Origin of the sequence: Bhargavaea ginsengi, from assembly GCF_900109165.1 — a bacterium.
In the GTDB taxonomy this organism is placed as follows: Bacteria; Bacillota; Bacilli; order Bacillales_A; family Planococcaceae; genus Bhargavaea; species Bhargavaea ginsengi.
In genome coordinates, this window is record NZ_FNZF01000002.1 from 514,941 (window position 1) to 630,283 (window position 115,343).

General features: G+C 53.4%; 108 protein-coding genes, 1 other RNA gene, 1 pseudogene and 1 other annotated feature (2 of these 111 cut by a window edge). Of the genes and pseudogenes, 24 read left to right on the forward strand and 86 right to left on the reverse strand.

The window, feature by feature from the left end:
* Positions 1-691, reverse strand: partial view of a cation-translocating P-type ATPase gene (locus tag BMX91_RS07720; RefSeq protein ID WP_092051779.1) — the start only. The gene continues 1,895 nt to the left of window position 1, outside the view; only the first 691 of its 2,586 coding nucleotides appear in the window; it begins with the start codon at positions 689-691; its stop codon lies beyond the left edge, outside the window.
* Between the two features lie 168 nt (positions 692-859).
* On the opposite strand from BMX91_RS07720, the gene BMX91_RS07725 reads away from it, so the two are divergent.
* Together BMX91_RS07725 and BMX91_RS07730 are read left to right on the forward strand one after the other, a co-directional pair.
* Positions 860-2,917, forward strand: coding sequence for a thioredoxin domain-containing protein (locus tag BMX91_RS07725; RefSeq protein ID WP_092051782.1), 2,058 nt, complete (start codon positions 860-862; stop codon positions 2,915-2,917).
* Complete coding sequence (locus BMX91_RS07730) at positions 2,914-3,414, forward strand: metallophosphoesterase family protein (protein WP_092051786.1); 501 nt, start codon at positions 2,914-2,916, stop codon at positions 3,412-3,414. The genes BMX91_RS07725 and BMX91_RS07730 overlap by 4 nt, the downstream gene beginning before the upstream one ends.
* A gap of 253 nt (positions 3,415-3,667) precedes the next feature.
* On the opposite strand, the gene BMX91_RS07735 is transcribed toward BMX91_RS07730, so the two are convergent.
* Positions 3,668-4,252: a histidine phosphatase family protein gene (locus tag BMX91_RS07735; RefSeq protein ID WP_092051789.1), complete on the reverse strand. Its 585-nt coding sequence runs from the start codon at positions 4,250-4,252 to the stop codon at positions 3,668-3,670.
* Between the two features lie 120 nt (positions 4,253-4,372).
* A complete protein-coding gene (locus BMX91_RS07740; RefSeq protein WP_092051792.1) occupies positions 4,373-5,242 on the reverse strand; it encodes an endonuclease/exonuclease/phosphatase family protein in 870 nt (289 codons plus the stop codon).
* Between the two features lie 206 nt (positions 5,243-5,448).
* On the opposite strand from BMX91_RS07740, the gene BMX91_RS07745 reads away from it, so the two are divergent.
* The gene (locus BMX91_RS07745; protein ID WP_092051794.1) at positions 5,449-5,751 is read left to right on the forward strand and encodes a DUF5658 family protein; all 303 of its coding nucleotides are present in this window, start codon (positions 5,449-5,451) and stop codon (positions 5,749-5,751) included.
* Here the strand turns inward: BMX91_RS07745 and helD are convergent.
* The 8 genes from helD to BMX91_RS07780 all read right to left on the reverse strand — a co-directional run bounded on the left by helD (position 5,719) and on the right by BMX91_RS07780 (position 13,221).
* Positions 5,719-7,914 carry an RNA polymerase recycling motor HelD gene (gene helD, locus BMX91_RS07750; protein WP_092052211.1) on the reverse strand — a complete coding sequence of 732 codons (2,196 nt, stop codon included), beginning with the start codon at positions 7,912-7,914 and terminating at the stop codon, positions 5,719-5,721. The two genes, BMX91_RS07745 and helD, sit on opposite strands and share 33 nt — an antisense overlap.
* 153 nt (positions 7,915-8,067) lie before the next feature.
* Entirely contained in the window at positions 8,068-8,361 is a 294-nt protein-coding gene (locus BMX91_RS07755) for a DUF2087 domain-containing protein (RefSeq protein ID WP_092051797.1), read from the reverse strand.
* Positions 8,358-8,882, reverse strand: coding sequence for a GNAT family N-acetyltransferase (locus BMX91_RS07760; protein ID WP_092051800.1), 525 nt, complete (start codon positions 8,880-8,882; stop codon positions 8,358-8,360). Before BMX91_RS07760 ends, BMX91_RS07755 begins: the two co-directional genes overlap by 4 nt.
* A 212-nt stretch (positions 8,883-9,094) precedes the next feature.
* Positions 9,095-10,747 carry a b(o/a)3-type cytochrome-c oxidase subunit 1 gene (locus BMX91_RS07765; RefSeq protein WP_092052215.1) on the reverse strand — a complete coding sequence of 551 codons (1,653 nt, stop codon included), beginning with the start codon at positions 10,745-10,747 and terminating at the stop codon, positions 9,095-9,097.
* A 59-nt stretch (positions 10,748-10,806) separates the two neighbouring features.
* Positions 10,807-11,280 carry a cytochrome c oxidase subunit II gene (locus BMX91_RS07770; RefSeq protein WP_092051803.1) on the reverse strand — a complete coding sequence of 158 codons (474 nt, stop codon included), beginning with the start codon at positions 11,278-11,280 and terminating at the stop codon, positions 10,807-10,809.
* A gap of 18 nt (positions 11,281-11,298) precedes the next feature.
* Positions 11,299-11,421: a cytochrome C oxidase subunit II gene (locus BMX91_RS15855; RefSeq protein WP_218143876.1), complete on the reverse strand. Its 123-nt coding sequence runs from the start codon at positions 11,419-11,421 to the stop codon at positions 11,299-11,301.
* A gap of 229 nt (positions 11,422-11,650) precedes the next feature.
* Positions 11,651-12,346, reverse strand: coding sequence for a Crp/Fnr family transcriptional regulator (locus BMX91_RS07775; protein WP_092051806.1), 696 nt, complete (start codon positions 12,344-12,346; stop codon positions 11,651-11,653).
* 212 nt (positions 12,347-12,558) lie between these two features.
* Positions 12,559-13,221 (reverse strand): hypothetical protein, encoded by a 663-nt coding sequence (locus tag BMX91_RS07780; protein ID WP_092051809.1) that lies wholly within the window; start codon positions 13,219-13,221, stop codon positions 12,559-12,561.
* Between the two features lie 141 nt (positions 13,222-13,362).
* Here BMX91_RS07780 and ssrS point away from each other — a divergent pair.
* Together ssrS and BMX91_RS07790 are read left to right on the forward strand one after the other, a co-directional pair.
* A non-coding RNA gene (ssrS, locus tag BMX91_RS07785) (6S RNA) lies at positions 13,363-13,553 on the forward strand.
* 74 nt (positions 13,554-13,627) lie between these two features.
* Positions 13,628-14,188, forward strand: a complete 561-nt coding sequence (locus tag BMX91_RS07790) for an SLOG family protein (RefSeq protein ID WP_092051811.1) — start codon at positions 13,628-13,630, stop codon at positions 14,186-14,188.
* 63 nt (positions 14,189-14,251) lie between these two features.
* On the opposite strand, the gene BMX91_RS07795 is transcribed toward BMX91_RS07790, so the two are convergent.
* Positions 14,252-14,926 carry a hypothetical protein gene (locus BMX91_RS07795; RefSeq protein WP_092051814.1) on the reverse strand — a complete coding sequence of 225 codons (675 nt, stop codon included), beginning with the start codon at positions 14,924-14,926 and terminating at the stop codon, positions 14,252-14,254.
* Positions 14,927-15,010: 84 nt separating this feature from the next.
* Complete coding sequence (locus BMX91_RS07800) at positions 15,011-15,487, reverse strand: helix-turn-helix domain-containing protein (RefSeq protein ID WP_092051816.1); 477 nt, start codon at positions 15,485-15,487, stop codon at positions 15,011-15,013.
* Positions 15,488-15,702: 215 nt separating this feature from the next.
* Between BMX91_RS07800 and thpR the strand changes: the two genes are divergently transcribed.
* From thpR to BMX91_RS07815, 3 genes are all read left to right on the forward strand, one after another.
* Positions 15,703-16,254, forward strand: coding sequence for an RNA 2',3'-cyclic phosphodiesterase (gene thpR, locus BMX91_RS07805; protein WP_177168317.1), 552 nt, complete (start codon positions 15,703-15,705; stop codon positions 16,252-16,254).
* Between the two features lie 116 nt (positions 16,255-16,370).
* A complete protein-coding gene (locus BMX91_RS07810) occupies positions 16,371-16,694 on the forward strand; it encodes a PadR family transcriptional regulator (RefSeq protein ID WP_092051820.1) in 324 nt (107 codons plus the stop codon).
* A complete protein-coding gene (locus BMX91_RS07815) occupies positions 16,687-17,745 on the forward strand; it encodes a DUF4097 family beta strand repeat-containing protein (protein ID WP_177168318.1) in 1,059 nt (352 codons plus the stop codon). Before BMX91_RS07810 ends, BMX91_RS07815 begins: the two co-directional genes overlap by 8 nt.
* A gap of 66 nt (positions 17,746-17,811) precedes the next feature.
* Here BMX91_RS07815 and BMX91_RS07820 read toward each other — a convergent pair whose 3' ends face one another.
* Positions 17,812-18,297 carry a dUTP diphosphatase gene (locus BMX91_RS07820; RefSeq protein WP_092052218.1) on the reverse strand — a complete coding sequence of 162 codons (486 nt, stop codon included), beginning with the start codon at positions 18,295-18,297 and terminating at the stop codon, positions 17,812-17,814.
* Positions 18,298-18,394: 97 nt separating this feature from the next.
* Between BMX91_RS07820 and BMX91_RS07825 the strand changes: the two genes are divergently transcribed.
* A complete protein-coding gene (locus BMX91_RS07825; RefSeq protein ID WP_092052222.1) occupies positions 18,395-18,787 on the forward strand; it encodes a sigma-w pathway protein ysdB in 393 nt (130 codons plus the stop codon).
* A 45-nt stretch (positions 18,788-18,832) separates the two neighbouring features.
* Here BMX91_RS07825 and BMX91_RS16055 read toward each other — a convergent pair.
* The 22 genes and pseudogenes from BMX91_RS16055 to citZ form a co-directional block, all read right to left on the reverse strand.
* Positions 18,833-20,380, reverse strand: a pseudogene (locus tag BMX91_RS16055) (IS3 family transposase).
* A 94-nt stretch (positions 20,381-20,474) separates the two neighbouring features.
* On the reverse strand, positions 20,475-20,753 hold the full coding sequence (locus BMX91_RS07835; protein ID WP_092051824.1) for a DUF1294 domain-containing protein: 279 nt from the start codon (positions 20,751-20,753) through the stop codon (positions 20,475-20,477).
* Positions 20,754-20,812: 59 nt separating this feature from the next.
* The gene (rplT, locus tag BMX91_RS07840) at positions 20,813-21,172 is read right to left on the reverse strand and encodes a 50S ribosomal protein L20 (protein ID WP_092051826.1); all 360 of its coding nucleotides are present in this window, start codon (positions 21,170-21,172) and stop codon (positions 20,813-20,815) included.
* Between the two features lie 42 nt (positions 21,173-21,214).
* Positions 21,215-21,415 carry a 50S ribosomal protein L35 gene (rpmI, locus tag BMX91_RS07845; RefSeq protein WP_008299689.1) on the reverse strand — a complete coding sequence of 67 codons (201 nt, stop codon included), beginning with the start codon at positions 21,413-21,415 and terminating at the stop codon, positions 21,215-21,217.
* A gap of 30 nt (positions 21,416-21,445) precedes the next feature.
* Positions 21,446-22,009 carry a translation initiation factor IF-3 gene (gene infC / locus BMX91_RS07850; protein WP_092051828.1) on the reverse strand — a complete coding sequence of 188 codons (564 nt, stop codon included), beginning with the start codon at positions 22,007-22,009 and terminating at the stop codon, positions 21,446-21,448.
* Between the two features lie 644 nt (positions 22,010-22,653).
* Positions 22,654-24,591 carry a threonine--tRNA ligase gene (gene thrS, locus BMX91_RS07855; RefSeq protein WP_092051830.1) on the reverse strand — a complete coding sequence of 646 codons (1,938 nt, stop codon included), beginning with the start codon at positions 24,589-24,591 and terminating at the stop codon, positions 22,654-22,656.
* 380 nt (positions 24,592-24,971) lie between these two features.
* The gene (dnaI, locus tag BMX91_RS07860) at positions 24,972-25,919 is read right to left on the reverse strand and encodes a primosomal protein DnaI (protein ID WP_092051832.1); all 948 of its coding nucleotides are present in this window, start codon (positions 25,917-25,919) and stop codon (positions 24,972-24,974) included.
* Position 25,920: 1 nt separating this feature from the next.
* On the reverse strand, positions 25,921-27,312 hold the full coding sequence (locus tag BMX91_RS07865; RefSeq protein WP_092051834.1) for a replication initiation and membrane attachment family protein: 1,392 nt from the start codon (positions 27,310-27,312) through the stop codon (positions 25,921-25,923).
* 7 nt (positions 27,313-27,319) lie between these two features.
* Positions 27,320-27,781 (reverse strand): transcriptional regulator NrdR, encoded by a 462-nt coding sequence (nrdR, locus tag BMX91_RS07870; protein WP_092052226.1) that lies wholly within the window; start codon positions 27,779-27,781, stop codon positions 27,320-27,322.
* Positions 27,782-27,973: 192 nt separating this feature from the next.
* Positions 27,974-28,357: an adenosylmethionine decarboxylase gene (gene speD, locus BMX91_RS07875; RefSeq protein WP_092051836.1), complete on the reverse strand. Its 384-nt coding sequence runs from the start codon at positions 28,355-28,357 to the stop codon at positions 27,974-27,976.
* A 249-nt stretch (positions 28,358-28,606) separates the two neighbouring features.
* Positions 28,607-29,629 (reverse strand): glyceraldehyde-3-phosphate dehydrogenase, encoded by a 1,023-nt coding sequence (locus BMX91_RS07880; RefSeq protein WP_092051838.1) that lies wholly within the window; start codon positions 29,627-29,629, stop codon positions 28,607-28,609.
* Positions 29,630-29,756: 127 nt separating this feature from the next.
* Entirely contained in the window at positions 29,757-30,353 is a 597-nt protein-coding gene (gene coaE, locus BMX91_RS07885; protein WP_092051841.1) for a dephospho-CoA kinase, read from the reverse strand.
* 13 nt (positions 30,354-30,366) lie between these two features.
* Positions 30,367-31,239, reverse strand: a complete 873-nt coding sequence (gene mutM, locus BMX91_RS07890) for a bifunctional DNA-formamidopyrimidine glycosylase/DNA-(apurinic or apyrimidinic site) lyase (protein WP_092051843.1) — start codon at positions 31,237-31,239, stop codon at positions 30,367-30,369.
* A gap of 45 nt (positions 31,240-31,284) precedes the next feature.
* Entirely contained in the window at positions 31,285-33,918 is a 2,634-nt protein-coding gene (gene polA / locus BMX91_RS07895; RefSeq protein WP_092051846.1) for a DNA polymerase I, read from the reverse strand.
* 87 nt (positions 33,919-34,005) lie between these two features.
* A complete protein-coding gene (gene hflC, locus BMX91_RS07900) occupies positions 34,006-35,055 on the reverse strand; it encodes a protease modulator HflC (RefSeq protein WP_092051848.1) in 1,050 nt (349 codons plus the stop codon).
* Positions 35,045-36,028, reverse strand: a complete 984-nt coding sequence (gene hflK, locus BMX91_RS07905; protein ID WP_092051851.1) for an FtsH protease activity modulator HflK — start codon at positions 36,026-36,028, stop codon at positions 35,045-35,047. Before hflK ends, hflC begins: the two co-directional genes overlap by 11 nt.
* Positions 36,029-36,182: 154 nt before the next feature.
* Positions 36,183-37,700 carry a two-component system histidine kinase PnpS gene (gene pnpS / locus BMX91_RS07910; protein WP_092051854.1) on the reverse strand — a complete coding sequence of 506 codons (1,518 nt, stop codon included), beginning with the start codon at positions 37,698-37,700 and terminating at the stop codon, positions 36,183-36,185.
* On the reverse strand, positions 37,697-38,413 hold the full coding sequence (locus BMX91_RS07915; protein WP_092051857.1) for a response regulator transcription factor: 717 nt from the start codon (positions 38,411-38,413) through the stop codon (positions 37,697-37,699). Before BMX91_RS07915 ends, pnpS begins: the two co-directional genes overlap by 4 nt.
* Entirely contained in the window at positions 38,388-38,909 is a 522-nt protein-coding gene (locus BMX91_RS07920) for a MaoC/PaaZ C-terminal domain-containing protein (RefSeq protein WP_177168319.1), read from the reverse strand. The genes BMX91_RS07915 and BMX91_RS07920 overlap by 26 nt, the downstream gene beginning before the upstream one ends.
* 277 nt (positions 38,910-39,186) lie before the next feature.
* Positions 39,187-40,125, reverse strand: a complete 939-nt coding sequence (gene mdh, locus BMX91_RS07925; protein WP_092051860.1) for a malate dehydrogenase — start codon at positions 40,123-40,125, stop codon at positions 39,187-39,189.
* A 119-nt stretch (positions 40,126-40,244) separates the two neighbouring features.
* Entirely contained in the window at positions 40,245-41,513 is a 1,269-nt protein-coding gene (gene icd, locus BMX91_RS07930; protein ID WP_092051863.1) for an NADP-dependent isocitrate dehydrogenase, read from the reverse strand.
* Positions 41,514-41,598: 85 nt separating this feature from the next.
* Positions 41,599-42,714: a citrate synthase gene (gene citZ, locus BMX91_RS07935; RefSeq protein WP_092051866.1), complete on the reverse strand. Its 1,116-nt coding sequence runs from the start codon at positions 42,712-42,714 to the stop codon at positions 41,599-41,601.
* Between the two features lie 228 nt (positions 42,715-42,942).
* On the opposite strand from citZ, the gene BMX91_RS07940 reads away from it, so the two are divergent.
* The gene (locus BMX91_RS07940) at positions 42,943-43,905 is read left to right on the forward strand and encodes an AI-2E family transporter (protein WP_092051869.1); all 963 of its coding nucleotides are present in this window, start codon (positions 42,943-42,945) and stop codon (positions 43,903-43,905) included.
* Here the strand turns inward: BMX91_RS07940 and BMX91_RS07945 are convergent.
* The 8 genes from BMX91_RS07945 to BMX91_RS07980 all read right to left on the reverse strand — a co-directional run bounded on the left by BMX91_RS07945 (position 43,895) and on the right by BMX91_RS07980 (position 53,711).
* Positions 43,895-44,281 carry an FxsA family protein gene (locus BMX91_RS07945; protein WP_092051872.1) on the reverse strand — a complete coding sequence of 129 codons (387 nt, stop codon included), beginning with the start codon at positions 44,279-44,281 and terminating at the stop codon, positions 43,895-43,897. The genes BMX91_RS07940 and BMX91_RS07945 overlap by 11 nt on opposite strands.
* Positions 44,282-44,346: 65 nt before the next feature.
* On the reverse strand, positions 44,347-46,107 hold the full coding sequence (gene pyk, locus BMX91_RS07950) for a pyruvate kinase (RefSeq protein ID WP_092051874.1): 1,761 nt from the start codon (positions 46,105-46,107) through the stop codon (positions 44,347-44,349).
* Between the two features lie 18 nt (positions 46,108-46,125).
* Positions 46,126-47,085 (reverse strand): 6-phosphofructokinase, encoded by a 960-nt coding sequence (gene pfkA, locus BMX91_RS07955; protein WP_092051877.1) that lies wholly within the window; start codon positions 47,083-47,085, stop codon positions 46,126-46,128.
* A gap of 23 nt (positions 47,086-47,108) precedes the next feature.
* The gene (locus BMX91_RS07960; RefSeq protein ID WP_092051879.1) at positions 47,109-48,071 is read right to left on the reverse strand and encodes an acetyl-CoA carboxylase carboxyltransferase subunit alpha; all 963 of its coding nucleotides are present in this window, start codon (positions 48,069-48,071) and stop codon (positions 47,109-47,111) included.
* Between the two features lies 1 nt (position 48,072).
* Positions 48,073-48,933 (reverse strand): acetyl-CoA carboxylase, carboxyltransferase subunit beta, encoded by an 861-nt coding sequence (gene accD / locus BMX91_RS07965; protein ID WP_092051882.1) that lies wholly within the window; start codon positions 48,931-48,933, stop codon positions 48,073-48,075.
* Entirely contained in the window at positions 48,899-49,585 is a 687-nt protein-coding gene (locus BMX91_RS07970) for a FadR/GntR family transcriptional regulator (protein WP_092051884.1), read from the reverse strand. Before BMX91_RS07970 ends, accD begins: the two co-directional genes overlap by 35 nt.
* A 120-nt stretch (positions 49,586-49,705) precedes the next feature.
* The gene (locus BMX91_RS07975; protein ID WP_092051886.1) at positions 49,706-52,759 is read right to left on the reverse strand and encodes a DNA polymerase III subunit alpha; all 3,054 of its coding nucleotides are present in this window, start codon (positions 52,757-52,759) and stop codon (positions 49,706-49,708) included.
* A gap of 16 nt (positions 52,760-52,775) precedes the next feature.
* Positions 52,776-53,711 (reverse strand): DHH family phosphoesterase, encoded by a 936-nt coding sequence (locus BMX91_RS07980; RefSeq protein ID WP_092051888.1) that lies wholly within the window; start codon positions 53,709-53,711, stop codon positions 52,776-52,778.
* A gap of 92 nt (positions 53,712-53,803) precedes the next feature.
* Between BMX91_RS07980 and BMX91_RS07985 the strand changes: the two genes are divergently transcribed.
* On the forward strand, positions 53,804-54,112 hold the full coding sequence (locus tag BMX91_RS07985) for a YtpI family protein (protein ID WP_092051890.1): 309 nt from the start codon (positions 53,804-53,806) through the stop codon (positions 54,110-54,112).
* 23 nt (positions 54,113-54,135) lie between these two features.
* On the opposite strand, the gene BMX91_RS07990 is transcribed toward BMX91_RS07985, so the two are convergent.
* Both BMX91_RS07990 and BMX91_RS07995 read right to left on the reverse strand, forming a co-directional pair.
* Positions 54,136-55,443 carry a DRTGG domain-containing protein gene (locus tag BMX91_RS07990; protein WP_092051893.1) on the reverse strand — a complete coding sequence of 436 codons (1,308 nt, stop codon included), beginning with the start codon at positions 55,441-55,443 and terminating at the stop codon, positions 54,136-54,138.
* 178 nt (positions 55,444-55,621) lie between these two features.
* Positions 55,622-56,305 (reverse strand): metal-dependent hydrolase, encoded by a 684-nt coding sequence (locus tag BMX91_RS07995; RefSeq protein WP_092051896.1) that lies wholly within the window; start codon positions 56,303-56,305, stop codon positions 55,622-55,624.
* Positions 56,306-56,411: 106 nt separating this feature from the next.
* Here BMX91_RS07995 and BMX91_RS08000 point away from each other — a divergent pair, with 106 nt between their 5' ends.
* The gene (locus BMX91_RS08000) at positions 56,412-57,506 is read left to right on the forward strand and encodes a M24 family metallopeptidase (protein ID WP_092051899.1); all 1,095 of its coding nucleotides are present in this window, start codon (positions 56,412-56,414) and stop codon (positions 57,504-57,506) included.
* Between the two features lie 82 nt (positions 57,507-57,588).
* On the opposite strand, the gene ald is transcribed toward BMX91_RS08000, so the two are convergent.
* On the reverse strand, positions 57,589-58,704 hold the full coding sequence (gene ald, locus BMX91_RS08005; protein WP_092051902.1) for an alanine dehydrogenase: 1,116 nt from the start codon (positions 58,702-58,704) through the stop codon (positions 57,589-57,591).
* Between the two features lie 215 nt (positions 58,705-58,919).
* Here ald and BMX91_RS08010 point away from each other — a divergent pair, with 215 nt between their 5' ends.
* On the forward strand, positions 58,920-59,390 hold the full coding sequence (locus BMX91_RS08010) for a universal stress protein (RefSeq protein ID WP_092051904.1): 471 nt from the start codon (positions 58,920-58,922) through the stop codon (positions 59,388-59,390).
* Positions 59,391-59,433: 43 nt separating this feature from the next.
* On the opposite strand, the gene BMX91_RS08015 is transcribed toward BMX91_RS08010, so the two are convergent.
* From BMX91_RS08015 to ezrA, 11 genes are all read right to left on the reverse strand, one after another.
* Positions 59,434-60,372, reverse strand: a complete 939-nt coding sequence (locus tag BMX91_RS08015) for a class I SAM-dependent methyltransferase (protein ID WP_092051907.1) — start codon at positions 60,370-60,372, stop codon at positions 59,434-59,436.
* Between the two features lie 52 nt (positions 60,373-60,424).
* Entirely contained in the window at positions 60,425-60,931 is a 507-nt protein-coding gene (gene tpx, locus BMX91_RS08020) for a thiol peroxidase (protein WP_092051910.1), read from the reverse strand.
* 29 nt (positions 60,932-60,960) lie between these two features.
* Positions 60,961-61,500, reverse strand: a complete 540-nt coding sequence (locus tag BMX91_RS08025) for an RDD family protein (protein WP_092051912.1) — start codon at positions 61,498-61,500, stop codon at positions 60,961-60,963.
* A gap of 12 nt (positions 61,501-61,512) precedes the next feature.
* Positions 61,513-62,523: a signal peptide peptidase SppA gene (gene sppA / locus BMX91_RS08030; protein ID WP_092051915.1), complete on the reverse strand. Its 1,011-nt coding sequence runs from the start codon at positions 62,521-62,523 to the stop codon at positions 61,513-61,515.
* Between the two features lie 54 nt (positions 62,524-62,577).
* Positions 62,578-63,489, reverse strand: coding sequence for an EamA family transporter RarD (gene rarD, locus BMX91_RS08035; protein WP_092051918.1), 912 nt, complete (start codon positions 63,487-63,489; stop codon positions 62,578-62,580).
* 125 nt (positions 63,490-63,614) lie between these two features.
* Positions 63,615-65,180, reverse strand: a complete 1,566-nt coding sequence (gene mbcS, locus BMX91_RS08040; RefSeq protein ID WP_092051921.1) for an acyl-CoA synthetase MbcS — start codon at positions 65,178-65,180, stop codon at positions 63,615-63,617.
* Between the two features lie 182 nt (positions 65,181-65,362).
* Positions 65,363-65,566: an alpha/beta-type small acid-soluble spore protein gene (locus BMX91_RS08045; protein ID WP_008299759.1), complete on the reverse strand. Its 204-nt coding sequence runs from the start codon at positions 65,564-65,566 to the stop codon at positions 65,363-65,365.
* A 175-nt stretch (positions 65,567-65,741) separates the two neighbouring features.
* Positions 65,742-65,948: an alpha/beta-type small acid-soluble spore protein gene (locus BMX91_RS08050; protein WP_008300213.1), complete on the reverse strand. Its 207-nt coding sequence runs from the start codon at positions 65,946-65,948 to the stop codon at positions 65,742-65,744.
* Between the two features lie 81 nt (positions 65,949-66,029).
* Positions 66,030-67,235 (reverse strand): tRNA uracil 4-sulfurtransferase ThiI, encoded by a 1,206-nt coding sequence (thiI, locus tag BMX91_RS08055; RefSeq protein WP_092051923.1) that lies wholly within the window; start codon positions 67,233-67,235, stop codon positions 66,030-66,032.
* A 7-nt stretch (positions 67,236-67,242) separates the two neighbouring features.
* On the reverse strand, positions 67,243-68,370 hold the full coding sequence (locus BMX91_RS08060; RefSeq protein ID WP_092051926.1) for a cysteine desulfurase family protein: 1,128 nt from the start codon (positions 68,368-68,370) through the stop codon (positions 67,243-67,245).
* Positions 68,371-68,447: 77 nt separating this feature from the next.
* Complete coding sequence (gene ezrA / locus BMX91_RS08065) at positions 68,448-70,136, reverse strand: septation ring formation regulator EzrA (protein ID WP_177168320.1); 1,689 nt, start codon at positions 70,134-70,136, stop codon at positions 68,448-68,450.
* Between the two features lie 157 nt (positions 70,137-70,293).
* On the opposite strand from ezrA, the gene BMX91_RS08070 reads away from it, so the two are divergent.
* Positions 70,294-70,779: a GAF domain-containing protein gene (locus tag BMX91_RS08070; protein ID WP_092051931.1), complete on the forward strand. Its 486-nt coding sequence runs from the start codon at positions 70,294-70,296 to the stop codon at positions 70,777-70,779.
* A gap of 66 nt (positions 70,780-70,845) precedes the next feature.
* Here BMX91_RS08070 and megL read toward each other — a convergent pair whose 3' ends face one another.
* Entirely contained in the window at positions 70,846-72,060 is a 1,215-nt protein-coding gene (gene megL / locus BMX91_RS08075) for a methionine gamma-lyase (RefSeq protein ID WP_092051934.1), read from the reverse strand.
* A gap of 317 nt (positions 72,061-72,377) precedes the next feature.
* On the opposite strand from megL, the gene rpsD reads away from it, so the two are divergent.
* Together rpsD and BMX91_RS08085 are read left to right on the forward strand one after the other, a co-directional pair.
* Positions 72,378-72,980 carry a 30S ribosomal protein S4 gene (gene rpsD / locus BMX91_RS08080; protein WP_092051937.1) on the forward strand — a complete coding sequence of 201 codons (603 nt, stop codon included), beginning with the start codon at positions 72,378-72,380 and terminating at the stop codon, positions 72,978-72,980.
* Between the two features lie 257 nt (positions 72,981-73,237).
* Positions 73,238-74,056 carry a cobalamin-binding protein gene (locus tag BMX91_RS08085; protein WP_092051940.1) on the forward strand — a complete coding sequence of 273 codons (819 nt, stop codon included), beginning with the start codon at positions 73,238-73,240 and terminating at the stop codon, positions 74,054-74,056.
* 46 nt (positions 74,057-74,102) lie between these two features.
* Here the strand turns inward: BMX91_RS08085 and BMX91_RS08090 are convergent, their stop codons facing one another.
* Positions 74,103-75,287 carry an alanyl-tRNA editing protein gene (locus BMX91_RS08090; protein ID WP_322787449.1) on the reverse strand — a complete coding sequence of 395 codons (1,185 nt, stop codon included), beginning with the start codon at positions 75,285-75,287 and terminating at the stop codon, positions 74,103-74,105.
* 41 nt (positions 75,288-75,328) lie between these two features.
* Positions 75,329-76,594 (reverse strand): tyrosine--tRNA ligase, encoded by a 1,266-nt coding sequence (tyrS, locus tag BMX91_RS08095; protein WP_092051945.1) that lies wholly within the window; start codon positions 76,592-76,594, stop codon positions 75,329-75,331.
* A gap of 359 nt (positions 76,595-76,953) precedes the next feature.
* Here tyrS and BMX91_RS08100 point away from each other — a divergent pair, with 359 nt between their 5' ends.
* The gene (locus BMX91_RS08100; RefSeq protein WP_092051947.1) at positions 76,954-79,950 is read left to right on the forward strand and encodes a transglycosylase domain-containing protein; all 2,997 of its coding nucleotides are present in this window, start codon (positions 76,954-76,956) and stop codon (positions 79,948-79,950) included.
* Positions 79,951-80,226: 276 nt separating this feature from the next.
* On the opposite strand, the gene acsA is transcribed toward BMX91_RS08100, so the two are convergent.
* The 3 genes from acsA to BMX91_RS08115 form a co-directional block, all read right to left on the reverse strand.
* A complete protein-coding gene (gene acsA / locus BMX91_RS08105; RefSeq protein ID WP_407640873.1) occupies positions 80,227-81,954 on the reverse strand; it encodes an acetate--CoA ligase in 1,728 nt (575 codons plus the stop codon).
* 235 nt (positions 81,955-82,189) lie between these two features.
* Positions 82,190-82,777, reverse strand: coding sequence for a TetR/AcrR family transcriptional regulator (locus BMX91_RS08110; RefSeq protein WP_092051950.1), 588 nt, complete (start codon positions 82,775-82,777; stop codon positions 82,190-82,192).
* A gap of 57 nt (positions 82,778-82,834) precedes the next feature.
* The gene (locus BMX91_RS08115) at positions 82,835-83,605 is read right to left on the reverse strand and encodes an SDR family oxidoreductase (RefSeq protein ID WP_092051953.1); all 771 of its coding nucleotides are present in this window, start codon (positions 83,603-83,605) and stop codon (positions 82,835-82,837) included.
* Between the two features lie 269 nt (positions 83,606-83,874).
* Here BMX91_RS08115 and BMX91_RS08120 point away from each other — a divergent pair, with 269 nt between their 5' ends.
* The 3 genes from BMX91_RS08120 to BMX91_RS08130 are packed head-to-tail and all read left to right on the forward strand — an operon-like array spanning position 83,875 to position 86,331.
* Positions 83,875-84,507, forward strand: a complete 633-nt coding sequence (locus tag BMX91_RS08120) for a GNAT family N-acetyltransferase (RefSeq protein ID WP_092051956.1) — start codon at positions 83,875-83,877, stop codon at positions 84,505-84,507.
* A 22-nt stretch (positions 84,508-84,529) separates the two neighbouring features.
* On the forward strand, positions 84,530-85,174 hold the full coding sequence (locus tag BMX91_RS08125) for an acetoin utilization AcuB family protein (protein WP_092051959.1): 645 nt from the start codon (positions 84,530-84,532) through the stop codon (positions 85,172-85,174).
* Positions 85,174-86,331, forward strand: coding sequence for an acetoin utilization protein AcuC (locus tag BMX91_RS08130; protein WP_092052235.1), 1,158 nt, complete (start codon positions 85,174-85,176; stop codon positions 86,329-86,331). The genes BMX91_RS08125 and BMX91_RS08130 overlap by 1 nt, the downstream gene beginning before the upstream one ends.
* Before the next feature lie 72 nt (positions 86,332-86,403).
* Here BMX91_RS08130 and ccpA read toward each other — a convergent pair whose 3' ends face one another.
* From ccpA to BMX91_RS08185, 11 genes are all read right to left on the reverse strand, one after another.
* The gene (gene ccpA / locus BMX91_RS08135) at positions 86,404-87,402 is read right to left on the reverse strand and encodes a catabolite control protein A (RefSeq protein WP_092051961.1); all 999 of its coding nucleotides are present in this window, start codon (positions 87,400-87,402) and stop codon (positions 86,404-86,406) included.
* 101 nt (positions 87,403-87,503) lie between these two features.
* Positions 87,504-88,589 carry a bifunctional 3-deoxy-7-phosphoheptulonate synthase/chorismate mutase gene (locus BMX91_RS08140; RefSeq protein WP_092051963.1) on the reverse strand — a complete coding sequence of 362 codons (1,086 nt, stop codon included), beginning with the start codon at positions 88,587-88,589 and terminating at the stop codon, positions 87,504-87,506.
* Between the two features lie 183 nt (positions 88,590-88,772).
* The gene (locus tag BMX91_RS08145; protein ID WP_245744334.1) at positions 88,773-89,693 is read right to left on the reverse strand and encodes a YtxH domain-containing protein; all 921 of its coding nucleotides are present in this window, start codon (positions 89,691-89,693) and stop codon (positions 88,773-88,775) included.
* Between the two features lie 64 nt (positions 89,694-89,757).
* Entirely contained in the window at positions 89,758-90,252 is a 495-nt protein-coding gene (locus BMX91_RS08150; RefSeq protein ID WP_092051966.1) for a DUF948 domain-containing protein, read from the reverse strand.
* A 260-nt stretch (positions 90,253-90,512) separates the two neighbouring features.
* Positions 90,513-91,826, reverse strand: a complete 1,314-nt coding sequence (gene murC, locus BMX91_RS08155; protein WP_092051969.1) for a UDP-N-acetylmuramate--L-alanine ligase — start codon at positions 91,824-91,826, stop codon at positions 90,513-90,515.
* Positions 91,827-91,943: 117 nt separating this feature from the next.
* Positions 91,944-94,631: a DNA translocase FtsK gene (locus tag BMX91_RS15965; protein WP_281242822.1), complete on the reverse strand. Its 2,688-nt coding sequence runs from the start codon at positions 94,629-94,631 to the stop codon at positions 91,944-91,946.
* Between the two features lie 199 nt (positions 94,632-94,830).
* Complete coding sequence (gene ytpR, locus BMX91_RS08165) at positions 94,831-95,436, reverse strand: YtpR family tRNA-binding protein (RefSeq protein ID WP_092051971.1); 606 nt, start codon at positions 95,434-95,436, stop codon at positions 94,831-94,833.
* Complete coding sequence (locus BMX91_RS08170; protein ID WP_092051972.1) at positions 95,433-96,248, reverse strand: DUF1444 family protein; 816 nt, start codon at positions 96,246-96,248, stop codon at positions 95,433-95,435. The genes ytpR and BMX91_RS08170 overlap by 4 nt, the downstream gene beginning before the upstream one ends.
* A gap of 40 nt (positions 96,249-96,288) precedes the next feature.
* Positions 96,289-96,822 carry a hypothetical protein gene (locus BMX91_RS08175; RefSeq protein ID WP_092051973.1) on the reverse strand — a complete coding sequence of 178 codons (534 nt, stop codon included), beginning with the start codon at positions 96,820-96,822 and terminating at the stop codon, positions 96,289-96,291.
* A 64-nt stretch (positions 96,823-96,886) separates the two neighbouring features.
* On the reverse strand, positions 96,887-97,429 hold the full coding sequence (locus BMX91_RS08180) for a DUF84 family protein (protein WP_092051975.1): 543 nt from the start codon (positions 97,427-97,429) through the stop codon (positions 96,887-96,889).
* 66 nt (positions 97,430-97,495) lie between these two features.
* The gene (locus BMX91_RS08185) at positions 97,496-98,569 is read right to left on the reverse strand and encodes a M42 family metallopeptidase (RefSeq protein ID WP_092051978.1); all 1,074 of its coding nucleotides are present in this window, start codon (positions 98,567-98,569) and stop codon (positions 97,496-97,498) included.
* Positions 98,570-98,735: 166 nt separating this feature from the next.
* On the opposite strand from BMX91_RS08185, the gene BMX91_RS08190 reads away from it, so the two are divergent.
* Positions 98,736-99,050, forward strand: coding sequence for a PepSY domain-containing protein (locus BMX91_RS08190; protein ID WP_092051981.1), 315 nt, complete (start codon positions 98,736-98,738; stop codon positions 99,048-99,050).
* A gap of 232 nt (positions 99,051-99,282) precedes the next feature.
* Here the strand turns inward: BMX91_RS08190 and BMX91_RS08195 are convergent, their stop codons facing one another.
* The 5 genes from BMX91_RS08195 to pepV are packed head-to-tail and all read right to left on the reverse strand — an operon-like array spanning position 99,283 to position 104,067.
* Positions 99,283-100,167 (reverse strand): YtnP family quorum-quenching lactonase, encoded by an 885-nt coding sequence (locus tag BMX91_RS08195; RefSeq protein WP_092051984.1) that lies wholly within the window; start codon positions 100,165-100,167, stop codon positions 99,283-99,285.
* Between the two features lie 21 nt (positions 100,168-100,188).
* Positions 100,189-100,842 carry a tRNA (guanosine(46)-N7)-methyltransferase TrmB gene (trmB, locus tag BMX91_RS08200; protein WP_092051986.1) on the reverse strand — a complete coding sequence of 218 codons (654 nt, stop codon included), beginning with the start codon at positions 100,840-100,842 and terminating at the stop codon, positions 100,189-100,191.
* A gap of 25 nt (positions 100,843-100,867) precedes the next feature.
* A complete protein-coding gene (locus BMX91_RS08205; RefSeq protein WP_092051989.1) occupies positions 100,868-101,779 on the reverse strand; it encodes a diacylglycerol/lipid kinase family protein in 912 nt (303 codons plus the stop codon).
* Positions 101,780-101,783: 4 nt separating this feature from the next.
* Positions 101,784-102,635: a D-amino-acid transaminase gene (gene dat, locus BMX91_RS08210; RefSeq protein WP_092051992.1), complete on the reverse strand. Its 852-nt coding sequence runs from the start codon at positions 102,633-102,635 to the stop codon at positions 101,784-101,786.
* Between the two features lie 25 nt (positions 102,636-102,660).
* Positions 102,661-104,067: a dipeptidase PepV gene (gene pepV / locus BMX91_RS08215; RefSeq protein WP_092051995.1), complete on the reverse strand. Its 1,407-nt coding sequence runs from the start codon at positions 104,065-104,067 to the stop codon at positions 102,661-102,663.
* Positions 104,068-104,340: 273 nt separating this feature from the next.
* On the opposite strand from pepV, the gene BMX91_RS08220 reads away from it, so the two are divergent.
* On the forward strand, positions 104,341-104,562 hold the full coding sequence (locus BMX91_RS08220) for a DeoR family transcriptional regulator (protein WP_092051998.1): 222 nt from the start codon (positions 104,341-104,343) through the stop codon (positions 104,560-104,562).
* Positions 104,563-104,633: 71 nt separating this feature from the next.
* On the opposite strand, the gene BMX91_RS08225 is transcribed toward BMX91_RS08220, so the two are convergent.
* Positions 104,634-105,344: a pseudouridine synthase gene (locus tag BMX91_RS08225; RefSeq protein ID WP_092052000.1), complete on the reverse strand. Its 711-nt coding sequence runs from the start codon at positions 105,342-105,344 to the stop codon at positions 104,634-104,636.
* A 9-nt stretch (positions 105,345-105,353) separates the two neighbouring features.
* Positions 105,354-106,964, reverse strand: coding sequence for a putative polysaccharide biosynthesis protein (locus BMX91_RS08230; protein WP_092052002.1), 1,611 nt, complete (start codon positions 106,962-106,964; stop codon positions 105,354-105,356).
* Positions 106,965-107,125: 161 nt separating this feature from the next.
* Here BMX91_RS08230 and BMX91_RS08235 point away from each other — a divergent pair, with 161 nt between their 5' ends.
* Positions 107,126-108,397, forward strand: coding sequence for a BaiN/RdsA family NAD(P)/FAD-dependent oxidoreductase (locus BMX91_RS08235; RefSeq protein WP_092052004.1), 1,272 nt, complete (start codon positions 107,126-107,128; stop codon positions 108,395-108,397).
* Positions 108,398-108,608: 211 nt separating this feature from the next.
* Here the strand turns inward: BMX91_RS08235 and leuS are convergent, their stop codons facing one another.
* Entirely contained in the window at positions 108,609-111,023 is a 2,415-nt protein-coding gene (leuS, locus tag BMX91_RS08240) for a leucine--tRNA ligase (RefSeq protein WP_092052006.1), read from the reverse strand.
* A 46-nt stretch (positions 111,024-111,069) separates the two neighbouring features.
* Positions 111,070-111,283 (reverse strand) — a binding site (T-box leader).
* A gap of 141 nt (positions 111,284-111,424) precedes the next feature.
* Here leuS and BMX91_RS08245 point away from each other — a divergent pair.
* On the forward strand, positions 111,425-112,657 hold the full coding sequence (locus BMX91_RS08245; RefSeq protein ID WP_092052009.1) for a CynX/NimT family MFS transporter: 1,233 nt from the start codon (positions 111,425-111,427) through the stop codon (positions 112,655-112,657).
* A 34-nt stretch (positions 112,658-112,691) separates the two neighbouring features.
* Here BMX91_RS08245 and BMX91_RS08250 read toward each other — a convergent pair whose 3' ends face one another.
* The 3 genes from BMX91_RS08250 to BMX91_RS08260 form a co-directional block, all read right to left on the reverse strand.
* A complete protein-coding gene (locus BMX91_RS08250; RefSeq protein WP_092052012.1) occupies positions 112,692-113,900 on the reverse strand; it encodes a hypothetical protein in 1,209 nt (402 codons plus the stop codon).
* Positions 113,897-115,066: a DUF58 domain-containing protein gene (locus BMX91_RS08255; RefSeq protein ID WP_092052015.1), complete on the reverse strand. Its 1,170-nt coding sequence runs from the start codon at positions 115,064-115,066 to the stop codon at positions 113,897-113,899. The genes BMX91_RS08250 and BMX91_RS08255 overlap by 4 nt, the downstream gene beginning before the upstream one ends.
* A gap of 85 nt (positions 115,067-115,151) precedes the next feature.
* A protein-coding gene (locus BMX91_RS08260) for an AAA family ATPase (protein WP_245744335.1) crosses the window boundary here: on the reverse strand, positions 115,152-115,343 show its end. Its footprint extends 753 nt past the window's final position; 192 of the gene's 945 nt are visible here — the last part of the coding sequence; the start codon falls outside the window, past its right edge — the gene reads right to left on this strand; it ends in the stop codon at positions 115,152-115,154.

Genomic DNA, 115,343 nt, shown 5'->3' on the forward strand with positions numbered 1-115,343 from the left:
TGCTTTTTTCCTTGGCGTGTTCGAGCAGATCTGCAATCTTACCGATTTCAGTATCCATGCCGATTGCCGTCACAACAGCTTTTCCCCTGCCGCTTGTGACAAAGCTGCCTGAAAACGCCATGTCTTTCCTGTCGCCGAGTGCGACGTGTTCCCCGCTTACGAATTCCGCATTCTTCTCAACGGGGACGGATTCTCCGGTAAGCGAGCTTTCGTTGATCAGGAGGCTGTGGCTCTCCAAGATCCGGGCATCCGCACAAATATAATCTCCTGCGTTGATGATCAGGATATCTCCTGTCACGACTTCGCGTGAAGGAATCTGCACGACCTTCCCATTCCGCAATACATTTGCAGAGGGGGCCGCCATAGCCTTCAGGCTGTTCAATGATTTTTCTGCTTTGACGTGCTGGATGGTACCCAGTGCTGCGTTGAGCAGGACCACGCTCAGAATGACGATTGAACTCTCCACTTCCCCCAGAAATGCAGAGATGACGGCCGCAATATTCAGGATGATGACCAGGAAATCTTTGAACTGGTCAATGAATACGGCGCCGGCGCTTTTGCGCTTTTCTTCCTGCAGCTCATTAAATCCGTCTTCTTCCCGCCTCAGCCTGACTTCTTCATCCGATAGTCCCTGCCCGATCGCTTCAGGCTCGTCCAATTGTGGCTTGACCGGTTTTAGCATGACACTCATGCGGTGATCCCTCCATCGTGTATGGCTGTATCTCATGATCTGGACAAGTTCTTCATGATGAAGGTATGCGTCGCACCCCTATTCCATGCGACTCCCGCCGGCTTTTCGGTGCAATTGTTTTTGCCTGGAACAATAGAGGCTATACTTGGAATAGGAAGGAGTGGCAAAATGAGCGATTCCATTCATACAAATCGTCTAATTCATGAGAAATCCCCTTATCTTCTCCAGCACGCCCATAATCCGGTCGACTGGTATCCTTGGGGGGAAGAAGCTTTCCGGCGAGCAAAGGAAGAAAACAAGCCGGTCTTTGTATCGATCGGCTATTCCACCTGCCATTGGTGCCATGTAATGGCCCATGAGTCGTTCGAGGACGAAGATGTTGCAGCGCTCATCAATGAGCACTTTATCCCCGTTAAAGTCGACCGTGAGGAGCGTCCGGATATTGACGCAATCTACATGGATGCCTGCATGAAGCTGACCGGACAGGGCGGATGGCCGCTTAATGCCTTCCTCACCCCTGACCAAAAGCCGTTCTATATCGGCACCTACTTCCCGAAAACCGGCAAGTATGGCCGTCCGGGAATGATGGATGTGCTGCCGCAGCTGCACGATGTGTACACGAATGATCCGGATCGGATTAAAGAGATCGGAGAACGGATGAAGGAAGCGCTCGAAGTCCGTGCCGAACCGGGCAACGGGGAAATTCCCGCCTCCACTCTCCATCAGGCATTCGGCCAGCTGGCCCGGCTGTATGACGGCGTCTACGGAGGATTTGGCGGCGCGCCGAAATTCCCTTCGCCCCATCAGTTGCTTTACCTGTTCCGATACTTTGAATGGCACGGAGAGCCGATGGCATACACGATGGCGGACCGGACGCTGGACGCGATGGCCTCAGGCGGGATCTACGACCAGGTCGGGTCGGGATTTGCCCGTTACTCCGTCGATGAATACTGGCTCGTCCCCCATTTCGAGAAGATGCTGTACGACCAGGCAATGCTCATGCTGGCCTATACAGAAGCATTTCAGATTTCCGGCGATGAACGCTATGCCGGTATCGTGAAGGACCTTTTCCGATTCATCAGGCGAGAGATGACCCACCCGGAAGGCGGATTCTACTCTGCCCTCGACGCGGATAGCGAAGGTGCCGAGGGCACGTATTATTTGTGGACGGTTGAGGAGGTCTTTGCCCTGCTGGAAGAAAAGGAGGCCGAAATCGTCTGTGCTGTATATGACATCAAGACAGGCGGGAATTTCGAAGGCAAGAGCATTCCGAACATGGTCGGCTTGGACTTGGAGGCGGTCACATCGGAGTTCGGCATTACCGAAGAGGAAGTGGAACGTATTTTGGATGACTGCCTCCCCAAAATGCTGAAGCATAGGGAAGCCAGGCCATATCCCCATCTAGATGATAAAATCCTCACTTCATGGAACGGCCTGATGATTGCGGCACTCTCAAAAGCCGGTGCGGCATTTTCCGATTCGGACATGCTGGAGGCGGCAAAGCGAGCAGCCGGGTTCATCAAAGAGCGGCTCGATGGCGGCGACCATCTGATTGCAAGATGGCGTGACGGCGACGCAAAATTTCATGCCTATCTGGATGACTATGCATATCTGATCTGGGGCCTTCTCGAGCTTCAACAGGCCGATGGCGACGAGCGATATGCAAAAGAAGCTGTCCGTCTTGCCGAAATCTTGGAGGACCGGTTTGCAGACGGACCGGGAGGCTTCTACTTCACAGACCGGGAAGGTGAAGAACTGCTGACGCGGACCAAAGATATTCTGGACGGCGCCCTTCCATCAGGAAACGGAATTGCCGCCATGCAGTTGTGGAGGCTCGGCAAGCTGACGGCGGACGAGCGCTGGATCCGGCGGGCTGAAGGAATCATGGCGGAGTTCGCGGGAGAGGCGGGCCAATATCCGAACGGTACACTCAGTCTGCTCATGGCAAGGATGGCATTCGAGGCCGGCGGTCGTGAGATTGTCGTGACCGGCAGCCGGACGGATGACCGTTCGGAACTGCTTGAAACTCTCAGGAAAGCTTTTCTTCCTTTTGATGTCTGGACAGAGCCGGGGGATGCCGACAGTCCGCTTTCCGGACTGACAGAAGGGAAAAGAGATGTCAGCCATCCGCTGACCGCCTTTGTCTGCGAAAGCAATGTGTGCAGATCCCCTGTCCATGGCTACAACAAGATCCTGGATGCTATCGGATTGGATGAGTCCAGTTGAGGATTGTCATTATGGGCGATACGCATATGCCCCGTATGGCCAAATCACTGCCCCCGCGTCTTATTGAGGAGCTTGATACCGCAGACAGGATCATCCATACCGGGGACTGGCAATCAATTGCCGTTTACGATGAATTGCAACGCTTTGCGCCTGTCGATGGCGTATACGGTAATGCCGATCCCCCCGAGGTCAGGGAACAATTCGGCAGGGAAAAACGTTTTTCCTTTGACGGCATCATGGTCTCCCTCGTTCACGGTGACGGGAAAGGCAAGACGACTCCACTGCGGGCCCTGGATACATTCAGGGAAGAACAGCCGGATATCATCCTGTTCGGCCATTCCCATATTCCCTATCACGAAAATCATGACGGGATCGTGCTGTTCAATCCCGGCTCTCCTACCGACAAGCGGAGAGAGGCGGATTTTTCGTTCGGTATCCTCGAAACGGAAACCGGCAGCTTTACCCTCAGGCATGTTCTCTACAGCAGTAAAGTCTAAAGGGGCTGTCCAATAAGTCATTAATACGATAAAAACAGCAAACGGCACGGACTCTGGTGGCTTACCGCGGGCCGGCGCCGAGCCCCGCGTAAAGCGGGGCTCGACACGCTTTTCCCGCAGGACACAAAAGCCTCCTCGAATAAGCCTCGCACGAAGGAAATGCGAAGCATTTTCGAGGAGTCACCCCGGCGTCCGTGCCGTTTTGCTATATCATGTGCTGAATCCGACTTTTCGGACAGCCCCTTTACATGATCTAGGCATCTGACAGGTGCTTGGTGCAGTTATAAAGCGTGCAGAGGTTTTCCTCATCATGCATTTCCACAACCGTCACTGATGTATTCAGAATGCGATCAGTCTGCTGGAGATCAGGAACAATCGCTTGGAGAAGCCGTCTGATAAAACCGCCGTGCGTGACAAGGAGCACATTCTCTTCAGGACGCTTTCTGATCTCTTCCAGAAGTTCAATTCCCCTGGCTACCATGTCTTCATCGGGCTCCATTCCAAGAGTGGGCAAAAGCGACCGCCATTCGCTCCCCCATTTTTTGACCCGCTCTTCCTCTGTCGTCCCTTCCAGCTGACCGCCGTACACTTCCACCAAGCGGGTATCTTCGACCAGACGCAGGCCGGGATTTGCTTCTTTAATGATTTCCGCGGTTTTCAGTGCGCGTTTCAGCGGGCTTGCATATATGATTTCCCAGCCTTCCCCAGCGAGCCGCGCAGCCGCTTTTTCCGCCTCGGCAATTCCTTCCGGATCAAGCGGTATATCCGAGTGTCCCTGCCACTTGCGTGCCCTGTTCCATTCGGTCACACCATGGCGGACAAAACCGATCCGTTTCATTTTCATCCCTCCCCTGCCCATCCGTCGGGCTGTTCTCTTTCTTTTTCGACCGGCAGGCGGTGATTCCTCCCTACAGACGCGAAAAAGGCCGCAAGATGGCGGTCTTAAGGAATTCCGTTTTCAATTTGACGCCAGTTCGGGCTGTCTTTTATCCGCTGCCGCAACTGGAAACAGCAGCTTAGCGATGATTGGCATATGGTCGGATGCATCCGCGCTGATCACACGCACTTCGCCGATGTCCTCAATTCCCCGCGAAAAGATATAATCAATCCGGGCTGCAGGCTCTGACATGCCAGCCCCTGATGGATCAGTATACCGGCTCGGGAACGTAAGCGAATCTTCTGGCTCGATCCCGTCAAATGAATCCCTAAAAAGGGACCGGATCTGTTGGATCTCCGGGTGTTCAGGTACAGCATTGAAATCCCCGGTGATCACTGCCGGGAACATTGAGTTGCCTGCAAGCTCAACAAGCTCGCTTATATTTGAACGAAGCCCGTCCTCGTGCAGGGACAGATGTGTATTGAATAGACTCAGGTACATTCCGCCCAGATCGATGATGGTCTCCAACACCCCGCGGGGCTCTGCATCTTCCGGAGGTTTCTCGACCTCCCGGTAAGCGTGGTTTACAGCATATTTGATCGGAAAACGGCTGAGAACAGCATTGCCGTACTTTCTGGCCGGCTGACCCGGAAACAGCGGCGGCTCAATCAGGTTTGGCCCGTAGCTGTAAGACATCCCAAGCATCCCGGCAAGAACCTTAGCCTGATCCTCGAAGCCGCTCCGGCCGGAATAATGGCTGTCTACTTCCTGTAAGGCGACGATATCTGCACCACTTGAACGGATTACGCCGGCAATCCGGCCGAGATCCACTTTCCCGTCCATACCGCAGCCATGAGCAATGTTATAGGACATGACGCTGATTGGCCTCACAGATTTTGTTTCCTCGACTGCCATACACCCAGCCTGGGGCAATGCCGGTTTTCCTGTCATGAAATCTCTCCTTTTGTGTGGTTTCTCTGACGGGGGAAAAGTTGTCTGTTCCCTTCCTACTTTAGCCACACAACATTATGAGAGTGTAAGGGATTGGTTAAAAATTGTAAAGTTGAGCTGTTCCGGTTCACGAAATCTACATAAACGGGTGTGAAAAGGGGACTGCGCGGGCAGGATGGGCGCAAAACAAGGAGGCGTTTCCCGACATGAAGTCTGATTCTCTGAAGCATCCTTCCATTCTCCTGTTGCTTCTTTCCATTGCAGATACCTATCTGACGCTAACCGGCATTTCGGGAGGCTATATCCGCGAGGCCAATCCCCTGATGAATGCCATTTTGGAAATGGAGCCGGCCTATTTCTTCGCGGTGAAGCTTGCACTTCCCGCAATCTTGGTCGCCTTATCCCATGCGATCGGTGAATCGCGGCCGGTCCGGATCCTCATGAACGCTGCGCTTATCGTCTATGTCACCGTATTTTTATTGCATGCGTTCTGGATCGCCCTGATCTGAGCGCTTGCCCAGGAACATACTGAAGTCGCCGATCAGATGAAGTTCATGCATCGGACGGGTCATGGCGACATACAGGATCTTCCGATCAAGTTCACTATCCCTGAACGGGTCCCTGAACGCAGCGACCATCACTGCATCAAACTCCAGGCCCTTTGCAAGATGTCCCGGTACAACAAGGAGGCGGCCAGATTCGGGACCCGATCCGCGGCCTAGCAGCATCACCTCATGATCGAGAGCTGCAAGCCGTGCAACCATTTCCTCCGCCTCTCGCGAAGTTTTTGTGATCAATGCGACCGAACGATGGCCTTTGGCCCGAATTGCCCGGTAGAGGTCATGCACCGCACCCGGATTAAACGACTCTGCCCAGTGCACCTCCGGGACAGGTCCGCGGCGGACCACCGGTTCAACGAGCGGAAGCCCTGCAGCAATCCCACCAAGAACGCCGTTTGCGGCTTCCATGATCTCCGCGGTTGTCCGGTAGCTTTTCTGGAGGGTCCGGAAGGCTGCACGCGGAAACAGATCCCGGACCGTCTCCCAGTCCCTTACTGACCGGTAGGAATGGATGCCCTGGGCAAGATCCCCGACAATGGTGAACATGTCCGTATCAAGGGCATCACGGAGGGCGGCCAACTGGAAGGCACTATAATCCTGCGCTTCATCGATGAATACCGCACGCATTTTCCACGGTTCAGGAATTCCCTTCAGGCGGGCCTGCAGATAAAGAAGCGCCGCCAAGTCCTCGGTTTCCCATTGTCCGGCATGTGAGGTCCGGATGAAGGCCTCTCTTTCCCCTGCCGTCCATTCAGGTGCAGTTTTACGGATCAGTTCTTCGTCAGTGCACCAGTTGCGGTACAACTTCTTGATGTTGAAGGCTGAAAAGCGTTTCATATAGGCTGCGGCTGTTTTCTTACCTTCCTTCCCAATGGCCGGGAGCCGCTCATCACGTTCATCAATCAGCCGGGTTGTCTGTTCACGGCGCCTGCGGTCATCCCGGATACCGAACAGGGCCTTGTCGAGAGCCTGCTCATACCGGGCAGTAAGGGTATTCAGGATTTCTTTCCTCTTCCTGGCGGTCTCCGTCTTGAGGATCCCTGCAATCCGGTCAAGCCTCTTCTGCAAGGGCAGGTAACTGAATTCTTTCTTGAACAATCTGCGGAGCCGTTCTTTTTTGATGATCCGGAATTTCTCGATATATACATCTTCAAACAGGTTCATCGTGTCCCGCTCAATGAGGGACACATAGCGGTCGAGTGCATCCCGGAAGCCAAGTGATCCCTTTAGCCGGGAAAGGAGGACCATCTCCCGGTTCATTTCACTACCTTCGGCGAGCAGTTCCAGCTTCCTGTCCGGGTCCGCTAACTTCAACTTTAGTCCGGTCGCCCCAAGCACAAATGTTTCAAAGGTGGTCTGCCTGATTTTGTCTACACCGAGTTCGGGGAGGACATCCCTGATATATCCAATAAACAATTCACTCGGTGCAAGAATCATCAGCTTCTCCGGATGAAAGTGCGCGCCCATCGTATAGAGGAAATAGGAGATGCGATGGAGGGCAATTGTCGTTTTGCCGCTTCCCGCCGCCCCCTGGACGATGATCGGCCTTTTCAGGTTGGCCCGGATGATGTCATTCTGCTCCTTCTGGATCGTTGAGACGATTTCCGTCAGCCGGACATCGGCCTTGCCGGAAAGCGCCTCCTGCAGAAGTTCATCATTCGTTGTAAGATCGACATCCCGGATATCCTTGAGCTCACCACCTTCGATCTTGTACTGGCGCTTGGCAAACAGATGGCCGCTGTTTTCCTCACCGTTCACCACATAGGTGACATCCCCGATCCTTCCGTCATAGTAGACATTCGCGACCGGAGAACGCCAGTCCACGATGACAGGTTCTTGCGTCTCCCGATGGAATAGCGAGGTCTTGCCAATGTAGAGAAGTTCCGCCCCTTCTCCATCTTTTTTGAAATGGATCCTTGCAAAGTAAGGATTCTGAAGGACGCCTTCCAGCTCTTCCTGCCGGCCTGACGCCATCTCGAAAAATCGGGCGTTCGTCAGGATATTGATGTAGCTCAGACTGGAATCCAGATGTTCCAAATCCCCCATGGACCGCCGGATATTCTCCCTGGATGCAGCGGCTTCCCGCTCGGTTTCACCGAGCAGCCGTTGCATATATTCTTTTGTATATTCCAGCCGGTCCAATTCTTCAGCATAATCCGGATGATCACTCGCTGCCACCGCACTCCCCCCTTACATCCCTTTGTCACAGCAGAAAACAGGACAGCATTGTACCACTGCAGTCCGGCAGCTTCAAGCGGGTCTTCCTCAAACCTGCTCTGACCTCTTGTAGATCCCGCCATCGTCCGAGCGCTCCATCATTCCGTAATCCACAAAAAATCTGCGGATCGTCGCAAAGTCCGGATAGGCCTGTTTTAGGATTTCATTCACTTCCCGCTCACTGTAGGCTCTTCCTTTTTCAAAGCGGCTTGCCAGATGTTCAGCTACAATGAACTTCCTTTTCTCTTTAGAAGGAAAAACATCCAGCGGTCCGTGAGGCCCTTCCCGGAATAAATTCTTCAATGTCTGTTCGCGTTCTTTATCGGTTATGATAAAACTCACTTTACTCCCCCTTTATCACAGAGAACATTCAGCTCAGGCCATCCATAGACCCATTCCTCATGCAGGGCACCGCCAATTTCTATTTTCTCTTCTCCTATCCGGATTCCGCCCAAAGCCTCATAAAAATGGCATGAAGGATTATTCCGGAGTACCCGAACGAGCAGGGAACGGAAACCCGCTTTTTTCAGAGCAATCGCAACCTGCCGGACAAGCTCACGGCCGGCACCCTTCCCCTGACATTCTTCAAGCAGATAAATGGCATACAGTTCTCCGTCATACTCCTGATAGTCCCCAGATCGCTCAGGTCCGCCATTTGCAAACCCGGCAACTTCCCCTTTATCTTCAGCAACAAATGCCTCAGTTTTTGAAATTCCTTTTCTCCACAGTTCCTCCCGCTCATCCGCCTTCATCGAATCCAGGTAATGATCGGACACGATTCCCCGGTAAGTTGTCTTCCAACTTCTTATATGGACTTCAGCCATTCCTCTTTCATCTCCTGCTTTCGCACGTCTGACAATCATTCCGCTCCCCCATTTAGCATCCGTCTTTAAACCTTTGGTTCCATGTTGTCAGGTTTACGCCCCCTGTGCAACATGAAAAAACCTGCCCGGTATGTGCCGGACAGGCTTGAACTTTACATTTCCTTTTCTGAACCAAGCTCCATCGCGATCACCATGACGATGATCATGACAATCATGAACGATACGATCATAAGCAGCATTTGCTCATCTCCTTACCAGTTAATAAAGCCTTTGGATCCCGGAGGTGCATCCTGGATCATATGGGTGATCGGGAACGTGTAGGCGAGGAGGATCAGGGCGACTGCGATGCCGATCCAGATCCACCAGTTTTCAAGCCACCTTGGTGTTGCCGAAGCATCGCTTTCCGCAATCGGAAATTCCGCATACAGGTCACCCTTTTCGGATCGCGGCTCGATCAGCCATAGCCGGAACACGATGACCATGAGCAGCATTGCTGAGAAGAACAGGATGATTCCGCCGAGGGCGAGTGTCGCCGTATTCGAGAAGAATCCGTCAAACCAGCCCAGCACTGTCGGATGATCGCTGTAATTGGAGTGCTGAGTGCGCCGCGGGGCACCGAGCAGGCCGAGAACGTGCTGTGCGGTGGACATAAAGAGCATCCCGACCGACCAGGAAATGATCTGGATAAATGCGAGCTTCTTGGTGGTTTTCGTCAATGTCCGTCCGGTCAGATAAGGGATCAGCCAGAATGAGATTCCCATGAACGTCATCGCAACCGGAGTTCCGACCGTGATATGGAAGTGGCCGACGACCCAGAGTGTGTTATGGACCATTTCATTGAGTTGGAAACTGGTGTTGATAATTCCCCCTGCACCGCCCGGGATAAAGAATACCATCGCGATAAAGAGCGAGGTAAAGCGAATGTCGTTCCAAGGAAGTTTGGAGACCCATCCGAACAACCCTTTGGCCCCTTTTTGGCGACCGGAGATTTCAAAAGTCGCAAAAAGCGAGAACGCGGTCATAAGCGTCGGGATAACGACCATGAAGGTCAGCGTGACCTGAAGGAACTTCCAGAAGTCAGCGACGCCCGGCTCGGTCAGCTGGTGGTGAAGGCCGACCGGAATGGAAAACAGGATAAAGAGCAGGAATGACAGGCGCGCCAGGGAATCGCTGAACACTTTTGTACCGAGAAGTTTCGGGACGACCAGATACCAGGCCATATAGGCTGGAAGCAGCCAGAAGTAAACCAGCGGGTGCCCGAAAAACCAGAATAGTGTCCGGCTCAGTTCGACGTTGATCGTATCCACCCATCCGAATGCCCAAGGAATGTACATGAATACAACAGCGGCGACGACCCCGAGACAGGCGATGATCCACATGGCAAGTGTCGAGATGGTCATGAATGCGAACAGCGGGCTCATGATACCCGGATTGGCTTTCCGCCACTTCACATAGTGAGCAATCAGCGCAAAGCTTATGATCCAGGTACCGATGATCAAAAGGGCAAGAGAGACATAGAACCAGCCGCTCGCCTTAAGCGGTGCGTAAAACGTATAAAGAACACTTGCCCTGCCGGACAGGATTTCGATGGTTGCCCACACCGTACCTGCTGCGGCCACGAAAAATCCGATCCATGACCAGCGGGCCACTTTAGGACCAAAACTTCCGAGAGCCTTGCTCATTCCTGTGATCAGGAAGGCATAGATGAAGAACGTCGTGTAGACAAGTGCCAGCGTGACCCCGTGTACAGTCAGAACCTGATAATAGTCCAGCCAGGCAGGCAGTTGGATCATCTCATTGCGCATAAATACCTGTAGCAGTCCGCAAAATGTTCCGATTAGGAATGCTGTATAGGCGAAACCGATATTCCAGAGTGCAAGTTTCCGTTCAGAAGCTGCTGTCACGCCTGCAACAGCAGATGATGTGCGCCGGCCTGCCAGAGGTCCGCGTTCAGAGTGTATAATCATTCCTCAACCACCTCGATTTCAGTATGCATGAAGTGATGGCCCGTGCCGCAATACTCGTTGCACAGAATCAGAAACGTTCCCGGTTCCTTAAAGGTATAGCGTTTTTCGTTGACCTGCCCAGGAACGACCATCATGTTCACTTTCGTGTTGGGAATCGTGAAGCTGTGAATGACGTCCTTGCTGGTCACTTTGAAGATGATTTCTTTACCGGCCGGAACTTTGATTTCCGAAGGCTCATATCCATAGGCCATGGCCTTGATCACCACTTCATAGGTATCTTCGTCGATCTGATGAACGCCCGGATCATCAAACGGAGCCGTCACATCGACTTTTTCAGGATCAATCTTCTCCATGCCGCCCGCCGGTGTCTGGCCTTGGGTAAAAGCCTGAACTCCGACGATGCCGAGGAATACAGCAAGCATGGCGATTCCGAATATCAGCCAAATTTTTTCGAACTTGTGTAGATGCATTGTGTTCCTCCCCTTTCTTTAAAGTGCCACATACATGGCGTAGACCGCCGCCCACATCACGGCTATGAGCACCCCTACCACCAGCACACTGATCAGCGTGCCACGCAAATCCGCTTCGTGCGGGTTCTTATTTTTTTTCATCTCCAATCATCCTCCCGATCGGTTTCTATAGTCCTATCTTAAAATTAGGCACATCCCGGAACTGTGATAAACATCACAGATTTTCCGTTGATTTCAACGTTGCTGTAATAAAATAGACAAAAAGACCCCGGCCTTCCGCAATGCATCAGTCATTGCAAAAGGCCGGAGCCATTTGAAGAGCCCGCCTGCATTTCCCGCAGACGGGCTTGTTTCCTATATGGTGGCACGGCTACTCGATACTGCAGATTTCCACAGGGCAGTTCTCACAATGCATTGCATCCCGCAGAAAACCGATATCGGTCAGTACAATCTTACCATTGTCCATCCGAAGCTTTCCGCTTTTCCTCAGTTCCGACAGCATGCGGTTGGCCACTTCGCGGGCCATCCCGCAGAAGTTGGCCAGTTCCTGGTTGGTCAGTTCCAGATCGATCAGGATACCGCCGCCTTCTGCCGGGACGCCGTAACTGTTGGACATCCGGATCAGTGTCGAATACAAGGCTCCCTTTTTCCCATGCAAGATGAGATCACGGAACTTGGACTGAGTCCGTTGCTGCAGGATCCCCATCCATTTCATGTAGGCGATCGAAAGCTCATGCTCCAAGTAAAGAAGTTCCTCCAGGCGTTCCTTTGGAACGGCCGTAACAATCGTAGCTTCCGTCGCCATCGCTTCCACTGTATAGAGGGACGGCGGGCAGAACGGCATGATTTCGCCGATAAAGTCCCCTTCACCGCAAATCCGGAAGGTAATTTCACGTCCATCCGGTGTCACCTTGCCGACCCGCACTTTCCCCGACTCGACAAAGTAGAGCGTCTCCGCCTGCTCGCCCTCACGGAAAAGATAATCTTCTTTTGCGATTTTCTGGCTGCCCGCCGAGGCCTTCAGAATACCTGTCAATCCGTCGACGGCTGATAATGTGCGTTCCATCACGCCACTTCCTTTTATCCCTGAATCCGGTCAGGCTTTCCTGTAAGCGCGGCGCTCGGCATACTCTCCGCACGCCGGACACACTTTGATGACACTCTCACGGCCTCTGCGGTACGTGCGCAGCAATGCGGTTTTCCTCTTGCAGATTCCGCATCTTTTCTTGAACAATCCAAACAAAGTATTTCACACTCCCAAGTTCTGTTGAAGCGCGGTTATTCCCCGCTGACACTCAAGCTGATCTTTCCCTCTGCACCCAGCCGAACCACTGTTCCGTCAATCAGCTTTGCCTCCAGCGGGTGTATTTCGGCATTCCTTTTCGAAAAGTACCACTTCCGTCCGTCACGGACAAGAACAAAGTAAGCGTCTCCCCGCCCGATGAAATTCAGGTCGTCCAGTTCCAGATCGGTTCCGCGCAATGGCAGACCTGCATCAAACAAGGTCTGGCCTGCTTCCTGAACCTGGTTGGTCACCAGGCCGACTTCGCTCACATTCAAGAACGAAGACCGGGAAACGTCGCCGTAGACATCTTTTCTCCTCCTGCCGATTAGCTCGACAATGTTGCCGGCAGGGTCCTCGAAATACATCGAGTCGGCATCGAATGCCCGGAAGTATACCTCATCCACGCCGTCCTCCCAATTAAGGGGAACGCGGTCCTGGATCCAGTGTTTCAGCATTGAAAACTGATTGCCGGGAATGTTGATGGCAAAATGATAAAAGGCCGGCCGGTCCACGGCCATAAATGTCACGTCAGTTGCACCGATCCTGACGGTAAAGCGGTCTTCTGCTCTTTCCGTGATTTCGAGTTCAAGAATATTGCCATAAAAACGCCGCATGGCGGCGAGCTGGTCTGTGTAAAATGTCACCGAATTGAACAAAACGGTTCACCCCGCTTTTCATACTGTTTCTATTATAACACGGCGGACATCCCCGAACTGCACTGCCGGCATTGAAGCAAATAGTTTTTTCCGGCCAGACATTTCCATTGCATCCCGAAGAGTTTTGCCCTATACTCTAAATACAAGCTGCATTGACCGTATTGATTATAAAGTTAAACCTTTGAGCTGAAATAGGGAGTTTAAAAACGAGATCGGAATGATAAGCTCCGGACCTTTTTCCGGAGACGTGCAGGAACATCTCTGATGACACCCACTTTGTGGAGTGATGGTTTTTAACTTTCTAATTTTCCTACGGCAAAGGCGGCTTCTTATTTTACATTTTACCGGCCAGTCCGTTCTACGGGCTGGCCTTTTTCATTTATTATCGAGCGAAAGGATGACGGTGATGCTGAAACGGCTGTTGGTGAGCGGCTACAAACCGCACGAACTAGGGATATTCAATGACAAACACCCGGGAATCGCAGTAATTCGCCGGGCCATAACCGGCAGAATGCGGGCACTTCTGGAAGAAGGCCTTGAATGGGTGATCGTCAGCGGACAGCCAGGCGTGGAGACCTGGGCTGCCGAAGCAGCATTCCAACTGCGTACTGAATATCCCGCACTTAAAGTCGCGGTCATCTCGCCATTTCTTGAGCAGGAGAAGAACTGGAACGAGCCCAAAAAGATTGCCTATGAATCCATCCTTGAACAGGCGGATTTTACAACCGTGCTGATGAACCGGCCATATGAGGGCCCGTGGCAGTTTTCGGAGCGGGATAAGTTCCTCCTCCGGAATTCTGACGGCTTACTTCTGGTCTATGACGAGGAAAATGAAGGCTCTCCAAAATGGTTGAGAAAGCTTGCCCTGCCCGCCGCTGAACAAGGCCATTATGAATTGCTGACCATTTCGGGCGAAGACCTCAACTTTGCCGCAGAAGAAATGCGGATGGAGGAAGAAGGCTGGTGAGTGTCATCCGATTCTACAAAAACAACCGCTCCGGCTAAGTCCGGAGCGGTTGTTTAATGTGGATCAAAGAACGAATTCCGTATTGACATAGACAAGTGTCCAATGGTCCGCATCGAGCAGATCTTCAATCTTGAGTTTTTCGCCGTGGCCGAGCCAGACATCGTCCCCCATGACTGCAACAACCATAGAACGCCCACCGTTATGGAGGTTAAGATAGATATCCCCGATATTCGGCTGGATCTCCTGAGTGCGGGACAGTTGCGCTGCCAGCTTTGCATCTTCGGCAACTTGGGATTCCGTTACTTTGGAAAGGTCTTGGTAGGCAATGTTCCGGCTGCCTTCTTCAAGACCTTCCCTGAGGACGACAAATTCTTTGCGCTTGATCGGATTCTGCCGCGCCGTGACTACTGTCCTGCCCTCAATCTGTTCCACCTTCTCAAATTCATTGAGACCATAATGACTCATCGGTTCAGGGTCAGGTTTCGTGACCAGGATATATCCGTCGATTTCAGGCTCGAGGTCTTCACGGATGGTGTACCATTTTCCCATTAACATAAATGCATCCATATGACGCAGTTTATGGAGAGTGATTTCTTCCGCCTTGCTCGTCACCTGTTCCATATCCTTGACACGGTACATGTGCACAGATTTTTTTGCCAGCGGGTTAATCGTATAGACTTTGTGCAGTTCATTGTTGTAATAAACAAACTGTCCTTTCCGTACCTGAAGTAATTTCACTTCGTGTACCTCCCTCCTGCAGACTCTTGTTCCATCTTAAGGGATTAAGGGACGGGTGTCCATGGAGCCGCATAGTTTTTTTGCTTAGCCGACTGTTTTACTGCCAAATTCTTTTCCTGACTTTTCTTTCAGAGCCGCAAGCATCGACAATTCCCTGAGATCCCGTTCACTCATCCCGGATAGCCGGACTGTAATTTCTTCTATCAGCCTTTCCCGTCCTCCCTGTTTCCCATACCTCTCTTGTTCTGAACGGATAAAGGATTCCACTAATCCGTCCACTCCCGGACTGTCTGTTTCACCGAAAGCAGCATGTTCGGGAGTATTGATTCTTTTTTCGCCGGTTCCCGTGTTACTGCCGGTCAGCAAATTCTCTGCCGATACATCAAATCGCTCGCAAATGGTTACAATCCAACTGGCCGAAGGAGCACTTTTTCCTTCTTCCCAATGTTTGATCCGACTCGCGGACGTTCCGATTTCTTTTCCGAAAGCCAACATTGACAGGCCCTGTTGTTCACGGAGTTTCCTCAGCCGGCTGCCGAATGCTTTCTGATTCCATGCCATAGGGGTCCCTCCTCATCTATTCCCCATCATAGCACAGCTTAACTTATTCAATAAATACGGCAACGAATTTTCTTTTTTCATTATTTCTATCCGGCCTCCTTCTTCTTTTTCACTGGCGAAGCCATTCGAAACCTCCCGAAATCAGTCGGATTTAACTGATGTTTCTGATATCTGGTGGTACAATAAAATCACTCCACAGAAAAGAGGCGTTGTGCTTGCAACAGCATTATTTCCTTGGCATCCGGATTCCTGCGGATGTGCAGCCGCTTGCCGAAAAGTACATGGACCTTCACATGCTGTCGGATCGCTATAAAGTGGTTTCTCACCCGGAGGACCTGCACATCACGCTATTTTACCTGGGTGCATGTGATGAACGTAAAATTTCGAAACTGGTCACAAAGCTGTGTTCTGTTGCGGCGGAGCATCAGGTATTTTCCATACAAGTGGACGGATTCAATTTTTTTGGTCCGTCTACCGGTCCGCGTGTCACCTACCTGTCGGTTACAAAGAATCTGATGCTGGACCGGCTTCAGAAATCCGTCTCAGATGCGGTGAAATCTGTGACCGGCCTTCCGTCGGCCGACCGCTTTGTCCCCCATATTACCATCGCGAAAAAACGGAAAACCGACGAGCGGCTTGATCTCTCTCCAGATCTGTTCAGTCCTCATACGATCCCGGTTGATCACTTCCATCTTTTTGCCATCCATCCTCAGCAGCTGCCGAAATACAAACCGGTTGCTTCTTTCCAGCTTGGGCATGACCGTTAAAGAACGGATTTCGTGCCGTTCTTTTTATCATGGTACTTGTCATTGAGCAGTACATTGGAATATACTGTTTTATAGTACTTATCTTTGTACAGTACTATTGAATGGGAAGGTGACACATGAATATTCAATTTAAAAAAGGGGTGCTCAATCTTTGTGTTCTTGCTTTGCTTGACGGCCAGGATCGCTATGGTTATGAGCTTGTCCAGATGATTTCCAGGCGGATCGAAGTTTCGGAAGGCTCTGTGTACACCCTGCTCAGAAGATTGACCAAAGAAGGGTTTTTCGAGACCTATCTGAAAGAATCCAATGAAGGGCCGCCGAGAAAATATTATCGGCTGACTCAGTCGGGCCAGGATTATCTGCAAGATCTGCTTGCCGAATGGCGAGAATTCACCGAAAATGTCAACGAACTGATCGGAGGGGATGGGAAAGATGAATAAGGAACAATTTCTGCTTGCACTGGAGGAAGAACTGGCTGTATTGCCTGAAGATGAGAAAGAGGACGTCCTCGGTGATCTTGATGAGTACTTTGATGAAGGGGTGCGCGACGGCAAGAGCGAGGAGGAAATTTCAGTATCTCTCGGCTCCCCCGCGGCCATCGCTTCTGACATTCTGAGTGCGTATCCGGAATTCACGGAAACGGAAAGGCCTGCTGCCCCCAGCAGCAGGCAACGGGATGACTATGAACTGATCGAGATTCTTGACGGGCACTTTACTGCCGCTGAAGTCATGACCGAAACTGGTGCTGTACGTCTCATACCGTCAACTGATACTGTCACCCGAATCGAGCTGATCGGAGAAAAGAAAGATTTAAAGTTCGATGCCGATATTAGTGATGCAAAGCTGAGCATTACTCTGGTTGGACGGCGCACCATCAGAAGCTGGTTCAGCTTCGGTTCCACCCCGACGTTCCGGATGGTGATCCATTTACCTAAGAAACTGTATGACTCTATCTTGGCCAGAACGGAAAACGGGTCGATTTCTGCCGAACAGCAACTGGCCCGACAGTTTGCAGCCCGTTCTGATAATGGCAGGATCACCATCAGGGAATGCGCCTTTCGCGAGATAGATGCGAAGTCCGATAACGGACGCATTGAAATAAACAAGACTGAATCAGATACAATCAAGTGCGAGACGGACAACGGACGCATTGAGATGTTCCGTGTCCGGTCCGGCCGGCTCCGCGCAGAAACTGATAACGGACGAATCGTCATGGAAAACGTGGAAGGAGCAATTACCGGAAGGACGGATAATGGACGCATTGAACTTTCCGTAGACCGCATCGGTGATTCGGTCGACCTGAAAACGGACAATGGCAGTATCACTGTCTCCACAACGGCTAAACCGACTGATGCCTTGATCAGGACGAGAACCGACAATGGACAAGTGGATATTTTCGGAGTGCGCACGAAAGAGGCACTCTACGGGGATGGCAGCATTCTGGTTAAACTTGAATCCGATAATGGAAGAATCACAGTGAAGCAGCAGTAAGCGATTTAATAGCAAACATAAACATGGGCCAGTCCTGAGCAGGTTGCTCTCAGGACTGGCCCTTTTTTAATACCCACGCTGTTGCCTGGCATAGTTTTCTTCGTTTTTCTCCCGGTAAGCCTGAATCAACTCATCCGCGGTGAATCCGAGCGTTTCTGCAATTGCTTTATAAAGGATCCAGACCGATTCGTACGAAGCCCTATCCTGCCGCTCCCCGAAATCCAGAACTGCGCGCTGCGTCCGGAGAAACAGTTCCGTCAGGTCTTCATCCTCCTCCCCCTCAGGCCATTGCTTGAGATCATCCATCCCCTTCAGGATGCCAAGAGACAGCAAGAAATGGATTGAGTCAACGTACTCTTCGATCAGCACCGGTTTGGTAGACGGGCCTTTCCGGCTCCAGAACTTAAAGCATCTTGTCTCATTGGCCAGCTCTGCAAGTTCAACGGTCAGGGCGAGCAGTTTCTCCCTAAAAACTTCCCGCTCGACACCATTGTTCTCTTTAATATACGCATCCAGCTGTTTCTGCATCTTAAATAGTTCAGTCAATTCCACATTGTCACTTCCAATCAGAAAAAAATCATGTTTCATGAAACCTTTATGCGTTTCAATCGTATAGGAGGGTACCAGTATGTGCAAGGGAGGCACCGCCATGGCCTTAATTATCCGAATGATCGTGATAGCCATCATCGTATACCTTTTCTACCGGGGCATCCGGTACCTCACCGACCCAAAAAGAAAATTGGACGAAGCCTTTGAGCAGGAACGCTACTACTTCTATGACGATGTGAAAAATGTCCGGAAAAATTTCTTTATTACTTACAAAGGCGCTCTTTTCGAAGGTGAGAAATACATGGGGACGACCGAACGTTCATTTGAAGTGGTCTCCATCTTTGTATGGGTCAAAGACGAAGCCTCCCTACAGGGCTTTAACCGGGACGATTTTATCTTTCTCGAGAAAGAAATCCGGATGAGCTATCCGGATGCGGAAATCAATTGGAAGAATCCAATCGAACAGCTGATGAAAAAAGGCGGAACCGCGTGATGAACTGCACCCGGTCAAGTAGACAGATGAAATAAGTAAAATCGCTTAAGCGGCTTCAGTCCTGTATTCAATGGGGCTGAGGCCGTTTAGTCGTTCCTGAAGACGTTCGTGATTATAAAAATGAATATACGCATCAACTGCGTTCTTCAGCTCATCAAACGATTGATAGGTACTCAAATAATACTCCTCGCATTTTAGGGCACCCCAAAAAGACTCCATCGGCGAATTATCGATGCATCGGCCTACCCTGGACATACTTTGTATGATGCCGGCCTTATCTAACTTGATTTTGAATTGCTTGCTGGTGTACTGGAATCCGCGGTCACTGTGGAGAATTGGCTTTGCGTTGGGCTCAGCCCGCAGGGCTTGATCCAATGTCACGAATACCAATGCATTGTTGTTGGAACGGCCCAGGACATAAGAAACGATGGAACCGTCATGGAGGTCTCGGATTGCACTCAAGTATGCCTTGGATTCAATACCGTACTTGAACTCCGTGACGTCCGTGACCCATTTCTGATTCGGCTTGTCCGCAAGGAATTCCCGATTCAGGATGTTCTCTGCCACGTGCTGCGGAGTGGATGGCAAATAGCGTTTCTTTTTCCGGCGGATGACCGATTGGATTCCTGCCAGTCTCATCAGGCGGTATACCCGCTTGTAATTGAATTTGCGGTCATGCCTGCGTTCAAGTACCATCTTCATTGTAACCGTAGATCCCTTTGCGCTCCTTGTGAATCTCCCGGATGTCTGTAAGGAGTTCCTGATTCAATTGCTCTTCTTTAGTAGGAACTCGGTTCAGCCATTGATAGTAGGACGATCGGCCAATTCCAGCGAGCTCACACAATAATTCAATCGGATGTCCATCTGACTCATGGACTTCGCGAATGGCCAGATAACGGTTTTCCTGCCGGACCCCGCTTAGAAACGCCTCCTTTCGATTTCATCCAACTTTTTTAGGAGAGCATTCTGAGCCCGAAGGCGCTCATTCTCCTTCTCGATCCTTTTGATCTCCAACTTCAGACGCTCCTCATTTGTCAGCTCTTCGTCTGCCTTTTTGCGTCCGCGCCCGTCTTTCAGGGCCTCTTCCTGGCCTTCTTCGTATTTCTTCACCCATTGGTAGACCTGATTATAGGAAACCTTGTAGGTTTCGGCTGTTCCCTGATAATCCTTGCCAGATGCAATACACTGCTGGGCAATCTCAATCCGTTCTTTTAGTGTTGTCTTCCTTCCCCTGGTCATGGGATCCCTCCGTTCCTTAAGTCCCCTCGGGACTTCTCCATGACCATTATACTTTTTCAGCCATTTACTAAAAACGGAACGGCTACTAATCCGATACTTGATAACCACCTCGCTCTGTGAAAGGTTCCCATTTATATAATCACTGATAGCCGCTATCTTCAGTTCCTTCGAATAAGACTTCCAACCAGCCTTGGGCTCTAGTTCTGACACTCCCAATGACCACTGTCTGAGCCAATTTCTTAGTGTGCTTTTTGAGATACCGAATTTACTGCGAATCTGGGGAATTGACAGTCCATTCTCAAAGGCTTGGATCACTTCCATCTTTTGTTCTAAAGAAAAACCTTGATAAGCCAATGTAAAAACTCCCTTCAAAGTAAAACAGAGTTTAGTTTTTTACTCTGTCTACTTTGAAGGGAGCATATCATGATGCGGCCCGCCTTATTTGTATTTATCCGGCTTGGCTTGTCCCGGCCAGATATAGAACTGCTGCCAGATCCAGAATGGCCAGCATCAGAAAGCCTACACGGAATAAGGTATGCTTCGTCTTATGCCGGAATGTCTGCATGCCCGCATAGGCCCCTGCCCCTCCGCCGAGTATGGCAAGAAGCCAAAGTGTCCGCTCAGGTACGCGCCAGCCACCGTTTTTCGCCTGCCTCTTGTCATACCCCATCATGAAAAAGCTGTAGACAGATAAAATCACAATCCAGCCGATCAGCACGTCTTCCATGGCGCTTCCCCCAGTTATGCAAAAAGACCGGCGAACGATTCGCCGGTCTGTTCACTGAATTAGTTGTTGACTGCTTTTTTCGCAGCTTCTGCAAGCTGTGCGAATGCTTTCTCGTCAGTGATGGCGAGGTCAGCGAGCATCTTGCGGTTTACATCGATGCCGGCAACTTTGAGGCCGTGCATGAGCTTGCTGTAAGACAGGCCGTTCAGCCGTGCAGCAGCATTGATCCGTGCGATCCACAGTTTGCGGAAGTCACGTTTTTTCTGACGACGGTCACGGTATGCATATTGCAGGGACTTCATGACCTGTTGGTTTGCTGTTTTGTAGAGTGTGTGCTTCGAGCCGTAGTAGCCTTTGGCAAGTTTGAGAACACGATTACGACGCTTGCGCGTTACTGTACCGCCTTTTACGCGTGGCATTGGATTTCCCTCCTGATGTTGATTCGTTTTCTATAATCGGAATTATTTCATGTAAGTGAGCATTTGCTTGATGCGCTTGAAATCGCCTTTGGAAACGACAGCAGCTTTGCGGAGATGACGCTTTTGCTTAGTCGATTTGTTGGCGAACAAGTGGCTTGTGTAAGCACGGCCGCGCTTGAGTTTGCCGGAACCGGTGCGCTTGAAGCGCTTAGCGGAACCTTTGTGTGTTTTCATTTTAGGCATGGTCGGTATCCTCCTAGTCCTTTGCGTAGATTATTTCTTTTCTTCGATCGGGGCCATCATTAGGAACATGCTCCGGCCATCCATTTTTGGTCTTTGTTCGACCGTTCCGACTTCCTTGCAGGCTTCAGCAAAACGTTCGAGAACGCGCTGGCCGATCTCCTTGTGGGTGATCGCACGGCCGCGGAAGCGGATGGAAGCTTTCACTTTGTCCCCTTTTTCAAGGAACTTGATTGCGTTTCGAAGCTTGGTCTGGAAGTCATGCTCGTCAATGGATGGGCTCAGCCGCACTTCTTTGACACTGATGACTTTCTGATTTTTGCGCGCTTCCCGTTCTTTCTTCTGCTGTTCGAACTTGAACTTCCCATAGTCCATGATCCGGGCTACTGGCGGTTTCGCGTTCGGTGCGACAAGAACGAGATCCAAGTTTGCACGCGTGGCGATTTCCATCGCTTCATTCCGCGTTTTGACGCCCAGCTGGTCACCGTTTTGGTCGATGATGCGGAGCTCCCGGGCACGGATGCCCTCGTTTACAAATTTGTCTCGGTTATCTCTGCTAATCGTAAGCCACCTCCGTGTAGTAATTCGCGAATACATGGTTTGGGCAGGCTCGCGGGGATGGTCCCCGTGGCCAATCCGAAAGAAAAACGGGTGGACCGAGGTCCACCCGCCGCATATGTGACCGCGCCAAGAGGCACGGGACGTCACAATGGTGCAAACCTGCCAACAGCCAAAGCGTCGATCAGGTGAGAAGCGGGCAGCTCCTTCTTCTACCACAAACTGTATTCCTTAACCTAATCAATAATAGCCTATGCAACACGGCTTGTCAATGATTATGTTGGAGAATCATGTTTTGGGACAGTATTGATTATGGAGCGTGGTTGATTTCCGCTCCGGGCGGACGCTTTCCGCGGGCCGGCGCCGAGCCCCGCGACTGCGTCTCCCGGGTCTCGCCTGTCCGGCTTTTCCCGCAGGAGTCGCCGCCCTACGCTACAATCAACCATTATAGTTAGTACTGATCATAGATATTATCTTCCCCATCGGGATTGGCGCGAATTTCATCTCGCGCCGACACAACATATCGGAGCGGAATGAAGTGTAGGTGACCGATGCGGTAGGCGACGCCGTAAGATTGGCCGGGAACGAAGTGACTTAGGGCCAAGCTTACGGCCAAAGCCATCTGCCGGCACCGAAACGTCATACATCATCGGGCCACATCATTTGGAGCATTCCGTTGAATATTACTTCTTCCCGTCCACTTCTTCGCGGAGTTTGGCGATGAAGTCGTTGAGCGGGATGGATTCGGATTTTTGTTCGCCGTATTTCCGGACGTTGACTTCGCCGGATTCGGCTTCTTTGTCGCCGAGGACGAGCATGTACGGGATTTTCTGTGTCTGGGCTTCGCGGATCTTGTAGCCGAGTTTTTCGTCACGGCTGTCCACATCTACGCGCAGGCCCTCTGCCTGGAGAGCTTCGCGGACTTTTTCTGCATAGTCATGGTGGACTTCCGGAGATACCGGAATGATTTCCACCTGGACCGGTGCGAGCCACGTCGGGAACGCCCCTTTGTATTCTTCGATAAGGAATGCTACAAATCGTTCCATAGTCGAGACGACACCGCGGTGGATGACGACCGGGCGATGCTGCTTGCCGTCGCTGCCGATGTAGTTCAGGTCAAATCGCTCAGGCAGGAGGAAGTCCAGCTGGACAGTAGAAAGCGTCTCTTCCTTGCCGATGGCTGTCTTAACCTGGACATCGAGCTTCGGACCATAGAACGCCGCTTCCCCTTCCGCTTCGTAGTAGTCGAGGCCGAGGTCGTCCATCGCTTCCTTCAGCATGCTCTGTGCTTTTTCCCACATTTCATCGTCATCGAAATACTTTTCCGTGTCAGCCGGATCGCGGTAGGACAGGCGGAACGAATAATCGTTGAGGTTAAAGTCTTTGTAGACATCCATCACCAGCTCGACAACGCGCTTGAATTCGTCCTTGATCTGGTCCGGACGCACGAAGATGTGGGCATCGTTCAGTGTCATGCCGCGGACGCGCTGCAGGCCGGACAGGGCTCCGGACATTTCATACCGGTGCATGAGCCCGAGTTCGGCGATTCGGATCGGCAGGTCACGGTAGGAGTGGATGCCGTTCTTGAAGATCATCATATGGTGCGGGCAGTTCATCGGGCGCAGGACAAGTTCCTCATTGTCTGCCTGCATCGGAGGGAACATGTCGTCCTGGTAGTGCTGCCAGTGGCCGGATGTCTTGTAGAGTTCAACGTTTGCCATGACCGGTGTGTAGACGTGATCGTAGCCCAGCTTTTCCTCCTTGTCGACGATATAGCGTTCGACAAGACGGCGGATTGTCGCGCCTTTCGGGAGCCACATGGGCAGTCCCTGACCGACAAGCTGATTCGTCATGAACAGATCGAGTTCTTTGCCGATCTTGCGGTGGTCGCGCTCACGTGCCTCCTCGAGCAGGCGGAGGTGTTCCTGCAGGTCTTCTTTCTTGAAGAACGCCGTTCCATAGATGCGCTGGAGCATCTTGTTGTCGGAGTCACCGCGCCAGTAAGCGCCGGCAGTGCTGAGCAGCTTGAACTCCTTCAGCTTGCCGGTGGACGGTACGTGAACGCCGCGGCAGAGGTCGAAAAATTCACCTTGATGATAGATCGTCACTTTCTCATCTTCGGGAATCGCGTCGAGCAGTTCCAGCTTATATTCATCACCGATCTCTTCATAGATTTTCCGGGCTTCGTCACGAGTGACCTCTTTCCGGACAATTTCGAGGTTTTCATTGATGATTTTCTTCATTTCCTTCTCGATGGCGGCAAAGTCTTCCGCGCGGAGGGGTTCAGGAGAATCAAAGTCATAATAGAAGCCGCTTTCGATGACCGGTCCAATGCCGAGTTTCACATCTTTGAACAGACGTTTTACCGCCTGAGCAAGCAGGTGTGCAGAACTGTGGCGGAGTATTTCCAGTGCTTCCGGTGAATCCTGCGTGATGATTTCGATGTCGCCGTCTTCCGTGATGGGTGTGCGGAAGTCGATAAGCCGGCCGCCCAATTTGCCGGCCAGCGCTTTTTTGCGCAGCCCGGGGCTGATCGACTGGGCCACGTCCTCTGTTGTGCTGCCGGATGCAAATTCCTTCACTGCACCGTCCGGGAATGTCAATTTAATCTGTTCTGCCATGTCGGTATTCTCCCTTCATTCTTCAAAAAGTACGCAAAAAAGCCCCGTCCCTAAAAAGGGACGAGGCCTACTCGCGGTTCCACCCTTCTTCCTGCCGGCAATGACGACCATGCCGGAGAAGCTCTGCATCGGATAACGGACCGGAGGCCGGCTCGGGCTAGCCCGGTTTGCCGGGTTCACCTTCGCTGCTTTGGGGTGGTCGATCCGATGCCGCGCCATCGGGGGCTCTCAGCCTAAGGCCCCGTTCTCTGTCTGGCCGGACAACCGTTCGTTGTCCCCGTCATTGCATTTGGAAGAAGTATTGAATTCATCATACTCAATACTTGCGGACTTTGCAACAGTGATTCTCCCGTATCCGTTTAAGCGGAAAAATAAGCCGCTCAACTGCGGTCGCGCCGGTTTTCTCCGTCCAGGCGGACAGGTACGGTCATCGCACGGATCCGTTCCATGATGCGGCCCGCCTTGACGACTTCTTTGTCCCCCCGCTGTGTGTACGACAGGTGGGTCTCCATCTCTTTGTAGTCAAAATTGGACGTAAAGAAAGTCGGGAGCTTTTCAGCCATCCGGTGGTGCAGGATTGTCGCCAGCACCTCATCCCGTGTCCAGGCAGTGAGTGTCTCCGCACCAAGATCATCGAGCATGAGGACCGGTGCCCGTTTGACGAAGTCGATCTTCTCGTTCAGCGACTGATCCTGGATCGACTGTTTCAGCTCGCGCAGGAACTCCGGTACAAACACGAGGACCGACGCAACATGGCGCTTTGCCAATTCACCCGCGACCGCTCCAAGCAGATATGATTTGCCCGTTCCGAACGGGCCGTGGATATAGAGGCCCTGCGCCGGCAATTCCCCTGTCCGGTCGAGCTTGTCCAGGAATTCAGAAACCAGCTCCACCGCACCCAGCCGGCTCTCCCCTTTGGCGATGTCAAAATCGCGTATATCAAGGTTAAGCATGTCCTTCGGCATATGCATGCTCCGGATCATGGAAGATACGCGGCGACGTTCCATATCTGCAGTTTTCCTTTTACACATCACATAATCGACGCCGATGGATCCGCGTTCGATAACAAGCTTCGGCTCATAGCCTTTCATCATATTGACACAGGATTCCAGGCTTTCGCATTTGCCGCAGTCGTGGGATTGGGAAGTGTATTCGTAAAGCTTACCCATTCCGCGGTCGACCATATCCCTGTCCACTTCCCCTGCATGCTGCTCCAAAAAAGACTGAACGCCGGGATGATCCAGGACTTCAGATCGCAACTCCGAATATCGTTCGGCGAATGTCGGTGCATTGACTATTCGCTTAAGTGTGTTGCGGATTGGTTCCATTTCAGTTGACACCGCCTTTCGTCATGCCGAATTTCTCCATAAGCCGGAGCCTTCTTGCTTCCACATCAGGATCCGCCTTGCTTTTTTCCGGAGCTTTTTGTTCTTCCGGTTTTTGGTCTTTCCGGTAGAACCAGTCCGGCACCGCTTCGGTTTTCGCACCGGGCTTTCTCGTCCGCTGTGTTCCTGAGCCTTCCTGCTGCCATTTCATATACTTGTCATGTTCGGTCCGGGCGAGTACCAATGCGTCTCTGACATTATCGACTTTCTTCGCCATCCAGTGCGAGGCGATCCGTTCGACATAATTGTTGGTCAGTTTTCCGTCGTTGCGCAAAAGGACATACTGAAGAAGGACATTAACGACGCCTGCCGGCAGGTTATGCTCCAGCACAAGTTTTTGTGCGAGTTTTACATCGACCTGCATCGGCTCCCGTCCCCCGTTGATATCTTTCAGCATCTCGACCGGCGGGCAGGTTTCCAGGTATTGGATCAGTTCATCTTCTTTCGTCGCGGGCTCAGTTGGACTCCCCTGCTTTACGGATGACGGGATGATTTTTGTGATCTTCGGTGCTGAGCTCGACCGCGAGAGCTTATAGAAATCGGCGGCTGCCCGCTTCATCCGGTCTTCCGTCAGGTTTCCGTCCGCATCAATGGCGAGCAGCACAACCTGTTGCATATCGAGCGGTGACAGGCCATACAAAAAGGCAATGCGGACAATCATCTCCTTGATTGCCGGCGTGAAAGCCTTCCTCGGCACCAGCTGGGCTGACAATCCCTCCATCATGAGGGCAAAGTCAAACGGATATCCGCTGAAAGCGAGCTTTCGTGCCCTTTGGTCCGAATCGTATGTATCATTGTCTTCCTCCATGGCACCTGCTTTGACGGATTTGTACACCTCAGGAAATGATCTTGACACCTCTTCATACCCATCGGGTACGACCGGGTTCAGGAAACGGCTGCGAAGGCGCTTATATGTCTGTGCCCCGACTTTGCCGAATAGGAACATCGACAGAATCGGGTCATGGAAGAAGGTGTCGGGATCCAGAGGAGGTGTCAGTTCATAGATGAAGGCACGTCCTTCCCCCTCCTGTTTCCGATAGGTCTTCAGCAGCCCGATCCCTTCCAATGAAAGCCTCGCTTCGAATACAGATCCGATCGGCATATCCAATAGGTTCAGGAGGTGGTAGTGGGTGGACTCGACAGTCCCTTCACGCTCTGCTTCTCCCCATAGGGCAAAGAAGACCGCCATCGCTCCGTGCCCGATCAGCGGCTGGTAGAGGGCGGTGAGGATCTGGCGGTCAAAATCGGAAAATGGATAAGGAAGCCGGACACAATAAACATCCGACGGCTGCAGTTCTTTATAAAGCGGGGTCATATTCCCATCCTTTCTTTCCATGGGCGGATCAATCTTCTTCTTTCTTAAGCAGATCTTTTAATTCGTCGATAAAGACATTGATGTCCTTGAACTGCCGGTAAACGGAGGCAAAGCGCACATAGGCGACATCATCGATCTTTACGAGGCGCTCCATCACCCTCTCACCGACATCTTCCGATTTCACTTCGGCATTCCCGTGGTGCCGCAATTCCTTCTCGATGGAAAAGACGAGATCTTCCAGAACGTCCAGCGGGACCGGCCTTTTTTCACAGGCCCGTATCAATCCCCTCAATACTTTTTCACGGCTGAACTCTTCTCTGGATCCGTCTTTTTTTACGACGATCAAAGGCATCTCTTCGACTTTTTCAAATGTGGTGAACCGGAAACTGCAATCCTCGCATTCCCTGCGTCGCCGGATCGCCTTGCTCTCGTCCACCGGCCGGGAATCGACGACTCGCGTCCCGTTATGCTGACAGGCCGGGCACTTCATCGGCATCCCCGCTTTCTTAGTTAATTCGTATTGTCCGGTCCTCTCTGGCGGCCGGACATGATCAGTTCATTATATTATAGCAGAGTTCTGCTATCCGCTGAACGGGTTTGTGCAAGCCATGATGATGCCTCAGCACAATATAAAAAAGCAGAAGCCTTTGCCTCTGCTTTGAATGTTTCGATAGTTAAGAGATCACGCTGTGACCGTAACAGCTGTCTTGCCTGCTGTGACAGGCCCCATGCCTCTCGGCAATTCAGTCATCTGACGGTTCTTTGCCCCGAGCGCATCTGCAATATACCCTGCCGCAACTGTCGGATCAAGATCTCCGCACGTGTAAACGTCGATGCTGGCGTAGCCATGCTCAGGAAAGCTGTGGATCGTTAGATGTGATTCCGAAATAATGACGACACCGCTGACACCCTGTGGCGCAAATTTGTGGAACGCGACTTCACGCACTTCCGCACCCGAACGCAATGCGGCTTCTACAAATGTCTGCTCGATATAAGGCATGTCATTCAACTTGTCGAATTCGCACTCCCAAAGTTCAGCAATTACATGACGACCCATTGTTTCCATGGTTCGTCCCCCCTTCTCCAATAAATGATTGCCGGTTTGCCGGCAACGGGCAACCACGGGGGAAAGTTAGTCCGATGAGGTCCTAACCCTTTAAGCTGCCCAGCGTGAACTTTGAGGTTCACGGGATAATTATATGATGGTAACACCACGAACGCAACTATTAATTCATTTGTAAATGCTGCCCGTTCATACATTGTTGGTCTCTGGATGACGGATGAAAAAACCCGGGCGTTGGCCCGGGTTCGTTTATTATGCCTTAACTTTCGCGCCGATTCCGGCCGCAACTTTCCTAGTCAGGTCAACGACTCGGGCAGAGTAGCCCCACTCGTTATCATACCATGCGAGGACTTTGACTTTCCGGTCTCCCATGACCATTGTTGTAAGGCCGTCGATTGTAGCGGAGTGTGCATCTGTCTTGAAATCACTGGAGACGAGCGGCTCTGTCGTAAAGCCGAGGATCCCCTTCATCGGACCTTCTGCAGCACGGATGAACGCATCATTGATTTCTTCCACAGACACGTCACGGTTAAGATCGACAACCAGATCGACAAGCGAAACATTCGGAGTCGGGACCCGGAGCGCCATGCCGTGCAGCTTGCCCTTCAGCTCAGGCAAAACGAGCGAGAGCGCTTTTGCGGCGCCTGTGGACGTCGGGATGATTGATTCCGCAGCAGCACGCGCGCGGCGGAGATCTTTGTGCGGGTTGTCGATATTGTTCTGGTCATTTGTGTAGGCATGCACAGTAGTCATCAGACCGCTGTCAATACCGAATTCGTCATTCAATACTTTGGCGACCGGTGCGAGACAGTTTGTCGTGCAGCTCGCGTTGGAAATGACATCATGCCGGTCAAGGTCAAGCAGCTCGTCGTTTACACCCATGACGATTGTGACATCCTCATTCTTGCCGGGAGCTGTCAGGATGACTTTCTTGGCGCCCGCTTCCAGATGGAGGGCCGCTTTATCCCGGGAGTTAAACTTACCTGTCGCTTCGATGACAATGTCGACACTGAGCTCTTTCCACGGAAGTTTTGCAGGGTCGCGCTCAGCAATGAGCTGAACCCTCTTGCCGTTGACGACAAGAGCATCTTCCTCGGTCAGGACACTTCCTTCGAACTTCCCGTGGATGGTGTCATATTTCAAAAGGTGTGCAAGGGTTTCAGGTGGGTAGCTGGCATTGACCGCCACAATATTCAGTCCGTCCTCCTGTATTGCCTGACGGAATACCATACGGCCGATCCGGCCGAAACCATTGATCGCGATTGAAGGGTTCATGGGTGGGCCTCCTGTAACTGTGTTATACTCTTTTTCTTTAATTCGTAATTAGTATATCACATTCGAAGAAAAAAGCACCCACAATTGTCATGATTCGAGAAGTTTCATAATTCAGGAAGATTCTCGCTCATGGAGCAGCGTTCCATGAATCCAGAATCTGTTCAAGTTGCTTTTCCGACTCCCCGATTGTCCCATTGTTGTAGATGACTGCGTCCGCTCCGCGCTCTTTTTCGGATATCGGGAGCTGGGAAGAAATCCGTGCCCTGGCATCTTTCTCAGTGAACCCGTCACGCTCCATCAGCCGTTTCAGCTGTGTTTCTTCACTGACCGACACAACGAGTATCTTGTCCGCATAATGCTGGAGCCTGCTTTCAAAAAGGAGTGGAATGTCCATCACCACAGTGCGGGCTCCATTCTCGAAGTGTCTGTCACGCTGCCGGAGCATTTCCTGCCGGATCGCGGGATGCACGATATCATTCAACTTTTTCCGTTCTGAAGGATCGTTGAAAATCCGTTCTCCCACCGCAGCTCTGTCCATCGTCCCGTCTTCGAGGATCACCCCGTCTCCGAACGCCTGACGGATCTCTTCAAGTGCCGGCTGTCCCGGCTCGACGACAAACCTTGCGACCAGGTCCGCATCCACAATTGGGAATCCCCTCTCCCGGAGCATTTTGGAGACTGTACTTTTGCCGCTTGCGATACTTCCGGTCAATCCGATAATCATCGTTACACCTCTTTCAATGCTGGCATTTCGGGCAATAAACCGATGTCCGTCCCCCGATTGTCATCCGCTTGGTTTCGGCACCGCAGCCGGGACAGTTTTTCCTCCCGTACATGCGCAGCCTTTCTTGCATGTTTCCCGCTTCGCCGTTGATATTCCGGTAATCGGAGATGGAACTGCCACCTGCCTCGATGGCCTCCGCAAGCACCTTTTGTATTTCATGGAACAAGCCCTCCAGACGGAGCATGCTGATCCTGCCCGTTTTACGGCCAGGATGGATCCCGGTGCGGAACAGCGCTTCTGTTGCATAAATGTTCCCGCAGCCCGAAATCACTTTCCCATCCATGATCGTTTCCTTGATCGGCTTGCCGGCATATTTCGGCGTCTTGCACATACTCAAAAAATGTCCCGCGGCCGTTTCATCAAACGGCTCGGGTGCCATTGTGAGGAGCGGAGGATGGTCGGCTTCTTCACGGATCAGGCGGAGCTCGCCGAACCTGCGAATGTCCGCGTAAACAAGCAGGCCACCATCCTCCATCGCGAATATGACATGGATATGGCGGCGGAATTTGTCTTCCGCCACTTCACCGGTTTCACGAACCGCGAACCAGGCCCCCGACATCCCGAGGTGGCTGACAAGCAGATACGGTTCCCCGTCTTTCTCAAGATGGAAATAAATATATTTGCTTCTCCGGGTGACATTCGTTATCGTCATCCCGCGCAACTGTCCGGCAAATTCTTCCGGTGAACTATTTTTCAGGATGGCTTCTTTCGCCTCAGATTTGGATCTGATTATCGTGTCGGAAACCTTAATGTCCCGGATTGTCCGACCGGTTGCGGCCGGTGCGAGCGACCGCACGACCCCTTCTACCTCCGGCAATTCCGGCATATTTTTCAGCTTCTTTCTTTATTGGAGTGACAATTGTGTTTGTCATTATTTAGTATCGTACCAGGATGAGCCTGATTCTGATTCCACTAAAAGCGGAACATCCAGTTCCAGTGCCGATTCCATCACTTCGGGTACGATTTGCCCAAGCTTGTCGAGCTCTTCTTTTGGACATTCAAAAATCAGTTCGTCATGCACCTGGAGCAGCATGCGCGCCTGCAGGCCTTCCTGCTCGAGCCGCTTGTCCATCTCGACCATCGCCTTCTTGATAATATCAGCAGCTGTGCCCTGGATCGGTGTGTTCATCGCTGTCCGTTCGGCAAAACTGCGCAGATTGAAGTTCCGGCTGTTGATATCAGGCAGGTAGCGCCGGCGGTTTAGCAGCGTAGTGACAAAGCCTTTTTCCTTTGCTTCTGCCACCGAGGCATCCATGTACTGTTTGACGCCGGGAAAGCTGGCCAAATAACGGTCGATGAATTCTGCGGCTTCTTTCCTCGTGATGTTCAGGTTCTGTGAAAGGCCGTAATCACTGATGCCGTAGACAATCCCAAAGTTGACAGCTTTCGCCGCGCGGCGCATATCCGGTGTCACATCCTGCGCTTCCACGTGGAACACATCACCCGCTGTACGGGTGTGGATATCCTCTCCTTCCCGGAATGCGGCAATCAGCCGCTCGTCTCCAGACATATGGGCAAGTACACGCAATTCGATCTGGGAATAATCTGCTGCGAGCATCACCCATCCCGGTTCCGAAGGCACAAACGCTTTCCGGATCTTCCTGCCTTCTTCGATTCGCACCGGGATGTTCTGCAGATTGGGATTGGTGGAGCTGAGACGGCCTGTCTGGGTAAGTGCCTGCTGATAATACGTATGGATTTTACTGTCCGCATGGATTTCTTTCAGAAGCCCTTCGATATAAGTCGACTGAAGTTTGCCCAGCTGGCGATACTCTAGAATCTGGTCAATGATCTCATGCCGGCCGCGTAGTTTTTCCAGCACATCCGCCGCAGTGGAATAACCGGTTTTTGTCTTCTTGATCGCCGGCAGCCCCATTTCTTCAAACAGGATCACACCAAGCTGTTTGGGAGAGTTGATGTTGAACTTCTGTCCGGCCATTCCGTAGATCTGTTCTTCGATGGCTTCCAGTTTGCCTGCAAGATCTGCCCCGATCTTCTCCAGGATGCCCCGTTCGGTCCTGACCCCGGTGGCTTCCATTCGGCCCAGAATAGTCGCTAGCGGAATCTCAAGATCTCGGTACAGTTCGTACTGTTTGTTTTCCTTGAGGCGACCCTCAACGGTGCTCCGAAGACGGTAAACGGCCAGTGCCTTTCTGCTCGCATGCTCCGCTACAGCTTCCCGGGCCGGGACCGCCCGCTTTGCGCCTTTTCCGTAGATGGCCTGGTCCTCTGAAATTCCCGTGACTCCGAATTCTCTTGCAGCTGAAGAAGCATCGGTCAGCGAAACAGAAGGATTGGCGATATAAGCCGCAAGCAGGAGGTCAAAGACGATCCCGTCCGCCTTCAACCCCAGACGGGCGAGGGCCGCCAGGGAGGCCTTCGCGTCCACAGTCAGTTTTTCCATCGATTCATCCGAGAGCCATCCGGCAAAACGCTTGTCCCCTGCCAGGTTTTCCACAGGAATAAATACAGTCTCTTCCCCGTCGGAAAGCGACACCCCAAGAATATCAGCTGTGTGATAATGTTCGTCGGACAGCTCCACGTGGAAAGCGATTCCGCTTTTAAGTAGAGCTTCAGGAACTTGTTCCAAAATCTCGAAGCGGATTTCTTCTGCTTCTTCGGGTTCCGGTGCCGTTTGGGCCCCGTCCGCCTTCTCGATCAGCGTCCTGAAATTCAGTTCGCGGAACACCGGGATGACCTGCTCCATGTCCGGACCCGGGTAGTTGAGATCGCCGATACCGATCTCGATCGGCGACTCGGTGTTGATGGTGGCGAGCTGCTTGCTGATCTTCGCAAGTTCTTCGTTTTCCGTGAGCTTTTCCTTCAGCTTTTTTCCGCTTACTTCGTCAATGCCCTCGTAGACAGCTTCAACCGTGCCGAACTGCTTCAGCAGCTTGATCGCCGTTTTTTCGCCTACACCCGGAACACCCGGAATATTATCGGAAGCATCACCCATAAGCCCTTTCATATCAATGATCTGCTCAGGTTGCAGGCCATACTTCTCCATGACATGGTCCGGCGTGTATGCTTCAATATCGGTCATCCCCTTACGGGTGATGAAGATGGTCACTGCATCGTCTGCAAGCTGCGTCAGGTCCTTGTCTCCGGTGATGACGACTGTCTCCACGCCGGTCTGGGCAGCTTCGCGGCTCAGCGTGCCGATAATGTCGTCGGCTTCATAGGACTCCAGCTCATATTGTCTGATATTGTAGGCATCCAGCATTTTCCTGATATATGGGAACTGCTCGGACAGCTCGGGCGGTGTCTTCTGCCGGCCGCCTTTGTACTCTTTATATGTGCTGTGGCGGAACGTGGTCTTTCCGGCGTCCCACGCGACCAGCATATGGGTCGGTTTCTCTTCTTTCAGGATTTTCTCCAGCATCATCGCAAAACCGTATACCGCGTTTGTATGCACACCCTGATCATTTGTCAGAAGCGGCAATGCGAAAAACGCCCGATAGGCCAGGCTGTTCCCGTCAAGGAGCAGCATTTTCTGCTTGGTCATTCCGGTCCCTCCATCCGCAAATAAAAAACGTCGTCTCTCTCCATCTTACCACAGGGGCAGGACGGAGCTGAAACGACGTGATGAGGCTTATTCAGTGAATCCCGAAAGGACTCTGGCGTAAGGCGAATCCGACGGAATGACGATCATTGTTTCATCCCCGATCGTCTTTTTGTACGATTCCAGCGTGCGGTAAAGTTCATAGAATTCCGGGTCCTTAGAGAAGGATGTGTTGTAGATGCGGGCAGCTTCAGCTTCTCCTTCTGCCCGGATCACTTCCGCTTCCTTTTTGGCACCGGCAAGAAGTTCCTGGACTTCACGATCGGTCTCGGCTTCAATCCGGCGCTTTTCCGCATCCCCTTCCGACAGATAGGTCTGTGCAGTGGATTCGCGCTCCGAAATCATCCGGGTGTAGATGGACTGTTCGTTTTCCGGCGGAAGGTCGATCCGCTTCATCCGCACATCGGTCACCGCGATCCCGAAGTTCCCCGATTCAAGCAGTTCATTTACCCGGTCGGTCACTTTGTCGTTCAGATTGCCCCGGGAAGAGTCTTCATCATTGACGATGCTCGTGTAATCAAGTTGGCCAAGCTCCGAACGCACGACGGAGTAAATGTATTCTTCCATGCGTGCTTCCGCATTGACAATATTACGGGCATTGTTGATCATCTTTTTAGGGTCGGTGATGCGCCACACCGCGTAGTTATCGATGATCATGCGCTTTTTATCCTTTGTCGTGATCTCAGCCTCGGACACATTGTAGGCCATCTGATTCTTCGGCAGCATCGTCACGCTTTGGAGGAAAGGCACTTTGAACTTGACGCCTGGGTCCGAGTCGATCCGGACGATTTCACCGAACTGGCGGACAACCCGGTACTCGTTTTCTTTCACGACGTACACATTGGCGATGACAATAAGCAGGAGTGCAAATACGATGGTGAACGCAATGGCAGGTTTGATGAACTTCCGGAGTTCAACAGGCTGCTTCGGTTCTTTGGGCCCCTTCGGTTTTTTCGGGCGTTTTTGTCCGAAGAGATTCTTCGGATCGCTGCCGGCCGCATTTCTCCGGGCCTGCTCCTGACGCTGGCGCTCCTGAAATTTCTCTTCGATGCTCTTGAACGGATTGTTTTTATTGTCCATCGCCGGCGCCTCCTTCCTCTTGGTTGCCTTCTCCTGCCGCCGGAGGCGCAGGCTGCTGAGGCGGCTGGATCGGCAGGTATTTCACAGTTCCTTCATTATCGTTCATGATATAGATTTTGGCGCCCGGCAGTACCTGCTCCAATGTTTCAAGTATCAGGCGCTGGCGGGTGATGTCCTGGTTGTTCCGGTACTCCTCATAAAGCTTGTCGAATACCGCGACATCCCCGTGCGCCTGCTCAATGCGTGAGGTCCGGTCTCCCTGTGCCCTCGAAAGGATGGCATCCAGTTCCCCTTGGGCTTCGTTCTTTTTCTGGTTTTCATATTTGTTCGCCTGGTTGATCTTTGTGCTCTTCGTCTCCCGGGCATCGGTGACCGCCGTGAACGCGGACCGTACCTCTTCGTTCGGGAGTTCGACGTCCTGAAGCTTGATCCCCTGGATGGATATGCCGATGTCATACTTTTCTACAAGGTTGCTAAGGAGGTCACGCGTTTCCGCTTCGATCTCCGCTTTGCCATCCGTTAGTGCATCATCAATCGGTGAAGATCCGATGATTGAGCGGATTGAAGCCGCCGTGGCATCATGAAGCAGTTCCCTTGGGTCCTCCGCATTGAACAGATACTTTACGGGTTCTGTAATCTTCCACTGAACAACGAGATCGGCAAGGACGATATACTCGTCACCCGTGATCATTTTTGTCTCCTTGTCGTAGGAGATAAGATTGCCTTCGGCGTCCTGGTCGTATCCGAATGTCGTACTGAACGTCTCTTTGGACAACTTCTCCACTTTCTGGACCGGCCACGGAAGCTTGAACTTCAGGCCGGACTCCGTGATCGTTTCGTCCGCCTTGCCGAACGTGATGATGACAGCCTGCTCACCCTCATCAACGGTATACCAGGTGGTAAACGCGAGGATGAGGAGGACAAGACCGGCGACCGCCATGCCGGCGATTGTCAATATTCGCTTTACGCTCATGTCCGATTCTCCTTTTTGGGTTTATGTATAGTTTCTATACGGTTAAATATGCCATCCGGTTTCAACATTTTTCAGAGTCAGGCAAAAAGCGGACATAAAAACTCCCCATCTGCTCGTTACCATGCGGAACGGGACGGGGAGATTTCTTTATCTGTCATTTGTCTGCCAACGGAATGCTCACGGTGAATGTCGAGCCCTTGCCCGGCTCGCTTTCGACCGTAATCGTCCCGCCATGCAGATCCACCAGGTGCTTTACAATGGAGAGTCCGAGCCCGGTTCCCCCGGAATCCCGGCTCCTTGCCTTATCCACCCTGTAAAAACGTTCAAATAATCTGGGAAGCTCCTCAGCAGGAATGCCGATGCCCTGATCGGTAACGGAGATGGATGCCATACCCGCTGTCTCGGCCGCCGTAACCTTGATGAGTGTTCCGGGCTTCGAGTAGCTGACGGCATTGGTCAGTAGGTTGACAAGCACCTGTACGAGCCGCTCCGGATCCGCTTTGATCAGAAGTTCATGGGGATAATCGACCTCAACTGTCATTTCCCGGTTTTTCAGCCTGCCGGAAATGGATCTCACTGAACGTTCGATGACTTCATTCACATTAACGGGCTGCAGCCGGAGTACATATCCTTCTTTCTCAATCTTGGATAGGTCCAAAAGATCTTCGATCAGCATTTCCAGACGGCCGCTTTCGCCATGGATAATCTCCAGGAACTGCATCGCTGCCGATTCATCTTGAATGGCTCCATCCATCAGCGTCTCCGAAAAACCTTTGATCGAGGTGACCGGTGTCCGCAACTCATGGGAGACGTTGGCGACGAAATCTTTTCGGATCTTCTCCAGCCGGATAAGTTCCGAAATATCGTGCATGACGACCACAATGCCGAGCCATCCCCCATGCTTGTCGATGACAGGTGCAGAATACACCGCCATCGTGCGGATACCCGTTTCCGCAATGATATCAATCTGTTCGGTAACCGGCTTTTCCCTGATGGATACCGTATCAATCAGGATGACGAGGGCTTCCGGAAGCGCTGCCGCTTTGTAGGGGATGCCGATTAAGCGGTCATCATCCTTGCCGATTTGGTTGAGGAAAAAAGAATTGGCCATGGAAATTTCAGAATTTCTCCCGATCATAAGCAGCCCGCTGCCCATGTTTGCGATCAGGGTCTCCAGCCGTTCCGCCTCCGTCTCCCGCATCGACTCCATCTCCTGAAGATTCCGTGCGAGCGCATTAACCGCGGTAACCATGCCAAGCTGTGTGCCGGGTGCCGTCCATCCGGCCCTGGCCGAATAATTCCCCTTTGCGAGTTCCATTGTAGTAGCCGTCACCAGGTCGATCGGACGGATATACCGGTCAGTAAGCCGATGGAAAACAATGACGGTCACGATGAATGCCACTGTGAAGACGATAACAATAAGCCGGAGAAACTGTACCGGTGCCACCCCCGGATCTTCACCCGCTATTCTCTGACGGAGCTCTTCCCGCTCACTGTTTTCCATCGCAATTCCCATCTCATCCAAGTGCCGTACAATCGAATCAGATTCTGAACTGCTTTCCTGGAGCTGCAGGATAGGGAATGTCTGACCGAGTACAATTGCCAAGCCGCCAAGTGTAAGGGCCATAATGAGGGTGAATGCCAGGAACAGCTGCCTCTGGAGCGATTTCATCCTTCCTGTGGACCCTCGAATTTATAACCCGTTCCCCGGATGGTCTTGATGAAAACGGGACGTCTGGTGTTTTCTTCGATCTTATCGCGCAGGTGGCTGATATGTACGTCGACGATTCTCGTATCTCCAGCGAAATCATAGTTCCAGACCGCACTCAGCAACTGGTCCCTGGACATGACACGATTCCGGTTTGACATCAGATGGACAAGAAGCTCGAATTCCTTAGGTGTAAATTCAAGCGGTGTGGAACCTTTGTAGGCCTCAAATCGCTCAGGAAATACTTTTAGCGGACCCGATTCATAGATCGATTCTGTAGTTTCGCCATCTGTGTCCGCTGCTGGTCCGCGTTGTTCAGACCTGCGAAGGACTGCCTTGATCCTCGCCACAACTTCCCTGGGGCTAAACGGCTTGGTCATATAGTCATCGGCGCCAAGCTCCAGACCCAGGATCTTCTCAAGTTCATCCGATTTGGCGGTGAGCATGATGATCGGAGTCTCTACACCTCTCTGCCGCAATGTACGGCACACATCCATACCATCCATCTTCGGCAACATCAGGTCCAGTACAATCAGATCCGGGTTTTCCGCTTCCGCCTTTTGCAGACCTTCTTCACCGTCTGCCGCAGTGATCACTTCATAGCCTGCCTGTTTCAGGTTATATTCCAAAAGCGTCAGGATCGGACGCTCATCATCTACGACGAGAATTCGTTTCATGTTCAACCATGCCTCCATCAGCTGCATCGAGCGCTGTAATTTCCGTATTTTCTTCCGCCATCGAAGGGATCTCAGCCAGCAGCTCGCCGGCCATCACTTTACGCAGATTCTCGTCTTCCGCCTCTACACGGACCCGTGCAGTCCGGGAAAAAAGGTCCACTTCGGCGAGGACGAGATCAAAAGTCACCGTTGACCCGTGCCAGGCAGGTTCCGGAAACTTGAACTGCTGTTCCAGCACTCGTGATCCCGGACCGGGAAGATGCCTGGAAACGGCAGCAGTGACAATGCCTGTCAGCATCGTTGCCGGGACGACCGGCCTGTCATAGCCTGCTGCCGCTGTGAAATCATGCTGGATGTAAAGCGGATTGCTGTCATTGGTAAGACCGAGATACAAGAGGAGGTCCCTGTCCTCCATCTTCTCGATGATTTTCAGTGATTCCCCTTCGGTCAGCTCTTCGGCCGGACGGATCCGGACACGGCGCCGGTTGAATAACAATCGAATCTCCCCTTTGGCGGTGTAGTCGGCGGTTGACAGAAATAATCCGCCTCTCTGTTAACTTTCAATATTCCTATTATAGCATGGACTCTGACGGTGTCGTACACAGGCGGCAAAAGAGCTTGCAGAGACCTTCGAAAAAGTCTCATATGCCGAAAAGAGCCGCCGCTATATCCATATTGGAACAGCGACGGCTCTATTATTAATGATTGGTTTCCGGCAGCCTTTGGAAGGCCGCTGCATTCCGGAGTTTCGGGCACATGCCCTGCACCTCCGATTATTCCATCGCCTTCATGACGTTTTTTACTGATGCTGCTGATTTTTGGAGCAATTCTTTTTCATCTTCGGCCAGTTCCAATTCGACGACTCTTTCGATGCCGGCCGCTCCGATCACAGTCGGCACTCCCATGTAGATCCCTTCCATTCCGTACTCGCCCTCCAGATAAGCAATCGAAGGAAGTACCCGCTTTTGGTCTTTCAGGATCGCTTCCGCCATTTCGGCAAGAGAGGCTGCGGGAGCATAGTATGCGGATCCGTTCCCCAGCAGGTTAACAATCTCGGCTCCCCCTTTGCGGGTCCGCTCGACGATCTCTCCGATCCGTTCAGCAGGCAGGAGCGTTTCAAGAGGAATGCCTCCAGCGTAAGAATAACGGACCAGCGGAACCATGTCGTCACCATGTCCTCCCAGGACGAATCCGGTGACATCCTTGACCGAAAGATTCAATTCTTCTGCGACAAACGCCCGGAAACGTGCCGTGTCGAGCACGCCAGACTGGCCGATGACACGTTCTTTCGGGAGACCGCTCTCCTTGAAAACCGTATAGGTCATTGCATCCACCGGGTTTGTCAGCACGAGGATGATGGTGTCGGGAGAATGCGCGATCACTTCTGAGGTAACCGCCTTCATGATTTTCCGGTTAGTCTTGACGAGATCGTCCCGGCTCATCCCGGGCTTCCTTGCCATGCCCGCCGTGATAATGACCAAGTCCGATCCTTTTGTCTTGCCATAGTCTGAAGTTCCTGTGATCCTGGCATCAAAACCCAGGACAGGAGCAGCTTCGGCCATATCGAGCGCCTTTCCCTTAGTCGGGTTTTCCATGTCTGGGATGTCGACAAGAACCACATCCCCCAACTCTTTCTGGGCAAGAAGAAATGCTGTTGTCGCTCCGGTGAATCCTGATCCTATTACTGAGATTTTTCTGCGTCTGATGGTCATTGTATCTTCCTCCTTTTGAAACAGGTCTGCTTTCGGCGAAATTTCAGCATGAAAAAAGAGAGGAGCCGGGGCTCCTCTCTTACCATTTCCCGTTATTCAGCCGAAAATGCCTGAACAGATCAAAGGTTTTTGATCAGTTCATCAGCAAACTCGGAAGCTTTAACTTCTGTCGCACCATCCATCAGACGCGCGAAGTCGTAAGTGACGACTTTCGATTCGATCGTCTTCTCGATGGAAGTTGTGATGAGGTTTGCCGCTTCGTTCCAGCCGAGGTGCTCGAGCATCATGACGCCGGACAGGAGAACCGAAGACGGGTTGACTTTGTCGAGGCCCGCGTATTTCGGTGCTGTACCGTGTGTCGCTTCGAAGATCGCATGGCCGGTCTCGTAGTTGATGTTCGCACCAGGTGCGATACCGATGCCGCCGACCTGCGCAGCAAGCGCGTCGGAGATGTAGTCGCCGTTCAGGTTCATTGTCGCAACGACGTCGAACTCTTTCGGGCGTGTCAGGATCTGCTGAAGGAAGATGTCGGCAATAGCGTCTTTGATGATCAGTTTGCCAGCAGCTTCAGCATCGGATTGTGCTTTGTTCGCAGCATCCGTGTCTTGCTCTTCCTTGATCTTGTCGTACTCGTTCCAAGTGAAGACCTTGTCGCCGAACTCTTGCTCAGCCACTTCGTAGCCCCAGTTCTTGAACGCGCCTTCCGTGAACTTCATGATGTTGCCCTTGTGTACGAGTGTGACAGACTTGCGGCCTTCTTTGAGTGCGTACTCGATCGCAGAGCGGACGAGGCGCTTCGTGCCTTCTTCGGAAACCGGCTTGATGCCGATACCGGATGTTTCAGGGAAGCGGATGTTCTTGACGCCCATTTCGTTTTGGAGGAATTCCACAACTTTGTTTACTTCATCTGTACCCTGCTTGTACTCGATGCCGGCATAGATGTCTTCAGTGTTTTCACGGAAGATGACCATGTCTGTATGTTCAGGGTGCTTGACCGGCGAAGGAACGCCGTCAAAGTAGCGCACTGGACGCACGCATGCGAACAGGTCGAGTTCCTGGCGAAGTGCGACGTTCAGGGAACGGAAGCCGCCGCCGATTGGAGTCGTCAGAGGACCTTTGATTGCGATGAGGTACTCGTCGATCGTTTTCAGCGTTTCTTCAGGGAGCCAGTTTCCTGTTTCGTTGAAAGCCTTCTCGCCTGCAAGCACTTCTTTCCAGACGATCTGCTTCTTGCCGTCGTATGCCTTCTCAACCGCTGCCTCGAGGACGCGGGAAGCTGCATTCCAGATGTCAGGGCCTGTGCCGTCACCGATGATGAACGGGATGACAGGTGCATCAGGTACGTTCAGTTTACCGTTGGATACTGTGATTTTTTCACCGTTTGCCATTGTAGCATTCCTCCTGATTCTATCTTCTTCACAAGTAGGGGACGGCGGATGCCGTCCCTATCATTGTACACTATTTCACATACAATTAGCGTTCGTTTACCGGAACATAGGATTGCATTCCCGGACCTACATACTCCGCACGCGGACGGATCAGGCGGTTATTCGAATATTGTTCGAGGATGTGCGCGATCCAGCCCGACATGCGGGACACTGCGAAAATCGGAGTGAACAGGTCGTGGTCAATGCCGAGCGAGTGGTAGACCGATGCCGAGTAGAAGTCGACGTTTGGAGGCAGGTTCTTCTGGCCCGTCACGAGTTCTTCAATTTGAGTGGACATCTTGTAGAGGTCTTCCTGCCCTGTGAGGCCGGTTAGCTTCTCGGACATTTCACGCAGGTGCTTCGCACGCGGGTCGCCCTTGCGATAGACACGGTGGCCAAAGCCCATGATCTTCTCTTTATTGTCCAGTTTTTCCTGGATATAAGATTCAACCTTGTCCGGGGATCCGATCTCGGTGAGCATCTTCATAACCTGTTCGTTCGCGCCGCCATGCAGAGGTCCTTTAAGCGCGCCGATTGCTGCAGTCACGCCGGAATAGATGTCGGAAAGCGTCGCGACACATACACGTGCGGTGAATGTGGAAGCATTCAGCTCGTGGTCTGCATGGAGGACAAGAGCTTTGTTGAATGCTTCTTCTTCGATCGCTTCAGGCTCCTTGCCGTTCAGCATATAGAGGAAGTTCGCAGCGTAGCTGAGTTCCTTCTTTGGAGCTACCGGCTCCTCGCCTTTTCGGATGCGTGAAAATGCAGTGACGATTGTTGCGACTTTGGCCTGCAGCTCGATGGCCTTCTGGTAGTTCGCCTCGTCGGACATGTCTTCCGCTTTTTCATCATACAATCCCAAGAGCGAAATCGCCGTGCGAAGTGCTGTCATCGGGTGCACATTGTTGATCGGATAAGTCTTGAAGTGGTCGAGCACTTCCTGAGGCACAGCCATATTATCCGCAAGTTGCTGTTTTAGCTCGGATAGCTCGTCCGCTTTTGGCAGGCGTTTGTGCCAAAGAAGATAAACAACTTCTTCGAAACTTGCATGATTTGCCAGATCATCGATGTCATAACCGACATATGTAAGTGTATCGTCGATGATGGAACTGATGGAAGACTGGGTAGCTACTACCCCTTCTAGTCCGCGTGTTGCAGTCATAGCAATCTCTCCTTTTTTCCCTGTAATGCCGTCATCCGGACATAAAAAAAACCGGAGTCTGGCCAATATTCAGCTTGTACTATCTGATTAAACGCTTACAAGAACATTATAATCATTTCTAACATTTTTGTGAATGGATATGCCTGATTTTCTTTTACTGCGGGCCAGAATCAGCAAAAAGAAGGCTAAAGCATCAAAAAAAGAGGCTGAGAACAGGAGGGTGAAAAGGTGAAAAGCGGAATCAAATTCCAAAACGGGCTCAAAACATATGGTCCGGTCGCTGCCGGAGCAGCCCTCTGCTTTCTGTTGCCGCAGCTGTCGCTCGCCATACTTGCAGGCTACATCGCTGCTCCCGCAGTTTCCTTTATGAAAGAGCGTCTCCGAATCCCTCTTCCGGTTGCCGCCATTGTGGCAGAACTCCTGATATTGGTGTCTGCAGCATTTGCCCTGCTGTTCGCGCTTCAGCAGATCATCATCGCTTTGCCGGCAATCCGTGCTGCCCTTTCTTCTATGCACTTCGAGCACCCGGTCGCTTCTGAGTGGCTTATTTACGCAGAAACAGCTTTGACTGCAGCCGGTGACCGGCTCATCGACTCGTCTGCGGGCATGGTACAAACCGCATTCAGCCGTGTATTCTCTTTTATCCTTTTCCTGCTCGCCTTCTACTTCTCTCTTTACGAATCAGCCAGGGACCGCTACTGGTTCCTTGCCGCTCTTCCTGCGGAGGCCAGAAAAAAAGCGAAAGGAATGTTCCGTGAAGGCGGGAGCCTCTTTGGAACATTCCTCTTCGTGGAGATCAGGCTGATCTTGCTGACATTTGGCATACTGAGCATCGGACTTGCTGCACTCGGTTTCGGATCTCCGGTCGGAAGGGCGTTTCTCATCGCCCTCGCAGACAGCTTGCCGTTTCTTGGCGTCGGCATCTTCCTGATCCCAATGGCTGCCTACTACCTGCTGAGCGGAAGCCCGCTTCTCGGTACAGCGCTGATCATACTCTATGTTTTTGTGATGCTGACCCGGCAGATCGCAGAATCACGGATGTGGGCAGCCACGTTCCAGCTGCGACCGTCCCAAACCTTTTTCATCACGGCTGCGTCCATCCTGCTTTTCGGACTGGCCGGGATCATATTGAGCCCGATCCTGCTGTTTGTGGCGGCCCGCATCAAAAAAATGCCGGCGTTTAGCGGATGATGACCACATTGCCTTTTTTCATCTTCTTCCTGATCTGGCGGTAGAGAAGCGGTTTCAATGCTTTTCTGGCTGCCGGTAAAAGGAACACAAGACCGATCAGATCGGAAATAAAACCGGGAAACAAAAGCATGAGTCCTGCAGCCAGGATAAACAAACCATCCAATGCCGCATCTCCCGGCGGAAGTCCTTCCTCTGCCTTTTTGCGGATCTCCTGCCATGCACGCAGCCCTTCACGCTTTGCAAGAAAACTCCCGGCAGCCGCAGTAAGCAGTATCAATAGAATCGTTTCAAATACACCGATCTGGCTTCCCGCGTAAAGAAGGACCGCCAGCTCGGCCGTCGGAACCGCGATAAACAAAAGGAACAGCCATTTCAAAATGCAAAATCCTTTCGAAAGACGCCCTGCCATTCCGGCCAGGGCGTCTAGTTTTCTTGTTCTGATTATAGCACGGAAGCATGACCGTTGTAGACTACGCCGGCTTCGGCATCGATTGTAAGATCCTGTCCGTCTTCAATATCGGTCATCGCGTTTTTCACGCCGATGATGACCGGAATGCCCACATTCAGGCCGACGACGGCAGCATGGCTGGTCAGTCCGCCTTCCTGTACGACCATGCCTGCACACTGTTCGATGGCCGGCATCATGTCACGGTCTGTTCCATATGTCACGAGAATCTTGCCTTTCGTATCGCGGGCAAGCGCTTCTTCCGCATTCCGGACAACGACGGCTTCGCCAAACGCGACCGCCTTCCCGATACCCTGGCCTTTCGCCAGAAGATCACCGATAACATGGATCTTCATCAGGTTGGTCGTGCCCGCTTCACCGACAGGCACACCGGCTGTAATGATCACGACATCTCCATGAGTGACGTATTTATGCTTGATGCTTTCCTCGACAGACGTCTCCAGGATGGCATCAATGGATTTCACACGCTCGCCGACAATCGGATAAACACCCCAGACAAGCGTGAGCCTGCGTGAGCATTCGTCTGAAGCCGTCACTGCAATGATCGGGCAGCCCGGACGGTATTTCGCGATCATCTTGGCTGTCTGCCCGCTCTCGGTTGGTGCGATGACGGCTTTGACATTCAGGTTGACCGCCGTATAGGCTGCGGCCTGTCCGATCGAGTCGGTCATATTGCCCTGTTTTTCGCGGCGACGTGTTGAAATGACCGAACGGTAATCAACGGCAGCTTCCGCTGTCTTTGCAATCCTGTCCATCGTCCGGACGGACTCTGCCGGATATTGTCCCGCTGCAGTTTCTCCAGAAAGCATGATCGCATCCGAGCCGTCAAGAATGGCGTTCGCCACGTCGCTCGCCTCCGCACGTGTCGGGCGGGGGTTGCGCTGCATCGAATCCAGCATTTGCGTGGCGGTGATAACCGGTTTGCCCGCCTGGTTGCACTTTTCGATCATGCGCTTCTGCACAATCGGAACTTCCTCCGCCGGAATCTCCACTCCCAGATCGCCTCGCGCGACCATCAGTCCATCCGAGACTTCGAGGATGGAGTCGAGGTTATCGACCCCTTCCCTATTCTCGATCTTCGGGATGATCTGGACATGGCCGGCGTCGTTTTCCTCCAGCAGCTTTCTGATTTCCATGACATCGGAAACCCTGCGTACAAAGGAAGCCGCGATAAAGTCGACCCCGTTCCTGATCCCGAACAGGATATCAGATGCATCTTTATCCGTGATGCCGGGAAGCTGGACCGACACGCCAGGGACATTCACCCCTTTTTTATCTTTCAGGGTGCCGGCATTCCTGATGATCGTCCGGATGCGGCCGGCTTCAGGATCTGACTCCCTGACTTCCAGCTCGATCAGTCCGTCGTCAAGCAAAATGGTGGAACCGGCATGCACATCTTCAGCCAGTTTGTCATAAGTGACCGAGAAACGGTTGGTGTTCCCGACCACTTCCGTCATCATGATATCGATTTCCTGCCCGTTCTCCAGCTCTATGGCTCCGCCTTCCATCTTGTGGGTACGGATCTCAGGGCCCTTCGTGTCCAGGAGAATTCCGACTACACGGTTCATCTTCCTGGCCGCCTTGCGGATGTTTTCAATCCTGGCCCGATGTTCTTCATGATCACCATGCGAGAAGTTGAGGCGCGCCACGTTCATGCCTGCGCCGATCAGCTGCTCCAGCATCTCCGGCGATTCACTAGCCGGTCCGATTGTACATACGATTTTTGTCTTCCTCACATCGCTCGCCCCAATCCTTTAGATCGATAGTTCTTTCGAAAGTTCATACAGGCCGTCTTCCATGCCTTCCCTTCTGCTGAATACTTCCGTTAAAGGATAGTCTATCACTGCGTGGTTTCGCATGCCAACGGCGACACCCGTCTTACCCTCGATCAGGACTTCGACAGCCCTTGCACCGAACTTCGATGCCAGTACCCGGTCGCGCCCGGTCGGGCTTCCTCCGCGCTGAATATGGCCCAGTACCGAGACTCGGGTCTCGATATCCGCAGCTTCCTTGAGTTGGCCGGCGAGAGCATGTCCTGTCATGACACCTTCTGCAACAATCAGGATGCTATGCTTTTTGCCGCGGCCGGTCCCTTGCCGGAGCCTGGAAATGATTTCTTTGATGTCATGGGGCCGTTCAGGGATCAGAATAGATTCCGCACCGCCGGCTACCCCGGCCCAGAGCGCCAGGTCTCCCGCATCGCGGCCCATCACTTCGACGATGAACGTCCGCTCATGCGAGGTGGCGGTGTCCCGGATTTTGTCGATGGCATCGATCACAGTGTTAAGCGCCGTATCGAAACCGAGCGTATAGTCCGTGCCCCTGATGTCGTTGTCGATCGTACCCGGCACGCCAACACATGCAAATCCCAATTCCGAGAGTGCCTGGGCACCCCTGAATGAGCCGTCCCCGCCGATGACGACAAGCCCTTCGATTCCCCGTTCACGGAGCTGGCGGAGTCCTTCCGCCTGGCCCTCCGCTGTCTTGAATTCAGGGCATCGGGATGAATGCAGCATCGTTCCGCCCCGCTGAATAATATCTCCGACGGAGCCGGCATCCAGCTGCTCGATTTTTCCTTCAATCAGCCCCTGGAAGCCGTTGTAAATTCCAAATACCTCAAGTCCCTCATGGATCCCTTTACGGACTGCGGCACGAATGGCAGCGTTCATGCCGGGGGCGTCTCCTCCGCTAGTCAGAATTGCAATCTTATTCATTCGGGCACCTCCCGATCAAATCTTTATTTTTCGCCTTCTTCATATACCCCGATATCGCGGAATTTACGGTATCTGTCCTCGATTACCTGGTTCCTGTCCATCGGGCAAAGCTGTTCCATTGAAGATCGGAGTGCCTCCCCGATGGCGTTTGCCTGTGCCGCAGCGTCCCGGTGAGCGCCACCCATGACTTCGGGAATGACCTCATCGATGATGCCCATTTCTTTCAGGTCGGCTGCGGTGATTTTCATCGCTTCTGCTGCCTGCTGTGCAAGGGCGGCGTCTTTCCAAAGAATCGATGCAGCCCCTTCCGGAGAAATAACGGAATAGGTCGAGTTCTCAAGCATGTGAATATGATTGGCCACACCAAGGCCGAGCGCGCCTCCGCTCCCGCCTTCGCCAATCACGACGCTGATCACCGGAATACGGAGCCCCGCCATCTCAACCAGATTTCTCGCGATTGCTTCGCTCTGTCCGCGCTCTTCGGCTGCCTTTCCGGGATAAGCGCCTTTCGTGTCAATAAAGCAGATGATGGGGCGTCCGAACTTTTCTGCCTGCTTCATGAGGCGGAGCGCTTTCCGGTAGCCTTCAGGGTGCGGCATTCCGAAGTTTCGCCGAATATTTTCCTTTGTATCTTTGCCACGCTGATGGCCGATGACGGTCACCGGCGTCCCGTCGAACGATGCAACACCTCCGACAATGGCGGCGTCATCTCCATATGAACGGTCGCCATGCAGCTCAATGAAGTCCTCAAAAAGATAATCGATATAATCCAGCGTTGTCGGACGCTCGGGATGACGTGCAACTTGGACACGATCCCATGCACTCATATTCCCGTAGACATCCGATTCAAGCTTCTGCAGACGATCTTCCAGGCTCTTTATTTCATCGCCCATATCTACATGGGCATCATCCGTAATATTCTTCAGTTCTTCAATTTTCTCTCTAAGCCGTACAACCGGCTCTTCAAAAGGCAGCGGCTTCACCATTTCAGCGTGCCTCCTTCGTATGAAATCCGATCAATGCGGAAAGTGTCTTCTTCATCTCCGAACGGTGGACGACGGCATCCAGCTGTCCGTGCTCCAGAAGAAATTCAGCCGTCTGGAAGTCTTCCGGAAGCTTTTCCCGTACCGTCTGCTCGATGACCCGCCGGCCAGCAAACCCGATCAGCGCCTTGGGTTCAGCTAAGTTAATATCGCCGACCGACGCGAAACTTGCAGATACTCCGCCCGTTGTCGGATGGGTCATGACCGAGATGAAAAGAAGGCCCCGATCGGCATGGCGGGAAAGTGCAACACTCGTCTTCGCCATCTGCATCAGCGAAAGGACGCCTTCCTGCATCCTGGCACCTCCGCTTGCCGTGAAGATGATAAACGGAATGCCTTCGTCCGTCGCTTTTTCAATGGCGCGGGTGATTTTCTCACCGACGACAGAACCCATGGAGCCCATCCGAAAATGGGAGTCCATGATCGCGACTGCAGTCCGTTGGCCGTTGATTTCACCGATGCCCGTGAGCACCGCTTCATTCAGGCCTGTCTTCTCTGCATCGGCATTCACCTTTTCTTCGTATGAAGGGAAGCCGAGAGGATTGACTGTTTTCATCCCTTCGTCCATCGGAACAAAGGATTCTACATCGAACAGGCATTCCACCCTCTCGTATGCCGTCATTTTATAATGATGTCCACAGTCCGGACAGACTTTATCACATTTCATCAGATCCTTCGTTAGAACAATGGACTTGCATTCCGGACACTTTGTCATAAGTCCTTCCGGTACATCCTTCGATGCGTCAGACGGGACTGTCATGTATCGCTTTTTATTTTTTTTGAACATCTCTCGGATGATTGCCATCGGTATTCCCCCTTTGAGCGTGTACAATTGCGGTCCAGCGGTCATAGGCCGCCACCGCCTCTTCTGTTTCGCCGCTCCTGATTTTCCTGAGCATACATGCGATCTCGGTCCGTTCGTCAGACCCTGCCTCGCCCGTATACGGCTTCCCTGCATATTGGTAGAGCAGATGCCAGATTTTCAGGGACAGCCGGTTGCCGGATGCGATCAGCACTTCACGTACAATGTCCTCCCTCAAATAAGGGGCCTCCGATTCCGCTGCTGCGATCAGCCCCGTCCATAATGGCAGGTTCCGGGTCTCCTCATCTGCCGAAGCCGAGCGGACCGCTTCTTTTTCATGAATCTGCATCGTCGCCCTCACATCTTCGAGAGACTTCGGCTCCTGCATGATGAAGGCGGCCAGCACTTCGACAAGCTGATGTTTGCGGAAGTCGGACAGAAATGTTCCTTCTCCCTGCCTCGATTCGATCAGCCCGAGCAGCTCCAGACTCCTCAGAGCTTCCCTGATCGTAGAACGCCCGGTACCGAGCCGCTCGGCCAGAACCCGCTCGGAAGGCAGCTTATCTCCTGCCAGAATATTTTCATTCCTGATAAGGGTGCGTAATTCCTGCACCACTTCAAGAAACATTTTGCGGGACGGTTTGGTTTCGGTCATTGTCGCGCTCCTTGTTTACCATTTAATTCAAAGTGGTCTGACCACTCGTCTACAGCATAACGGAAACCGAAAAACGAGTAAAGAAAAAACTGTACAGAACCCTGTACAGTCAAAGTGGCCTCAGCCTTCGATATTTTTAACAATCACCTGCAAACGGCCGTTGCGCATTTCCGCCTGGCCGGAAAGCCGGATGCCTGCCTCTTCATTGAGCAGCCGGTTAAAAGTGGCGTACTCCTTTGGAAACACGGTGCATTCAACTTCTCCGGTGTCGTCCTGGAGCCTGAAGAACGCCATCGCCTCCCCTTTTTTCGTACGGATCCGTTTGATGTCATCGATGATCCCTGCGACGCGCACCCGGCCGCTGCCCCCTCCAAGGGCCGCAACGTCTGCATATTGTCCCGGGCTCTGCGACTTCAGCCTGGCAGCAGGGTGCTGCGATACATAGAATCCGAGTGTATCTCGCTCGTATTGGAGCTTCAGTGCTTCCGGGAGCGTCCCGGCTTCAGAGTACTTCTGCCGTCCGAATGATGCAGTGTCTCCTCCGAACAGGTCATCCTCTTCTGAAGGCCTGACGAGATTCGCATAGGTTTCAGCGGCCGCAATCGAAGCAAGCAGGACTGCCCGGTCGGGATGGAAGTCATCAAGCGCACCGGAACGTGCGAGCGGTTCGGCCGCACCACGGGTGAAATGGGCACCCGATAGGGCCACCGCCATGTCGAACAGATCCTCCCATTGGCCCGTCCGCTTTCTTGCGTCCAAGAGTTTCCTGATGAACGGTGCAGGTACGCCCTTGATGCCTGAGAGCCCATATCGGATCGCTCCGTCTTCCACCCGGCACGCATATCCGCTTTTCAGGACGGATGGAGGCAAGATGCGGATTCCTTTCGACCGGATTTCGCCGACGAGCTTTGAGACCCGATCCGCGTCCCCCGCCGCCTGTGAAAGCAGGGCCGCGTAGAAGTATGCCGGCTCATGCGCTTTCAGGTAGGCCAGGCGGAATGAGATCAGCGAATAGGCCACCGCGTGGCTTTTCGGAAAGCCGTAATCTGCAAATCTGACGATGTAGTCGTAGACCATCGTGGCGGAGCGACGGTCGTATCCGCGGGATTCCGCCCCCCGGACAAAGTGCTCCCGTTCCCGCTCCAGAATCTCCCGCTTTTTCTTGCTGACGGCACGGCGGAGAATGTCCGCTTCGCCCATTGTAAATCCTGCCATCCTTACGGCAATCTGCATGATCTGTTCCTGGTAGACGATGATGCCATATGTTTCCTCCAGAATAGGATCGATATCCGGGTGGATGGACGGGACGCGCTCTTTACCGTGCATCCTGCGCTCGAACACCGGGATATTATCCATAGGTCCGGGGCGGTAGAGCGCATTGATAGCGTATATGTCACTAAAACGTTCAGGTTTCAGCTTTCTCAGTGTATCCCGCATTCCGGCGGACTCAAATTGGAAAATGCCCGTCATGTCACCCGACTGGAACAGTTGGATCGTCGCCGGGTCATCCAAGGGGATCTTGCCAAAATCCAGTTCGAGATTGCGGTCATAACGGATCATGGAGCGGATCCGGTCGAGCAGCGTGAGGTTCCTGAGACCGAGAAAGTCCATCTTGAGAAGTCCGCGCTCCTCCACTTCCTTCATCGGCCACTGTGTGAGATAGATACCTTCAGAGCCGCCCGTCAGAGGAACCGCCTCCACCAGCGGTACAGGAGAAAGAACAACACCTGCGGCATGGGTTGATGCATTTCTCGGGATGCCTTCAAGCGCGAGTGCGGCTTCCAGCCACTTTTGTCTGAGCTCTGCACTTTCAGCCCACCGTGCCAACGGAGATCCCGGAGCGGCCGCCTGTTCCAGTGTCATGCCCGGTCGCCCCGGTATCATCTTGGAAATTTCCCGCTGCTCCGCTTCAGGAAAACCGAATACCCGCGCTGTACTCCTCGCAGCTGCACGCGCGGAAAGAGTCCCGAACGTGATAATCTGCGCCACGTGGTCGCGTCCGTATTTTTCTGCGACATACTCAATGACTTCGTGGCGGCGGTGGTCCGCGAAATCCACGTCGATATCGGGCATGCTGACCCTCTCCGGATTGAGGAATCGCTCAAAGATCAGTCCATAGGCAATAGGGTCGACATCGGTGATCCGGAGTGCATAGGCGACAAGGGAGCCTGCCGAGGAACCGCGTCCCGGACCCGTAAGAATACCTTTGGAAGCTGCATGGGAGATGAAATCAGCCGTGATCAGAAAATAGTCCGAGTAGCCCATCGAAAAAATGACATTCAGTTCATGCTCAAGCCGTTTCCCATAAATGTCCGGCACGGATCCTAGGCGCTCCTGCAACCCGTCCAGACAGTCACGGCGGAGCCTTCCGTCCGCCGTCTCCCCCTCTCCAAGCGGGTACTTGGACATGAGGCGCTCCGCCTCCGGAACCGTATCACTGCAGGACATCAAAAGCGCATATGTCGCTTCCAGCCATTCCGGATGATCGCCAAACCGTTCCAAGAGCTCATCCGGCATCGGTAATTGGGCATCAGGCAGATCGGCAAGACTGTTTTCCGACAGCTTTCCTCCCTCGTCGATCAGCCGCGCGACCCGGTAGGCGAATGCATCGGCCGGCCGCAGGTAGCGGGCGACTGCCACCGCACAAACTGCAAGCCCGGATGAATCCGCAAATTCCGTCCAAAGGTCCTCATCGGGATTCTGCCTGTTAGCAGGCCTGGAAATCCCGACCCATACGCGATCCGGGCCGCCTGATTCCAGAGCCTGCTGCATGGCGCTTTGCGGATCGCCTTCAGCCATTGCGCCAGGATCAAAGACGACCAGACACCCACGGCCGTATGCCCTCATCCAGGCCAACGGCAGCGTCTCCCGTTCCCTGACCGAAAGGGCACTGCTCATCTTTAGGAGATTCTGGTATCCCCCGTCATCTTTCGCATAAATAAAAGCCGGCAGAACGCCGGCTTCCGTCTCGATCTGTACACTGAGTCCGATGACGGGCCGGATGCCCGCGGCTTTCACCGCCCGGGCAAATGGCAGGACGCCGTACAGCTTCGTATTGACGATTGCCGCCGCACCAGCTCTCCGCTCCTTCAGCGCTGCCGGGAGCATAACGGTCCGGATGATGCTCTGCAGCGGATCATCCGATGTCATGATCTGTGCATATGCGATGTCCATCCCGATCCCTCCCTTGTTATGATCTGAAAAGTTCCCTCAGGGCTTCTGCGGCAAGCTCGGCTTCCGCCCAATCCTTCGCTGATGCGCCGGCAGCGAGCGCATGGCCGCCTCCTCCGAACCGCCGTGCCAGATCGTTGACGACAGGACCCTTGGACCGGAACCGCAGCCGGATCTGGTCTTCCTCTTCGACGAGGAAGACCCAGGCGATCAGCCCCTTGACACCGCCTGGCACTCCCACCAGTTTTGCCGTGTCCGAAGCAGTGACGCCAAACTCGTCCATCGTCTCTGACGTGATCTTGACCACACCCACACCGTTGTCCACTTCGAGATTCTGAAGGATATAACCGTTCAGCCTCAGAAGCGGCGCATCCATCTCGTACATGGCATTGTGGAGAGATGGCCGGTCAAAGCCGTGTGACACAAGCTCAGCCGCTGCAAGGAATGTCTCCGGTCCGGACGATGGATGCAGGAAGCGGCCGGTATCACCGATGATGCCCGCGTAAAGCAGGCGGGCGGCTTCCTCACTCATCTTCCAGCCGTGCGATTGTTCCCCTTCCTTGAACAGCCTGTAAATCAGCTCGCTTGTTGCACTTGTCTCGGGCTCCACCCAACGCAAGGTGCCGTACCGATCATCATCTGGATGGTGGTCTATCTTGATGAGCTCGGCCCCTTTGCCATAATGGCCGCCATCGATCCTTGCGGTATTCGCCGTATCGGTCACAATGACCAGAGCGCCTTCATAGTCGGCCTCTGTCACTTCATCCGGACTGCCGAGGTAGTCCAGCGAGAAATCATGGTCTCCGGCCGCAAAAACCTCTTTGCCCGGATAATTGTCACGAATCAGCGTTTTCAGCCCGAGCTGGGATCCGTAAGCATCGGGATCCGGCCGCACATGCCGATGGATGATGACCCTATCGTAGCGTTCAATTGTGTCAATGATTTGTCGTTTCAAGCTTGTTCCCCCCATCCCACGGTCTTTTCCCTTCGCAATCCGGCAAAAATCGAGATACAATGAGAACAGTTTTGCTTGACCGGAGGGATTCGATGCTTAATCTGATTTTAACCGCACTCATTATTTTCGCGGCGGTTGCCTACTTGTATTTCAAGACGAAACAGTTCCGCACGACTCTTCAGGCGGAGCGGCAGTACCATCGGAGCAGCGCTTCAGCCGCACTTGGGGCGTTTATCATGCTGTTCGGCGTGAGCCAGCTGTTCCTGTTCGGCGGATTGGCCGTTTACCTGGTCTCCGCAGTATTCGTCCTGCTCGGGCTTTATGTCTTTGTCCATAACTTCAAGGCGAGAAAGCACTATGCCGGCTTCCTTGAAGAGGAAAGACGTCTGAATGAAAAGTGATGCACATCTGTGCATCACTTTTTTTATCGTTCAAATACTTGGAGCATCATCATCGCCTTGCCGACGATCACGTCACCGCTATGCACAGTAAACTCCATCTTGGCAAAGTGCCGGCTCATATCAAGCAGTTCCGGTCTGATCCGGACTGTAGAGCCGAGTTGGACATGTTTCATGAAATAGACCGACATACTTTCAATGACGCTTTCTCCGCGCTTCCGCTTTTTCAGGAATTGATCGGCCGCCTCGGAAAGCATGATCGTCAGTGCACCGTGTGACAGTGACCCAAGCGGGTTTGTCATCCGTGGTGTCACAGTAAAGAGAAGAGTCGACTCAGCTTCTTGGTCTTCCTCCATCTGCGAGCGCACAAGATCCTCGAAGGTATCGCCCTGATGGGGCTGACGCTGTGCGACCTGGAGCGCCTTCAGGACATCCTGGCGGCTGATTACCCCTACTAGCCTGTCCCCTGTCGAGACGACCGGCATCAGGTCGATTCCTTCCCAAATCATACGGTGGGCGGCCGATGCGACACTCATCTTCATCCCCGCAGAAATCGGCTTCGGGGTCATGACACGCTCAATCGGGACTTCGCCGTCCATCCCGATCACATCCTTCGCCGTAACAATCCCGACAAGCCGGCCGTTGCCGCTTGTCACCGGGAAAGCGCCGTGCGATGTTGTTTTATTGCGCGCATGAAAATCGGACACCAGGTCGTCAGCATCCAATGTCGCCGTCTGGCTGATCGGCACAATAATATCCTCTATGAGCAGGATGTCCTTTTCGATCAGTTGGTCGTAGATCGCACGATTGATCATCGTCGCCACGGTGAACGTGTCGTAGCTGGTTGAAATAATCGGCAGTTCCATCTCATCGGCAAGCTTTTTCACTTCGTCCGATGCATCAAACCCTCCGGTGATCAGCACTGCCGCACCTGCACGGATCGCATTGCCGTGTACTTTCAGGCGGTTCCCGACAATCAGCAAACTGCCCGGATCGGTGTAGCGCATCATGTCTTCCATCTGCATCGCACCGATAACAAATTTCGTCAGTGTCTTATGAAGGCCGTTGCGGCCGCCAAGCACCTGTCCATCAACGATATTCACCACTTCGGCGAAAGTCAGCCGTTCGATGTTTTCCTTCTTTTTCTGTTCGATCCGGATCGTCCCGACCCGTTCAATCGTATTAACGAGTTTCCGGTTCTCCGCTTCCTTTATGGCGCGGTAGGCTGTCCCTTCAGAGACAGACATCTCTTTGGCGACCTGGCGGACGGAAATCTTGTCGCCGACCGGCAGGCTCTCGATGTATTGCAGAATTTTCTCATGTTTTGTCGCCACGTCGTCACCTTTTCCCAACTTCTGATGATTCCATCTTACCATAGTGGCGGTGGCTGAAAAGTAAAAAGAACCCCTGAAGAACGGGGTTCCGCTTTGGCCGCTGAAATCTCGGACGGGACATTCGGACAAGGTCCGTGATCGAAAAATCCTCAAAAGTCCTGCGCTTCAATTGATTGGTTCAAAGTTCGATTGAGTCGCCTGCATTCATGATCCGGACTTCGGTACCGTCCACTAGCTCCTTGAATGATTCAGGATCCTGCCTGATCGGCGGGAAGGTGTCGAAATGGATCGGCACGGCGAGTTTCGGCTTGATGAGACCGACTGCATAAGCGGCATCCTCCGGTCCCATCGTGAAATTATCCCCGATCGGGACAAAGGCGATGTCCGCCGGGTGACGCTTTCCGATCAGCTCCAAATCAGAGAAGAGGCCGGTGTCACCGAGGTGGTGGACCGTCTTACCTTCCGCCGTGAACAGGATCCCCGCAGGCATACCGGTATAGATGATTTCCTGGCTGTCCTCCTTGATGAAGGAAGAACCGTGGAAGGCCTGGGTAAACTTCACTTTTCCGAAGTCAAATTGGTTCGCGCCGCCGATATGCATCGGGTGAACATTTACTCCTTGCCAGCCAAGCCAGACAGCCAGCTCGTTTGGCGCGACGACAAGAGCACCGGAACGCTTGGCGATATCAATCGTGTCACCCACGTGGTCCCCGTGCCCATGCGTCAGAAGGATGGCATCCGGATTTTCCTCGTCGGCCTTCAGGTCGGTTAACTCATTGCCTGTAATAAATGGATCGATCAGGATTGTATGGCTTTCCGTCTTGATCTTAACGACGGAATGACCGTGGTAGGATACTTTCATGAACGCATTCCCCTTTCACTGTTCGCTCCCGGCATGTTTCGACAGGGTGTGCGGCGAATCCTTCTTTTTGCTATGATGGATTCAAGCAGAAAGGCTGGTGTTCGCTTTGGAAAAGTTGAAGGAAATCAGAAGTTACATGGACGAAAACGGTATTGACACTGCGTTGATCACAACCCCGGACAATGTATTTTATCTTTCGGGCTTCAAGAGCAACCCTCATGAACGGCTTCTGGCAGTCGCGGTATTCCGTGATGCCGAGCCTTTCGTCATCGCGCCGAAGATGGAACTGCCGGACGTCCAGGCGGCCGGTTGGACAGGCGATGCAGTGGGCCATGAAGATACTGATGACGCATGGGAGATTGTCGCCCGTTCCGTCAAAGAACGGGGCATCGCTCCCTCCCTCATCGCGATCGAGAAGTCCCATATGAATGTCGAACGTTACGAACGCCTGAGAGAGCTTTATCCGGAAGCTGCATTCACAGGGCTCGACAGCAAGCTGAATGCAATGCGGAACATCAAGGATGAAGCCGAACTCGAAAAACTCCGCGAGGCCGCACGCCTGGCCGATTACGCGGTTGAAGTCGGCTGCCGTGAAATCGCGGAGGGCAAGACGGAATTGGAAATTTTGACGGCCATCGAATTCGAAATGAAGAAAAAAGGCGTATCTCATATGTCCTTTGACACGATGGTGCTGAGCGGCAAAAAGACGGCTTCCCCGCACGGCAAGCCAGGCAGCCGGAAAATCCAAAAAGGGGACTTTATCCTGTTTGACCTCGGGGTAGTCTGGGAAGGTTACTGCTCAGACATCACCAGGACGGTGGCATTCGGAGAACCGACGGCCGAAATGCGGGAAATCTATGAAACCGTCCGGCGTGCCGAGCAGGCTGCCGTCGAAGCGGTCCAACCGGGCATCCGTGCCATGGATCTCGACAAGACTGCACGTGATGTGATCACAGAAGCCGGCTACGGCGAGTACTTCACCCACCGTCTCGGGCACGGTCTCGGAATCTCAGTTCATGAATTCCCTTCCCTTCATGGTTCCAACGAGATGGAACTGGAGGAAGGCATGGTCTTTACAATCGAACCGGGCATCTATCATCCGGAAATCACCGGCGTCAGGATCGAGGATGACGTTGTTGTCACGGCCGACGGTGTAGAAGTTCTGACGCAATTCCCGAAAGAACTCCAGATCATCGGCTGATCACGTCGGCAGCCTGCAAAACGAATACAGCAATACAGCAAAACCGCCGAAGGAAAATACCTTCGGCGGTTTTGCATTCCTATTATTGAAGCAGCGAATCGACCGGGACGTATTCACGGCCCTGGTCTTCTGCAACAGCTTTGTAAGTTACATGGCCTTCTAGCGTATTGAATCCTTTGCGGAGCGCTTCATTGTCAAGCGCTGCCTGCTTCCAGCCTTTGTTGGCTATTTGGAGCGCGTATGGAACGGTGACGTTCGTAAGTGCCATTGTAGACGTCCGTGGCACAGCACCCGGCATATTGGCAACGGCATAGTGGACCACGCCATGCTTTTCGTATGTTGGAGCATCATGTGTTGTGATGCGGTCGGATGTCTCGAAGATCCCGCCCTGGTCAATTGCGATATCGACAAGCACGGAACCCGGCTGCATCGACTTGACCATTTCTTCCGTAACGAGCTTCGGAGCTTTCGCGCCAGGGATCAGGACCGCTCCGACGACGAGGTCCGCATCCTTTACCGCTTCTGCGATGTTGAAAGGATTTGACATAAGTGTCTGAATGTCGTTGCCGAACTGGTCATCAAGCTGGCGGAGACGCTCGGGGCTCAAGTCGACAACGGTCACTTCCGCTCCCATGCCGACAGCTACACGGGCAGCGTTTGCGCCGGCCATCCCGCCGCCGATGACGGCAACCTTTCCGCGCTGCACGCCCGGCACACCGGAAAGGAGGATCCCCTTTCCGCCGTGGATGCGCTCGAGGAACTGGGCACCGATCTGTGTCGCCATGCGGCCCGCCACTTCACTCATCGGTGAGAGAAGTGGCAGTGAGCGGTTCGGCAGCTGAACAGTCTCGTAGGCGATGCCGACGACTTTGTTTTCGAGCAGCGCCGCAGTGAGTTCTTCTTCCGGTGCCAGGTGGAGATAAGTGAAAAGGATGAGCCCTTCACGGAAGTATTGGTATTCGGATGCGACCGGCTCTTTAACTTTCATCACCATTTCCGCATCCCAGGCTTCGCGCGCTGATTCGACGATGGCCGCCCCCGCGTCGCGATAGTCTGTATCTGTGAAGCCGGAGCCTTCTCCCGCTCCCGTTTCAATCAGGACTTCGTGGCCCGCCAATTTCAGCGTTACCACTCCTGCAGGTGTCATCGCCACGCGGTTTTCATTGTTTTTGATTTCTTTTGGTATACCGATACGCATTTCCTAAACCCTCCCGTATGTCTATCCTTGGTTGTTGGGCAGAAGGACCGCTTGTCCCCTGTTTCTGCAGTTCCATCATACCACTCTTTTTTTGGGGCGGAAGCGCTTTTTATTTGAACCGCCACAATTTTGCCACTGTTCCCTCCAAGGCTATGCAGGATTCGCCAATGCTCACCCCGAAAAAGTACTATAGTAAAAAGTAGGGAGGGAACGATATGACATTAAATTACAAAAATCTGCTTGTTGCAGTAGATGGTTCGAAGGAAGCCGAATGGGCTTTCAAGAAGTCGGTCGGCATTGCAAAGCGGAACAACGCCACACTTAACCTCGTGAACATCATCGACACGCGTTCGTTTGCCGCGGTCGAGGCATATGATCGCTCCATTGCGGATCGTGCCCAGAAATTTGCTGATGAACTCCTCACCGACTACAAGAAGGAAGCTGAAGCAGCCGGTGTAAAAGATGTCAACATCGTTGTTGAATATGGTTCCCCTAAGACGATGATTCCTCGTGACATCTCCAAAAAGGTACACGCTGATCTGATCATTTGCGGTGCAACTGGCCTAAATGCCGTCGAACGCTTCCTGATCGGCTCAATTTCGGAGACGATTGTCCGCAGTGCCAAGTGTGACGTGCTCGTAATCCGGACAGAGGAACTGCCCGGTGAAGGGCCGGTTGCCGAATAACCCAAAAAGGGATGTGCAGCATACGCGCTGCACATCCCTTTTGTTATTTCTTTTGATAACCGTTTTCTTCAGCCCAAGCATCCACTTTTCCGAAAAAGGCAGTGACTGCATTGGCATTTTTCAGATCTGGCGCCTGCGCCAGCAATACTTCCGGTTTCGGTCCCGTCCGGCCGTCCGGTTTTCTTAGAAGCAGCAGGGTCTTGGCATTTGCGCGGTTCTTGAAGAGACCTTCCGGCAGCGCAATGACACCGAGGATCTCCGCCTCGTCTTTAAGGAATGTGTGGAGCTGAGTCGCAAATTCCGATTCAAACAAGTTCGCGGGCACGACAAAGATCCCGTGACCGCCTTTTTTTAGGTGACGCATCGACTGCTCTATAAACAGATGGTGAGCGTAGGAATGGCCTTCCTCCGCCCTAAGATTGTAATTCATCGCGTTTTCATCGTCGGGGTAATAACCGACCGGCAAGTCCGTGATAACAAGATCTGCCGGGTCGACCATGAGCGGACGAAGTGAATCCTGGTGATACAGGGTCACCGGCTGCGCCAGCAGGTCGGCAGAAGCAGCCGCGAGCTGAATCAGCAGATCATCGATCTCAGATCCGCTCGCCGCAGTACGTCCGTCCATGAAGTTCATGACAGTATACAGCAAGTTGCCTGTGCCGATTGCCGGGTCGAACAGGGTGATATACGGCTTGCCGCCTGAAAGCCGGTCTGCGAGGTAACCGGCAATGAGACCGATGGAATCCGGGGTCATCTGATGGTTCGGCTGGGCACTTTCTTTCATGCCCTTCAGCATGGCAAGCTGTAGGCCCTTTCGCACTTCTTCCTTTTCTGCCTGGTCCGCTTCGGGGGAAATTTTCCCGTCAGCCCATGCCCTTACTGTCTCAAGCACGGCTTCCAGATAAAGCGTCCCCTCTTTTTTTGATATCCTCTCGGCGTGCCCGTCGAGAAAGTTGAAGATCTGTTCTGTATTGGTTTCCATGGTCATCCTCCGCAAATGAGAAACCCACTCGCCGGAGTGGGTTTCGTTTTGTTTATTCCGCCAGTTTCTTGACTGCGTCGATGGCTTTGTCGTAGTCCGGGTGGTCTGTGCCTTCCGGAACATATTCGACATAGGCCACTTTGCCGTCCTTGTCGATTACGAAGACGCTCCGTGCCAGGAGGCGCAGCTCCTTCATGACAGTGCCGTACGCCGTGCCGAACGACAGGTCGCGGTGGTCGGAAAGTGTATGGGCATTGTCCAGGCCTTCCGATGCTTTCCAGCGCGCCTGCGCGAATGGCAGGTCTGCGGAAATCGTCAGAACCGTCACGTCATCGCCGAGATCGGTGACCGCTTCGTTGAAGCGTTTTGTCTGTGTCGAGCAGACGCCCGTATCGATCGACGGAATGACGCTGATGAGACGGATCTTCCCTTCCGTGTCTTTTAGCGTGAAGGGAGTCAGATCATTTTGGAGAACTGTAAAGTCCGGTGCCTCGTCACCCACATTGATTTCTGTGCCGAGGAGTGTAACCGGTTGTTGTTTGAATGTAACTTGAGCCATATTGCAACGCCTCCTTTTCACTCAGTGTACTAGAGTGCGTGACCGTCTTGCAAACGGTTCGCATAACCGCGTGGCCGCTCAGCCTTCCGGTAACGTTCTTCATGGATGACGAGTGTATCTGCGATATAGTCGTGCAACGCTTCCTTTTTCGGGGTGAAGCCGACCACGAGGTAGAGAACCGCCAATGTCTTGGAGAAATACCTGCCGATCCATTCGCGGAACAGGATCGTCTTCCAGTCCAGCGGCCCGCCATCCCTGCGGATAACCCGAATGCCGGTAACCATCTTGCCGACTGTCTGGCCGAAGTATTTCGTCATGAGGATGAAATACAGGAAGAAGACAGCGGCAGTCAGCAGATTGTACGGCGCATACCAGGCTTCAGGTGCAATCTCCAGACCTGCCAGCCTGAACAGCGGACGCACTGCCAGCATGCTGAGTGACCCGAGGACGATCAGGTCGATCAGATACGCCCAGAAGCGGATCCAGAACCCTGCATAGGCATGCTGGAATTCCTTCGGTTCAGGGAAGGATCCGGACAGATGACCGGTTCCTTGAATTGGTTCTGTCATTTGAATCCCTCCTCACTTTTTACCGTACAGGTACATCATGCGCGGCGAGTTATAGTCGGACAGCACCTGTCCGATGATGCGGCTTTCCAGATCCCCCTGGAAGAGCGACTGCATCTTTACCCCGAACATTGAGCCGAAGCCCGCATCCATACCGTATTCGAAAAGCTGGGCTTTATTCAGGTCATGGTCTTCCCGGAGCCCGGCAATTGCATCTTCCAGCCGGCCGGTTTCATCAGCCAGTTGAGCCTCGACTGCCTGCCCGCCGTTCATGATCCGTCCGTCCGCCCATTTCTTCACATCAGCTTCGCTCATTCCGCGGCCGGCCTCGATAACATCGACAAATCGCTCATACGAGTCGTTCAGCATCGTCTGAAGCATGTTCCGCTCTTCTTCCGTCATGTCTCTTGTCGGGCTCATGATGTCCTTGTACTCCCCCGATTTGATCGTGACAAAGTCGATGCCGTGCTCTTCCGCGAATCCGCCATAGTTGACGCTTTCCATGATGACGCCGATCGATCCGGTCAGGGTCTCCTTATGTACGAAGATCTTGTCTGCCGGTGCAGAAATGTAATAGCCGCCCGATGCAGCCATGCCGCCCATGCTCACATAGACAGGGATGTCCTTTTCTTCCTTGATTTCGACAAGCTTGTCATGGATATCCGACGATTCCACAACACCGCCGCCCGGAGAGTTCACATACAGGACCACACCCTTGACGGAATTGTCCTCCCGGATCATCTCAAGCTGCTCCATGAATGCCTGATGGTTGTATCCTGTTGCCGCAAACAACGGGGAGGCTGCACCCGTGTCCTGAATAATTCCGTCTACCCGGAGCAATGCGATCCGGTTCCTCGCGTCCCCGTCCTCAACGACCTGTTCCATTTGTCCGCCGGCAGACGCAAGACTGTCCTCCATCATCGTCTTCCAGTTCATGGTCATGATGGAAGATACAGTATTGATGCCCGCCGCGAAGACGAACAGAAGCACGGCCCCACCGAGGGCGATCCATCGTTTCATGTTCATGTGATTTCTACCTCCCTTTCCAACTCTCTATACGGTCAATAACCCCGGTGCGTTTCATTTTTCTTGGGCAAGCCTCATCTTTTTCATCATCCGGAACTTTGATACCGTCACCAGGATCAGTCCGGCCCAGATGAAGGAAAAGACGATCAGTTCAATTGCACCAAATGCCTCACCATAGACCACGACTCCCAGAAACAGCATCATCGTAGGCGCGATGTACTGAAGGAAGCCGAGCAGATACAGCGGCATGCTCTGTGCCCCTTTTGCGAAAAGGACAAGCGGGATAGCCGTCGCCGCTCCGGATAATACGATGAGCACGACAGTACCCGTGTCTGACTCGAAAAACACGAGCCTGCCGGATGTCTCCGCCCAGATCAGATAGATGATCGCTGCCGGCGCGATAAATGCCGTCTCGATCGTCAGTCCCCTTAGGGAATCAAGATGAATCGTCTTTTTTGCAAAACCGTAGATGGCAAAGGTTCCTGCCAGTCCGAGCGCCAGCCACGGAAACGTGCCATGTGAAACAGTGATGATCAGTACCCCTGTCAAGGCCAGCACAACGGCTGCTTTTTCCGGTGAAGACAACCGCTCCTTCAGGAAGACGATCCCGAGCAGGATCGACAAAAGCGGATTGATGTAATATCCCAGACTGGTCTGGACAATATGGCCGTTATTGACCGCCCAGATAAACAGGAACCAATTGCCTGAAATGATGACGGAAGCCCCGAATAGGCTCCAGAATGCCCGCTTGTTTTTCCAGAGAGCTTTCAGATCTATGGCCAGCTGCTTACCCTGTCCCAATAGCAGGACTACAACCCCCGTGGTGATGGACGCCCAGAATATCCGCTGGGCAAGAACTTCCCCGCTCGGCACATGACCGAGGGCTTTCCAATAAATCGGCAGCACTCCCCATATAAGGTAAGCGGAGGCCGCCCAGATGATGCCTGCTTTCTCCTTGTTTTCCAAGGACGGTCCCTCCTTTCTTGCGCTGCGTACGCACCAAACTAAAAAACCTCCCCGATGCAACCCGGGGAAGGTTTGACCTATGCCCATCCGATTGCGCCGGACGGAGAGGATAGTGAGGACGAGAGTCAGCTCATGGCTTCCTGCTTACGCAGTTCGACTCTCATGATCTTGCCTGAAGCGGTCTTCGGCAACTCATCAAGGAACTCGACCGCACGCGGATACTTGTACGGTGCCGTGACTGTTTTCACGTGCTCCTGCAGGCTCTTTACGAGTTCCTCGGAAGCTTCTTCCGGATTCCTGAGAACGATGAATGCTTTGACGATGCTTCCCCGGTCCGGATCAGGACTTGCCACAACGGCACATTCCTTGACTGAAGGATGCTTGGTCAGCGCATCTTCCACTTCAAACGGACCGATTGTATAACCCGACGAGATGATGATGTCATCGGCACGTCCCTCAAACCAGAAATAGCCGTCCTCATCCCTCTTGGCCCGGTCGCCCGTTACATAATAATCCCCACGGAACTGACGGCTTGTCCGCTCCGGATCATTCAGGTACTCCTTGAACAGCGCCGGCGTATCGACATGTACCGCAATGTCTCCCGCCTCACCGGCGGCGCATGGCTTTCCTTCATCATCGATGATTTCCACACGGTTACCCGGTGTTGGCTTGCCCATCGAACCCGGGCGCGCTTCCATGCCTTTCATCGTACCGACCAATAAAGTATTCTCGGTCTGCCCGTATCCGTCACGGACTTCGAGCGAGAACTCTCGGCGGAAGGTTTCAATCACTTCAATATTGAGAGGCTCCCCGGCTGATACGGCGCTATGGAGCGAAGAGAGATCATAGTCGCCCAATTGGTCCGTTTTTGCCATCAGCCGATACTCGGTCGGTGTGCAGCAAAGGACATTGACCCCGTACTGTCCGATGAGTTCCAGGTATTTTTTCGGCTCAAAGCGCCCATTGTAGACAAATCCTGTTGATCCGCTGCCGAGCACAGCCAGGAACGGCGACCATATCCACTTCTGCCAGCCGGGGCTTGCAGTCGCCCAGACAGTGTCTCCGTCTTCGATGCCGAGCCAGTTGGCAGCGGTGGTCCGCAGGTGAGCGTAGCCCCAGCCATGGGTATGGACAACGCCCTTCGGCTTGCCTGTAGTGCCTGATGTATAAGACAGGAACGCCATATCACTGCTTGACGTCTCTGCGGCGGCGAATTGGTCGGATGCCTTTTCCATTTCGTCGAGAAGCTGGATACCCTGTTCCGACTCGCCGACGATGAACAGCTCAACGCCGTCCATATGCCGGGCTTCCTTAAACTGATCGGCGAATGGGGCATAGGCGATAATCGCCTTGGCATCGCTATGCACGAGCCGGTAATCGATATCTGTCGCACGAAGCATTTCAGAACTCGGAATGACAACGATGCCGGCTTTTAGGGCAGCCACATAGGCCACATAAGCTTCGATCAGCCGGGGCATCATGACGATGACAACATCGCCTTTTCCGAGCCCATGTGAGACAAGCACATTCGCGCAGCGGTTTGCACGGGCCATCAATTCCCGGTAAGTCAGCTCCCGTGTTTCCTGGCCGTCTGTCCAGATCAGCGCCTTGTGCGCCGGATCATCGGCGTATTTTTCAAATTCCGAAGCCAGGTTGTACCGCTCCGGAGCAAGCAGGTCTTCTCTTTTCATGCCCAGTCACCCCTTTTCCATGTTCATATCCGATTATACGCCTAACATTTGAGCGTTTCAAAATAGAAATTGTATTCGGAATTTAGTATGTATCGGCCGGGATACCGCACACTTGATAAAAGCGGGGGAATAACTGCACAATTCAAAGACCGCCCGTCTTTGACGGGCGGCCTTCGCTTACATTATTGTTGGCCCTTCATTTGCTGCTGTGCCATCGAAACCAAACGCTTGGTGATTTCTCCGCCAACGGAACCGTTGGCACGCGATGTTGCGTCGGCACCCAGCTGAACTCCGAATTCCTGAGCGATTTCGTACTTCATCTGGTCAAGTGCTTGGCGGACACCAGGTACGAGAAGCTGGTTGGAATTATTGTTGTCGTTTGCCATGGATGTATCACCTCCTTGTGCTCATAGAATGTGCCGGAGGCAAATTATCATACGGCAGAATATCTGGAAATTAAATAGATCAGGCGGATAATCCGCGACTATGCCGCACACTTTATTCAGAAAGACCGGTATAAATTAAAGACCGCCCGTCTTGGACGGGCGGCCTTCGCTTACGTTATTGTTGGCCCTTCATTTGCTGTTGTGCCATCGAAACCAAACGCTTGGTGATTTCTCCGCCAACGGAACCGTTGGCACGCGATGTTGCGTCGGCACCCAGCTGAACTCCGAATTCCTGAGCGATTTCGTACTTCATCTGGTCAAGCGCTTGGCGGACACCAGGTACGAGAAGCTGGTTGGAATTGTTGCTGTTGTTGTTTGCCATGATGTATCACCTCCTTGTGCACATAGAATGTGCCGGAGACGGACAATCATACAGCGAAAAACAACGGGAATTTATGGCAGGTTACAGCAGCTCCGAAAACGGATCATCGTCTTTTTTAAGCGGCAAAACGATGACTTCCCGCTCCGCGACCGCTTTTTCAATCATCGGTCCGAAATCCGCATTGCCTTCATAATAAATGACTTTATCGGTTCTCGGTTTGGTTGCCGGATTGGATGGGGTGAAAATCGTGCAGCAATCTTCAAACGGCCGGATCGACGTTTCGTACGTCCCGATTTTTTCAGCGATGCTGATGATATCCAGTTTGTCCATCGCGATGAGCGGACGGAGCACCGGTGTTGCTGTCACTTCATTGATGGCGCTCAGGCTGGAAAGGGTCTGGCTGGCAACCTGCCCCAGGCTTTCGCCTGTGACAATCGCCTTGGCACCGATTTCTTCACGGACCCGGTCAGCGATTTTCATCATCATTCGCCTGGTGGTGGTCATAGTCAGTGCAGAGGGAACCGCATCCTGGACGGCCTGTTGGATTTCTGTGAAGTGGATGGTGTGCATCCGGATCCTGGTGCCGAACGCGCTCAGCCGTTCCGCAAGTTCCACGACTTTCTCCTTGGATTGCTCACTCGTGAACGGAGGGCTGTGGAAATGGATCACATCCAGCTTGAGTCCCCTCTTCATCATCAGGTAGCCGGCCACGGGGCTGTCAATCCCGCCCGAGAGCATGAGCAGTGCGTGTCCGTTGGATCCTGCAGGAAGCCCTCCTGCTCCCTGGATAGTTTTTGTGGAGAGGTAGGCACCGTCTTCCCGGATATCAATCAGCAGCCGGATTTCCGGTTTTTTCATTTTGACAATCAGATTCGGGAAGAGCGGAAGCAGATGAGCGCCCATTTCTTGTTGGAGCTCAATAGTTTTTAGCGGGAATGTCTTGTCTGCGCGCCTCACCTCGACCTTGAACGTCTTCCCTTCCGTATCCATTCCGGAAAGGATACGTTCCGCCGTCTCCTTGATGGTCTCAAGGTCAGCCCTGCAGCGGACCGCCGGGCTGAATGACTGGATACCGAAAACGTCCTGCAGGCGCTCCAGAGCCTCCTGGATTTCCCGGCCTTCATCGGCGATCAGATACATCCGGTCATGTTCCGACTTTACCTTGACCGATGGAAGGTCTTTTGTGATGCGTCGGATATTATCTCTCAGTTTTCTTATGAACACATTCCGGTTTTTCCCTTTTAATGAGAGCTCACCATAACGGATCATAATTTCGTGGTACATCATTTTCGGATCAAACCCTTTCTATCGTTTCCATGAATGTCGTAAATACTTCCTTGAATCTTGTGATGTCCCTTTCCGAATTCATCCGGCCGAAGCTGATCCGGATAACGCCGTGGCGATAGTCATCAGGAACACCCATGGCCTGTAGCACATGGCTTTCCTTGCGGCTCCTGGAAGAACATGCGCTGGATGTCGATACATAGATATCCTGTTCCTGAAGGGCATTGACGGCGATTTCTCCTTTAATGCCCCTGATCGCCACGGACAGGATGTGCGGGGCATTTTCTTCCGCACCCAGCACCATTACTTTGTCAAAGTCCCCGAAATACCTGACCAGTCCGTTTCTCCACTCTGCATAAGGTGCGCGGCCTATCTCTTCCGCAGCCAGCCGCATCGCCTTGGCGAGCGCTGCCGCATGGGCAACCGGAACGGTACCGCTCCGAAGTCCTTCCTGCTGGTTGCCTCCGAACAGGATCGCCTCCAAACCATGCCGTTTTTTTAGGATAAGTGCGCCTGAACCTTCAATACCGTGGATCTTATGGGCGGAGACTGATATGGCGTCCGGCCCATTCTCCGATACCGGGATGGCGACTTTTCCAAAACTCTGCACCGCATCCGAATGGAATACCGCGCGTGATTTGGCGCGTATCAGGCCCCCGGCTTCCTCAAGCGGCTGGATTGCGCCAGTTTCATTATTGACATGCATGATGGAGACGACTGATGTTTCAGACGTTAGCTGATCGGCCAGATCGGCCAGATCGATGACCCCGTCTCTGCCGACCCGGATGGTCCCCACTTCAAATCCCTCTTTTTCCAGCTGAGGAATCGACCGGAGGATGGCGGGATGTTCGATGGCAGAGACAAGAATCTTCTTCCCATGAGCGCGGTTACCTCGCGCCAGGCCAAAAAGGGCCAGGTTATCCGCTTCAGTGCCTCCTGACGTGAACACCACAGTTCCGCCGGACATGCCGGCGAGCTCAGCCACCTGCTCCGATGCACGCGCCAACAGGCGATCCGCCTCGATCCCGAGCCGGTGCAGCGAAGACGGGTTGGCGAAAAAAGCTTTTGAGGATTTTATGAATGTATCCAATACCCGGTCATCAGGCATCGTCGTGGCACTGTTGTCAAAATAAATCATGATGTAAACTTCCTTTCCAAACGAAAGCCACCGTCACAAGACTGTGAGGTGGCTGATTCCCTGACTTATTATGTACGTCAGACTTCCTGTTTGACAAGTACTTCGATTTTTTTGAGTGCGCCTGGTTCTGCAGCTTCAACTGCGGATGCCGCATCTTCCAGCGCTTTACCGTAACGGCACTGGTGAAAAGCTTCTTCGGCTTCGGCCAGCTGTTCGTTGATTGCAGGATTGGAACGGTATCGGTTCCCATATTGGATGAGGCGTTCGATCAGGTCGACGTTCTCCAGCATCTCATCCGCTTTCTTGGACACCTCGTCAATGTAGCCTTCCGCTTTTGCAAGGCTTTCATTCACAAGCGCCATATTAAGCGGCATCTCCTGCAAGTTTCTGCTGACGATGAACAGTTGCTCTTCGGCTTCTTCCAGCCGCACATCCATGTCCTCCGGTATTCCAGGAGTATTTGCTTTGTAGAGCTTGCGGTCCGTTTCCTGAAGGATTCTTCCAAGCTCGGACAGACGGGCACGCGCGTCGGTTTCGTTGACGCGAAGTTCCTTCAGCCTGTCGGAGAAACGGGCCTGCTCATCCAGAAGCTGTTTCGACTCTTCATCGATGGCCTTCAGTTCCTCCTCAAGAACAGACGACGCAGACTGGCCGGCATTGATCCGGCCGGTCAGCAGATTAAACCGCTTTTCCATTCCGGCCACCTGCTCAAGCGCAGCTTCCGGAATGGCCGCTTCCTGTTCGCTCAGCCGGTAATTTTGCTGGACAAAGCGCGCTTCGTCAGCAGTGCTCCTCGTAAAGGCGCTGAGTTCGCCGAGGTCCGCCGCAATATGGGCGTGATTTTCCTCAACGTAGTGGCGGGCGTAGACTTCCTTCTCGAGCTTGTCGTAGAACCCGTTGATCTCCTCTTCAAGGAGGATCGTCCGCTCCTTGACTTCTGCAACCTCAAGGGACTCGAGGGAGAGTTTCAGGTCGTCAAGCTCCCGTTCGATTTCAGACAGACGTTCTTCCATCTTCAGATGGGCAATGAAATATCCGCCATCCTCCATCTCCCGGAGGCCTGCGCGAAGTTCCCGGATGGATTGCGGAATCTTTGTCTGGATTTCCGAGAGCAGTACAGGAACGTCCTCGATCAGTGCAAACGTCTCTTTGGCTTCGTCGGATAGTCCGAGAACCGTTTCACGCGCCTTCAGATAATTGCCGGATGCAGTCAGTTCATCATACTCTTCAAATCTCGGCCTGATGGACTCAAGACGCTTTTCCAGCCGTCCGGCGGCATTGCCGAATGAATGCTGGTGCGCAAGAAGGCTCTTGCGCGCGGCCTTGTGGCGTTTTTTCAGATCTTCCATCTCTACACGGTTCAATTCCTCACTGCCGATGAGTTCATCCAGCTCTTCCAGGATCCGGTTCATCTCACCGTCAGCATAAGCGATTTTCGATTCAATCTCTTTTTCGATCTCTGTCGCTTTTCGGAAGCGGAGGCGGTCGATGGCTTCTTCTGCATCGAAAAGGAGTTCATCGATAGCCGGCATGTGATCATCCATGACTTCTGTCCAGCTGCCGCGCCAGCGCTCGAACTTCTCCTCCGTCTCGCCGTTCATATTCAGCTGCTTTACTTTTGTCAGTTGTTCAAGAATCGGCTTATGCTGAATCTGAAGCTTCTCCACTTCAAGTTTGTTGATGACGGCTGTATGCTTTCGCCTCATAATGAAGGCGACGATGATCAGAGCAATGAGAATAATAATCCCAATGATGACGTACTTCATCATAGTCCCCCTGTTCCAAAATCACTGTAAACGCTGTATTATCCTTAATAGTATCATGTTTCACGATTTTATGCCGTTGTTTTTTCGCAGGAATTTGCAAGATTCGCCATCATTCATCAAACACGCAGGGATCCGTCCCTGAAAGGAGAGATCGAATATGTTCACCCAAGAGCATTATGAAGGCACCCTCCAGGAAAAATATGATCTTCTCAGCAGGCAGCTGGACGCGCTGCTCGAAGGCGAGCAGAATGTCACCGCAAATCTCGCCAATGCCTCCGCTTTGCTGAATCAGTTCCTTGACCGGACCAACTGGGTCGGCTTCTACGTGATGGAAGGTGAGGATGAGCTTGTGCTCGGGCCGTTCCAGGGACTTCCGGCATGTGTGCGCATCGCGCTTGGAAAAGGCGTATGCGGCACCGCAGCCCGAGACAGGCAGACTCAACTGATCGAGGATGTGCATGCATTCCCCGGCCATATCGCGTGTGACGCGGCCTCACAATCCGAGGTTGTCGTCCCGATTATCGTCGACGGCCGTGTCTTTGGCGTGCTGGATATCGATTCACCTGAACTGGCCCGCTTCACGGAAGAGGACGCACGGGGACTGGAAAAGTTCGTCAGCGTACTCGAGAAGCATCTCAAATAATGTCCGGTTTCCGGACAAAAAAGGACAGCCGGCCTTATTGCCGTGCTGTCCTTTTTTTGTTGGGGGTTATTCGGTTGTGGCCGCTGCCGTTTTCTTTTTCAGGGCGGCGAAGGCCGCTTCCAAATCGGCGATGATGTCGTCCGGATGCTCCAGCCCTGCCGAAAAGCGGATCATCGAGTCTGTAATGCCCATAGCTAACCGTTCTTCCTCCGGAATTGGAGAATGGGTCATCGTAGCCGGGTGCTGGATAAGCGATTCCGCATCCCCCAGACTCACCGCCAGCTTGATTAGCTTGAGCTCGTCAAGAAAGGCTTGGGCTTCTTCCAGGCCTCCTTCAAGCGTGAATGAGAAAATGCCTCCTCCGGCATTCATCTGCCTCTTGGCGATTTCCACATCCGGATTGTCCGCATCCAGCGGATAATGGACCTCCCGGACGGCCGGCACGGTCTTCAGGTAGGCAAGGACCGCTTCGGCATTGGAAGTATGGCGATCCATCCTCACGGCCAGTGTCTTCAGGCCCCTGATCATCAGCCAGGCATCAAACGGGGAAATGATTCCGCCGTAGTCTTTTTGCACCGTCATTCTGATCTGCTCGATCTCTTCCCTGTCTGCGCCGATCAGGAGGCCTGCAATCACATCACCGTGACCATTGATATATTTGGTCGCACTATGGAGTACGAAATCTGCGCCGAGTTCAATCGGATTTTGGATATAAGGCGAGCAGAAGGTGTTATCTACGATCACTTTAAGACCATGTCTGCGGGCGACGTTGACTGCAGCGCGAATATCCGCCACTTCCATTGTCGGATTGACGGGTGTTTCCACATAGATGACACTTGTTTCCGGACGGACATGTTTCTCGATCTCATCCTCGTTTCTCATCGGGATCAGGTCATGCGTGATGCCGTACTTGTCCTCGAGGATGTTCAGCAGACCGAATGTGCAGCCGTAAATGCCCCTTGTGCAAAGCACATGGTCGCCCGCCTTCGTCGCATGGACAAGGATGGCACTGACCGCAGCCATGCCCGATCCGAATGCAAGCGCGCCAGCCCCTTTCTCCAATGCGGTGATCCGTTCTTCCAACACCTTCACTGTCGGGTTGGTCAACCTGGAGTAGATGTTGCCCGTCTGCTCGCCTGCAAAGCGGGCCGCTCCCGACTCCGCGTCAGGAAATACGTAAGTCGATGTCTGGTAAAGCGGGACGGCCAGGCTGTCCTGATGATCACGGGGATCATGGCCTTCGTGGATGATGAGTGTATCCCGGTGTACCTTCTTGTTCATTTTTGCCCCTCCCATTTTGAAAGCGCTATCATTTTCTACTATTATATCTTGCTTGCATCAAAAAGGGAACTTCCCTACTTTCTTGACTTCCGCGCACGCACGCGGTATGATATTCGTTGTGTAAAATAAACGCAGCAGTTGTGTGAGCAAGGCTGCCCATTTTATCCCTTTACGCCGGACAGTGTCCGGATAAACGGTGCATCGCGTAACCCTTGGCTGCTGGGCGAAGGTGCAAGATGATGAAATGGCTCCGTGTTTGAACACATCTGGTTTTTATTTTACTCAAAATAAAACCAACTTAAGAGGAGGAGTCATCCATGGCTCGCTACACAGGTCCATCTTGGAAAATCTCCCGCCGCCTCGGTATTTCCCTGAGCGGTACGGGCAAAGAAATCGAAAAACGTCCTTACGCTCCAGGCCCGCACGGCCCGAACCAGCGTAAAAAACTTTCGGAATACGGCATGCAGCTTCAAGAGAAGCAGAAACTCCGTCACATGTACGGTGTCAACGAACGCCAATTCCACACACTCTTCCTCCGTGCAGGCAAAATGCCTGGTAAGCACGGCGAAAACTTCATGATCCTGCTTGAAACGCGCCTCGACAACGTCGTGTACCGCATGGGCCTTGCCCGCACACGCCGCCAGGCACGTCAGCTCGTCAACCACGGCCACGTCCTCGTTGACGGCAAGCGCGTCGACATCCCGTCGTACCGCGTAGCGCCTGGTCAGGAAATCTCGCTTCGCGAGCGTTCCCAGAACCTGTCGGCTGTTACAGAAGCGATCGAAGCGACAAACTTCGTTCCTGACTACGTGACATTCGATGCAGAAGCGAAGAAAGGCACATTCGTCCGCCTTCCTGAGCGCAGCGAACTGGCAGCAGAGATCAACGAAGCGCTGATCGTTGAATTCTACAACCGCTAATCAGCTTTTACAGGCTGCAGACAAAGTGAGGTTCTCCTCCTTGTCTGCAGCTTTTTTGTGTTCATACGGGGATTGCCGTCGGCGTCGATGCTGAGGCTGTTAGTAGTGATTCGGCGCCGCTTGGTAGGGATTCAGAACCTAATGGTTGCGACTCAACAGGGGCTTGGTGGGAATTCAGCACCCCATTGGTAGCGACTCGTCTGATGGCTGATTCCAATTGTCTGTTACAATCGGTTTATCTGAACGGAGGGATAGCATTGAAACTTGTTTCCATTTGCCCGAGCAACACGGAACTGCTCGCCTACCTTGGCTTAGACGTACAGCTTGTTGGAGTGGATGACTTTTCCGACTGGCCGGCATCCGTTTCGGATCTGCCAAAGCTTGGCCCGGATTTGTCGATCGACATGGACCGGCTGGAAGCACTCGGGCCGGACCTGGTCCTTGCTTCGCTAAGCGTCCCGGGGATGGAGCGGAATGTGGAGGAGCTGGAGAAACGGGACATTCCCCATCTCGTCACGAATCCGCAGAGCCTGCAGGATATCGCTGAAGACCTTGTCACTGTCGGCCGGGCATGCGGAATCGAAGATCGGGGCCGGCACACCGCCCGGGAATATATGGACTTCATCAGTGAGCTTAAGAGGCGTTCGGACCGCGTTTCGGACAGGCCGTCTTTATATTGGGAATGGTGGCCGAAACCGGTGTTCACACCGGGAAGCGTAAACTGGCTCACCGAAATCAGCCAAATCGCAGGCGGGCGCAATTTATACGAAGATGTTGAGCTTGCCAGCATCCAGACGGACTGGGAAGATGTCGCCTCCCGTGACCCGGACCGGATCCTGCTTGCATGGGTCGGCGTCCGGACCGAGAAAATCAGGCCAGAGCTGCTCCTCAAGCGTCCCGGATGGCCGGAACTCCGCGCGATGCGGAATGGACAGATTGACGTCATGGAGGAATGGCTTTACTGCCGGCCGTCTCCGCGTCTGCTGGAAGGCGCGCTGAAACTCGGCGGGATGCTGCACCCGGAGTTGTACAGTGACCTCGAACTTCCCGATTGGGTCAACCCGGTGACCTCATAAAACAGAAACGGCCCCCTCGGATCTGCCGGATCCGAAGGGGCCTTGCTTATTCTCCGATAGATTCTGCCATGATGGCGAGCAGTTCGTCTTCTCCAAGAGAAATGTCGCCGCCGCCCTGAACAAATGCTTCACTTCCGCCGCCTTTGCCTCCTGTCGCCTCAAGGGCCGCGGCGGCCACCCGCTTCATGGATGCGTCTGCAGCGTTGCCGCGTGCACCGACAAACTGGAGCTTTTCGCCGTTCCTTACCGTGAGCAGAACAATGGCGTCCTCTCTGAGAGCGGCGGCGGCCCTTGCGAGTTTCTGGAGCTCCGCGATGGGACGGTCCCTGAAGGAAGCCTTTATCAGCCGTCCCCCGGCTGCCAAAGATTGTGCCTCAACTTCCAGCAGCCGGTCGGCTGCTTCTGCAAGTTGCTTCTCCAAAGAGCGGTTGGTATCCAGAAGCCGCCTGATCGCCGATGCCGTTTCTTCTTCGGGCACACTCAGGAGTCCGACCGCTTCTTTGAGGAAGCTGTTCTTTTTCCCGAGCTGTTCCAAGACACGGTTACCGCAGACAAAGTGGATTCGTGTTTTTTTCTTCATCCGCTCCATACCCAGAATTTTCAGCTGGCCGACCTCGCCGGTGGAGTATGGATGGGTACCGCCGCAGCCGTTGTAGTCAAAGTCCGGGATAATGACGAGACGGATCTCCCCTTCCACCGCCACTTCTTTTCTGAGGCGATAGCGGTCCAGCTCCTCTCTCGTCACCCAGCGGGTCTCGATCGCCCGGTTTTGCATAATGATCTCATTCGCCCGCTGCTCGGCAGCATCCAGCTGTTCATCAATCACCAGCTCAGTGTCCAGGTCGATCGAACTGACCTCTTTGCCCAGGTGGAAGCTGACTGTCGGGCAGCCTGCCGTCTCGACGAATGCAGCCGTCAGGATATGCTGTCCGGTATGCTGCTGCATATGGTCATGACGGCGCATCCAGTCGATCTTACCGGAGGCAACGAGTGCATTCAGCGGCTCCTCCACATAATGCCGGATTTCGCCGTCAATCTCTTCTACATCCGTCACGCGGATGCCGTTCAGCCTGCCGGTGTCATGCGGCTGGCCGCCCCCCGTCGGATAAAACACGGTATTCTCGAGAACGGCGTACGGCCTCCCGTCTTCCTCCCCCTCACGGACAACATTTACTTTAAAGCTGGTCCGATATGGATCCTGATAGTACAGCCGGTCTTTTAGCATCGCCATTCCCTCCCTGTATGCCGGAACCAAATCATCATTTTTTCCGGTCAGTTGAATTTGATCATCGTATATTTCTTCTTGCCGCGCCGGATGATGGTGAACGAGTCGTCCAGACGGTCAGCTGATCCAATCGTGTAGTCGAGCTCCTTGATCCGCTCACCGTTGATGGAGATGGCACCATTGGTCACGTCTTCACGTGCCTGGCGCTTCGAGGAGGAAATGCCGGCCCCGACGAGCAGGTCGACTATGTTCCGGTCTTCCTTCGCCATCTCGAAGCTTGGCACGTCCTTGAATGCATCCTTCATCTCGGACACGGACAAGGCCTTCAGATCGCCGCTGAACAGCGCCGCGGTAATGCGCTCTGCCTGCGCCAGCGCCTCGTCTCCATGGATCAGGCGCGTCATTTCTTCCGCCAATGTCTTTTGGGCTTTGCGTAGATGCGGTTCTTCTTCAACCGCCTTTTCCAGTTCCGCAATCTCCTCTTTGGCGAGGAACGTGAAGATCTTCAGGTACTTGATGACATCCGCATCGGCCGTATTGATCCAGAACTGGTAGAACTCATATGGTGAAGTTTTCTCGGGATCGAGCCAGACACTGCCGCCGGCTGTCTTGCCGAATTTTGTTCCGTCGGCTTTCGTAACGAGCGGGATGGTCAGCCCGAAAGCTTTTGCATGCTCATCATGGGTTTTGCGGATGATCTCAAGGCCAGTGGTGATATTGCCCCACTGATCGGATCCGCCGACCTGCACGCGGCAGTTGTAATGGTCGTACAGATGGTTAAAGTCCGAGCCTTGGATAAGCATGTAGGAAAACTCGGTGAACGAGATGCCGGTCTCAAGACGCGTTGCTACGTTCTCTTTTGCCAGCATGTAGTTCACGCTCAGGAGCTTCCCGTAATCGCGCAGGAAATCGATTGCCGTCATTTTGCCGAACCAGTCTTTGTTGTTCACCATGACCGCGGCATTCTCGTCACTGAAGTCGAAAATCTGTTCGAGCTGACTGCGGATACCCGCCACGTTGTGGGCCAACTGCTCCTCAGACAGCAATTGCCGCTCATCTGCCTTAAACGACGGGTCCCCGATCATGCCAGTCGCTCCGCCGACCAGCACGATCGGCCTGTGTCCATGTTTCTGGAACCGGCGCAGCGTCAGAAAAGGAACGATATGCCCGATATGCAGGCTGTCTGCAGTCGGGTCGACTCCGCAGTAGAGGGAGATGCTTTCTTTGTTCAGCAGTTCGGCCAGCGCCTCTTCGTCGGTCGTCTGGTAGAGGAGGCCTCTCCATTTCAGGTCATCGATCAGTTCATTCGTCATTGTTCATCCCTCCAGAAAATAATAAAAGCCCCTGCGGATCCATGGATCCTGCAGGGGCGCTGATTCCATCAACGCGGTACCACCCGGCTTGGGAAGCGCAATCCGCTTCCCCGCTTATGCATGTTAACGCATGCCGGCGCCTTGCTCCGGGGCTGTAATTCACGGATCGTCCGCCGGGCAGCTTCCACCATCCGCTGCCTCTCTGATTGCTCGGCGGACGGCGCTACTCCGGCCCCATCCTCACTCGGTTTCAATATGATAATAATCCTCATTTTATCGGAAACGGGAACGATGTCAATACAGATTTCTCCCCCTGTCGCAATATGGTATAATATGACGAGATTTTAAGGGGGGATCCTGTGGAATCAAGAAATCCATTTAAATATATAGAAGAGAAGGTCAACGAGTTCCAAGAATCGCAATGGGGCCGGCGGCTGAGGATCGGATCGGGCGTCGCCTGGAACCTCCTCCTCCTCTTCGGGGTCACGGCTGTCCTGCTGGGAATCTTTGCAGGTTCGGCCGGTGCGGGGTATTTTGCCTCGCTCGTCAAAGAGGAGCCGCTCCGGTCAAAGGAAGAAATGCGACAGACGATCCTGACCTACGAGGAAACATCCGAGCTGTATTTTTCGGATGGAGTCTACCTGGGCAAAGTCAATGCTGACATCGAGCGCAGGGAGACCAAGGTTGGAGATGTCTCCCCTCACCTGATCAATGCGGTGCTGGCGACAGAGGACGAGTACTTTGATGAACATCAGGGGATTGTCCCGAAAGCGATTCTCCGGGGACTGTTCCAGGACGTCACGAACGCCGACTCCCAGACAGGGGGATCGACGCTGACCCAGCAGCTGATCAAGAACCAGGTCCTCACCAATGAAGTTTCCTATGAGCGTAAGGCCAAGGAGATCCTCCTCGCCATGCGGCTTGAAAAGTTCATGGAGAAGGAAGAAATCCTTGAAGCTTATCTGAACATCATTCCATACGGCCGTAATGCATCCGGCCAGAACATCGCCGGTGTCGCGACCGCAGCGGAAGGTTTGTTCGGGGTCACCCCGAAAGAACTCAACCTTCCTCAGGCCGCTTATATCGCCGGCCTTCCCCAGGCTCCATTCCTCTATACCCCATTCTACTCGGGACAGCGGGGAATGAAGAGTCCGGAAGAACTGGAACCGGGCATCGAACGGATGAAAACGGTCCTGTTCCGAATGAGGGAAACCGGCTACATCACCGATGATGAATATGAACAGGCTGTCGTCTACGACATCACCAAGGACTTCAAGCAGCCCGAGCAGCGGGCGACTGAACGTTATCCGTTCCTGACCCCCGAAATCCAGGCAGACTCCAAAGAGATTCTCGCCAGGATCCTCGCGGAAAAGGATGGGCTTGACCCTGCCCGGCTTGATGAAGAAGCCGAATTGCTGGCCAAGTACATGCAGCTGGCCGACCGGGACCTGAAAAGCGGCGGGTACCGGATCCATACGACAATCAAAAAAGACTTGTATGACCGCTTCCAGGAAATCAAAAACAACTTCGAGTATTACGGCCCGACGCTAACCGAGTCAAAAGTCGACAGCGAGACCGGCGAAACGGTCGAAGAGCTGAATCCCGTCGAAGTCGGCTCTGTGGCTGTTGAAAATGGTACCGGCCGTATTCTCGCCTTTGTCGGGGGCCGTGACCATCAGATCGAACAGACCAATCACGCAACCAGTGCTTTCCGCCAGGTCGGTTCGTCCGTGAAGCCACTCCTCGTCTATGCACCTGCGATCGAGTTCGGCCAGATCGGGGCAGGCAGTCCTGTTGTGGACGTCTGGGCCAACATCGGCGGATGGAAGCCTAAAAACTTCGTCGCTTCCCGACAATACGGGATCGTGCCGGCACGCGAGGCGCTGTCCAAGTCGTATAACCTGGCAGCCGTACGGACACTCGGCAAGATCGCTGACAAAGACCCGACCCAGTTCCTCGACAAGATGGGCTTTGACCAGATTCAGGATTTCCAACGGAACGTACCTTCCGCCGCACTCGGTGTCTACTCGGCGTCTGTTGAACAGAACGTCGGAGGCTTCTCCACTCTCGCCAATGGCGGGAAATTCGTGAAGCCATACATGATCGAGCGGATTGAAGACAGCGAAGGAAACGCTGTCTATGAACACAAGTCCGAGCCGGTTGATGTCTTCAGCCCGCAGACGGCATATATTGTCACGGACATGCTGCGTGACACCGTGACATCCGGAACGGCCACCATCATGAGGCGTGACCTTAACTTCCGCCCCGATATCGCGGCAAAGTCCGGAACGACCAACGACTTTAAGGACGTCTGGATGATGGGGTACAACCCGAACGTCACGCTCGGCGTCTGGCTTGGCTATGACAATCAGCAAAAATACAATCTCGGCAGGATGACATCCCGGGACCTGCAGCCGAGCACCAGGGTGAACAAGCTGTTCGCGCGGCTCATGAATGGCATGAATGAAGTGGCACCGGACATCGTGGCGGCCGGTGAACGCTTCCAGCAGCCGGAAGGCGTTGTCACCCGTTCGTTCTGCGGCATCTCGGGAATGGCGCCATCCAAGGCCTGCCAGGCGGCCGGACTGATTCGTGCCGACCTGTTCAACGCCCACACATTCGTGCCGAACAAAGTGGATGACAGCTTCGGCGCATCAGGAGGTTCCTATGTCGTGGCGGGCGGCACCCGCTACCAGGCCCTCCCTTCCACGCCAAGGGAATTCGTCCGGAGCGGCGCAGCGGGCATCAGCAAAGACTTTGTTGACCGCATGCTTTCTCCGTACGGCGGTGACCCATCCGGACTCTTCCCGAACGGATCCAGGTTCGGAACCAATATCGTGTCCGCACGCAGCTACAGCGGCATCTCCGGCGCGCCAATCGCACCTGGTGCTGCGCGCTCCGGCAGCAACATCACTTGGAGCAACTCCCCTTCCGCTGATGTCGTCGGCTACTATGTCTACAAAGACGGGGCCAAGATCGCATCAGTGGCCTACGGCGGCTCCTACAGTGCCGGCGCATCCGCTCCGGGTTCCTACAGCGTAAGGGCAATAGATATTACCGGACAACTTTCCGGTCCATCGAATGTCATCACGACCGATGCTCCGGAACCTCCTCCTGAGCCGGAAAACACTGAACCTCCGGAAGAAAACAGCAATGAAGGATCCGAGGGCGGCAGTGCTCCACCATCTGACGGCAACGAAGAAGAGCCAGAGGAAAGCCAGCCGGAGAACGGCGGAAATGGTAACGGTGGAAATGGCAATGGCAATGGTAACGGAAATGGTGGAAACTCCGGAAATGGAAACGACCAGAATAATGGAAATGGCGGAAACAGCGGCAACGGCGGCAACGGCGGCTGATCCCCATTCACCCGGCATCCTAAACGAGGATGCCGGGTTTTTGATTGCATCCGATGAATGCAAAAAAGCTGCAGACAAAGGAGCAGTGCTCTTCGTCTGCAGCTAATGGGAGGGTATATGTTAACGTCTCAACCGAGTTTGTTAACGTCTCAACCGAGTTTGTTAACGTCTCAACCGACTATGTTAACGTCTCTATCAAAACAGCTATCTTCTCCCTCTTTTCTCCATCACAAAAAGCAGGCAGGAAAAATCCCTGCCTGCTTTATATTGGTGTTCTCAATCTTCCATTGTAGACAGGTCGCCTGTAGGAAGGTCGAGCTCCCAAGCTTTCAGCACACGGCGCATGATCTTGCCGCTCCGTGTCTTCGGAAGCTTGTCCTTGAACTCGATTTCACGCGGAGCCGCATGGGCAGCGAGGCCCTTCTTGACAAACTGGCGGATGTCCTCCTTCAGCTCATCTGTCGGCTCGTAACCGTCATAAAGGGCTACAAATGCTTTGATGATTTCGCCGCGAACCGGATCTGGCTTGCCGATGACTCCGGCTTCGACGATTGCCGGGTGCTCGATCAGCTTGCTTTCGACTTCAAACGGACCGACCCGTTCGCCCGATGTCATGATGACATCATCAACACGTCCCTGGAACCAGAAGTAGCCATCCTCATCCATATAGGCAGAATCGCCGGATACATACCATTCATCATTCAGGAAGTACGAGTCATACTTTTCCTGGTTGTTCCAAATTTTTCTCATCATCGCCGGCCAGCCTTTTTTCAGTGCGAGGTTCCCCATCGAGTTGGGAGGAAGCACCTTGCCCTGGTCATCGACAATGGCCGCCTCGATACCCGGAACCGGCTTGCCCATCGAACCCGGCTTGATTGGCAGGGAAGCGAAGTTGACGATCATCTGGGCACCTGTCTCTGTCATCCACCAAGAATCATGGATCCGTTTATCGAAGACTTCAAGTCCCCATTTGACGACTTCCGGGTTAAGCGGTTCGCCGACCGAAAGTACATGACGGAGGGATGACAGATCGTATTCCTTGATCAGCTCGTTACCGGCACCCATGAGCATCCGGAATGCCGTCGGCGCGGAATACCAGACAGTCACCCCGTAATCCTCGATCGCCTGGTACCATGCTTCAGTCTTGAAGCGGCCGCCCAAAATCAGAGATGTTGCACCGGCGAGCATCGGGCCGAATACCCCGTATGCTGTTCCCGTTACCCAGCCTGGATCCGCCGTGCACCAGTATACATCAGTGTCTTTCAGATCGAGCACCCATTTAGCGGTCTGGAGTTGCTGGACCATTGCGTACTGGACATGAAGAACCCCTTTTGGCCGTCCGGTCGATCCTGATGTATAGTGGAGGACCGTGCCATCTTCTTTACCGAGCCAAACCGGTTCGAAGTGCACCGATGCCTCTTTCATATGTTTATTGAAATCGACGATCTTGTCGGTTTCTTCAATATCCTCGCCAACCAGGAACACCTTCTCAAGCTTCGGAAGCCGGTCGACCGGCACACGATCGAGAAGATCCGGTGTCGTGACGATCGCTTTTGCTTCCGAGTCGTCAAGACGGTCGAACACTGCACCTTCCATAAAAGCCTCGAAAAGAGGACCCACAATCGTCCCCATCTTTAATCCGCCGAGAAGAGCGAAATAAAGCTCAGGGGAGCGCGGCATGAAGATAAACAGACGATCGCCCTTGTCCAGCGTTGAATGCGCTTTCAGCACATTGGCGGCTTTGTTCGTCATGCGTTTCATCTGGTCGTACGTATACGCTTCTTTCCGGTTTTGGTCCTGGTAATAAAGTGCGACTTTATTTTTCCGGAAGGATTCAGCATGGCGGTCTACGGCTTCATAGGCGATATTCACCTTGCCTGTATCGGACCAGCTAAACTCCTTTTCGGCATCTTCCCATCGGAACTCTTTTGCGGTCTTTTCATAGTCCGCCAGGTTAAAGTCCCCCTCTTTAACCGGAATGATGCTCTGTTCCATTGTTGCCATAAAATCACCCTTTCGTTATACGAATACTCTACCATTCTACACGAAAAATCAGAATATGTGGCAATCTTTTAACTTTTGGGCCTTTGGTCAGAGTGGGAGTAAATCCCTTTACCCAGCTAAACGGTCGCCATGAACAAGCAGGCTTTCCGCGAAATTTCTTTCGGTCGGAGGGCGTCTCAACACTGCTTTCCGATTCCCGTCCTCCAGGAGACAAGTCAACGTACGGCTTCTTCCTTTATCTCTTCCTGAAAGGTCCTTCACCGCTTTTCATTCCATCAAGAACCATGCCGGCATAGATGGCTGCAAGTTCATCCGGATTCACCTCCCCCTCCGGGTCGAACCAGTTATAGCTATAGTTCGCCATTCCGAGGATTCCGAATGCAGCCATATCCGGTCTGAGATCTTCCCGGAATTCTCCAGACTCGACGCCTTCCCGTAAGACGGCTTCGATGTTCAGTCGGAACCGGTCCCGATCTTCAGTGACAGACCCGATATTCGCTTGCGACAGGTGACGGATTTCCCGGAAAAACACCCGTCCGCTCGAGCCGTTTTTCCTGATATCCAGGATCAGCAGCCCGATCATGGCGCGAAGCTTCTCCCCAGACGACCACTCACCGTTTTCGAGTATGGCCTGTTGCCGACTGAGAAGCCCGGTGATGTACTCCTTATGGATTTCCATGAGCAGCTGTTCCTTGGTTTTGAAATAATAATAAAAGGTTCCTTTGGTCACCCCGATCGAATCGGCAATATCCTGGATTGATGTTGCGCTGAACCCCTTTTCCTCAAAAAGGGTGACGCTGGCGCGGATGATTTTTTCTTTCATCGATCATTCTCCATCCGTATCCCGTAGTCTGATGTATGACTGACATTGTTAAATGGTCTATAGGGCGTGCATGCCTCCGTCTACGGCCAGAACCTCCCCCGTGACAAAATCGGATGCCGGGGATGCAAGGAAAAGAGCGGCCCCTTTAAGATCCGAATTGCTCCCGAGCCGTCCGAGCGGCGTGTTCTGCATGATGGTGTCCTTGCCCCTCTCGATCAGCACTTTCGACATCTTCGTCGGGAAAAAGCCGGGTGCGATGGCATTCACGTTGATTCCGTGGCTGCCCCACTTCACCGCAAGGTCTTTCGTGAACGTCATAACCGCCCCCTTGCTCGTGTTGTAGCCGATGGTCTGCATAAATGGGGGCGTTCCGCCGAAACCTGCGATTGAAGAGATGTTGATGATTTTTCCGCTTTTCTGGGTAATCATTGCCTTGCCTGCTTCCTGACTCATGAGGAAAGTGCCGGTTACGTTGACGTTCATGACCTTTTCCCAGGCCTCAAGCGGCATTTCCTCAACGGAAGCTCCCCAAGTTGCTCCGCTATTATTGACGAGAATATCGATACTGCCAAAATGTTCAAGAGTTCCGTCCACAACGGCTTTAACGTCTTCCTGATTGGTGACATCGCATTGAAAAGCAAGCGAGTCCACACCCATTTTCTTCAGCCTGGTGCTCATCTCCTCACAGGCTTCCCGCTTCCGTGAACAGACGACCACATTCGCTCCAGCCTCCGCATAAGCCTCTGCAATCTGTGCACCGAGACCTCTTCCCCCACCGGTGACGATCGCCGTCTTTCCATCCAATCTGAACAAATCCAAAACACTCATCTTTTACGCCCCTCTTCCCCCTAAAATTATTACACTATGGCCGCATCTATGAGCCTACCGTTTATACTGACCGGTCGGTATGTTTAGAATATTATAACTAGTTGTTTCAGTCAACGATATGAATGAATGGTATGATTCAGGGAAAAGGAAATTTGGCGGTGATCAAGAAAGCAGTATGGCTCAGTCACAAAAATGAGAAAATTCTCCGCCATCGGGAGAACGCATTCATGTATAATCTGAAATAGCCACTATAATGAGGCGGTGACATATTGGAACATGTGAAAAATTATTATTCGGCGGAGCTGGCCCATCCGTCGGGTGATCTGATCATCGAGGGGCCGGTCTCCCCGGAAAAACTGGAATCACTTGAATTCCACGAAGATCTGGTCGCTTTCCGCCAGCCGGAACAGCAGCATCGTGCCATTATCGGCATCGCGAAATTGCCTGAAGGGCGGATCATCATTGCCCGCCACGAAAACACGATTGTGGGATATGTAACGTTCCTGTATCCGGACCCTCTCGAACGCTGGTCGGAAGGCAAAATGGAAAATCTGATTGAACTCGGGGCGATTGAAGTGATTCCGGCCTTTCGGGGCGGGGGCGTCGGCAAACAGTTGCTGAAGGTGTCGATGATGGATGATGAGATGGAAGACTACATCGTTATTACGACCGAATATTATTGGCACTGGGACTTGAAGGGTACGAACCTGAATGTGTGGGAGTACCGGAAAGTGATGGAGAAGATGATGAATGCCGGGGGCCTGACCTACTACGCGACAGACGACCCGGAAATCAGTTCCCATCCTGCAAACTGCCTGATGGCAAAGATCGGAAGCCGCGTGGATCAGGAATCAGTACAGCAATTTGACCAGTTGCGGTTCATGAACCGGTTCATGTACTAACTGAACAAAAGGGGTGTTGGGGATGATTCTTGAGGAAATCATGAATACGGAAGTAGTGACACTAGGCCCGGGCCGGACTATCCGTGAAGCACGTGAACTGATGGAAGAAAAAAAGATCCGCCACCTCCCCATCATCGATGACGAAGGTGGTATCATCGGGGTCGTCTCGGACCGCGACATGAAAGAGGCCATTCCTTCATCGCTGATCGGGAAACAGGATCCCTCGATTTACGAACTTCCAATTTCTGAAATCATGACGAAAAATCCGATCACCGGGCATCCGCTTGATTTTGTGGAAGATGCAGCCGTGATTTTCTATGAAAATGGCATCGGCTGCCTGCCAGTCGTATCGTCCGGGAAAGTGGTCGGCATCATTACCGAAACCGACTTGCTCTACCGCTACATAGAGCTTACAGGCGCCAGCAAACCCGGCTCTCAAATCGAAGTGCGCGTTCCAGATGTGGCCGGCGTCCTTCATGGCGTGTCCAAAGTCTTCTACGAAAACAACTCGAACGTCTTGAGTGTCCTTGTCTATCCGGACAAGGAACGGCTGGACCACAAGATCCTTGTCATCCGGGTCAAGACGATGAATCCGCTCTCCATCATCGAAGATCTGCGCAAGGAAGGATATGACGTGCTATGGCCGAGTCTACCCGGAATGCAGTAATGAAACGGGCGGCGTTCGTCTATTCCGAGGGTCAGCTTGACTATAAGTTCTCGGAGACGCATCCATTCAATCAGAAAAGGCTCGTGCTGACCACCGACCTGCTTCGCTCGATTAATGCCCTCCCCGATTCCGCAATCGTAGAGCCAAGGGTCGCGACGGATGAGGAGCTGGCACTGATTCATGATGAGCGGTATATCGAAATCGTCAAAAAAGCCGGAAACGGCGAAGTCGATCAGGTTGTTGCCGAGAATTACGGAATCGGAACGGAAGATACACCCATATTCCCCCAAATGCACGAAGCGAGTGCCCAGCTTGTCGGCGGAACCCTTACAGCGGTCGATGAAGTGATGGAGGGCAGGGCACGGCGCGCCGTTAATCTGGGCGGTGGCCTCCATCATGGCTTCCGCGGAAAGGCATCCGGGTTCTGTGTCTACAATGACAGTTCGGTCGCCATCCGCTATATGCAGGAAAAGTATGGTGCGAGGGTCATGTACATCGACACAGATGCCCACCATGGTGATGGTGTCCAGTGGAGCTTTTATGATGATCCGAATGTCTGTACAGTCTCCATCCATGAAACGGGCCGTTACCTGTTTCCGGGAACCGGATCCATCACGGAACGTGGCAGCGGCCAGGGATATGGAACCCCCTTCAACTTCCCTGTAGATGCTTTCACAGAGGATGAGTCGTTCCTTGAAGTGTACAGGACGTCAGTGCGGGAGATTGCGGAGTTCTTCAAACCCGATGTCATCCTCACCCAAAACGGTGCAGATGCCCACTATTTCGATCCGCTTACCCATCTGCACTCGACGATGAAAACCTACCGCGGAATTCCGGAAGTAGCCATGGAACTCGCCGAACAATATTGCGGCGGACGCTGGGTCGCAGTCGGAGGCGGAGGTTACGACATTTGGCGGGTCGTGCCGCGGGCATGGTCACTTATCTGGCTCACGATGAACGAGGCGGATATCCCTACCGGCCCCCTCCCTAAAGAATGGCTTGAAAAGTATAATCAGGAGTCGCCCGTTCCCCTTATTCCTGATTGGGAAGATCCCGATCCGCTATTTAAGCCGATTCCCCGCAAAGCAGAAATTGAGGAGAAAAATCGCCTGATGATGGAAAAAGCACTGCATATCATCCGAAGCGAGAAAAGATGAAGAATACCCGGCAGACAAATCTGCCGCAGCAAAAAAAAGGAGTTGCCGATACTGCGGCAACTCCTTTCCCGTTTAATCATCAAACTTTGCAGACTCACGCACTTCCATCCGGTGAGGGAGGATAAATGCAGGATCTCCGGCTTCCTCGTTACTCATATACTTCGTCAGGAGACGCATTGCGACGGCGCCGATATCGTAAAGCGGCAGGACGACCGAGGTAAGTCGCGGTCGCACCATCCTCGCAAGCTTTGTGTTCTCGAACGCCACGACTTCCACATTGTCCGGTACGCTTTGTCCCGCGTCCATCACACCATGAATTACGCCGATGGCCAGCTCATCACTGCCGGCAAAGACCGCCGTCGGACGGCGATCGGTCGCATGCCATGCCTCCAGCGCAGCATCATAGGAATCTTCCACCTCAAATACAAGCCCCTCGTCGAAACCTACGCCCCCATCCTTTAGGGCATCCTTATATCCCTCCAGGAGATGGTCGCGGTTGATCGTCGTATCAAGAGGCCCGGTGACAAGCGCCACTTCCTCGTGCCCGTTTTTAAGCAGTCGCGAAACTGCCTCACGTGCCGCCTCACGGTAATCGATGTTCACCGATGGAATCAAACCGGTTTCGTCAACCGTTCCTGCGAGCACGACCGGTACGGTCGACCGGCTGATTTCTTCACGGAGGCCAGGAGAAATCTGATCACTCATAATGACCATGCCGTCCACCTGCTTGCCCAGCATCGTTTCGATCAGACGGATCTCTTTGTCCTCACTCTGGTCGGAGTTCGACAGGATGATGTTGTATTCATACATCGTGGCAATATCGCTGATGCCGCGGGCCAGCTCCGCATAGAACCCTTTCGAAATGTCAGGGATGATGACGCCCACTGTTGTCGTCTTTTTGCTGGCCAGGCCGCGGGCAACCGCATTCGGGCGATAGCCCAGCTTCTCGATGGCTTCCTTTACCCTCTTCCTTGTGGCCGGCTTGACGTTCGGGTTGCCGTTGACCACACGGGAAACGGTCGCCATCGAAACATTGGCTTCCCGCGCCACATCATAAATCGTCACTGTCATAAAAGATCCCTCCGCTGAAAACGCTACTTGTTACTTTCATTTTACGACAGATTCTCTCGAACTTAAACGAAAAAGCCGGAACTTTTCGTTCCGGCCCTTCATTATGCCATTACAGCATGGGTTTTCATGAATTTCTGAAGCTCGCTGTAGAACTCGTCAAACTGTTCGAGGTTCATCTGCTGAGCCGAATCAGACAGTGCAACTGCCGGATCCGGGTGAACTTCCGCCATTACTCCATCCGCACCGACCGCAATCGCTGCCTTGGCAGTCGGAAGCAGGAGATCCCGTCGTCCTGTCGAGTGGGTCACGTCAACAAAGACCGGCAGATGTGTTTCCTGTTTAAGGATTGGAACAGCTGAGATATCCAGCGTGTTGCGGGTCGCCTTCTCATACGTGCGGATGCCCCGTTCACAGAGCATGATCTGGTCATTGCCTTGGGAGATGATGTATTCAGCTGCATTGATGAACTCATCGATCGTTGCAGCAAGCCCGCGCTTCAGGAGTACCGGCTTGTTGACCTGCCCCGCAGCTTTCAGGAGCTCAAAGTTCTGCATATTGCGGGCACCGATCTGGATGACGTCGACATAGTCGAGTGCCTCCTCAAGGTGGCCCGGCGTGACGATTTCAGATACGACTGCGAGGCCGTTTTCATCAGCTGCACGCTTCAGGATTTTCAGCCCTTCCAGGCCAAGACCCTGGAAGTCATATGGCGATGTACGCGGCTTGTATGCACCGCCGCGGATCAGCTTCTGACCTTTCGCGGCAAGTGCGGACGCGACCGTGGACACCTGATCATAAGATTCGACTGCACATGGTCCGAAAATGAACGTCGGCACATCTTTGCCTACGCGTGCACCGTTCACCTCGACAATGGTATCCTCTTGCTTTTTCTTGCGGGAGACGAGCAACGCTTTACGGTGATCGTCTTCCTGAAGTTCGAGTGCTGTCTTGAAGATTTCTTTGAAAATATGGTCAACAGTCGACTGTGGAACAGGACCGTTGTTATTGTCTTTCAGAAGGTTCAACATATGGCGCTCACGGAGAGGGTCATAACGGTTGACACCTTGCTTCTCTTTAACTTTCCCGATTTCCTGTACAACTTCCGCACGCTCATTGATCAGGCGCAGGATTTCCAGGTTCAGTTCGTCTACTTTGCCCCGAAGGCTTTCCAAATCATTCAGGCCCATTCCCGTATCCCCTCTCTTATTGGATTAACTGTGGCGGTTGGTGACGCCTTTTACAGATAATGAACCCATTATAGTAGAGGATGCACTGTTTTGTCACGTCTTATTTGCTGAATAATTTTTCTTTTGAATTGTAAACGGTTACATATGTAAGTAAAGAAAAGCCCGCCTAAGCGGACTTTTTCCTTAAGTATTTTTGTTGTCTTTTTTGTCGTTTTCAATTTTGGAGATGTGGTTCATCGCCATGACCTTGTTGTCACCCGCATTTTCCGAGTTGTCATAGCTGTACGGCGTGTTGCCGCTGTGCTGATCTTTCGTGCTCGGATCATTAGGGGTGTTGTTGGCGTTCGTATCCGGCTTTTTATTGCTGCCTACTTTTTTGGTACCTTTATTCGATTTGCTGTCCTTTTCGGATTTCTTGGCCATGTCCTTGGCTTCTTTTTCTTTTTCCTCAACAGCTGTTTTTAGGGCTTCCGCAGTAGAATTGGCTTTTTCCTGCCCGCTTTCGATGGCCGATTCCACCTTTTCTGCGACGGTATCGATCAGTTCGATCGGCTCTTCCCCTTCGGAAGAAGCGGTGCCATCATCCATCGGTGCGTTCTGTCCTTTTTTCGACTTGACCTTGTCGACAACCTTGCTCGTCTGGTCCTGGACCTTTTTCGTGATGTCACCTGTCTTTTCTTTCACCGATCCGGTGATATTGGACGTCTTGTCCTTGGCGACGTGTGTGAGTTCAATGCCTTTTTCTTTGATTGTGCCCGCCTGGTTCGTCACGTCCGTGCGAAGTTCCTTCCCTGTCTTCGGAGCAAGGAGAAGTGCAGCACCCGCACCGATCAGTGCTCCGATCAGCGCGCCAGCAATAAAGCCGCTACCGCTGTCTTCCTTCTCATACCCATCATGATAGAAAGAGTCGCTGTAGTTGTTGCGGTAGCTGTAGTCGTACTGGTTCGGGTTGTACATGTCGTAGGTTGCAGGCTTGCTGCCGGGGTAGTCTGTGGCATAGTCGCTGTTGACGCCTGATGCCGCTGCCTGCTCCTGAGCCTCGTAGTAATCACGGTTTGTACCCGGTTCATTATAATTCGGTTTCAGGTGTTTGTCTTTGCTCATTTAAATTCCTCCTCAAATTTGATGATCGGTTCTTGATGATCGGTTCCGGACAGAACTCTATCCGTCAGGATTTGATCCTTTCAGGTTCAGGCAGGCGCTTCTGGGCCGGTACCGAATAGCGGTTCCATCCGTCCTTGTCCTTGCCCGTTCCGGAACGCTCTTTCCATTTATCACGGATCTCCATGACCACATTGCTCCACTGGACGACCTGTGCGATCTTGTCTTCATTCCGCTCGACTTCGGCTGCTACGGATGAAGTGATCCGGCGCACCGACGTGTTGAGGTTGCCGACAGATTCTCCGACGCCCTGGACAGCCTGGACAACGGTATTGATTTTCTCACTCTTCTGCTGGATGTCTTCTGCAAGCAGATTCGTCTTATGAAGCAGTTCGGTCGATTCCTTTGTAAGTCCCTGGATCTGGCCTTCTAGACCGTCTACCGTAGATGCGACGTTATTTAGCGTCTTTTTAACGGAATTGAGGGTCACGGCCAGGGCGATGCATAAAATCAGAAAAGCAACGGCCGCCACAATTGCCGCGATGTACAACAAATTCTCCATGCCATATCCTCCTATTCATAATGCCTGTTTCATACTAACGTTGTACCCCTGTAATACTGGGAATAAACGCTTCTTCTCCCTATTCAACATGCACCAGTTCGAGTCCTTCCCAAACATGGATTTTGTACGGGTAAATCAAAAAGGCAGAACTGTCAGCCAATGCTTCTCACGCGCAAAACTCTGCAACCGCCGAATTTCGCAAAAAGAGCCTTCAACCCAGTTACCTGGGTGAAGGCTCTTGCTATGCATTTATTTAATGCCTAGACTGTCTTACCGTCCTTAGCGAGTTCCGTGAAGGCTTTTTCATATTTCTGCACATCGCCGGCTCCCATGAAAAGGAGAATGGCATTTTCGTGTACGAGAAGCTGTGCGACTTCGCCGTCATGGATCGCACGGCCTCCCCCTATCTTATCCGCGAGATCTGCTGCTTTCAGGTCGCCGTTCTGTTCACGGGCGGAGCCGAAGATTTCACAAATATAAACTGCATCCGCAGCGCTGAGGCTTTCCGCAAATTCCTCCATGAACTTCGCAGTCCTGGAGAAGGTGTGCGGCTGGAAGATCGCCACGATTTCACGGCTGGGATATTTTTGTCTGGCAGACTGGAGGGTAGCCCGGATCTCGGTAGGATGGTGGGCATAGTCATCAATGATGACCCGGTTCCCGATGACCGTCTCCGTGAACCGCCGTTTGACTCCCCCGAACGTATCCAGGCGCTCCTGGATGATGTCCGCGGGAATGTTCTCATACTTGCAAAGCGAGATGACGGAAAGTGCGTTCAGCACGGCATGATCTCCGGGCTGCGGCACATGGAATGAGTGGTATGCTTCATTCCTGACCCGGACATCAAATGTTGTGCCCGTTTCACTGCGCTGCAGATTATGGGCAACAAAATCATTTTCCGGGGAAAAACCGTAATAAACAACCGGGACGTTGGCCTGGATGCGCTGGAGCTGCTCATCATCCCCGCAGGCAATGATGCATTTTTTAACTTTGTAGGCCATTTCCTGGAAAGCGTCAAACACATCATCGACATCGGCAAAGTAATCCGGGTGGTCGAAGTCGATGTTCGTCATGATGGCATAGTCCGGGTCATAGGCCAGGAAATGCCGCTTGTATTCACAGGCTTCAAGCGCAAAGAATTTGGCGTCGGGGTCTCCCTTTCCGGTCCCGTCGCCAATCAGGTACGATGTCGGGCCGTAACCTGCCAGGACATGGGCCAGAAGCCCTGTCGTCGAAGTCTTGCCGTGTGAACCGGTCACCGCGACTGAAATAAAGGAATCGATGTACTCGCCGAGGAACTCATGATAGCGGATGACCTCCAGACCGATCTCCCGTGCGCGGACCAGTTCGGAATGATCGTCCGGAAAAGCGTTGCCGGCAATGACCGTCAGCCCTTCCTGAATATTTTCCGCATCAAACGGAAGGATACGGATATTCCGTGCCCTCAAGGGTTCTTCGGTAAAAAAATATTTGTCGACATCAGAACCTTGAACTTCATGCCCGGTGTCATGCAGGATCTGGGCGAGCGAACTCATGCCCGACCCTTTGATTCCGGTGAAATGATAAACTGTCATGCTAAACCTCCCGGGATTGAAATCCCTGTGTACGGCCAAAACAAAGCCATAATCCAATTATACCATCAAACAAGTCAGCTTCGGAAAGCTCCACTTACGTTATTTTTCTCCATCCGATCATATCGTATGCGCGGGTCCGCCCGGCTGTTCGATGACCGATGCTGCTTCTTCTGTCAAATAAACGTCCCGGGGCTTGCTCCCCTTCTGCGGAGAGACGTATCCCCTATCTTCCAGCATGTCAATCAGGCGCGCAGCGCGGTTATATCCGATGCTGAACTTGCGCTGGAGCATGGAAGTCGAAGCGCTTCCGGCTTCGGCGATAAACCGGCACGCGTCCTCAAAAAGCGGATCCTCGGATTCATGCGATTCCGCCTGCTTGATCAGTTCTTCCTGCCGGAACAAGTAATCCGGCTCGCCAGAGTGGCGGACAAATTCAATAACACGTTCGATTTCATCATCTGTAACGAACGTTCCCTGCAGGCGGGCAGGTGCGGACATACCGTTGCCAAGATAAAGCATGTCCCCTTTTCCGAGCAATCGCTCCGCACCAGGCACATCGATGATCGTCCTCGAATCTACCTGGGAAGACACCGAGAAAGCGATTCTTGTCGGCACGTTTGCCTTGATGAGGCCGGTGATGACATCCACTGAAGGACGCTGAGTGGCAATTACGAGATGAATGCCGCAGGCCCGGGCTTTCTGTGCAATCCGGCAGATAGATTCTTCAACTTCCGCCGGCGCGACCATCATCAGATCCGCCAGCTCATCGATAACAATAAGCAGGTAAGGCAACTTCTTGTTGAACTCGCGATGTTCTTCTGCCTTTTGGTTATACCTGGCAATATCCCTTACGCCTCCGTGCGCAAACAGTTCGTATCTGCGCTCCATCTCCCCTACTGCCCATTTTAATGCGGCATTCGCTGCCTTGACATCGGTGATGACCGGGCTGACAAGATGCGGAATCCTGTTGTACGGGGCAAGCTCGACCATTTTCGGATCGATGAGCAACAGTCTCAGCTCTTCCGGAGAGGCCTTATAAAGAAGACTTGTAAGGATCGAGTTGATGCACACCGATTTTCCGGAACCTGTCGCACCGGCGATGAGCCCATGTGGCATCTTCCGGAGATCAATGGTCGATGGACGGCCCGCAAGATCAAGTCCGAGCACCGCTTCAAGAGGAGATTCTGAAGTCTCGAATGACTCGGAATTGATCACTTCTGAAATCCTGACCGGTCGGGACACGCGATTCGGAATCTCAATGCCGATCGAGCTTTTCCCCGGGATCGGCGCCTGGATCCGAATGTCCCTGGCAGCCAGGGCAAGCTTCAGATCGTCCTGCAGATTCCTTATTTTACTGACTTTTGTCCCATGTCCCACCTTGAGTTCGAATTGTGTGACGGCAGGTCCCTGAACCATGCCGATCACCTCTGCCTTGACTGAGAAATAAGACAGTGCTTCTTCCAGTTTGGCCGCCTGGGATTCCATCCATTCCGAATCTTTCGTATTGGTTTCCGGCTCGATGAGGAATTCTTTGTCCGGGAACACGTAATGCGGCAAGTCTTCTTCATCGATGGACTCCTGGCCGGAATGACTTTCCGCATTGCTTTCCAGGACCGGCGGCGCTTCATTCCGGACTTGCTCCACATGGATGCCGTTTTCCGGTTTCCGGGCAGCTGCTTCAGGCTCTTCCCTTCCGTCAGTCATTGAAGGCTGATCGACCGCCGGGTCTTTTTCCTGTCTGCGGGCGCTGCCCTGATTCACTGATGACTTGAGGCCCTTTAGCTGTTCAAGCTGGTCAAGCTTTTGTTTATCGGATTTCAGCATCACCACATTAAACGGCGTACCCGACTTGCGTGTATGCCGGGACGTCCGCGGTACGGCAGTTTCTTCTTCCGCTTTCACTTCCGTCTGTACAGTTTGTTCTTCCACCGTCGGCTCTGCCGATGTGTCCACACGTTCCGGGATAAGTGCTTCAGCGGGCTGTTCCTCGGTTACTGCCGTTTTTGGCTGCCCTGCCGGAGCCGCTTCCTTTGATGTCTTTAGGTCCGAAACCCGGGTGATGACAAGTTCTGATGGCTTCTCCGTTTTTGGAGTTTCCTTTTTCACTTCAAAAGTGGAAACGCGGACATTTTCCGCGCCGTCATTATTCTGTATGGAGTCAGGGGTTTCTTTCTTGGCTTGCGGCAACGGCAATGCTGAGCCGGCGGCATGCTCATTGATCACTTTTTCAGCACTGCGTCCGCCGTCCGGTTCTTCCCGTTCGCGGATCCGATCGGCAAGCCCCGTCTCGGGGGCCTCAACCGGAAGCGGGTCCGGCTTTTCTTCCGGCGGTTTCTTAAACCCGTATACCGGAGACGGTACGACGGAAGGCCTGAAGCCGCGTGTCTGCTTTGGTGGCTGCGGACGCTCTTCCAGCGCGGACATTGCCGCCCTCACCGTACTCTCCGGCACTTCACGGAATTTGGTCTTCATTGTGTCGCGCCGCACAGGAGGGCGTTCTTCCTGGGGCATCCTGCTTTGCTGACCGACGTCCCGCAGATGTTTGGGCAGCGGCAGACGGCCGCCGCCGGACGGAGCAAACTGCTCTCTCGGGGCACGGACTTCCTTCGGTGGCGGCGGTGCCGGAAGAGATTCGGTTTCTGTTACCTCACCTTCATCAGGTATAAGCGGGAAACGGAACTTCGGACGTCCGACCTCCGCCTTTTCCGGGGCCTCTTCTTTTCGTTCTATGTAATCGGTTTTTCCGAGATCATTCGTCGGCTCTTCTTCTGTGACTTTATTTAGCAGCCGTTTAAACCAGTTCAATAGTTATCACTCTTTCCAAGATCAATCACTTTATTCTATCAGCATAGGTGGTTTCAATCAAACAGTCCCCTGATAGGTAAATAGAACCCCTCTCGCAAAAAAACAAACAGCAGCGGTTACCGCAAGCCTTCTTAACAGAAGACTTGCGCACCGCTGCTGATCCGTTTAAACCATAGATTGCTAAGATGAAAATAGGGCTTCAGAACCGGAAAGGCTCTCCCGGAGTCTGATCACCATTCAAAATGAGAATCCCCTTTTCCTGAGGAGCATCCGGAAGTGCGAGCTCCTTTGCGGAACAGATCATTCCGGACGATGGAACCCCACGCAGTTCAGCATCCTTGATGACCATTCCCGATGGCATAACAGCACCCGGCTTCGCCACGACGACATGCTGGCCTTCGCCCACGTTCGGAGCACCGCAGACGATCTGAAGCGTTTCCTCACCGACATCAACCTTGCAGACGCTGAGCTTGTCTGCATTCGGATGTTTTTCTTTGGATAACACATGGCCGACGACAAACTTCGGTGAAAGATCGACATCAAAGTTGAACTCTGTTCCGTTTTTCGTGAAGGCTTCCTTTAGCTGATCAAGAAACGCTTCATCTGCTTCAATCTTGCCTTCGCCCTGCAGCTGCACATATTCCGAAGCGCGGAACAGGTTAAAGCCCGCCACATCGCCGGATGCCGCATCACGGATCAGTGTGACATCACCGATCGTTTCCGACATGATTTCCGCGGGTGTATCCGGCACAAGCTGAACCATCAGCACGTCACCGACACCCGTTAGGTTATAGAATGCATTCATTCCTTTTCTTCCTTTCCTTCAGGCCGGTTTTTCGCAAGAATGAAAATCGGCTCGAGTTCTCCGTTCTCGTAAATAAACGACAGCGAGGTCACCGGTACCCGACCGACAGTAAAATAGTGCATTGTCAGCTGTGCCAGTACATCATAGCCTGTGTCATTGCGGATGTCTCCGATGATAAGGACATCCTGATGGGGCACAGACACTGTCATGACACCCTCAGACTTCTGCTCCATCTCTTTTAGGAAGGGCTCATTCAAAATCCGGCTAGCATCGTAGCCGTCATTATTGTTTACAAAGTAATAGACGTTCCCGGCGACTTCATCCCTTTTAAAGTCAGTTGGCAGCTGCCGTACCCGGAAGCGCGCGGACTCCTTTAAGGCCTGGTCTGTCAGGCCGAGATCCTGCAGCATCGACTCATCGATCAGGCGATAGGTCTGGCCCAGGTCCAGCGCATAAAAAATACGGGTCTCCGCCGTATGTTCCGATGTCACGAACCTTTTTCCCTCTTTTGACTCTTGCGGGAAAGAGGTCGAGCGGATCACCGGATAAATCCTGTCTTCACCGCTGAACCCTTCCTCTGCTTCGCGCTCCATCGCAGTGAATGTCTCATTGATCGTATAGACCGCTTCGTCCAGCGCCGTGGCCGGATTGTTTTCAATTTTCGCAAGCAGCGGCGGCAGGCTCAGCTCAAGTCCCTTGCCGAGTGTCTGATGCTTCATCCGCAGCCGGTTGTTTTGCCGGTCGAAGTCCCAGTTGAACCTGGATTCTCCAAGCCTTTGCTTTAGTTCCCGCACCAATTCGGATGCTTTCATGAACATGCCTCCTTCCCGGACAGAAGCTTCCTGTCCCGGTTTATTCCTTCGCGACCGCGCCGTCATCATACTCGACAGAACGGACAATCTCCATCATCGTCTTGAGATTCTTCCTGACTTCTCCCTCTTCAGAGAGCGTCGTGATTTTTCTTCCGCCGCTTCCGGCCACCAGTTCCACACGTTCTCCGGCCCCAACTGCCGCTCCAGCAAAGCCGAATGTGTTATGGCGCTCAAACGTACCGGTTTCGAGGATTTCCTTGGATGGGTCTGCATAAAGAAGGTCATAAAACAGCCGGCTTTCTTTTCCTTCATTAGGGTTGATGAACAGTACATATGTATCGCCACCCTTTTCAAGCACGATGTTCTGTTCATCAGAGCCTTCTTGAATCTCGAAGCCAAATGGCTTGTAGAAACTGGCATTGCCGATTTCCGCGTTTGTATTCTTTGCTTTATCCTCAAACGCCTTGCCGGCAACTTCTATTCCTTCTGCGGCCCGTTCTTCGATTGTTGCCGAACAGCCGGCGAGCAGCGCCGCCAGCGTAAAACCTGCTATGAGGCGAAGCCCCTTGCACATTTTGTTCCCCCACTTCCGTAAGTTCATCCCCACTATTTTAAAGTTGTTCCGGGATGCTTGCAACTTACTGCTCCGGAGCGGCTTCTTCGCGGTCCGCATCAAATCTCCACTGGCCGGCGAGGAGCAGGACAACATGCCGGAACATCTCCGAGCGGCTGACTGTTCCGGCAGTAAAGACTCCTACCGCGCCACCGCTCTGCCGAATATCGCTTCTTGACGTGTACTTCTCCATGACCGGGCCGAGCTCTCTTCCCATACGCACGGGCTCGGCCACTTCCCCGGGCACCGGGATCTGTGCGCCCCCTGCCAACATCACGGTGCCGTCCGGTAAAGCAAGCGCCCCCCAGTTGCAGATAAAAAGCCGGCCGTCGAGTTCTTTCACACCGCCTTCAAGACCGATGGCCAGATCACAATTCTCTCCGGCCCTTAGCGCTGAAAGGGCACGGTTCCTGGCTCCCGCCAAAGTTTCTTCGTCTCCAACAGGCTGACCCGGGACACCGGATTCCGTTTCAGATCCGAATACTTCCACGTCCATGTCCAAAGAGGCAAATGCTTCCCTGACCGCCGCGACCTTTGAGCGGTTGGCAGAGCCGACGATAATTTTCATTCAGATCCCTCCGATCAACTTATTAAGTAAGAAGAAAAAAGAGGCCGCATTGGCCCCTTTCTTTCATTATGCCTGACTACGGATCGTCTCGACAGTCGTCCGGTCCAGCGATCGGACTAGCTTCACCAGTAGTTCCCTCGCTGCCGCATAATCATCGGTATGGATGATGGAGGCCGAAGTGTGGATATAGCGGGAACAAATTCCGATGACGGCGCTTGGGACGCCTTCGTTGGATAGGTGGACGCGGCCTGCGTCGGTCCCGCCCTGAGAAATGAAATATTGATACGGGATATTGTTCGTTTCGGCCGTATCCAGGACGAATTCCCGCATTCCTCTGTGTGTCACCATCGAACGGTCAAAGATCCGCAGCAGCGTCCCTTTTCCAAGCTGTCCGAATTCATCCTTGTTGCCGGATGCATCGTTTGCCGGACTGGCATCCAGCGCGAAAAAGAGATCCGGCTTGATCATATTCGCCGCTGCCTGCGCACCGCGCAAGCCCACTTCTTCCATAACATTTGCCCCTGAGTACAGCGTGTTTGGCAGCTCCTCGCCATGCACTTCCTTGAGGAGTTCGATCGCCAGGCCGCAGCCATAACGGTTATCCCACGCTTTCGCGAGGATTTTTTTCTCATTGGCCATTGGCGTGAACGGACAGACGGGAACAATCTGTTGGCCCAGCCGGATGCCGATCTTTTCGGCGTCCTCTTTATCGTCGGCCCCGATGTCGATCAGCATATTTTTGATGTCCATCGGCTTTTTGCGGACTGCATCACTCAGCAGATGCGGCGGGATCGACCCGACCACCCCGATCACCGGGCCTTCATCAGTAATGATCTGAATCCGTTGCGCGAGGAGCACCTGACTCCACCAGCCGCCGAGCGGCTGGAAACGGATCATACCGTTGTCAGTGATTCCGGATACCATGAATCCGACTTCATCCATATGGCCGGCAACCATGATTTTCGGAGCGTCTTCACCGCCCTGTCGGACTCCGAAAATCCCCCCGAGCCGGTCCTGGATCACTTCATCCGAATATTTTTCAAGCTCTCCACGCATATACTTCCTGACGGCGTGCTCATTGCCCGGTGCGCCAGGCAGTTCAGTCAGAGTTTTAAACATTGTGAGTGTCTCGTTATTCATTCGTGTCGGCCTCCCCTTTTGTCGCTCTTTTTATTGTAGACGAAGGGGACCGGGGTTTCCATAGAAACTCTTTCGGATTCCGAAAAGGCGCTTGAATGAAAACTTGCTCTATCGCCGCCCCGGTTGTTATACTTGGTGAAAATGCGGTCTACAGGAGGGAAATGGGATGAACGTTCGTGATTTTGCCATTGGTGCAGTTGCAGGCGCCGTGGCTGGTGCAGCCGTCGTGGAAGCAGTAAACCGCGCGGACCGCAATGTCTCGCCGGATAAGGTCCTTGAAAATGTAAAGAATGCTTTCAAGAAAGAAGGTCCGATTGACGGAGCATGGATTGTCATGAAGACAGAACCTTTCCATCAGCAAGCCGTTGAGCTTGATGTTTACCGCGGTGGCTTGTCCCGTGAGATTGAAGGTTCCTACGAGCAGTATGAGTTCGCTGCGGACGCCAGGACAGGCACCGTCGTTGAAATCACCAAAATCTAAAACAAAAGCGCAATCGCCCGCAAAGCAACATACAAACCGGAATCCTTCGAATGAGATAAAGGAAACACGGTAAGGAACGAACCGATGTTGACTTATCGCAGTGGAGAAGGGTGAAGTTTGCTAGTTGTTGGGCGCTGAAGCTAGCCGAGGCTGGTTCCAGAGTATATGCTCTATCATTTCATCAGCTATAAAAAAGCTGCAGACCGGATGCCGGCCTGCAGCTTTTTTTCCATCATTTCTTCTGCTCGGATGCCGTGCCTACCGGCGCATCGAAAGGAGCCCGCTCAAGGCTGTCCGTGATTTCCTTCCCGGTTTTGTCCCACTGGATCATCCGGTAAAACGCATCATGATAAAAGATAAAACGGTACCCGTTCTCGAGGGCTTCTTTCATGAGGCGCTCTTTTGAAAAGATGGAATCCATCGGATAATCATCAAACGCCATGACCCAAAGGGGGTTCTGGTGTGCATGAGTCGGCATCAGGTCCGCCATATGAATCAGAGTCTCGCCGTTTTTCGTGATCTTGATGATCGAATGGCCTGCGCTGTGGCCGCCTGTATGGACCATCTCGATCCCCGGCACGACTTCCACCCGGTCCTCAAATGTCTTGACCTGCTCCTGTACCGGCTCCCAGTTTTCCCGGAAGTATGTATTCCGCGACCGGATATTCGGTTCGCGCATTTCATCCCACTCGATCTGCGATACATGGATTTCCGCGTTCGGGAACACGGATGCATACCCGTCCCCATCCCGGCGAGTGAGGCCGGCCGCGTGGTCATTGTGCAGATGCGTCATGAGGATGATGTCGATATCGTCAGGCGTCAGGCCCAGTTCACCAAGGCTCTCTTCGATCCTCGATTCTCGGGTCACGCCAAGATTGCGGATCTGTTTTTCAGACAGTTTGCCGGATCCGAGACCCGCTTCGATCAGAATATTCTTCCCGTGTGTCCTTACGAGGATCGGTTCTGTCGCAAGCGGAATCTTGTTGTCCGCGTCGGTTTCGTATTTTCTCGACCAGAGCACCTTCGGCACCGGGCCGAACATTGCCCCTCCGTCCAGCCGGTTGAATCCCCCGTCCAGCCAATTCAGTTCAATTCCGTGAAATTCATAGCGATCCATGTTAATTCCCCCTTTTCAGTCTTACTTCCCTTCGTTCTTGAACGCGGCTTCCAGCCTGTAGATCGGCTGGCCCTTGGAGGAGAACTTCTCCTCATACTCCGTCATGATGTTCCACTCCGGCTCGTCTGCATGGAGGTCGAGCGATACGTCCGCAAGTTTCATGCCATAGTCGGTCATGTTCATGAGGGAATACTCGAACAGTCCGCGGTTGTCCGTCTTGAAATGTACTTCTCCTTCCGGCGGCAGAATCCTTTCATACCGGACGAGAAAGTTATCGTGGGTCAGCCGGCGCTTCGCGTGGCGAGCCTTTGGCCATGGATCCGAGAAATTCAAATAGACCCGGCCGACTTCTCCCGGCGCGAAAATCTCTTCCATCCGCTCCGCATTCACATTCAGCAGGCGGAGGTTGGCAGGCTTGTCCGCTTCGGTCACACGCTGGACCGCCGTGACGATGATGTCCCGGAACATCTCAATACCGATATAGTTGATGTCGGGGTTCGCCTCTGCCATCCCCGTGATGAAACGGCCCTTCCCGGTGCCAACTTCGATATGGACCGGCCTGTCGTTTCCGAACTCTTCCGCCCATCGGCCTTTTAGACGCTCGGGCTCCTGGATGACGATATCCGGATTTTCATTAATATACGATTCCGCCCATGGTTTATGGCGTGCTCTCATGTTTGATCCCTAACCTTCCTGTTCGTTATTGTCCCGCAAGCCGCCAGGCACCCGGCAGGACCTTAAACACAACCGGACGTTCCGGGTCTGTGTCTCCGGCATCTTCGCCGTCGGTATGCAGCGGCACTTTGCGGTCTGCCTTTAGGGAAAATGAACGGCCCTGCAGGCTATCCACTTCCCTGAAGGCGGTATGGGCTCCGAAAAACACACTGCCGAAGACAAACAGCAGCTTTACACGTGAAAGACGGCTGACGACCGTCAGTTCAATAAGACCGTCAGACGGTTCGGAAGCCGGAGAGATCTTCATGCCGCCACCGAAGTACGGCTGGTTGCTGACAGTGGCAAACCAGACATCCTGGTATTGCCGCTGCTCCCCTCCGGCACTCACCTCCAGATTGAATGTACGGAACGTGAAAAGTGTCCGCACAATATAGATGGCGTAGACCAGTTTCCCCAGTCCGAACCGGTTCAGAATCGGCTTCAGAAACGACCGGCCCGTCGCCTTTGAGATCACCGCATCAAACCCGATCCCAGAACTGTTAACGAAAAAATCTCCGTCCGCCGACCCAAGATCAAAAGCCATTGAGTCCTTGGACCCGCCCAAATACCTGCCGATCTCCGCCGCCGAGGCGAATGAGCGAAAACCGCGGCCAAAGTCATTTCCGGAACCGGCCCCGACCGAACCGACCACAATGTGATCAGCACCGGCTGCGCCTGCGATGATCTCATGAACGGTGCCGTCTCCTCCAAATGCAATCAGAAGGAACTTTCCTTCCTTCCGCCTTCCGGCAAAACCCCGGGCAATTGCCGTGGCATGCCCGGGGCTGTCCGTCATGAATTCCTGATATGGAAAAGTTGCCGTCTTTCTGAATGAATTCCAACGTCCGAGTGCTTTTCTGCCCTGTGCCGCGGGATTGACGATAAAGACCGCCTCCATCCGCTCAGCGCGTCGGGGCCGGCTCCGGAAGCTTCGCTTCGAATGCAGCCATCAGCCGCTTGGTGACCGGGCCCGGTGTCCCTTCGCCGACTTTCTGTCCATCGATTTCACTGACCGGCAATATCCCGTTGGTCGTCGAGGACATGAAGAATTCATCCATCGAATACACGTCCTCAAGTGACATCGGTTCTTCGGCAACCGGCTGGCCGATTTCTTCGCAGCACTGCATGATCACGCGGCGCGTGATGCCGTTGAGGATGAAGTTGGACACCGGATGGGTATAGATGACCCCGTCTTTCACGCCGAACATATTCGATGATGATCCTTCCGTTACAGTTCCGTCACGGTGTAGAAGCGCTTCAAGACAGCCAGCTTCATGGGCTTCCTGCTTCGCCATGACATTGGCAAGGAGGTTCAGGCTCTTGATATCACAGCGCAGCCAGCGGACATCATCCACGGATTTGAGCTTTGCCGGTTCCGGCACCACCGGTACTTCCGGATACGATTTTGTGTAGGCCGTGATGACCGGGGTGATATCTTCTCCAGGAAACTGATGAACACGCGGTGCGGAGCCCCGTGTGGCCTGGACGTAGACGTGACCTTCCCGTATGGCGTTTTCTTCGATCAGGCGGGTCAGTTTCGAAAGCATCTCTTCCGGCCCGTACGGGAGCGTCATCCGGATCTTCTCGGCGGACTCGTACATCCTCCCGATATGCTCTTCGGCAGTGAACATGATACCGCCATAGACGCGGATCACCTCATAGACACCGTCACCGAAGTAATATCCCCGGTCTTCAATCGAAATCGACACTTCATCGTTTTTCACAAAGCGGTCATTCATCAGATACATGGACATGTTTTTAATCCTTCTTTCATACGAATTAGTTGTTTTTGTCCGTTGGCTGTTCACCGGCTAGAGACGCAATCGCATCCGCGTAGATCGCGGCTGCCTTCACAAGATCTTCGATATCCACATATTCATCAGCCTGATGGGCAACATCCGGCCGGCCCGGGAAAAGCATACCGAACGCGACGCCCTTTTCAAGCGTCCGGGCATAGGTGCCTCCGCCGATTGCAAGCAGTTCCGCCTTCTCGCCAGTTTGCCGCCCGTATACTTCGCGGAGTGTCCGGATCATCGGATCGCCGGCATCCACATGGTGGGGCGGGGAGTCCGAAGCAATATCCATTGTGAAGCCGGATCCTTCGAGCGCTTCACGGCACGCGGCCAGTTTTTCTTTTTTCGGGTAGGTGACGGAATAGCGCATGCTGGCGGTGACCTCGCCTCCCTTTGCCCCATTATACGTCAGAATCCCCGGATTGAGTGTGGTCTCTCCGGAAATTTCATCGGAAAAATCCAACCCCAGTGCCTGACCCCTAGAATCTTCGCCGAAGGCCTGTGAGACAAAGGAAGCGAAGCGGGCCGATGCCCCGTAGAGATAAGGTTCGAGGAACTCCGCGAGCAGGACACCGGCATTAATTCCGTCTTCCGGTTCCATAGCATGTGCGGCTTTCCCCCGAATACTGATTGTGCAGGAATGATCGTCGCCGTCCAGATTTCCTGTTGTGCCCCGCCCGTCGAGAAACACCCGGAAGGCTTCCCCCATTTCCGCTGCGGGAACCGTCAGTTCTGCACGGGCAAGGTCCGGGACCATGTTTGTCCTGTCTCCTGAACTGAAAGAGCGGAGCGGTCCGGCATCTTCGCCGGGCAATTGGGAAAAGACAAGATCCGCAATCCCTTTTTCGGCATTGATGATCGGGAAGTCCGCATCAGGTGCGAACCCCATCTCCGGCATTTCTTCCGTTTCGAAATAACGCTTCATGCAGCGGAATCCGCTTTCCTCATCTGTTCCGACAATCAGCCGGACTCTTTTGTTGAGGGGGACACCGGCGTCCTTGACCAACTTCATGGCATGGAATGCCGCGATGGTAGGTCCTTTGTCGTCAATGGCCCCTCTGCCATACACTCTCCCGTTCCGTTCATGGCCTTCAAAAGGCGGCGTCTGCCAGCCATCACCGGCAGGCACAACATCCACGTGACAAAGGATGCCGAGCAGCCCGTCTCCTTGGCCGATCTCAATGTGGCCGGCTGCACCCCCTACCTCTTTGACCGCCATGCCCGCTTTTCTGCCCTGCTCCAGCAGCCAGTCCAACGCTTTTTTCGGGCCCGGCCCGAATGGTGCTTCCAGGGTTGCTGCCGATTCATCAAGCACACTCTCGACTGAGATCAGAGTCTTCAGATCGGAGACCATCTTTTCTTCGGACTGTTCCGCTTTCCTGTTCCATTCCATGCGGCACCCGCCTCTCGTTTTTATACTGTCATTCTACACAATCAGGGATAAATTGAAAGCACGCGGCCCTTTGTTACAGTGCTGTAAAGAAGATGTAAAAAATGTTAGATGCATTGGAATAGTCAAACTATTATTGTATAATGATAGCGAGCCCTAGCTCAAAACGACAAAAGGATGTGTACGCCCTCAACCGAAAAGTATCGAGCAGCGCTCGAAGCTTTAGGTCGTCCGCTGGTCTTGCCATGGAGAATATGATGAAGGAGTGGTTGTAATTTGAAACCGACTACCGACCGGATGCTGATCCGTATTAAGGATGTTTACTTATACATCCGTGATCGCGGCACCGTAACGACCGATGACCTGGTCGACGCATTCGGCATCACTCCGCGCACGGTGCAACGAGATTTAAGCGTGCTTGCCTTCAATGGCCTGGTAAGCAGTCCAAGCCGGGGCAAATGGACAACGACGAAGAAACGTGTGAAGCTGTCTTCATAAGTGTGTACACATACTAAAAAGAACGGTCCCCGAACGAGATTCGGGGCCGTCCTTTTTTGTTTCGTCGTACTTCATCTATTTTTCAGTGCTGTCAGTTCATCCTCCGACAACTCCCGCCATTCTCCCTTTCCAAGAGCCGGATCAAGTTCAAGCGGTCCCATCGTCAGGCGCTTCAGATAAGTGACTTGCTTGCCCCTCGATTCGAACATCCGTTTCACCTGGTGATACTTTCCCTCGGTAATGGTGAGTTCGATTTCGGATTCGGGACCGCTCCGCAGGATGCTCAGTTCCGCCGGCTTGGTCACATAGCCGTCATCCAGCTCGACTCCCTGCCGGAAGGCAGCGCCGTCAGCCTCGGTCACTTCCCCTTCGATCACTGCATAGTACGTCTTTCCGACATGCTTCTTGGGAGACAGCAACTCATGGGACAACTTTCCGTCATTGGTCAGAAGCAGGAGTCCTTCCGTGTCTTTGTCGAGCCTGCCGACCGGGAACGGTTTGAATCGGCGGTATTCATACGGGAGAAGGTCGACCACCGTCCGATCCCTTGTATCTTCAGTCGCAGAGATCACCCCGGGAGGCTTATGCATCATTACATAGATGAATTCCCTGTAATCAACGGGGTCGCCATACACCGTCACTTCCCCGCTGTCCGGGTCGACATGGAGCGCCGGATCCTTAACGGGAACACCATCGACGGACACCGCCCCTTGCTTGAGCAGGGCCTTGACGTCCTTTCGCGAACCGAATCCTGAATTTGACAGCAACTTATCGATTCTCATTCCGGCACCTCACATTCCAAACTTTTTGGTGATCCGCTTCAGGCGGTCACCGAACAACTTCTGCGCAAGTCCCGAACGGAAAGCAAGGATTGCATATACCACGGCACCGATCACAGCTGTGATCAGTGTATAGAGGAATGCATCCCCTTTTCCGTCTGCCGGTCCGAAAAGATAGAGCCCTTTCAGCACTGACCAGGCAGCCAGTCCCATAATGGCGTTGAACAGGAGAATCAGCATCAGCCTGCGGATGACCATTCGGGACCGGTATCGGAGCGTGTAGATCGCCACGCCGATGTTCAGTGCCACGGCAGCGCCGTAGCCGATTACCGTGGCGTAGATCGCGCCTTCCGCCTCGAACATGCGAATCAGCGGGATGTTCAGGACGAGCTTCAGGAAAAGCCCGATCATCAGGTTCAGGATGATCCATTTGTGGCGGTCGATCGACTGGAGAATCGCACCCGACACCGAGTAGAGCGCAAACAGCAGAGACGCCGGCGCGTATGTCCTCAGGATATCTGCCCCCACGCGGCTTTGCTCGAACAGCAGATGATAAAGCTCGTCAGAAAGAATCATCAGGCCAGTGATCATCGGCAGTGTCAGGAACGCGACAATCTGGAATACCTGGTCGAGCGATCGGGTCATGCCGAGCCGGTCGCCTTTCGTGTAATAGCCGGTCACAATCGGGATGATCGCCATGGAGAACGCCGTCCCTACCATAACCGGAATCATAACGATCTTATGTGTGGAGAAGTTCAGCATCCCGAGCTGCCCGTCGGAAACCGATGCAAGCCCGATTGATTGCATCGCCTGGTTGAACGTAAGCATATCCACGAGCTGGAACAGCGGGTTTGCCAGACCGACCAGGACGATCGGGAAGATGTAGACGATCAGTTCACGGTACATATCCTTGAGCCGGATGTCCGCATTACCGGTGCTTTCCGCAAGCAGATTGTCCATCTGCGGCTTTTCCCGCCTCCAGTAGAAATAAAGCACGGCAAGGCCGGCGACAGCCCCGACAAACGCTGCAAATACCGCATATGATATCGCGGTCTTCTCAGAGCCTTCCGTGAAATTGAGGACAATATACACGCCGGCAAGGACAAATAGGATCCTCACAATCTGTTCGATCAGCTGGGAGACCGCAGTAGGGGTGAATTGCTGGTACCCCTGGAAGAAACCGCGCGTCAGGCTCATGAACGGCACGATAATCAGCGCAAAGCTCACAAGGCGGATGACTCCCGCGATTTCATCGACTGTGAATACCTGCTCATCACTGGCACGGACAATCTGAGCGATGGGCTCTGCCAGGAAGAACAGCAGTAGGAACGAGACGATCCCGGAACCAATCATGATTCGGCGACTGGATTTGAGCAGTTTCCTGCCCGCCTGATAATCGCCGAGCGCATTGTATTTCGATACATATCTTGAAACGGCGATCGGCATGCCCGAAATCGCAAATGAAAGCATGATGTTATAGGGTATGTAGGCATACTGGTAGAGGCCAAGGTTCTCCTCTCCGACCATTGCATAGAGCGGAATGACATACAAAAGACCGAGCGCCTTGGACAGGAACAGGCCGATCGACAAAATCGCCGTTCCTTTGACTAGATTCGATGACATGTGACCCTTCCATTCTTATAAGCTAAAGACCAGTTTACTCCGCTGTGGCCAATATCTCAAATTCTTTTGAAGAAAACGGTGTATAATGGTGGCCGGGCCAAGGGCCATAGTGGGTAAAGACAACCAATAATGTACGCAGCATCCGAAAGGAGCATTTTCATATGCAAGATGTAATCGTGATCGGCGGCGGGCCGTCCGGCCTGATGGCCGCCGCGGCAGCAGGCGCGGAAGGCGCCCGCGTGCTGCTGATTGAAAAAGGAAACAAACTGGGCAAGAAGCTCGCCATCAGCGGCGGAGGCCGCTGCAATGTGACGAACAATCTCGAATACGATGAGATCATCCGGCATATCCCCGGCAACGGGCGGTTCCTTTACAGTCCGTTTTCCGTTTTCGATAACCGGGATATTATCCGCTTTTTCGAGGGCCTCGGCGTGCCTTTGAAGGAAGAAGACCACGGCCGGATGTTCCCGGTGTCTGACCAGGCGATGGACGTCGTGAATGCCCTGACGGGTGAACTGAACAAGCTTGGGGTTAAGGTCCGTTTCGGGGCACGCGTGGCCAAACTCCTGATGGACGACGAGCAGATCCTCGGCGTCCGGCTGGAAGATGGCGAGGAGATCCGTTCCAGGGCAGTTATCATCGCGACCGGCGGAAAAGCCGTCCCTCAGACCGGATCGACCGGTGACGGCTATCCATGGGCAGAGCGCGCGGGCCATACCGTGACGGAACTGTATCCGACGGAAGTTCCCCTCCTCTCCGATGAGCCCTTTATCCGCTCAAGGGAACTTCAGGGGCTGGCCCTGCGCGATACGGCCGTTTCCGTCCTGAACAAAAAAGGAAAGACACTCGTCACCCACCGGATGGACATGCTGTTCACCCACTTCGGCCTGAGCGGTCCGGCGATCCTCCGGTGCAGCCAGTTCGTCGTGAAGGAACGAAAGAAAAACGGCGGCAAGCCGGTCATGATGCGGATCGACGCGCTGCCTGACCAAAACGCGGAAGAAACGTTCCAGCAGCTTGTCCGCACCGGCAAGGAAGAGCCGAAGAAAGCTGCGAAAAATCTGTGGAAAGGGCTTGTCCCGGAACGCTGGCTGCTGTTCCTCATGGGCCGCGCCGACATCGATCCGGCCGCCCCTGCCGGCCAGATTGCCCATGACAAACTGAGAAAGCTTGCACAATCCCTTCATGCTTTTGAAATGACCGTAAACGGAACCCAGCCGATTGAGAAGGCGTTCGTCACGGGAGGCGGCGTATCGGTCAAGGAAATCGGGCCGAAAACGATGGCCTCGAAGAAAAAGGAAGGCCTCTTTTTCTGCGGTGAGGTGCTCGACATCCACGGCTACACCGGCGGCTACAACATCACCTCCGCTCTCGTCACCGGCCGCATCGCCGGCATGAGCGCCGGCAAATTGGCTATAGGGAATGAAGAATAATGAAAACTGCCGCTGACAGTCAGCGGGCGGTTTTGTGCGGGTTGCACCTTTCTATGAGCGCTCCTGCCGATTCTATGTGCGCTTGTGGGCATTCTATGTGCGCTTGCGGCTATCCTATGTGCGCTTATGTCAGTTCTATGTGCGCTCACGCTCTCTATATCTATAAAAAAGACCCGGAGCATGACGGCTCCGGGTCTTTAGTGTTCAGTTCTTATTTAGCAACAATATTCACAAGGCGGCCCGGAATGGCGATGACTTTCTTGATGTCTTTGCCTTCCGTAAGCTCCTTGACGCGCGGTTCCGCAAGCGCAGCCGCTTCGAGGTCTTCCTTCGTGACATCTGCCGGCACGACAACTTTCGAGCGGACCTTCCCGTTGATCTGGACGGCGATTTCCACTTCGTCATCGACCAATTTCGACTCATCGTATATCGGCCATGCTTCGTACTTGATCGTGTCGCTGTGCCCGAGGATGCGCCACAGCTCTTCCGTGATGAACGGGCAGATCGGCGACAGCAGCTTGACGAAGCCTTCCGCGTATTCCTTCGGAAGCTTGTCGGCCTTATACGCTTCATTGATGAACACCATCATCTGAGAAATGGCCGTGTTGTTGTGCATGTTCTCAAGGTCCTCGGTCACTTTCTTGACGGTTTGGTTGTAGACCTTATCAAGTGTGCCGTCGTTTTCTTCGGTGATCTTCGATGCGAGCGTGCCGTCCGCTTCAGTGAACAGGCGCCATACACGGTCGAGGAACTTGCGGGATCCGTCAAGGCCGTTTGTCGACCAGGCCTTTGATGCATCAAGCGGCCCCATGAACATTTCATACAGGCGGAGCGCATCGGCGCCGTGGCTTTCAACGATATCGTCCGGATTGACTACATTGCCCTTCGATTTCGACATCTTCTCGTTGCCTTCGCCGAGGATCATGCCCTGGTTAAAGAGCTTCTGGAACGGCTCCTTCGTCTTGACAACGCCGATATCGTAAAGCACCTTGTGCCAGAACCGGGCATACAACAGATGGAGTACCGCGTGTTCCGCGCCGCCGACATAGATGTCAACCGGGAGCCAGCGCTCGGCCAGTTCAGGATCGACGAGCTGTTCGGAGTTGTTAGGATCAATATAGCGGATGTAGTACCAGCAGCTGCCGGCCCACTGCGGCATCGTGTTCGTTTCGCGGCGGCCCTTCATGCCGGTCTTCGGATCAACGACGTTCACCCATTCTTCGATGTTGGCAAGCGGAGATTCGCCGGTGCCGCTCGGGCGGATATTGTCCGTTTTCGGAAGCATGAGCGGGAGCTCTTCTTCCGGAACTGTCGTCATGGAACCGTCTTCCCAGTGGATGACCGGGATCGGCTCTCCCCAATAGCGCTGGCGGGAGAACAGCCAATCACGCAGCCGGTATGTGATTTTCTTCTCGCCCTTGCCGTTTTCCTCAAGCCATTCAATCGCCTTCGTGATGCCCTCTTCCTTGCCGAGGCCGTTCAGGAAGCCGGAGTTCACGTGCTCACCGTCGCCGATGTAGGCTTCTTCCTCGACGTTTCCGCCGGCCACGACTTCGACAATCGGGAGGTTGAATTCCTTCGCAAACTCGTAGTCGCGCTCGTCATGCGCAGGAACGGCCATGATGGCACCCGTCCCATAAGATGCGAGGACATAGTCCGCAACCCAGATCGGCATCTTTTCGCCGCTGACCGGGTTGATCGCATAAGCTCCCGTGAAGACTCCGGTCTTTTCTTTGGCAAGATCCGTACGTTCGAGGTCGCTCTTCGTCTTGACTTTATCGAGATAAGCATCAACTGCAGACCGCTGTTCGTCGGTTGTAATCTGGTCCACAAGCTTGTGTTCAGGTGCGAGGACGGCATAAGTCGCGCCGAAAAGTGTGTCAGGCCGTGTCGTGAACGCTTCAAACGACAGAGTGGTTCCGTCAATCTCGAACTTGACCTGTGCGCCTTCCGAGCGGCCGATCCAGTTCCGCTGCATCTCTTTCAGGCTGTCCGGCCAGTCGAGGTCGTCGAGGTCTTCCAGCAGGCGGTCGGCGTATTCGGTGATCTTCAGCACCCATTGGCGCATCGGACGGCGTTCAACCGGGTGTCCGCCCCGCTCGGAGACTCCGTCGATGACTTCCTCATTCGCAAGCACTGTACCGAGTGCCGGGCACCAGTTGACCGGGACTTCATCAACGTAGGCAAGACCTTTTTTGTAAAGCTGGATGAAGATCCACTGCGTCCACTTGTAGTATTCAGGGTCGGTCGTATTGATCTCCCGGTCCCAATCATAGGAAAAGCCGAGCTCCTGCATCTGGCGTTTGAATGTCGCGATATTTTTCGCGGTGAATTCCGCCGGGTCGTTCCCTGTGTCAAGCGCATACTGCTCAGCCGGAAGGCCGAATGCGTCCCAGCCCATCGGGTGGAGTACATTATATCCCTGCATCCGTTTGAATCCGCTCAGGATATCGGTCGCGATGTAACCGAGCGGGTGTCCGACGTGGAGGCCTGCGCCGGATGGATACGGAAACATATCCAGTGCATAGAATTTCGGCTTCTCAGGCTCATCGACCGTCTTGAATGTCTTGTTTTCTTCCCAGTACGTCCGCCATTTGCGGTCGATTTCTTGGTGTTTGTAGCTCATGCTTTTTTCTCCCTCCTAAAATGAAAAAACTCCCGTCCCCAAAAAAGTCAGGGACGAGAGTCGATCCTCCCGCGGTGCCACCCACATTGACGGCAAGCCGTCCAGCTCATCCTTAACGCGGAAAACGGCACCGCCCGGCAGTTGCGTGCCGGTGATGCAGACTCGGGGGTGAGTTCGGCATGCCGATCCTGCCGGCTCTCAGCAACCGCCGGCTCTCTGGAAGGATCGGGCTGCCTACTATTCCCCTTCGACGCCCTCAAGTATTGCCATCATTGTACCCGAAACAGAGAGTGTGCCGCAAGTGTCTGCGGGACGTTTACTATATGAAAGTCCGGTGTTACGATTAGGAATGTTGGACTCATTTCCTAAAATTCACACAAATCAGTCGGGAGGCGTTCTTCTTGGACGGAAACACCCCTTCATTCCGCTCGAAAAAAATCGACTTTAAGCCGGCCACAGTTCTCCTGCTTCTCGGTGTGGTCTTTATCGCCTTCACGCTCCGCTCCCCGCTGACATCCGTCGGTCCCGTCATCTCCAGTATCATGGAGGATCTCTCGATTTCCGGCACGACGGCCGGATTCCTGACCACGATTCCGCTCCTGGCATTTGCCGCCGTATCTCCTGCCGTTCCCAAAATTGCGGACCGGATCGGAATGGCGCGCAGCCTGTTCATCGCTCTCCTCATTCTGGCTATCGGGATCGTACTGCGTTCATCGGGCGGAACGGGACTTCTGATTGGCGGGACATTCCTTCTTGGCGTCGCCATCGCGTTCGGAAACGTGCTGCTGCCGGGCCTTGTCAAAATGAACTTCCCCTTGCATGTAGGACTGATGACCGGAATCTATACCGTATCCATGAACCTCTCTGCAGGATTGGCAGCCGGGGTCAGTGCGCCGTTCGCCTTTGCCACGCCATTGGGCTGGAGGATGTCCCTCGGTGTATGGGTGTTGCTTGCGGTCATCGCGGCCATCATCTGGCTTCCACAGGTGATCAAACAACCGGTCCTTGACGCTTCAGGTTCCGCAAAAGGACCAGCGCCAAGACCACTTTGGAAATCCCCCCTCGCCTGGGGTGTCACCCTCTTCATGGGCCTGCAGTCCGTCATGTTCTTTACGACGGCGGCCTGGGTCCCTGAAGTTCTGACAGACCGGGGTATGGATGCGGAACGGGCCGGTTGGATGTTTTCATTGGTCCAGTTTTCCCAGATCCCGTTCACTTTCATGATTCCGATTATTGCCGGCCGGATGAAGGACCAGCGGATTCTTGTCATCCTCATCACCGCCGGTTATCTGGCAGGGTATGGCGGGCTGCTTTCAGGAAACCTGTCGCTTACACCTCTTTGGATGATCCTGATGGGCATTTCAGGCGGAGCAGCGTTCGGACTGGCGATGATGTTTTTTGCGCTTCGGACAAATACACCCTCCGAATCCGCTGCACTTTCCGGCATGGGGCAATCGCTCGGCTATCTGCTTGCGTCGGCCGGACCGGTTCTTTTTGGCGCTTTTCATGACCTGTACGGAAACTGGACAGCGTCCCTCTGGATGTTCATTGTGACGATCATCCTCCTCTGCCTGGCCGGACTGAAAGCAGGCCGGGATGAGAAAACCGTTCCGGATTCCCCTGAACTGCCTTGAACGAGCAATGCCCCGCCATCGCGGGGCATTGCTTTTATATGCCGTTCTTTCCGGAACTCTCCTCACTGGCCGGAGGACGGATGGATCGGACCGTGCGGCGGAACCATTCCGCTTCTTCCGTTCCGATCTCTTCTTCCGCATAGCGGACCCTGGCATACAAACGATCCAACAGCCTGCGGTTTTCCGGTTCCAGGCCTAACCGACCGAGCCATACCGGGAAGGACTCTTCAGGATTCCGGCCGTATCCCGCTCGCCTCATGCGGCGCTCGAGCCGGAATACCTCCCGCCGGACCCGGTTTCTCCGGATTGCTGCCGACCTGTCTCTGCCGGATCTCTGCATTGCGGTCATTGGAAAATCAGCGAATCCTTCAGCAGTCCCGAAAACTGGCTGATTCTGTTCCTTCATGTACCGGTTCCGGAAAATACTGATCAGTACGGCAGCACCCAGCAGCAGCAGGACAGCGAATAGTGCCGCAGGCCCCCACTGGATCCCCTCCGCTGCCTCCAAAATCGGCATTTCCTCTCCGGTTCCCCCCTCGTCAGATTTATCTTCCAACTCTTCTTCCTGAGATAGTCTAAGGAAAAGCCGCTCCAGCGGTCCCCAGACCGGGCCGGTGATCCCGATGAGGAAACTATACAATACAGTTCCCAGCGACACCCCCGCCAGCCCGCCTGCCCAGGAGATAAGCGGCTTGATAAATACCAGCAAAGCCGTCATACCGAGCAGGCCTGCAGACAGTTGCAGAAAAGCCCTGTCCTGCTCCTTCCTCCTGAACGGTTGACGGTAAAGGACTCTTGCATTGCGCAGCAGAACAGCGGATGCAAACTGGAAGACAAGCAGAGTATAAACGATATGCCCCGCTTTCCCCGGGAGAATCATCATAAATGCGCCTAACGTATATGCGATGGATATGAGGACGGCCAGCCACTCTTTCCCATCAGGCTCCCGCTCCGAAAGTGACTTGATGCGCCATCCGATCCATATGCCCAGTACCGCGGAATGGACAAGCGGAAGTCCTGTTGCCCAGGCCATGAAAAGGGCCAGTCCTGCGGACACCGTCATGCCGGCATTGCCGGACACCAGACGGGCTGCTCCATATCCGGCCATGACGGCAAGCAAGTGAGGCAGGACCGGCGGCAGGCTTCCGTTCACCACGTATGGCGGTGCCGCAAGCACATAGATGACACTTACTTCCAACAGCAGAGTTGCCAGTTTGACGGCCTCTGATTTCCGGTCCTTCATCCTGCATCCTCCTTCACGTCCGCAGAAACCTGTATGACCGTAACGCCTCTTTTCTTGAGCAGCGCGGCAAGTCCTGAGAACTCTTCACCCTGCTGCCCGAAATGAAACAGGACATGGCCCCGCATGGCATTTACGGCAATCGACCGGTACATTCCTGCCGGCAGGCCGACCGGAGAGTTGGCGGGCAGCCTGGCAAGCCGGTTCAGCACCCCTGACAGCTGAGCACGGCCATGATCCGGCGGGATATGCAGATGGCCGTCCCTTGCCGCAGTGCGCATGTTCAGCCTGACTTCATACTCGATCCCCCTTTTCTCGGCGGCCATGGCGGCATGGGCGATCTGGCTGAAGACCTTTTCCGCCAGAACATGATCCGCCGCACCGGGCCGACTGCCTCGGAGATCTGCGACCAAAATCCATCTCTGGAGGACCACCCGGTCAAACTCCTTTGTCCGCAGCCCCCCTGTCCTCGCCGTCTCTTTCCAAGCAATCGATGAAAACGGGTCACCGGCGGTGTACTCCCTGGTGCCCCGGGGCCTGGTCTGTTCTTCAAAAAGCGATATGTTTGCGGGAGTCACACCGGGAAACTGCCCGGCAAGGCGGGAAGGGAGCTTAAACCCGGACGTCCCGGGATAAACGATGACCGCTTTCTGCAGATAGCCCTGATAGGTCAGGCGAATCCGGAACACCCCAAGCAGGTCACCGATATGAAGCGTGAGCACGGAAGCTCTTGCAAGGCCACGCTTCTTAGCAGTAAAACGGATGTGATGCCTGACACTTCCTTTACCGGGAAGAAAAAAAGAAGGGAAAAGGATCCCGGGTATTTTACCGGGCTGGATCTCAGTGGCACCGTCATGATCAAGGAAAGAAACTTCCCAGCCGGCGTTCCAGACAGGCAGTTTTCCCACATTGATAAAATCAAATGTAAGTTCACCTTCCTCACCGGGAAACAGCCGGACGAATTCTGGCCCGTTACTGAGCCGGATGTTTCTTGCCGCCTTCTGCATATACACCACATTAAGCCCATACAAAACCAGCATCAGAATGGCAAGGACTCCGAGCGATGCGTTTTTGCCGAGAACGGCGAGCAACCCGATGACCAAGGAAATCGAGCCATAGGCTAGACTGCCCTTTTTCGTAATCATTTCCAGATGAAAATCATTTTTCATCCGGTTCTCCCCCCGGAAGGCCGGGCACCGGATTCCAACCCGGGAACCGCTTGTTCCAATCTTGCAGTCAAGAATGTACCGGTCATCATTGCGGCGATGCCTCTACCGGTACCTCGATCCTGTCCAGCAGTTCTTCCATGGTCTCATCGGCTGTCTTTCTCATCGATGCCTCTACAGACAGCACGATGCGGTGGGCAAGCACAGGGACTGCAAGCGCGCGTACGTCATCCGGTACGGCATAGTTCCGGCCCCTGAGAAATGCCCGTGCCTGCACTGC

Coding starts and splice junctions, on each gene's coding strand:
- leuS (WP_092052006.1), bottom strand. CDS start 111,023: ATGAGCTACAAACACCAAGAAATCGACCGCAAATGGCGGACGTACTGG.
- BMX91_RS07970 (WP_092051884.1), bottom strand. CDS start 49,585: ATGACCGAAACCAAACCGTCCCGCAAAATGTTTCTTGAAGTGGTGCAG.
- nrdR (WP_092052226.1), bottom strand. CDS start 27,781: ATGAAGTGCCCGGCCTGTCAGCATAACGGGACGCGAGTCGTCGATTCC.
- murC (WP_092051969.1), bottom strand. CDS start 91,826: ATGACAGTTTATCATTTCACCGGAATCAAAGGGTCGGGCATGAGTTCG.
- BMX91_RS07865 (WP_092051834.1), bottom strand. CDS start 27,312: ATGGAAAGAAAGGATGGGAATATGACCCCGCTTTATAAAGAACTGCAG.
- mdh (WP_092051860.1), bottom strand. CDS start 40,125: ATGACCATCAGACGCAGAAAAATCTCAGTAATAGGATCAGGATTCACC.
- hflK (WP_092051851.1), bottom strand. CDS start 36,028: ATGAGCGTAAAGCGAATATTGACAATCGCCGGCATGGCGGTCGCCGGT.
- BMX91_RS08050 (WP_008300213.1), bottom strand. CDS start 65,948: ATGGCAAACAACAACAGCAACAATTCCAACCAGCTTCTCGTACCTGGT.
- BMX91_RS08140 (WP_092051963.1), bottom strand. CDS start 88,589: ATGGGCCTGAATGATTTGGAAAGCCTTCGGGGCAAAGTAGACGAACTG.
- BMX91_RS08190 (WP_092051981.1), top strand. CDS start 98,736: ATGAACGTTCGTGATTTTGCCATTGGTGCAGTTGCAGGCGCCGTGGCT.
- BMX91_RS08225 (WP_092052000.1), bottom strand. CDS start 105,344: ATGAGAATCGATAAGTTGCTGTCAAATTCAGGATTCGGTTCGCGAAAG.
- ccpA (WP_092051961.1), bottom strand. CDS start 87,402: ATGACAGTGACGATTTATGATGTGGCGCGGGAAGCCAATGTTTCGATG.
- thiI (WP_092051923.1), bottom strand. CDS start 67,235: ATGATGTACCACGAAATTATGATCCGTTATGGTGAGCTCTCATTAAAA.
- BMX91_RS07915 (WP_092051857.1), bottom strand. CDS start 38,413: ATGAAACGAATTCTCGTCGTAGATGATGAGCGTCCGATCCTGACGCTT.
- BMX91_RS07985 (WP_092051890.1), top strand. CDS start 53,804: ATGCTTAATCTGATTTTAACCGCACTCATTATTTTCGCGGCGGTTGCC.
- dat (WP_092051992.1), bottom strand. CDS start 102,635: ATGTCCATGTATCTGATGAATGACCGCTTTGTGAAAAACGATGAAGTG.
- BMX91_RS07790 (WP_092051811.1), top strand. CDS start 13,628: ATGCTGAAACGGCTGTTGGTGAGCGGCTACAAACCGCACGAACTAGGG.
- BMX91_RS07770 (WP_092051803.1), bottom strand. CDS start 11,280: ATGCATCTACACAAGTTCGAAAAAATTTGGCTGATATTCGGAATCGCC.
- BMX91_RS15855 (WP_218143876.1), bottom strand. CDS start 11,421: ATGAAAAAAAATAAGAACCCGCACGAAGCGGATTTGCGTGGCACGCTG.
- accD (WP_092051882.1), bottom strand. CDS start 48,933: ATGGCAATCATCCGAGAGATGTTCAAAAAAAATAAAAAGCGATACATG.
- BMX91_RS08090 (WP_322787449.1), bottom strand. CDS start 75,287: ATGGCGATGCTAAAAGACCGGCTGTACTATCAGGATCCATATCGGACC.
- BMX91_RS08205 (WP_092051989.1), bottom strand. CDS start 101,779: ATGGAGGCGGTCTTTATCGTCAATCCCGCGGCACAGGGCAGAAAAGCA.
- infC (WP_092051828.1), bottom strand. CDS start 22,009: ATGTATTCGCGAATTACTACACGGAGGTGGCTTACGATTAGCAGAGAT.
- BMX91_RS08070 (WP_092051931.1), top strand. CDS start 70,294: ATGTTCACCCAAGAGCATTATGAAGGCACCCTCCAGGAAAAATATGAT.
- BMX91_RS07735 (WP_092051789.1), bottom strand. CDS start 4,252: ATGAAACGGATCGGTTTTGTCCGCCATGGTGTGACCGAATGGAACAGG.
- coaE (WP_092051841.1), bottom strand. CDS start 30,353: ATGATTATCGGATTGACCGGAAGTATCGCAAGCGGCAAAAGTACAGTC.
- BMX91_RS08170 (WP_092051972.1), bottom strand. CDS start 96,248: ATGAAAGCATCCGAATTGGTGCGGGAACTAAAGCAAAGGCTTGGAGAA.
- mbcS (WP_092051921.1), bottom strand. CDS start 65,180: ATGAAAAGAGAAGACCTGCTTGCTCCGGAGCGGTACAACCTGGCTTCG.
- BMX91_RS07760 (WP_092051800.1), bottom strand. CDS start 8,882: ATGATTGTCAGACGTGCGAAAGCAGGAGATGAAAGAGGAATGGCTGAA.
- tyrS (WP_092051945.1), bottom strand. CDS start 76,594: ATGACGAATGAACTGATCGATGACCTGAAATGGAGAGGCCTCCTCTAC.
- BMX91_RS07995 (WP_092051896.1), bottom strand. CDS start 56,305: ATGAAAGTATCCTACCACGGTCATTCCGTCGTTAAGATCAAGACGGAA.
- BMX91_RS08110 (WP_092051950.1), bottom strand. CDS start 82,777: ATGAAAGAAAAAATCATCCGCGCCAGCGTCACCCTTTTTGAGGAAAAG.
- BMX91_RS07825 (WP_092052222.1), top strand. CDS start 18,395: ATGGCCTTAATTATCCGAATGATCGTGATAGCCATCATCGTATACCTT.
- BMX91_RS08195 (WP_092051984.1), bottom strand. CDS start 100,167: ATGGATCGCTATGAATTTCACGGAATTGAACTGAATTGGCTGGACGGG.
- polA (WP_092051846.1), bottom strand. CDS start 33,918: ATGACCAAGCAGAAAATGCTGCTCCTTGACGGGAACAGCCTGGCCTAT.
- dnaI (WP_092051832.1), bottom strand. CDS start 25,919: ATGGAACCAATCCGCAACACACTTAAGCGAATAGTCAATGCACCGACA.
- BMX91_RS07835 (WP_092051824.1), bottom strand. CDS start 20,753: ATGGAAGACGTGCTGATCGGCTGGATTGTGATTTTATCTGTCTACAGC.
- rpsD (WP_092051937.1), top strand. CDS start 72,378: ATGGCTCGCTACACAGGTCCATCTTGGAAAATCTCCCGCCGCCTCGGT.
- BMX91_RS08130 (WP_092052235.1), top strand. CDS start 85,174: ATGAAACGGGCGGCGTTCGTCTATTCCGAGGGTCAGCTTGACTATAAG.
- BMX91_RS07740 (WP_092051792.1), bottom strand. CDS start 5,242: ATGACAGGAAAACCGGCATTGCCCCAGGCTGGGTGTATGGCAGTCGAG.
- BMX91_RS08150 (WP_092051966.1), bottom strand. CDS start 90,252: ATGGAGAATTTGTTGTACATCGCGGCAATTGTGGCGGCCGTTGCTTTT.
- BMX91_RS08235 (WP_092052004.1), top strand. CDS start 107,126: ATGCAAGATGTAATCGTGATCGGCGGCGGGCCGTCCGGCCTGATGGCC.
- BMX91_RS08025 (WP_092051912.1), bottom strand. CDS start 61,500: ATGACAGAACCAATTCAAGGAACCGGTCATCTGTCCGGATCCTTCCCT.
- BMX91_RS07800 (WP_092051816.1), bottom strand. CDS start 15,487: ATGGCATGGAATCAGAAAGCATTCGGCAGCCGGCTGAGGAAACTCCGT.
- BMX91_RS08015 (WP_092051907.1), bottom strand. CDS start 60,372: ATGGAAACCAATACAGAACAGATCTTCAACTTTCTCGACGGGCACGCC.
- sppA (WP_092051915.1), bottom strand. CDS start 62,523: ATGAACATGAAACGATGGATCGCCCTCGGTGGGGCCGTGCTTCTGTTC.
- BMX91_RS07815 (WP_177168318.1), top strand. CDS start 16,687: ATGAATAAGGAACAATTTCTGCTTGCACTGGAGGAAGAACTGGCTGTA.
- BMX91_RS08230 (WP_092052002.1), bottom strand. CDS start 106,964: ATGTCATCGAATCTAGTCAAAGGAACGGCGATTTTGTCGATCGGCCTG.
- pepV (WP_092051995.1), bottom strand. CDS start 104,067: ATGGAATGGAACAGGAAAGCGGAACAGTCCGAAGAAAAGATGGTCTCC.
- BMX91_RS07725 (WP_092051782.1), top strand. CDS start 860: ATGAGCGATTCCATTCATACAAATCGTCTAATTCATGAGAAATCCCCT.
- BMX91_RS07975 (WP_092051886.1), bottom strand. CDS start 52,759: ATGGACATCGCATATGCACAGATCATGACATCGGATGATCCGCTGCAG.
- BMX91_RS08125 (WP_092051959.1), top strand. CDS start 84,530: ATGATTCTTGAGGAAATCATGAATACGGAAGTAGTGACACTAGGCCCG.
- rpmI (WP_008299689.1), bottom strand. CDS start 21,415: ATGCCTAAAATGAAAACACACAAAGGTTCCGCTAAGCGCTTCAAGCGC.
- BMX91_RS07960 (WP_092051879.1), bottom strand. CDS start 48,071: ATGGTGAAGCCGCTGCCTTTTGAAGAGCCGGTTGTACGGCTTAGAGAG.
- rplT (WP_092051826.1), bottom strand. CDS start 21,172: ATGCCACGCGTAAAAGGCGGTACAGTAACGCGCAAGCGTCGTAATCGT.
- tpx (WP_092051910.1), bottom strand. CDS start 60,931: ATGGCTCAAGTTACATTCAAACAACAACCGGTTACACTCCTCGGCACA.
- BMX91_RS08180 (WP_092051975.1), bottom strand. CDS start 97,429: ATGAAAATTATCGTCGGCTCTGCCAACCGCTCAAAGGTCGCGGCGGTC.
- BMX91_RS07775 (WP_092051806.1), bottom strand. CDS start 12,346: ATGGAACGCACATTATCAGCCGTCGACGGATTGACAGGTATTCTGAAG.
- helD (WP_092052211.1), bottom strand. CDS start 7,914: ATGCAACGGCTGCTCGGTGAAACCGAGCGGGAAGCCGCTGCATCCAGG.
- thrS (WP_092051830.1), bottom strand. CDS start 24,591: ATGGCAGAACAGATTAAATTGACATTCCCGGACGGTGCAGTGAAGGAA.
- ezrA (WP_177168320.1), bottom strand. CDS start 70,136: ATGAAGTACGTCATCATTGGGATTATTATTCTCATTGCTCTGATCATC.
- BMX91_RS07880 (WP_092051838.1), bottom strand. CDS start 29,629: ATGAACCCTTCAATCGCGATCAATGGTTTCGGCCGGATCGGCCGTATG.
- BMX91_RS08045 (WP_008299759.1), bottom strand. CDS start 65,566: ATGGCAAACGACAACAATAATTCCAACCAGCTTCTCGTACCTGGTGTC.
- trmB (WP_092051986.1), bottom strand. CDS start 100,842: ATGAGAGCACGCCATAAACCATGGGCGGAATCGTATATTAATGAAAAT.
- speD (WP_092051836.1), bottom strand. CDS start 28,357: ATGGAAACAATGGGTCGTCATGTAATTGCTGAACTTTGGGAGTGCGAA.
- BMX91_RS07745 (WP_092051794.1), top strand. CDS start 5,449: ATGAAGTCTGATTCTCTGAAGCATCCTTCCATTCTCCTGTTGCTTCTT.
- BMX91_RS08250 (WP_092052012.1), bottom strand. CDS start 113,900: ATGAAGGACCGGAAATCAGAGGCCGTCAAACTGGCAACTCTGCTGTTG.
- icd (WP_092051863.1), bottom strand. CDS start 41,513: ATGGCAAACGGTGAAAAAATCACAGTATCCAACGGTAAACTGAACGTA.
- BMX91_RS08115 (WP_092051953.1), bottom strand. CDS start 83,605: ATGAGTGTTTTGGATTTGTTCAGATTGGATGGAAAGACGGCGATCGTC.
- citZ (WP_092051866.1), bottom strand. CDS start 42,714: ATGACTGCAACACGCGGACTAGAAGGGGTAGTAGCTACCCAGTCTTCC.
- acsA (WP_407640873.1), bottom strand. CDS start 81,954: ATGGCAACAATGGAACAGAGCATCATTCCGGTTAAAGAGGGGGACTTT.
- pnpS (WP_092051854.1), bottom strand. CDS start 37,700: ATGAAATCGCTCCAGAGGCAGCTGTTCCTGGCATTCACCCTCATTATG.
- BMX91_RS08185 (WP_092051978.1), bottom strand. CDS start 98,569: ATGAATAACGAGACACTCACAATGTTTAAAACTCTGACTGAACTGCCT.
- ytpR (WP_092051971.1), bottom strand. CDS start 95,436: ATGAATGCATTCTATAACCTAACGGGTGTCGGTGACGTGCTGATGGTT.
- BMX91_RS08060 (WP_092051926.1), bottom strand. CDS start 68,370: ATGATTTATTTTGACAACAGTGCCACGACGATGCCTGATGACCGGGTA.
- BMX91_RS07810 (WP_092051820.1), top strand. CDS start 16,371: ATGAATATTCAATTTAAAAAAGGGGTGCTCAATCTTTGTGTTCTTGCT.
- ald (WP_092051902.1), bottom strand. CDS start 58,704: ATGCGTATCGGTATACCAAAAGAAATCAAAAACAATGAAAACCGCGTG.
- BMX91_RS08010 (WP_092051904.1), top strand. CDS start 58,920: ATGACATTAAATTACAAAAATCTGCTTGTTGCAGTAGATGGTTCGAAG.
- megL (WP_092051934.1), bottom strand. CDS start 72,060: ATGAACAAGAAGGTACACCGGGATACACTCATCATCCACGAAGGCCAT.
- BMX91_RS08175 (WP_092051973.1), bottom strand. CDS start 96,822: ATGTGCAAGGGGCTTCGCCTCATAGCAGGTTTTACGCTGGCGGCGCTG.
- pfkA (WP_092051877.1), bottom strand. CDS start 47,085: ATGAATAAGATTGCAATTCTGACTAGCGGAGGAGACGCCCCCGGCATG.
- BMX91_RS08145 (WP_245744334.1), bottom strand. CDS start 89,693: ATGAGCAAAGACAAACACCTGAAACCGAATTATAATGAACCGGGTACA.
- mutM (WP_092051843.1), bottom strand. CDS start 31,239: ATGCCGGAATTGCCGGAGGTAGAAGGGGTCGTGCGGTCGCTCGCACCG.
- BMX91_RS08255 (WP_092052015.1), bottom strand. CDS start 115,066: ATGAAAAATGATTTTCATCTGGAAATGATTACGAAAAAGGGCAGTCTA.
- hflC (WP_092051848.1), bottom strand. CDS start 35,055: ATGGACAATAAAAACAATCCGTTCAAGAGCATCGAAGAGAAATTTCAG.